113 protein-coding genes, 2 tRNA genes and 1 pseudogene (2 of these 116 only partly in view) are annotated in these 113,497 nt (G+C 54.5%); 47 read left to right on the top strand and 69 right to left on the bottom strand.

Translation table 11 applies throughout. From position 1 onward, the window contains the following. On the bottom strand, positions 1-975 hold the 5' portion of the coding sequence (pepT, locus tag ACMGG3_RS04625) for a peptidase T (RefSeq protein ID WP_414149630.1). It extends 249 nt beyond the left edge of the window; 975 of the gene's 1,224 nt are visible here — the first part of the coding sequence; its start codon is at positions 973-975; the stop codon falls past the left edge of the window. Positions 976-1,208: 233 nt separating this feature from the next. Here pepT and potA point away from each other — a divergent pair, with 233 nt between their 5' ends. The 4 genes from potA to potD are packed head-to-tail and all read left to right on the top strand — an operon-like array spanning position 1,209 to position 5,020. Beyond that, positions 1,209-2,360 carry a spermidine/putrescine ABC transporter ATP-binding protein PotA gene (gene potA, locus ACMGG3_RS04620; RefSeq protein ID WP_171032980.1) on the top strand — a complete coding sequence of 384 codons (1,152 nt, stop codon included), beginning with the start codon at positions 1,209-1,211 and terminating at the stop codon, positions 2,358-2,360. After that, positions 2,344-3,201, top strand: coding sequence for a spermidine/putrescine ABC transporter permease PotB (gene potB, locus ACMGG3_RS04615; protein WP_020884651.1), 858 nt, complete (start codon positions 2,344-2,346; stop codon positions 3,199-3,201). Before potA ends, potB begins: the two co-directional genes overlap by 17 nt. After that, complete coding sequence (gene potC / locus ACMGG3_RS04610; RefSeq protein WP_014169603.1) at positions 3,198-3,989, top strand: spermidine/putrescine ABC transporter permease PotC; 792 nt, start codon at positions 3,198-3,200, stop codon at positions 3,987-3,989. The genes potB and potC overlap by 4 nt, the downstream gene beginning before the upstream one ends. After that, the gene (gene potD / locus ACMGG3_RS04605; protein ID WP_014169602.1) at positions 3,986-5,020 is read left to right on the top strand and encodes a spermidine/putrescine ABC transporter substrate-binding protein PotD; all 1,035 of its coding nucleotides are present in this window, start codon (positions 3,986-3,988) and stop codon (positions 5,018-5,020) included. Before potC ends, potD begins: the two co-directional genes overlap by 4 nt. Before the next feature lie 47 nt (positions 5,021-5,067). On the opposite strand, the gene ACMGG3_RS04600 is transcribed toward potD, so the two are convergent. Continuing rightward, positions 5,068-6,297 (bottom strand): EAL and HDOD domain-containing protein, encoded by a 1,230-nt coding sequence (locus ACMGG3_RS04600; protein ID WP_414149629.1) that lies wholly within the window; start codon positions 6,295-6,297, stop codon positions 5,068-5,070. Between the two features lie 237 nt (positions 6,298-6,534). On the opposite strand from ACMGG3_RS04600, the gene ACMGG3_RS04595 reads away from it, so the two are divergent. After that, positions 6,535-8,466, top strand: coding sequence for a methyl-accepting chemotaxis protein (locus tag ACMGG3_RS04595; protein ID WP_414149628.1), 1,932 nt, complete (start codon positions 6,535-6,537; stop codon positions 8,464-8,466). A 46-nt stretch (positions 8,467-8,512) separates the two neighbouring features. Here the strand turns inward: ACMGG3_RS04595 and cobB are convergent, their stop codons facing one another. Genes cobB through lolC form a run of 5 tightly spaced genes read right to left on the bottom strand, consistent with a single transcriptional unit; the run spans position 8,513 to position 13,452 of the window. Next, a complete protein-coding gene (gene cobB / locus ACMGG3_RS04590) occupies positions 8,513-9,334 on the bottom strand; it encodes a Sir2 family NAD+-dependent deacetylase (RefSeq protein WP_014169599.1) in 822 nt (273 codons plus the stop codon). A gap of 14 nt (positions 9,335-9,348) precedes the next feature. Further along, complete coding sequence (gene nagK / locus ACMGG3_RS04585; protein WP_025204444.1) at positions 9,349-10,260, bottom strand: N-acetylglucosamine kinase; 912 nt, start codon at positions 10,258-10,260, stop codon at positions 9,349-9,351. A 54-nt stretch (positions 10,261-10,314) separates the two neighbouring features. Continuing rightward, complete coding sequence (gene lolE, locus ACMGG3_RS04580) at positions 10,315-11,559, bottom strand: lipoprotein-releasing ABC transporter permease subunit LolE (protein WP_014169597.1); 1,245 nt, start codon at positions 11,557-11,559, stop codon at positions 10,315-10,317. Beyond that, on the bottom strand, positions 11,559-12,260 hold the full coding sequence (lolD, locus tag ACMGG3_RS04575) for a lipoprotein-releasing ABC transporter ATP-binding protein LolD (RefSeq protein ID WP_020884656.1): 702 nt from the start codon (positions 12,258-12,260) through the stop codon (positions 11,559-11,561). The genes lolE and lolD overlap by 1 nt, the downstream gene beginning before the upstream one ends. Further along, complete coding sequence (gene lolC, locus ACMGG3_RS04570; protein WP_214578772.1) at positions 12,253-13,452, bottom strand: lipoprotein-releasing ABC transporter permease subunit LolC; 1,200 nt, start codon at positions 13,450-13,452, stop codon at positions 12,253-12,255. Before lolC ends, lolD begins: the two co-directional genes overlap by 8 nt. 256 nt (positions 13,453-13,708) lie before the next feature. On the opposite strand from lolC, the gene ACMGG3_RS04565 reads away from it, so the two are divergent. The 3 genes from ACMGG3_RS04565 to ldtC all read left to right on the top strand — a co-directional run bounded on the left by ACMGG3_RS04565 (position 13,709) and on the right by ldtC (position 19,492). Next, positions 13,709-14,782 carry an acyltransferase family protein gene (locus ACMGG3_RS04565; RefSeq protein WP_414149627.1) on the top strand — a complete coding sequence of 358 codons (1,074 nt, stop codon included), beginning with the start codon at positions 13,709-13,711 and terminating at the stop codon, positions 14,780-14,782. A 148-nt stretch (positions 14,783-14,930) separates the two neighbouring features. Beyond that, positions 14,931-18,377 (top strand): transcription-repair coupling factor, encoded by a 3,447-nt coding sequence (gene mfd / locus ACMGG3_RS04560; protein WP_414149626.1) that lies wholly within the window; start codon positions 14,931-14,933, stop codon positions 18,375-18,377. Positions 18,378-18,526: 149 nt separating this feature from the next. Beyond that, entirely contained in the window at positions 18,527-19,492 is a 966-nt protein-coding gene (ldtC, locus tag ACMGG3_RS04555) for a L,D-transpeptidase LdtC (protein WP_032681246.1), read from the top strand. A 79-nt stretch (positions 19,493-19,571) separates the two neighbouring features. Here the strand turns inward: ldtC and bhsA are convergent, their stop codons facing one another. Beyond that, positions 19,572-19,829, bottom strand: a complete 258-nt coding sequence (gene bhsA / locus ACMGG3_RS04550) for a multiple stress resistance protein BhsA (RefSeq protein WP_414149625.1) — start codon at positions 19,827-19,829, stop codon at positions 19,572-19,574. Between the two features lie 244 nt (positions 19,830-20,073). Between bhsA and comR the strand changes: the two genes are divergently transcribed. Continuing rightward, a complete protein-coding gene (comR, locus tag ACMGG3_RS04545; RefSeq protein ID WP_014169591.1) occupies positions 20,074-20,709 on the top strand; it encodes a TetR family copper-responsive transcriptional repressor ComR in 636 nt (211 codons plus the stop codon). A gap of 60 nt (positions 20,710-20,769) precedes the next feature. Here the strand turns inward: comR and ACMGG3_RS04540 are convergent, their stop codons facing one another. The 8 genes from ACMGG3_RS04540 to hinT form a co-directional block, all read right to left on the bottom strand. After that, positions 20,770-21,309 (bottom strand): glycine zipper 2TM domain-containing protein, encoded by a 540-nt coding sequence (locus tag ACMGG3_RS04540; RefSeq protein WP_008500779.1) that lies wholly within the window; start codon positions 21,307-21,309, stop codon positions 20,770-20,772. A gap of 192 nt (positions 21,310-21,501) precedes the next feature. Continuing rightward, the gene (locus tag ACMGG3_RS04535) at positions 21,502-22,806 is read right to left on the bottom strand and encodes an NAD(P)/FAD-dependent oxidoreductase (RefSeq protein ID WP_014169589.1); all 1,305 of its coding nucleotides are present in this window, start codon (positions 22,804-22,806) and stop codon (positions 21,502-21,504) included. 238 nt (positions 22,807-23,044) lie between these two features. Further along, complete coding sequence (ycfP, locus tag ACMGG3_RS04530) at positions 23,045-23,587, bottom strand: alpha/beta hydrolase YcfP (RefSeq protein WP_013097106.1); 543 nt, start codon at positions 23,585-23,587, stop codon at positions 23,045-23,047. Between the two features lie 34 nt (positions 23,588-23,621). Beyond that, complete coding sequence (gene nagZ, locus ACMGG3_RS04525) at positions 23,622-24,647, bottom strand: beta-N-acetylhexosaminidase (protein ID WP_414149624.1); 1,026 nt, start codon at positions 24,645-24,647, stop codon at positions 23,622-23,624. 11 nt (positions 24,648-24,658) lie between these two features. Next, positions 24,659-25,483 carry a thiamine kinase gene (gene thiK / locus ACMGG3_RS04520; protein WP_414149623.1) on the bottom strand — a complete coding sequence of 275 codons (825 nt, stop codon included), beginning with the start codon at positions 25,481-25,483 and terminating at the stop codon, positions 24,659-24,661. After that, on the bottom strand, positions 25,464-26,111 hold the full coding sequence (gene lpoB, locus ACMGG3_RS04515; RefSeq protein WP_014169586.1) for a penicillin-binding protein activator LpoB: 648 nt from the start codon (positions 26,109-26,111) through the stop codon (positions 25,464-25,466). The genes thiK and lpoB overlap by 20 nt, the downstream gene beginning before the upstream one ends. 10 nt (positions 26,112-26,121) lie before the next feature. Further along, positions 26,122-26,496 (bottom strand): YcfL family protein, encoded by a 375-nt coding sequence (locus ACMGG3_RS04510; RefSeq protein ID WP_014169585.1) that lies wholly within the window; start codon positions 26,494-26,496, stop codon positions 26,122-26,124. Between the two features lies 1 nt (position 26,497). Then, entirely contained in the window at positions 26,498-26,857 is a 360-nt protein-coding gene (gene hinT, locus ACMGG3_RS04505) for a purine nucleoside phosphoramidase (protein ID WP_014169584.1), read from the bottom strand. A gap of 350 nt (positions 26,858-27,207) precedes the next feature. Here hinT and fhuE point away from each other — a divergent pair, with 350 nt between their 5' ends. After that, entirely contained in the window at positions 27,208-29,397 is a 2,190-nt protein-coding gene (gene fhuE / locus ACMGG3_RS04500) for a ferric-rhodotorulic acid/ferric-coprogen receptor FhuE (RefSeq protein ID WP_414149906.1), read from the top strand. A gap of 57 nt (positions 29,398-29,454) precedes the next feature. On the opposite strand, the gene ptsG is transcribed toward fhuE, so the two are convergent. From ptsG to yceD, 14 genes are all read right to left on the bottom strand, one after another. Further along, positions 29,455-30,888: a PTS glucose transporter subunit IIBC gene (ptsG, locus tag ACMGG3_RS04495; RefSeq protein WP_014169582.1), complete on the bottom strand. Its 1,434-nt coding sequence runs from the start codon at positions 30,886-30,888 to the stop codon at positions 29,455-29,457. Between the two features lie 297 nt (positions 30,889-31,185). Then, the gene (locus ACMGG3_RS04490; protein ID WP_181216437.1) at positions 31,186-31,980 is read right to left on the bottom strand and encodes a metal-dependent hydrolase; all 795 of its coding nucleotides are present in this window, start codon (positions 31,978-31,980) and stop codon (positions 31,186-31,188) included. 10 nt (positions 31,981-31,990) lie between these two features. After that, positions 31,991-32,995: a DNA polymerase III subunit delta' gene (gene holB, locus ACMGG3_RS04485; protein ID WP_047744340.1), complete on the bottom strand. Its 1,005-nt coding sequence runs from the start codon at positions 32,993-32,995 to the stop codon at positions 31,991-31,993. Further along, on the bottom strand, positions 32,992-33,633 hold the full coding sequence (gene tmk / locus ACMGG3_RS04480) for a dTMP kinase (RefSeq protein WP_014169579.1): 642 nt from the start codon (positions 33,631-33,633) through the stop codon (positions 32,992-32,994). The genes holB and tmk overlap by 4 nt, the downstream gene beginning before the upstream one ends. After that, positions 33,623-34,645, bottom strand: a complete 1,023-nt coding sequence (gene yceG / locus ACMGG3_RS04475; RefSeq protein WP_020884666.1) for a cell division protein YceG — start codon at positions 34,643-34,645, stop codon at positions 33,623-33,625. The genes tmk and yceG overlap by 11 nt, the downstream gene beginning before the upstream one ends. A gap of 2 nt (positions 34,646-34,647) precedes the next feature. Further along, positions 34,648-35,457, bottom strand: coding sequence for an aminodeoxychorismate lyase (pabC, locus tag ACMGG3_RS04470; protein WP_050736636.1), 810 nt, complete (start codon positions 35,455-35,457; stop codon positions 34,648-34,650). Between the two features lie 121 nt (positions 35,458-35,578). Then, entirely contained in the window at positions 35,579-36,820 is a 1,242-nt protein-coding gene (fabF, locus tag ACMGG3_RS04465) for a beta-ketoacyl-ACP synthase II (RefSeq protein WP_014169576.1), read from the bottom strand. Between the two features lie 89 nt (positions 36,821-36,909). After that, a complete protein-coding gene (gene acpP / locus ACMGG3_RS04460; RefSeq protein WP_003857954.1) occupies positions 36,910-37,146 on the bottom strand; it encodes an acyl carrier protein in 237 nt (78 codons plus the stop codon). Positions 37,147-37,300: 154 nt separating this feature from the next. Beyond that, positions 37,301-38,035 carry a 3-oxoacyl-ACP reductase FabG gene (fabG, locus tag ACMGG3_RS04455; RefSeq protein WP_014169575.1) on the bottom strand — a complete coding sequence of 245 codons (735 nt, stop codon included), beginning with the start codon at positions 38,033-38,035 and terminating at the stop codon, positions 37,301-37,303. Between the two features lie 12 nt (positions 38,036-38,047). Further along, positions 38,048-38,977 (bottom strand): ACP S-malonyltransferase, encoded by a 930-nt coding sequence (fabD, locus tag ACMGG3_RS04450; protein WP_049022666.1) that lies wholly within the window; start codon positions 38,975-38,977, stop codon positions 38,048-38,050. Between the two features lie 15 nt (positions 38,978-38,992). After that, positions 38,993-39,946: a beta-ketoacyl-ACP synthase III gene (locus ACMGG3_RS04445; RefSeq protein WP_014169572.1), complete on the bottom strand. Its 954-nt coding sequence runs from the start codon at positions 39,944-39,946 to the stop codon at positions 38,993-38,995. A gap of 6 nt (positions 39,947-39,952) precedes the next feature. After that, entirely contained in the window at positions 39,953-40,987 is a 1,035-nt protein-coding gene (gene plsX / locus ACMGG3_RS04440) for a phosphate acyltransferase PlsX (protein WP_414149622.1), read from the bottom strand. A gap of 80 nt (positions 40,988-41,067) precedes the next feature. Beyond that, complete coding sequence (gene rpmF / locus ACMGG3_RS04435) at positions 41,068-41,241, bottom strand: 50S ribosomal protein L32 (protein ID WP_003857964.1); 174 nt, start codon at positions 41,239-41,241, stop codon at positions 41,068-41,070. A 16-nt stretch (positions 41,242-41,257) separates the two neighbouring features. Continuing rightward, positions 41,258-41,779, bottom strand: a complete 522-nt coding sequence (gene yceD / locus ACMGG3_RS04430; RefSeq protein WP_014169570.1) for a 23S rRNA accumulation protein YceD — start codon at positions 41,777-41,779, stop codon at positions 41,258-41,260. 140 nt (positions 41,780-41,919) lie between these two features. Here yceD and ACMGG3_RS04425 point away from each other — a divergent pair, with 140 nt between their 5' ends. Next, entirely contained in the window at positions 41,920-42,504 is a 585-nt protein-coding gene (locus tag ACMGG3_RS04425) for a Maf family protein (protein ID WP_414149621.1), read from the top strand. A gap of 63 nt (positions 42,505-42,567) precedes the next feature. Here the strand turns inward: ACMGG3_RS04425 and rluC are convergent, their stop codons facing one another. Next, complete coding sequence (gene rluC / locus ACMGG3_RS04420) at positions 42,568-43,515, bottom strand: 23S rRNA pseudouridine(955/2504/2580) synthase RluC (RefSeq protein WP_014169568.1); 948 nt, start codon at positions 43,513-43,515, stop codon at positions 42,568-42,570. Between the two features lie 572 nt (positions 43,516-44,087). On the opposite strand from rluC, the gene rne reads away from it, so the two are divergent. Further along, complete coding sequence (gene rne, locus ACMGG3_RS04415) at positions 44,088-47,198, top strand: ribonuclease E (protein ID WP_193161880.1); 3,111 nt, start codon at positions 44,088-44,090, stop codon at positions 47,196-47,198. 40 nt (positions 47,199-47,238) lie between these two features. Here the strand turns inward: rne and ACMGG3_RS04410 are convergent, their stop codons facing one another. After that, entirely contained in the window at positions 47,239-48,174 is a 936-nt protein-coding gene (locus tag ACMGG3_RS04410) for a LysR family transcriptional regulator (RefSeq protein ID WP_194928523.1), read from the bottom strand. A 109-nt stretch (positions 48,175-48,283) separates the two neighbouring features. Here ACMGG3_RS04410 and ACMGG3_RS04405 point away from each other — a divergent pair, with 109 nt between their 5' ends. After that, the gene (locus ACMGG3_RS04405) at positions 48,284-49,498 is read left to right on the top strand and encodes an MFS transporter (protein ID WP_032681257.1); all 1,215 of its coding nucleotides are present in this window, start codon (positions 48,284-48,286) and stop codon (positions 49,496-49,498) included. A gap of 75 nt (positions 49,499-49,573) precedes the next feature. Here the strand turns inward: ACMGG3_RS04405 and flgL are convergent, their stop codons facing one another. The 11 genes from flgL to flgB all read right to left on the bottom strand — a co-directional run bounded on the left by flgL (position 49,574) and on the right by flgB (position 59,428). Continuing rightward, positions 49,574-50,527 carry a flagellar hook-associated protein FlgL gene (flgL, locus tag ACMGG3_RS04400; RefSeq protein WP_014169564.1) on the bottom strand — a complete coding sequence of 318 codons (954 nt, stop codon included), beginning with the start codon at positions 50,525-50,527 and terminating at the stop codon, positions 49,574-49,576. Between the two features lie 14 nt (positions 50,528-50,541). Further along, on the bottom strand, positions 50,542-52,182 hold the full coding sequence (gene flgK / locus ACMGG3_RS04395) for a flagellar hook-associated protein FlgK (protein ID WP_020884676.1): 1,641 nt from the start codon (positions 52,180-52,182) through the stop codon (positions 50,542-50,544). 75 nt (positions 52,183-52,257) lie between these two features. After that, on the bottom strand, positions 52,258-53,211 hold the full coding sequence (flgJ, locus tag ACMGG3_RS04390; RefSeq protein ID WP_414149620.1) for a flagellar assembly peptidoglycan hydrolase FlgJ: 954 nt from the start codon (positions 53,209-53,211) through the stop codon (positions 52,258-52,260). Beyond that, entirely contained in the window at positions 53,211-54,308 is a 1,098-nt protein-coding gene (locus ACMGG3_RS04385; protein WP_014169561.1) for a flagellar basal body P-ring protein FlgI, read from the bottom strand. The genes flgJ and ACMGG3_RS04385 overlap by 1 nt, the downstream gene beginning before the upstream one ends. A gap of 12 nt (positions 54,309-54,320) precedes the next feature. After that, entirely contained in the window at positions 54,321-55,019 is a 699-nt protein-coding gene (gene flgH / locus ACMGG3_RS04380) for a flagellar basal body L-ring protein FlgH (RefSeq protein WP_023311139.1), read from the bottom strand. Between the two features lie 57 nt (positions 55,020-55,076). Beyond that, a complete protein-coding gene (gene flgG / locus ACMGG3_RS04375; protein WP_008500810.1) occupies positions 55,077-55,859 on the bottom strand; it encodes a flagellar basal-body rod protein FlgG in 783 nt (260 codons plus the stop codon). Positions 55,860-55,870: 11 nt separating this feature from the next. Then, complete coding sequence (locus tag ACMGG3_RS04370; protein WP_014169559.1) at positions 55,871-56,626, bottom strand: flagellar basal body rod protein FlgF; 756 nt, start codon at positions 56,624-56,626, stop codon at positions 55,871-55,873. A 20-nt stretch (positions 56,627-56,646) separates the two neighbouring features. Then, the gene (flgE, locus tag ACMGG3_RS04365; protein ID WP_414149619.1) at positions 56,647-57,855 is read right to left on the bottom strand and encodes a flagellar hook protein FlgE; all 1,209 of its coding nucleotides are present in this window, start codon (positions 57,853-57,855) and stop codon (positions 56,647-56,649) included. A gap of 26 nt (positions 57,856-57,881) precedes the next feature. Beyond that, positions 57,882-58,592 (bottom strand): flagellar hook assembly protein FlgD, encoded by a 711-nt coding sequence (flgD, locus tag ACMGG3_RS04360; RefSeq protein WP_014169557.1) that lies wholly within the window; start codon positions 58,590-58,592, stop codon positions 57,882-57,884. 11 nt (positions 58,593-58,603) lie between these two features. Beyond that, complete coding sequence (gene flgC, locus ACMGG3_RS04355) at positions 58,604-59,008, bottom strand: flagellar basal body rod protein FlgC (RefSeq protein ID WP_013097138.1); 405 nt, start codon at positions 59,006-59,008, stop codon at positions 58,604-58,606. A gap of 3 nt (positions 59,009-59,011) precedes the next feature. Further along, positions 59,012-59,428: a flagellar basal body rod protein FlgB gene (gene flgB, locus ACMGG3_RS04350; protein ID WP_414149618.1), complete on the bottom strand. Its 417-nt coding sequence runs from the start codon at positions 59,426-59,428 to the stop codon at positions 59,012-59,014. 157 nt (positions 59,429-59,585) lie between these two features. Between flgB and flgA the strand changes: the two genes are divergently transcribed. The 3 genes from flgA to flgN all read left to right on the top strand — a co-directional run bounded on the left by flgA (position 59,586) and on the right by flgN (position 61,062). After that, positions 59,586-60,245: a flagellar basal body P-ring formation chaperone FlgA gene (gene flgA / locus ACMGG3_RS04345; RefSeq protein WP_153852261.1), complete on the top strand. Its 660-nt coding sequence runs from the start codon at positions 59,586-59,588 to the stop codon at positions 60,243-60,245. Positions 60,246-60,338: 93 nt separating this feature from the next. Next, positions 60,339-60,632 (top strand): flagellar biosynthesis anti-sigma factor FlgM, encoded by a 294-nt coding sequence (gene flgM, locus ACMGG3_RS04340; RefSeq protein ID WP_014169554.1) that lies wholly within the window; start codon positions 60,339-60,341, stop codon positions 60,630-60,632. A 4-nt stretch (positions 60,633-60,636) separates the two neighbouring features. Beyond that, the gene (gene flgN / locus ACMGG3_RS04335) at positions 60,637-61,062 is read left to right on the top strand and encodes a flagella biosynthesis chaperone FlgN (RefSeq protein WP_025204463.1); all 426 of its coding nucleotides are present in this window, start codon (positions 60,637-60,639) and stop codon (positions 61,060-61,062) included. 59 nt (positions 61,063-61,121) lie between these two features. On the opposite strand, the gene murJ is transcribed toward flgN, so the two are convergent. From murJ to rimJ, 4 genes are all read right to left on the bottom strand, one after another. Then, positions 61,122-62,657 carry a murein biosynthesis integral membrane protein MurJ gene (gene murJ / locus ACMGG3_RS04330; protein WP_414149617.1) on the bottom strand — a complete coding sequence of 512 codons (1,536 nt, stop codon included), beginning with the start codon at positions 62,655-62,657 and terminating at the stop codon, positions 61,122-61,124. A 190-nt stretch (positions 62,658-62,847) separates the two neighbouring features. Beyond that, positions 62,848-63,771, bottom strand: a complete 924-nt coding sequence (locus ACMGG3_RS04325; protein ID WP_025204464.1) for a Gfo/Idh/MocA family protein — start codon at positions 63,769-63,771, stop codon at positions 62,848-62,850. Between the two features lie 2 nt (positions 63,772-63,773). Then, on the bottom strand, positions 63,774-64,424 hold the full coding sequence (locus tag ACMGG3_RS04320) for a YceH family protein (RefSeq protein WP_414149616.1): 651 nt from the start codon (positions 64,422-64,424) through the stop codon (positions 63,774-63,776). A 9-nt stretch (positions 64,425-64,433) separates the two neighbouring features. Next, entirely contained in the window at positions 64,434-65,018 is a 585-nt protein-coding gene (gene rimJ, locus ACMGG3_RS04315; RefSeq protein ID WP_013097146.1) for a ribosomal protein S5-alanine N-acetyltransferase, read from the bottom strand. A 236-nt stretch (positions 65,019-65,254) separates the two neighbouring features. Between rimJ and mdtH the strand changes: the two genes are divergently transcribed. The 9 genes from mdtH to ACMGG3_RS04270 all read left to right on the top strand — a co-directional run bounded on the left by mdtH (position 65,255) and on the right by ACMGG3_RS04270 (position 71,951). Beyond that, positions 65,255-66,463 carry a multidrug efflux MFS transporter MdtH gene (gene mdtH, locus ACMGG3_RS04310; protein ID WP_014169547.1) on the top strand — a complete coding sequence of 403 codons (1,209 nt, stop codon included), beginning with the start codon at positions 65,255-65,257 and terminating at the stop codon, positions 66,461-66,463. A gap of 124 nt (positions 66,464-66,587) precedes the next feature. Then, the gene (locus ACMGG3_RS04305; RefSeq protein ID WP_020884685.1) at positions 66,588-67,148 is read left to right on the top strand and encodes a lipoprotein; all 561 of its coding nucleotides are present in this window, start codon (positions 66,588-66,590) and stop codon (positions 67,146-67,148) included. A gap of 126 nt (positions 67,149-67,274) precedes the next feature. Further along, entirely contained in the window at positions 67,275-68,321 is a 1,047-nt protein-coding gene (pyrC, locus tag ACMGG3_RS04300; RefSeq protein ID WP_032677867.1) for a dihydroorotase, read from the top strand. Between the two features lie 74 nt (positions 68,322-68,395). Continuing rightward, positions 68,396-68,641, top strand: a complete 246-nt coding sequence (gene dinI, locus ACMGG3_RS04295) for a DNA damage-inducible protein I (RefSeq protein ID WP_020884687.1) — start codon at positions 68,396-68,398, stop codon at positions 68,639-68,641. Between the two features lie 272 nt (positions 68,642-68,913). Next, positions 68,914-69,168: a biofilm formation regulator BssS gene (gene bssS / locus ACMGG3_RS04290; protein WP_008500827.1), complete on the top strand. Its 255-nt coding sequence runs from the start codon at positions 68,914-68,916 to the stop codon at positions 69,166-69,168. Positions 69,169-69,284: 116 nt separating this feature from the next. Continuing rightward, the gene (solA, locus tag ACMGG3_RS04285) at positions 69,285-70,403 is read left to right on the top strand and encodes an N-methyl-L-tryptophan oxidase (protein ID WP_032681266.1); all 1,119 of its coding nucleotides are present in this window, start codon (positions 69,285-69,287) and stop codon (positions 70,401-70,403) included. A 59-nt stretch (positions 70,404-70,462) separates the two neighbouring features. Next, on the top strand, positions 70,463-70,576 hold the full coding sequence (locus tag ACMGG3_RS04280; RefSeq protein WP_032670549.1) for a DUF2770 family protein: 114 nt from the start codon (positions 70,463-70,465) through the stop codon (positions 70,574-70,576). A 228-nt stretch (positions 70,577-70,804) separates the two neighbouring features. Next, positions 70,805-71,371, top strand: coding sequence for a cytochrome b (locus ACMGG3_RS04275; RefSeq protein ID WP_032670551.1), 567 nt, complete (start codon positions 70,805-70,807; stop codon positions 71,369-71,371). Between the two features lies 1 nt (position 71,372). Beyond that, entirely contained in the window at positions 71,373-71,951 is a 579-nt protein-coding gene (locus ACMGG3_RS04270) for a YceI family protein (protein WP_414149615.1), read from the top strand. Positions 71,952-71,992: 41 nt separating this feature from the next. Here the strand turns inward: ACMGG3_RS04270 and ACMGG3_RS04265 are convergent, their stop codons facing one another. Continuing rightward, a complete protein-coding gene (locus ACMGG3_RS04265) occupies positions 71,993-73,042 on the bottom strand; it encodes a rhodanese-related sulfurtransferase (protein ID WP_020884692.1) in 1,050 nt (349 codons plus the stop codon). A 223-nt stretch (positions 73,043-73,265) separates the two neighbouring features. On the opposite strand from ACMGG3_RS04265, the gene ACMGG3_RS04260 reads away from it, so the two are divergent. The 3 genes from ACMGG3_RS04260 to ACMGG3_RS04250 all read left to right on the top strand — a co-directional run bounded on the left by ACMGG3_RS04260 (position 73,266) and on the right by ACMGG3_RS04250 (position 76,022). Then, positions 73,266-74,192 (top strand): Kdo(2)-lipid IV(A) acyltransferase, encoded by a 927-nt coding sequence (locus tag ACMGG3_RS04260; RefSeq protein WP_014169534.1) that lies wholly within the window; start codon positions 73,266-73,268, stop codon positions 74,190-74,192. A 141-nt stretch (positions 74,193-74,333) separates the two neighbouring features. Beyond that, positions 74,334-75,563 (top strand): multidrug efflux MFS transporter MdtG, encoded by a 1,230-nt coding sequence (gene mdtG / locus ACMGG3_RS04255; RefSeq protein ID WP_032681267.1) that lies wholly within the window; start codon positions 74,334-74,336, stop codon positions 75,561-75,563. Positions 75,564-75,647: 84 nt separating this feature from the next. Further along, positions 75,648-76,022: a MysB family protein gene (locus ACMGG3_RS04250; protein WP_020884694.1), complete on the top strand. Its 375-nt coding sequence runs from the start codon at positions 75,648-75,650 to the stop codon at positions 76,020-76,022. Between the two features lie 6 nt (positions 76,023-76,028). Here ACMGG3_RS04250 and ACMGG3_RS04245 read toward each other — a convergent pair whose 3' ends face one another. The 3 genes from ACMGG3_RS04245 to mdoG form a co-directional block, all read right to left on the bottom strand. Further along, positions 76,029-76,256 carry a YceK/YidQ family lipoprotein gene (locus ACMGG3_RS04245; RefSeq protein ID WP_020884695.1) on the bottom strand — a complete coding sequence of 76 codons (228 nt, stop codon included), beginning with the start codon at positions 76,254-76,256 and terminating at the stop codon, positions 76,029-76,031. 80 nt (positions 76,257-76,336) lie between these two features. Continuing rightward, entirely contained in the window at positions 76,337-78,865 is a 2,529-nt protein-coding gene (gene mdoH, locus ACMGG3_RS04240) for a glucans biosynthesis glucosyltransferase MdoH (protein WP_333098915.1), read from the bottom strand. Next, positions 78,858-80,411: a glucans biosynthesis protein MdoG gene (gene mdoG, locus ACMGG3_RS04235; RefSeq protein ID WP_414149614.1), complete on the bottom strand. Its 1,554-nt coding sequence runs from the start codon at positions 80,409-80,411 to the stop codon at positions 78,858-78,860. The genes mdoH and mdoG overlap by 8 nt, the downstream gene beginning before the upstream one ends. Positions 80,412-80,666: 255 nt before the next feature. On the opposite strand from mdoG, the gene mdoC reads away from it, so the two are divergent. Then, positions 80,667-81,806, top strand: coding sequence for a glucans biosynthesis protein MdoC (gene mdoC / locus ACMGG3_RS04230; protein WP_014169528.1), 1,140 nt, complete (start codon positions 80,667-80,669; stop codon positions 81,804-81,806). A gap of 34 nt (positions 81,807-81,840) precedes the next feature. Here the strand turns inward: mdoC and ymdB are convergent, their stop codons facing one another. From ymdB to csgB, 5 genes and pseudogenes are all read right to left on the bottom strand, one after another. After that, entirely contained in the window at positions 81,841-82,383 is a 543-nt protein-coding gene (ymdB, locus tag ACMGG3_RS04225; RefSeq protein ID WP_414149613.1) for an O-acetyl-ADP-ribose deacetylase, read from the bottom strand. A gap of 106 nt (positions 82,384-82,489) precedes the next feature. Further along, positions 82,490-82,810 (bottom strand): hypothetical protein, encoded by a 321-nt coding sequence (locus ACMGG3_RS04220; RefSeq protein ID WP_014169526.1) that lies wholly within the window; start codon positions 82,808-82,810, stop codon positions 82,490-82,492. A gap of 159 nt (positions 82,811-82,969) precedes the next feature. Further along, a pseudogene (csgC, locus tag ACMGG3_RS04215) lies at positions 82,970-83,301 on the bottom strand (curli assembly chaperone CsgC). Positions 83,302-83,361: 60 nt separating this feature from the next. After that, entirely contained in the window at positions 83,362-83,817 is a 456-nt protein-coding gene (csgA, locus tag ACMGG3_RS04210) for a curli major subunit CsgA (protein ID WP_014169524.1), read from the bottom strand. Positions 83,818-83,858: 41 nt separating this feature from the next. Next, entirely contained in the window at positions 83,859-84,314 is a 456-nt protein-coding gene (csgB, locus tag ACMGG3_RS04205; RefSeq protein WP_020884698.1) for a curli minor subunit CsgB, read from the bottom strand. A 766-nt stretch (positions 84,315-85,080) separates the two neighbouring features. Between csgB and csgD the strand changes: the two genes are divergently transcribed. From csgD to csgG, 4 genes are read left to right on the top strand one after another with little or no spacing between them, the layout of a single operon-like run. Beyond that, positions 85,081-85,731: a biofilm master transcriptional regulator CsgD gene (gene csgD, locus ACMGG3_RS04200; protein WP_020884699.1), complete on the top strand. Its 651-nt coding sequence runs from the start codon at positions 85,081-85,083 to the stop codon at positions 85,729-85,731. A gap of 4 nt (positions 85,732-85,735) precedes the next feature. After that, positions 85,736-86,125 carry a curli production assembly/transport protein CsgE gene (gene csgE, locus ACMGG3_RS04195; protein WP_020884700.1) on the top strand — a complete coding sequence of 130 codons (390 nt, stop codon included), beginning with the start codon at positions 85,736-85,738 and terminating at the stop codon, positions 86,123-86,125. Positions 86,126-86,148: 23 nt separating this feature from the next. Next, on the top strand, positions 86,149-86,562 hold the full coding sequence (csgF, locus tag ACMGG3_RS04190; RefSeq protein ID WP_020884701.1) for a curli production assembly/transport protein CsgF: 414 nt from the start codon (positions 86,149-86,151) through the stop codon (positions 86,560-86,562). A 26-nt stretch (positions 86,563-86,588) separates the two neighbouring features. After that, the gene (gene csgG / locus ACMGG3_RS04185) at positions 86,589-87,422 is read left to right on the top strand and encodes a curli production assembly/transport protein CsgG (protein ID WP_014169519.1); all 834 of its coding nucleotides are present in this window, start codon (positions 86,589-86,591) and stop codon (positions 87,420-87,422) included. Between the two features lie 43 nt (positions 87,423-87,465). Here csgG and ACMGG3_RS04180 read toward each other — a convergent pair whose 3' ends face one another. The 4 genes from ACMGG3_RS04180 to ghrA all read right to left on the bottom strand — a co-directional run bounded on the left by ACMGG3_RS04180 (position 87,466) and on the right by ghrA (position 90,380). Beyond that, positions 87,466-87,948, bottom strand: a complete 483-nt coding sequence (locus ACMGG3_RS04180) for a DUF1097 domain-containing protein (protein ID WP_414149612.1) — start codon at positions 87,946-87,948, stop codon at positions 87,466-87,468. A 96-nt stretch (positions 87,949-88,044) separates the two neighbouring features. After that, entirely contained in the window at positions 88,045-88,599 is a 555-nt protein-coding gene (locus ACMGG3_RS04175; RefSeq protein WP_020884703.1) for a molecular chaperone, read from the bottom strand. A 20-nt stretch (positions 88,600-88,619) separates the two neighbouring features. Continuing rightward, positions 88,620-89,357, bottom strand: coding sequence for a phosphatase (locus tag ACMGG3_RS04170; protein WP_014169516.1), 738 nt, complete (start codon positions 89,355-89,357; stop codon positions 88,620-88,622). A gap of 84 nt (positions 89,358-89,441) precedes the next feature. Continuing rightward, the gene (gene ghrA / locus ACMGG3_RS04165) at positions 89,442-90,380 is read right to left on the bottom strand and encodes a glyoxylate/hydroxypyruvate reductase GhrA (RefSeq protein WP_063934350.1); all 939 of its coding nucleotides are present in this window, start codon (positions 90,378-90,380) and stop codon (positions 89,442-89,444) included. 232 nt (positions 90,381-90,612) lie between these two features. On the opposite strand from ghrA, the gene ACMGG3_RS04160 reads away from it, so the two are divergent. Beyond that, a tRNA-Ser gene (locus ACMGG3_RS04160) sits at positions 90,613-90,700 on the top strand. Positions 90,701-90,793: 93 nt separating this feature from the next. Here the strand turns inward: ACMGG3_RS04160 and ACMGG3_RS04155 are convergent. Beyond that, positions 90,794-91,699, bottom strand: coding sequence for a LysR family transcriptional regulator (locus tag ACMGG3_RS04155; protein ID WP_068794498.1), 906 nt, complete (start codon positions 91,697-91,699; stop codon positions 90,794-90,796). A gap of 109 nt (positions 91,700-91,808) precedes the next feature. Between ACMGG3_RS04155 and ACMGG3_RS04150 the strand changes: the two genes are divergently transcribed. From ACMGG3_RS04150 to ACMGG3_RS04140, 3 genes are all read left to right on the top strand, one after another. Further along, entirely contained in the window at positions 91,809-92,669 is an 861-nt protein-coding gene (locus ACMGG3_RS04150; RefSeq protein ID WP_414149611.1) for a pirin family protein, read from the top strand. A gap of 20 nt (positions 92,670-92,689) precedes the next feature. After that, positions 92,690-93,367: an isochorismatase family protein gene (locus tag ACMGG3_RS04145; RefSeq protein WP_040017121.1), complete on the top strand. Its 678-nt coding sequence runs from the start codon at positions 92,690-92,692 to the stop codon at positions 93,365-93,367. 147 nt (positions 93,368-93,514) lie between these two features. Next, a tRNA-Ser gene (locus tag ACMGG3_RS04140) sits at positions 93,515-93,602 on the top strand. A gap of 116 nt (positions 93,603-93,718) precedes the next feature. Here ACMGG3_RS04140 and phoH read toward each other — a convergent pair. The 4 genes from phoH to efeU all read right to left on the bottom strand — a co-directional run bounded on the left by phoH (position 93,719) and on the right by efeU (position 98,299). Continuing rightward, a complete protein-coding gene (phoH, locus tag ACMGG3_RS04135) occupies positions 93,719-94,507 on the bottom strand; it encodes a phosphate starvation-inducible protein PhoH (RefSeq protein ID WP_024908976.1) in 789 nt (262 codons plus the stop codon). 499 nt (positions 94,508-95,006) lie between these two features. Further along, entirely contained in the window at positions 95,007-96,290 is a 1,284-nt protein-coding gene (gene efeB, locus ACMGG3_RS04130) for an iron uptake transporter deferrochelatase/peroxidase subunit (protein ID WP_020884708.1), read from the bottom strand. 5 nt (positions 96,291-96,295) lie between these two features. Further along, on the bottom strand, positions 96,296-97,423 hold the full coding sequence (gene efeO / locus ACMGG3_RS04125) for an iron uptake system protein EfeO (RefSeq protein ID WP_414149610.1): 1,128 nt from the start codon (positions 97,421-97,423) through the stop codon (positions 96,296-96,298). Positions 97,424-97,465: 42 nt separating this feature from the next. Beyond that, positions 97,466-98,299, bottom strand: a complete 834-nt coding sequence (gene efeU, locus ACMGG3_RS04120) for an iron uptake transporter permease EfeU (RefSeq protein WP_020884710.1) — start codon at positions 98,297-98,299, stop codon at positions 97,466-97,468. Positions 98,300-98,550: 251 nt separating this feature from the next. Between efeU and ACMGG3_RS04115 the strand changes: the two genes are divergently transcribed. After that, positions 98,551-99,735, top strand: a complete 1,185-nt coding sequence (locus tag ACMGG3_RS04115) for a NupC/NupG family nucleoside CNT transporter (protein WP_014169507.1) — start codon at positions 98,551-98,553, stop codon at positions 99,733-99,735. Between the two features lie 32 nt (positions 99,736-99,767). Here the strand turns inward: ACMGG3_RS04115 and ACMGG3_RS04110 are convergent, their stop codons facing one another. Together ACMGG3_RS04110 and putP are read right to left on the bottom strand one after the other, a co-directional pair. Then, the gene (locus tag ACMGG3_RS04110; protein ID WP_014169506.1) at positions 99,768-100,187 is read right to left on the bottom strand and encodes a DUF3574 domain-containing protein; all 420 of its coding nucleotides are present in this window, start codon (positions 100,185-100,187) and stop codon (positions 99,768-99,770) included. Between the two features lie 115 nt (positions 100,188-100,302). Beyond that, positions 100,303-101,811 (bottom strand): sodium/proline symporter PutP, encoded by a 1,509-nt coding sequence (gene putP, locus ACMGG3_RS04105; RefSeq protein WP_414149609.1) that lies wholly within the window; start codon positions 101,809-101,811, stop codon positions 100,303-100,305. A 423-nt stretch (positions 101,812-102,234) separates the two neighbouring features. Between putP and putA the strand changes: the two genes are divergently transcribed. Then, positions 102,235-106,197 (top strand): trifunctional transcriptional regulator/proline dehydrogenase/L-glutamate gamma-semialdehyde dehydrogenase, encoded by a 3,963-nt coding sequence (putA, locus tag ACMGG3_RS04100; protein WP_414149608.1) that lies wholly within the window; start codon positions 102,235-102,237, stop codon positions 106,195-106,197. 100 nt (positions 106,198-106,297) lie between these two features. Next, the gene (locus ACMGG3_RS04095) at positions 106,298-106,693 is read left to right on the top strand and encodes a lysozyme inhibitor LprI family protein (RefSeq protein ID WP_020884714.1); all 396 of its coding nucleotides are present in this window, start codon (positions 106,298-106,300) and stop codon (positions 106,691-106,693) included. Here ACMGG3_RS04095 and rutR read toward each other — a convergent pair. After that, positions 106,690-107,328, bottom strand: coding sequence for an HTH-type transcriptional regulator RutR (rutR, locus tag ACMGG3_RS04090; protein ID WP_014169502.1), 639 nt, complete (start codon positions 107,326-107,328; stop codon positions 106,690-106,692). The two genes, ACMGG3_RS04095 and rutR, sit on opposite strands and share 4 nt — an antisense overlap. A 243-nt stretch (positions 107,329-107,571) precedes the next feature. Here rutR and rutA point away from each other — a divergent pair, with 243 nt between their 5' ends. From rutA to rutG, 7 genes are read left to right on the top strand one after another with little or no spacing between them, the layout of a single operon-like run. After that, complete coding sequence (rutA, locus tag ACMGG3_RS04085; RefSeq protein ID WP_025204484.1) at positions 107,572-108,663, top strand: pyrimidine utilization protein A; 1,092 nt, start codon at positions 107,572-107,574, stop codon at positions 108,661-108,663. Next, the gene (rutB, locus tag ACMGG3_RS04080) at positions 108,663-109,352 is read left to right on the top strand and encodes a pyrimidine utilization protein B (RefSeq protein WP_020884717.1); all 690 of its coding nucleotides are present in this window, start codon (positions 108,663-108,665) and stop codon (positions 109,350-109,352) included. The genes rutA and rutB overlap by 1 nt, the downstream gene beginning before the upstream one ends. 11 nt (positions 109,353-109,363) lie before the next feature. Next, complete coding sequence (gene rutC / locus ACMGG3_RS04075) at positions 109,364-109,750, top strand: pyrimidine utilization protein C (protein ID WP_020884718.1); 387 nt, start codon at positions 109,364-109,366, stop codon at positions 109,748-109,750. Positions 109,751-109,757: 7 nt separating this feature from the next. Beyond that, positions 109,758-110,558: a pyrimidine utilization protein D gene (gene rutD / locus ACMGG3_RS04070; protein ID WP_020884719.1), complete on the top strand. Its 801-nt coding sequence runs from the start codon at positions 109,758-109,760 to the stop codon at positions 110,556-110,558. A gap of 9 nt (positions 110,559-110,567) precedes the next feature. Further along, positions 110,568-111,158, top strand: coding sequence for a malonic semialdehyde reductase (locus ACMGG3_RS04065; RefSeq protein WP_025204485.1), 591 nt, complete (start codon positions 110,568-110,570; stop codon positions 111,156-111,158). A 9-nt stretch (positions 111,159-111,167) separates the two neighbouring features. Continuing rightward, the gene (gene rutF / locus ACMGG3_RS04060) at positions 111,168-111,662 is read left to right on the top strand and encodes an NADH-dependent FMN reductase RutF (RefSeq protein WP_063925104.1); all 495 of its coding nucleotides are present in this window, start codon (positions 111,168-111,170) and stop codon (positions 111,660-111,662) included. A gap of 21 nt (positions 111,663-111,683) precedes the next feature. Then, the gene (rutG, locus tag ACMGG3_RS04055; RefSeq protein ID WP_148575915.1) at positions 111,684-113,012 is read left to right on the top strand and encodes a pyrimidine utilization transport protein G; all 1,329 of its coding nucleotides are present in this window, start codon (positions 111,684-111,686) and stop codon (positions 113,010-113,012) included. On the opposite strand, the gene ACMGG3_RS04050 is transcribed toward rutG, so the two are convergent. Continuing rightward, positions 113,000-113,497, bottom strand: partial view of a DMT family transporter gene (locus ACMGG3_RS04050; RefSeq protein WP_041162529.1) — the 3' portion only. The gene runs 426 nt beyond the window's last position; 498 of the gene's 924 nt are visible here — the last part of the coding sequence; its start codon lies off the right edge, out of view — the gene reads right to left on this strand; its stop codon occupies positions 113,000-113,002. The two genes, rutG and ACMGG3_RS04050, sit on opposite strands and share 13 nt — an antisense overlap.

Below are 113,497 nucleotides of genomic sequence, written 5' to 3'. Positions count from 1 at the left end.
TTTCTCGCGCATGTTGTAGTAGCTGTCTTCGATAATCAGCTCGATATAGCAATCCGGATGCAGACCCTTACCGACCTTTTTGGCTATCTCCATCATCTTACGTTTACGCGCTTCAAATGCTTTACGGTCAAAGTCGCGAATGATGTAGTGCATCTGCGCATTGTCTACGGTGCCCTTAATGCTGGTCAGGTGATAAAAACCTTCATAACCGTCGGTCTGTTCCGGGCTCTCTTCTGGCGGAACTTCCGCATGAATACGCGCCGCCAGCGACAACGCGTTCACCATGACCCCTTTGGCGGAGCCAGGATGAACGTTGTTTCCGACGATTTTGATTGTCACGGACGCCGCGTTGAAATTCTCGAACTCCAGTTCCCCTACGCCGCCACCGTCGACGGTGTAGGCCCACTTCGCGTTAAAGGCATCTACGTCGAAGTGTTTTGCCCCCTTGCCGACCTCTTCATCCGGCGTAAAGGCGACACGGATATCCCCGTGCGGGATATTTTTCTCTTTCAGCACCGCCAGCGCCGTCATGATCTCGGCAATCCCCGCTTTGTCATCGGCGCCCAGCAGCGTTTTGCCGTCGGTGGTGATGAGCGTCTGACCGAGCAGCTGGTGCAGCACCGGGAACATCACCGGCGACAGTACTTCGTCACCAATCCCCAGCGCAATGTCGCCGCCGCGGTAGTTTTCAACAATCTGCGGGTTCACATGTTTACCGCTAAAATCCGGAGAGGTGTCGACATGGGAGATAAAGCCAATCGCCGGGATATCACCGGAGACATTCGCAGGCAGCGTTCCCATCACAGTGCCTTTCTCGCTTAACGTGACGTTAACCAGCCCCATGGCGTCGAGCTGCTCTTTGAGCAGGTTTAATAACTTCCACTGGCCTTCGGTGCTTGGCACCTGGCGGACACCCGGTTTAGATTGGGTATCCAGCGAAACGTACTGTAAAAAACGCTCAAGTAATTTATCCATGCAGTCACCCTCACTTTTTGTGACAACATTATCAATAAGCATCAAAAGGCAAATATTGCGTCAGGTCACTTTTATCCCGCAAACGAGAATATTTTCCGTTTATATCGTATCCGTTAGTAAATGTAGCTTATGAATCAGTGACAAGGATTGGCGATTACAGTGGTTTGCCGTAGAATGTCCGCCCTCATTACGAGTCACCAAGGTGGTTACACACAAACCCCGCTTCGGTCAGCATCCCGGAGCGTCTATATGGGACAGCGCAAAAATTGAATACACAATCCCGTTCACGTTCACCGCTGGTGCAACTGGAACGAATTCGTAAAAGTTTTGATGGTAAAGATGTTATTTCCGGGCTCAACCTGACCATCAATGACGGTGAGTTCCTCACGCTGCTTGGCCCCTCTGGCTGCGGCAAGACAACCGTACTGCGGCTTATCGCCGGACTGGAAAACGTCGATAGCGGTCACATCCACCTTGAAAACCAGGATATCACCCAGGTCCCCGCCGAAGAGCGGCACGTGAATACCGTCTTTCAGAGCTATGCCCTGTTTCCGCACATGACCGTGTTCGAGAACGTCGCATTTGGCCTGCGGATGCAAAAAACACCGGCCAGCGAGATCCCTGCTCGCGTTACCGACGCGCTGCGCATGGTGCAACTGGAAGAATTTGCCCAGCGTAAGCCACACCAGCTTTCCGGCGGCCAGCAGCAGCGCGTTGCTATCGCCCGCGCTGTGGTCAATAAACCGCGTCTGCTCCTGCTGGATGAGTCACTTTCCGCGCTGGACTACAAACTGCGCAAGCAGATGCAGAATGAGCTTAAAGCCCTGCAGCGCAAGCTCGGCATTACCTTTGTCTTCGTTACCCACGATCAGGAAGAGGCACTCACCATGTCGGACCGTATCGTGGTGATGCGTGACGGCAAAATCGAGCAGGACGGCACGCCACGTGAAATCTATGAAGAGCCGAAAAACCTGTTCGTGGCCAGCTTCATTGGGGAGATCAACATTTTCAACGCCACGGTGATTGAACGCCTGGACGAACAGCGCGTGCGGGCCAACGTAGAAGGCCGCGAGTGCAATATCACCGTGAATTTCGCCGTCGAAAAAGGGCAAAAGCTCAACGTCCTGCTGCGCCCGGAGGATCTGCGCGTTGAAGAGATCCACGGCAATACTGATGCCGAGGGCCTGATTGGCTATATCCGGGAGCGCAACTATAAAGGGATGACGCTGGAGTCTGTCGTCGAACTGGAAAACGGTAAGATGGTGATGGTCAGCGAGTTCTTTAATGAGGACGACCCTGATTTCGACCACTCCCTCGACCAGAAAATGGTTATCAACTGGGTAGAAAGCTGGGAGGTTGTACTGGCTGATGAAGAACACAAGTAAATTCCAGAATGTGGTGATTGCTACTATCGTCGGTTGGCTTGTGTTGTTTGTCTTCTTACCCAACCTGATGATCATCGCCACCAGCTTCCTGACCCGCGACGATACTGACTTCGTAAAGCTGGTCTTTACGCTGGACAACTACTCGCGTCTGCTCGATCCGCTCTATTTTGACGTGCTGTTGCACTCGCTTAATATGGCGCTGATCGCCACCGTTGCCTGCCTGGTGCTGGGTTATCCCTTTGCATGGTTTCTGGCGCGTCTGCCGCAAAAAGTGCGTCCACTGCTGCTCTTTTTGCTGATCGTGCCTTTCTGGACCAACTCCCTGATCCGCATCTACGGGCTGAAAATTTTTCTCAGCACCAAAGGCTATCTGAACGAGTTCCTGTTGTGGCTGGGCGTGATTGATACGCCAGTGCGCATCATGTTTACGCCGGGTGCGGTCATTGTGGGTCTGGTCTACATCCTGCTGCCCTTTATGGTGATGCCGCTCTACTCCAGCATTGAGAAGCTGGATAAGCCGCTGCTGGAAGCTGCGAGAGACCTGGGCGCCAGCAAACTGCAGACCTTTATCCGGATTATCATTCCGTTGACCATGCCCGGCATCATTGCAGGTTGTCTGCTGGTAATGTTGCCGGCAATGGGCTTGTTCTACGTGTCCGACCTGATGGGCGGCGCGAAAAACCTGCTTATCGGCAACGTGATTAAGAGTCAGTTCCTGAACATTCGCGACTGGCCGTTCGGTTCCGCCACCAGCATTACGCTCACGGTGGTAATGGGCCTGATGCTGTTGATCTACTGGCGTGCTTCACGATTACTGAATAAAAAGGTGGAACTCGAATGATCGGTCGACTGCTTCGCGGCGGTTTTATGACCGCCATCTATGCGTATCTTTATATTCCGATCATTATTTTGATCGTGAACTCGTTTAACAGCTCGCGTTTCGGCATCAACTGGCAAGGTTTCACTACCAACTGGTACAGCCTGCTGATGAACAACGACAGCCTGCTGCAGGCTGCTCAGCACTCCCTGACGATGGCGATTTTCTCCGCCACCTTCGCCACGCTGATTGGTTCGCTTACCGCCGTGGCGCTCTACCGCTATCGCTTCCGGGGTAAACCGTTCGTCAGCGGGATGCTGTTTGTGGTGATGATGTCGCCGGATATCGTCATGGCGATTTCACTGCTGGTGCTGTTTATGCTGCTGGGCGTCCAGTTGGGCTTCTGGTCACTGCTGTTCTCCCACATCACTTTCTGCCTGCCGTTTGTGGTGGTCACCGTCTTCGCACGCCTGAAAGGGTTTGACGTGCGCATGCTGGAAGCCGCAAAAGATCTGGGTGCCAGTGAGATGACGATCCTGCGCAAAATCATCCTGCCGCTGGCGATGCCCGCCGTGGCTGCCGGATGGCTGCTGAGTTTTACCCTGTCAATGGACGATGTGGTGGTCTCCTCCTTCGTCACCGGCCCGAGTTATGAAATTCTGCCATTGAAGATCTATTCAATGGTGAAAGTCGGCGTCTCGCCCGAGGTGAACGCGCTGGCGACCATACTCTTAGTGTTCTCGCTGGTGCTGGTGATTGCCAGCCAGGTTATTGCTCGTGATAAAACAAAATCTCAGGGGACAATGAAATGAAAAAAATGCTTGCCGCTGCGGCACTGGTGCTCGGAATGGGTGCCGCGCACGCTGATGACAGCAAAACGCTCTATTTCTATAACTGGACCGAGTATGTGCCACCTGGCCTGCTGGAGCAGTTCACGAAAGAGACGGGCATCAAAGTTATCTATTCTACCTATGAGTCGAATGAAACCATGTACGCCAAGCTCAAAACTTATAAAGAAGGCGCGTACGATCTGGTCGTCCCGTCGACCTATTTCGTCGATAAAATGCGCAAAGAGGGCATGATTCAGAAGATCGATAAAACGAAGCTCACTCACTTCAACAATCTCGATCCGGAGATGCTCAATAAGCCGTTTGACCCGAATAATGACTACTCCATTCCTTACATCTGGGGCGCAACCGCCATTGGGGTCAACAGCGAGGCTATCGATCCGAAAACCGTTACAAGCTGGGCCGATCTGTGGAAACCGGAATACAAAGGCAGCCTGCTGTTAACCGACGACGCGCGCGAAGTGTTCCAGGTAGCGCTGCGTAAGCTCGGCTACTCAGGCAATACGACGGACCCGAAAGAGATTGAAGCGGCCTATAACGAGCTGAAAAAGCTGATGCCTAACGTGGCGGCATTCAACTCTGATAACCCGGCAAACCCGTATATGGAAGGCGAAGTGAATCTGGGCATGGTGTGGAACGGCTCCGCGTATGTTGCCCGTCAGGCCGGTACGCCGCTGGAGGTAGTGTGGCCGAAAGAAGGCGGGATCTTCTGGATGGATAGCCTCTCTATTCCTGCAAACGCGAAGAACGTTGACGGTGCCCTGAAGCTGATTAACTTCCTGCTGCGCCCGGACGTCGCGAAACAGGTTGCGGAGACCATTGGTTATCCCACCCCGAACCTCGCCGCGCGCAAGCTGCTCAGCCCGGCCGTCGCGAACGACAAATCGCTCTATCCGGATGCGCAAACCATCAGTAAAGGCGAGTGGCAAAACGATGTCGGTGACGCAAGCCGCATCTATGAAGAGTATTACCAGAAATTAAAAGCGGGCCGGTAAGCGGCCAGGCTTTCTTCCTCACTCCGTCTTAGCGGAGTGAGGAACGATTAACTGACGGCGTTCTCCCCGGCCCAGATCGTGGCCTTCCTCATCGCCTCTACGATGTCTTCCTCTGCCAGCCCCAGCGCGTGACTTATTCTGCTTGCCTCATCCCACTGCTGCTGCTCGTAGTAATGGCAGAGGCGAACCATGTCCGCTAATTGCCCTTCCTGATGGCACAACGCATTACTCACGCTCTGCGGGACAGCAATTTGCGTCATCAGCTCTGCCATCGGCAGCTCAAGCAGGGTATCAAGCAGTGAGAACAGACCGCACATGAACGCATTCTCAGCCAGCATCGGCTCATTCAGTTTCTCGGCAATCAGTTCACAGAATTTCCCGCGCATCATACTCATCGGGTAAAGCTCGGTGACGGTGTCGTTGGCTGCACTTGCCAGCACTACAACGGCCACAAACCTTCTGAGCTGATTTTCTCCAAGGTACCTCAGCACTTCACTCAGGGTTAACTTGCTGAAATTACAGGCCCCCATGTGTTTAAAAGCGGTGTGCTTCATATAGCGCATGATTTTATAGGACAGCGTGAGGTCGCTTTTGATTAACGCCTCGATGATTCGAAAGTCAGGTTTATTGCGTCCTACTTCCATTTGCAGACGGAAAATTGCAAGCTGATTTTGCGATAGCCGTTTATATTTAATCACCTCCGGACGACAGAAAAAATATCCCTGAAAAAGAGAAAATCCGGCATCGCTGTATTGTTTGAATTCCTCTTTAGTCTCAATTTTTTCAGCCAGATATTTAATATTCCCGGTCAGGCTTTTACGCTCACTCAGGTAATTTTGAATTTGCGCTAAGGTGTAATTCTGGACATCGAATTTGATGATGGAAATATAGGGCAAGAAAACATCCCATTCCGGTGCGAGAGTGAAATCATCGAGCGCAAAGCAGTACCCGTGCTCATACATTTCTCTCACGGCCTGTAAAAGCGCCTCACCCGGGTCAGCATCTTCAAGGATCTCAATGACCACGTTGTTTTTGTCCAGCGCCTCAGCGCTGCGGTCGATGATCATCCGGGAAGGAAAATTGATAAACGACGTATGTTCCCCGGCGATGCGCTGAGATGGCACGGATAAGAACTGGTCTGATATCATTCTGGACGTGGCATATTCCGCCGACACATCGGGGAAACGGTTAGTCATTCCGTCTCTGAAAAGCAGCTCGTAGGCCACGGTATTCATATCGAGGTTAAAAATGGGTTGTCTCGCGATAAATCCATACATATCCCATCCTCCTGAACGTCTTTATATTTATTAGCATCCCCTATCTGCACAACGATAACGAGCATTATCGAACACTAATTTGATTGAATGCACAAAATAAAAGCATCCACACTAATTAACGGGAATTAGCGATCAAAAATTTAAATTAAATATACCCGGTGCTCTACAGAAACATGGCGAAATATCCGATAAGTGATCTGTGCCTGCCCGACATACACGTCATTACGGGAGTTGAGAATGAAAGACGCCATGGTCCGAAAACAAAAAATAAGAGTCAAGACGTTGATGCTATTGTCCATTTTCCTCATCGTGACGGTGGGCTTTACGGCAACGATCGGTTTTATGATGTGGCAGTGGATGGATCAGCAAGAAGTGCTGGCTAAAAAACACATCCGCCAGATTGCTGAAGTGCAGTCTTTGCAGGTCAGTAAACAGATGGATTCCGCCCTGGCGGCCGCGCGTGACATGGGAAACAGCGCTCAGGCACTGCGCGACGCGGGCATCTCTGATCGACAAGGACTCAACCAGCTGCTAATCCATTATCTCTCAGCGTACCCTCAGTTTCTTTCAATGTCGATGGCCTTTGAACCTGATACCTTCGATGGCAACGATGCCACCTTTGCCGGTCAGAGCGGTGAAGATCCCGCCGGACGTTACGCCCGCTACGTTGACCGCGACGCCACAGGCAAACCGGCATTACATCTGCTGACGGACATCGAAACGCCCGGCAGCGGCGATTATTATCTGCTGCCGAAGCAACGGCAAAAAGATGTCATCATCGAACCCTATATTTATCCCTACAATGGGGTGGACGTAATGCTCACCTCGATTGCCGCCCCCATCATGCGTGAGGGTCAGTTCCTGGGGTCAGTCACGTCGGATTTCTCGCTCGCTACCCTGCAATCGATGATCGGGGCGATTAAACCGTGGAACGGTACAGGCTACGCCCTGCTTCTGTCGGCGGGCAACAACGTGGTTTCCAGCCCGGATAAACGTGCCGTAGGCAAGCCTTACACCGGAACCGTCACAGGGGATGAGGTGATACGCACAAACGATCCTCAACTGAAGGAAGAGGCGTTTATCACCTGGCAGGCGATTACCATCGGCAACAGTCAGACGCCCTGGAAGCTGGCTATCGTCACCCCGGTCAGCGAAGTGATGGCCGAGGCAAGACAATTTTTACTGAAAGCCATCCTCCTGATGGTGTTAAGCATTGTGGTTGTCAGCCTGGTCATGGCGCAAATCTTTACCCGTAAAGTGGACCGCCCGGTGGGGGGCGAACCGTCAGATGCCGCCGGGATCGCGCTGGCCGTGGCCGGAGGCGACCTGAACAACGCTATCCCGGTGCGTCCCGGGGATACCAGCAGTATTTTTTACGCCCTGCACACCATGCAGATGCAGCTCAAGCGCATCGTGGGTAACATCAGCGAAGCCAGCCACTCCGTTCACGGTGGCACCAGTGAAATTTCGGCAGGCAATCTCGATCTGGCCTCACGTACCGAAGAACAGGCAGCGGCGATTGTCGAAACCGCGGCCAGCATGGAAGAGATTTCGGTCACGGTGAAAAATAACGCCGACAATGCGCACAAAGCTACCACCCTTACCGATCGCGCCGCGACCCTTGCCGGACATGGCGAGACGCTGGTCAACGATGTCGTGGTGGTGATCGGGGAAATTGACGAAAGCGCCCGTAAGATTGGAGAGATCAACAGCATTGTGGACGGTATCGCCTTCCAGACCAATATTCTGGCACTGAATGCCGCCGTAGAAGCGGCGCGCGCGGGCGAACAGGGGCGCGGTTTTGCAGTGGTGGCGGGTGAAGTGCGCAACCTTGCCCAGCGAAGCACCAACGCGGCAAAAGAGATCTCCCAGCTGATAGCCGAGTCTTCAGGCCGTGTCAGCAAAGGCGTTGAGCTGGTCAATGAAACCGGCGTCATGATGAAGCAGGTCATTGAGGCCGTGTCGCATGTGCATCTGGTGATTAACGATATTGTTCAGGCTCTGGATGAGCAGAATCGGGGAATTAGCCAGGTCAGCATTGCCGTCAATCAGATGGACAGCACGACCCAGCAGAACGCGTCCCTGGTACAACAGATCTCGGCAGCGGCCCTGTCACTGGACGAGCAGGCGAAATCGCTGGAGAAAACGCTGGCGTACTTTACGCCATAAACAAAAAAGGCACCCGCAGGACGGGTGCCTTTTCAGGCTATCACGATTACAGCCCTTTCAGGAGCTTATCGACAAACTCCGGTACGACGGTACTGGCCAGGCCATAGTGCTTCTCTTCGAACTCGCTGCCCACCTGGCTCGGCTCAAGATTCAGCTCAACCGTATGCGCACCGTGCAGCCGCGCTTCGTGAACAAAGCCGGCCGCCGGATAGACATGGCCAGACGTGCCAATGGCGATAAAGACATCCGCCATGGCCAGTGCGCTGTAGATGTCATCCATACCAAGCGGCATTTCACCAAACCAGACCACATGCGGGCGCAGGCGCGACGGAAACTGGCAGCAGTGGCACTTATCTTCAGGCAGCACGTCCTCTTTCCAGTCCAGCACCTGACCGCTCCAGGCGCAGCGAACTTTCAGCAGTTCACCGTGCATATGGATGATGTTTTTGTTACCGGCCCGTTCATGCAGATTGTCGATATTCTGCGTAACCAGCAAAAAACGATCGCCAAGGGCCTCTTCCAGCTTTGCCAGCGCCAGATGCGCCGGGTTAGGCACAACCTCTGGCTGCTGCAGCTGACGACGGCGGGCGTTATAAAACGCCTGCACAAGATCCGGATCGCGGGCAAAGCCTTCCGGCGTCGCCACATCCTCAACACGGTGCTCTTCCCATAACCCGTCCGCAGCGCGGAAAGTGCGAATACCTGACTCTGCGGAGATCCCCGCCCCGGTCAGCACCACCACTCTGGGTTTATCCATCGCTTCTGGCATCATTCTGTCTCTGAAAAAGATCCGCTGGCGCAAGCGCTCACGTAAGCGGCGTTTATTTTTGCGAAAACGGCTGAGTCGACCTAAGCGACGCGACAGCATAAAAACCTCGTAAACTAATCGGTGAGATGAAGAAATGCGGCTCCGCGCATCCCTCCTGCGTCCCCGTGTCGCGCACGTTCAATACGCGGCACGCGGGCAACCGGCAATAAATGTCGGGGCAAACGCCCGGACAGCTGTTCCGTTAACGCGCTAAAGTTTGAAAGCCCTCCCCCAATCACCAGCAGATCCGGGTCGACGATGGTGAGAATATTTCCCAGACACACCGCCAGCAGATCCAGATAGCGCTCAACGTGCTCTCGCGCCTGCGCATCCCCCTGCTCCCACAAGGTAATGATTTGAGGGGCTTCAAGTTTCTGATGATAGAAGTGTTCGTAAAGCCATGCAAACCCACGTCCGGAGAGGTAGTTCTCAATACAGCCATGCTGACCGCAACCGCAGCGGGTCAGCGGGAAGTCGCGCCCGACGACCGCCAGGGCATCAACCGGCAGGCGGATATGGCCGAACTCTCCCGTAATGTAACTGCGCCCGGTAATCGGCTTACCGTTGATGACGATCCCTCCCCCTACGCCCGTGCCGAGGATCAGCCCCATCACCAGCGGATAGCGCTGAAACTCATCGTCCCAGGCTTCGGAGAGTGCAAAACAGTTGGCATCATTATCTAAACGCACGTCGCGTTCAAGCAGAGCGGAGAGATCGGCGCGCAGCGGTTTACCGCTGGCAGCAGGAACGTTGGCCGCATACAGCGTACCATCGTCAGTTTCGGGCATTCCCGGAATACCAATGCCGACGCTGCCTTTCACGCCAAAACGTGAATCAGCTTGCGCCACCAGCGCGGCAATGGCGGTTAAAAATTCATCGTAGCTTTCGCGTGGTGTGGGAACACGGGTTTCCCACTGCAGTTTGAGGTTTTTATCAAACACGCCCAGCGCAATTTTGGTGCCGCCAATATCAAATCCATAATACATCACGCATTCCTCTTTTTGATTTGGCGGCCTGACGACCGCTAAATCATGACGTAATTACTGGCCACTTAGTACCCTCGCCGGATCAATTCGGCTTGCGCGACGCGCCGGATACCAGCTTGCCAGCAGACTCAGCAAAAGTGCCGTTACCAGCACATAAAAAACGTCCAGCCAGTGCAATTCAGACGGCAGGAAGTCAATAAAATAGATATCACCTGACAGGAACTGGTGGCCAATAAGCGCCTCGATGCCATTGATAATTGGCGTCAGCTGCAGAGAAACCACCACGCCAATCACCACGCCGCAGAGGCTCCCGAACAGCCCAGCCAGCAGACCGTACCAGACAAAGATGGCGCGAATAAGACCGTCTTTTGCCCCCAGGGTACGCAGGACGGCGATGTCGCCGCTCTTGTCTTTGACCGCCATCACCAGCGTCGAAACGATATTAAAGCACGCGACCCCAATCACCAGCACCATCGCCAGATACATAATGGCGCGGATCATCTGGATATCACGGTACATATAACCGTAAGTGCCAATCCAGCTTTTGATGTAGACATAGTTATTGGTCACGCTGCCGGCATCACGCACCAGCTTATTGGCGTTGAAGACGTCGTTGACCTTAATGGCAATCCCCGTCACGCTGTCGGCCATGTCGAGATACTGGCGCGCGTCTTCCATCGGCACCATCGCAAAGCTGTGATCGAGCTGGCCGCTTAACTGAAGAATACCGGTGACGTGCAGACGTACGCGTTTAGGCTGCTGCAGCTTGTGGTCGGCACTGGCGTTCGGGATCATGATAGAGACCCAGTCGCCCTGCTTAACCTTCAGGGCCTCGGCAACGCCTTTGCCCATAATAATTTGCTGTTCACCGGCCTTAAAGTTTGCCCACGCGCCGTTTTGCACATATTTCGGCAACGCGCTGAGGCGCTCTTCCTGCACCGGGTTCACCCCTTTTACCTGAATGGCGCGCAGGTTAACGCCGCTCTCGACCAGCCCGGTAAAGTTAATGTAAGGTGCGGCCGCCACGATGCCTGGCACTTTTTCGATTTTGCTCAGGGCATCGCTCCAGTGCGTCCACGGCTGATTCACCGGTTCGATTTCACCGTGCGGGACCACCGCCAGGATGCGGTTATTCAGTTCACGCTCAAAGCCGTTCATGGCGCTAAGGCCCACGATCAGCACCGCCACCCCCAGCGCAATACCGATGGTGGAGATCACCGAGATCAGTGACACCATGCCGCCGCGACGACGTCCGCGGCTAAAACGCAACCCTATGAGTAACGATAACGGTGAAGCCATTACTCCGCCCCCATCAGGGTCAGTTCTGGGTTCAGATGACCGTCGCGCATCTCAAGCTGACGTCCCATCCGTTTTGCCAGCTGGAGATCGTGGGTTACCACCAGAAACGCGGTTCCCTGCGAGGCATTCAACTCACCCAGCAGCTGGAAAATACTGTCCGCGTTGCGGGCGTCCAGGTTACCCGTTGGCTCATCCGCCAGTACCAGGCGCGGATTGTTGACCAGCGCACGCGCAATGGCCACACGCTGGCGTTCACCGCCGGAAAGTTCAGAAGGACGATGGTTACCGCGATGCCCAAGCCCAACCGCTTTCAGCATATCGCTGGCGCGAGTGTTAATTTCTGCGGGTTTCTTTTTACCAATCAGCAGCGGCATCGCCACGTTTTCCAGCGCCGTGAAATCCGGCAGCAGGTGGTGGAACTGGTAGATAAAGCCCAGCTCGCGGTTACGCAGCTCCGCTTTTGCCGCAGATGACATTTTGCTCATTGGCTGGCCGGAGAAAATCACGTCACCGCTGGTGGGTGTATCCAGCCCACCGAGCAGGTGTAATAACGTACTTTTCCCGGAGCCAGAACTGCCCACAATCGCCATCATCTCACCTTCGCCCACGCTGAAGCTCACATTGTGCAACACGTCAGTCTGCACAGTGCCTTCCTGATAGCGTTTGGACAGGTTGTCGCATTGCAACAGGATCTTATTCATAACGTAAAGCCTCAGCGGGTTGAGTGGCGGCAGCGCGCCAGGAAGGATAAAGCGTAGAAAGCAGCGCAATGGCCATCGCAGCCAGCGCAATTCCAATCACCTGTAACGGTTCGATAGCCACGGGCAACGCCGCACCATCAAGCAGAGCGCCGATGATCGGCATTAAATTGTTAAGCTGGCTGGCGAGCAGCGCCCCCAGCACCGCACCGAGTAGCGCACCGATAATCCCGGCACTGGCACCCTGCACCATAAATACCGCCATGATCTGGCGCGGCGTTAGCCCCTGAGTCTGCAGAATGGCGACCTCACCCTGCTTTTCCATCACCATCAACCCCAGTGAGGTGATGATGTTGAAGGCCGCGACCGCCACGATCAGGCTCAGCAGCAGCCCCATCATATTTTTTTCCATCCGCACGGCCTGGAACAGCTCGCCTTTGCGTTCACGCCAGTCCTGCCATTTGGTCCCTTCCGGCAACGTTTGCTGGCTGAGGGTATCCACTTTTAGCGGGGCGTCGAGCCACAGGCGCCAGCCGGTGATATTCCCCGCCGGATAGCGCATCAGACGTGACGCGTCCTGAATATTCACCAGCATCTGATAACCATCGACTTCGCTGTTGGCGGCAAACGTGCCAACCACCGTGAACAAGCGCTGGCTTGGCAAACGTCCCATCGGCGTAAACTGACTGGCCGACGGTACCATTACGCGCAGCTGGTCACCACGGTTGACGCCAAGCTGCCCGGCCAGTTGCTCGCCGAGGATCACGTTATATTTGCCGGCTTCCAGGTCGGTCTGCTTCACGTTCACGAGGAACGGCGTCAGCGGGTCTTTTTGCGCCGGGTCAATGCCCAGCATCACGCCGACCGCCACGCTACGGGCGCTTTGCAGCACCACATCGCCCGTGGTTAACGGCGCAACGCGCGTGACACCCTGTAACTTCGCCGCGCTTTCCGGGAGCTGTTGTGGGTTAACGGAACCGTTGGTTGAGGAGAGGATAGCCTGCGGCATCAGCCCCAGGATGTTGTTTTGCAGCTCGCGCTCAAAGCCGTTCATGACGGAGAGAACCGTCACCAGAGCCATTACGCCAAGCGTAATGCCAATAGTCGAAAGCCAGGAGACAAAGCGACCGAAGCGGTCCGCGGCGCGCCCACGCATATAACGTAAGCCTATGAAGAGTGCGACAGGTTGGTACATGAAATCCGTCTGTTTGCTGATAGCAGACCCACGAGTATATAAGCGAATCCCTTAAGCGTAAATGACTGAAACCGTAAGCTTTGGTAATCCTTTTTCTGAAAAATTCAGATAAATCAGGGTACTACTCTCTGAAACCTCACTGTACAGCCTCCACCTTTTCCGAAAAACCTCCTGATACAGACTGTTACCCGTTACATCACGGTTTTGTTTAACAACAATTGTTCGTTCGTTTATGGCAAAAAGGTAGTCGCGAACAATGAAGCAAAAAGCATTATGGATTAACCAGATAAAAGGGCTGTGTATCTGCCTGGTGGTTATCTACCATTCAGTCATCACCTTTTATCCCCATCTCAATGGGTTACAACATCCGTTATCCGGTCTTCTCGCCAAATGTTGGGTCTATTTTAATCTCTATCTTGCTCCCTTCCGCATGCCGGTGTTTTTCTTCATTTCCGGCTATCTGATTCGACGTTACATCGATGAGGTGGACTGGCGTACCAGTCTCGATAAACGGATCTGGAGCATTGTCTGGGTACTGGCGCTGTGGGGCGTTCTGCAATGGCAGGCGCTGAGCCACCTCAACGCCTGGCTTGCTCCCGAGCGTGAACTGGCCACTTCCTCCAATGCGGCCTATGCCGATTCCCTTTCCGGGTTTGTGAAGGGAATGCTCACCGCCAGCACCAGTCTCTGGTATCTGTATGCTCTGGTGGTCTATTTCACGCTGTGTAAACTGCTGAGCCGCTGGAAGCTGCCGGTACTGGGGCTGCTGGCACTGGCGAGCGTCGCGATAAACTTCCTGCCGCTGCCGTGGTGGGGAATGAACAGCGTGGTGCGTAACATGATCTACTACAGCCTGGGCGCGTGGTATGGCGCTGAGCTAATGGCGTGGATGAAAGGGTTCAATCTGCGTCGCGCCTGGCTGGCGTTAGCCGCGTTCGCTGCCGTTTCTGTGGTGCTGTGGTTTGCTAACGTCCCGCTGCTGCTCTCCCTGCTGTCGATTGTGTTAATCATGAAGCTTTTCTACAGCATTGAGCAACGTTATGCCGTCCATCCTAATAATCTGCTTAACGTGATCGGTTCTAATACCATCGCGATTTATACCACCCATCGCATCCTGATTGAGGCCTTTAGCCTGTTCCTGATTGGTGAGATGAATGCCGCATACTGGCCGATCTGGGCGGAGCTGACGTTGATTCTGGTCTACCCGTTTGCCAGCCTGTTGCTCTGCACCGTTGCCGGGCTTGGGGTGCGTAAGGTCTCCACCGCACTGTTTGGTGATGTGTTCTTCTCCCCGCCTTCCACGCTTTCTCCGTCATCGGCCAGCCGCTGATGCGCTTTTCGCCCCCTTTTGGGGGCGAATTTCCTCCCTGTGCGGTTCCGGTTTGATTATGTAAAACGATCGAGGATAATAAAGACATTGCGTATCAGTGATATGCCCCAATACTGTTGGTATATCCCCAAGAGACTCTGACATAGCCATGCCTGAACACTATCGATATTCCTTGCCTGTCAAAGCGGGCGATCAGCGCCAGCTGGGCGAACTTACTGGCGCGGCGTGCGCCACGCTGGTGGCAGAAATCGCTGAGCGGCACCCGGGTCCGGTGGTACTGGTTGCCCCGGATATGCAAAATGCCCTGCGTCTGCATGATGAAATCCGCCAGTTCACTGACAATCTGGTGTTCAGTCTGGCCGACTGGGAAACGCTGCCGTATGACAGTTTCTCGCCGCACCAGGAGATCATCTCCTCTCGTCTGTCGACCCTGTATCAGTTACCGACGATGCAGCGCGGCGTGCTGATCGTCCCCGTAAACACCCTGATGCAGCGCGTCTGTCCGCACAGCTATCTTCATGGCCATGCGCTGGTGATGAATAAAGGCCAGCGCCTGTCCCGGGACGCCCTGCGCGCGCAGCTCGACAGCGCCGGTTATCGCCATGTCGATCAGGTGATGGAGCACGGGGAATATGCCACGCGTGGTGCACTGCTCGATCTTTACCCGATGGGCAGCGACCAGCCGTATCGTCTGGATTTCTTCGATGATGAAATCGACAGCCTGCGCGTATTCGACGCCGACACGCAGCGCACGCTGGAAGAAGTGGACTCCATCAATTTACTGCCCGCACATGAGTTCCCGACAGACAAAACCGCAATCGAACTGTTCCGCAGCCAGTGGCGCGACAGATTCGACGTCAAACGCGATGCCGAACATATCTACCAGCAGGTCAGCAAAGGGACGTTGCCGGCGGGTATTGAATACTGGCAACCGCTGTTCTTTAACGAGCCTCTGCCCGCGCTGTTCAGCTATTTCCCGGCCAATACGCTGATTGTTAACACCGGTGATATCGACGCCAGCGCCAGCCGTTTTGAGAGCGAAACTCGCGCCCGCTTTGAAAACCGGGGCGTGGACCCGATGCGTCCGCTGTTGCCACCGGAGGTGCTGTGGCTGCGCACCGACGAGCTGAACGCCGAGCTGAAACGCTGGCCGCGTATGCAGCTCAAAACCGATTCGCTCGCCGACAAGGCCGCCAATACCAACCTCGCCTTCCGCACGCTACCGGATTTATCCGTTCAGGCGCAGCAGAAGTCGCCGCTGGATAATCTGCGCAAGTTCCTCGAATCCTTTACCGGGCCGGTCGTGTTCTCCGTTGAAAGCGAAGGCCGCCGGGAAGCGCTGGGTGAACTGCTGGGGCGGATCAAAATCGCGCCGAAACGTATTTTGCGCCTGAGTGAAGCCACCGGTAATGGCCGTTATCTGATGATTGGCTCCGCCGAGCACGGGTTTGTGGATACCCTCAACAATCTGGCGCTGATTTGCGAAAGCGACCTGCTGGGGGAACGCGTGGCGCGCCGCCGTCAGGACAGCCGTCGCACCATTAATCCGGACACGCTGATCCGTAACCTCGCCGAACTGCACCCCGGCCAGCCGATTGTTCACCTGGAGCACGGGGTGGGCCGTTATCAGGGCATGACGACGCTGGAAGCCGGTGGCATCAAGGGCGAATACCTGATGCTGACCTACGCCAATGACGCCAAACTCTATGTGCCGGTCTCTTCCCTGCATCTCATCAGCCGCTATGCCGGCGGTGCAGAAGATCATGCGCCATTACATAAACTGGGCGGCGACGCCTGGGCGCGCGCGCGGCAGAAAGCCGCGGAAAAAGTGCGTGATGTGGCGGCAGAACTGCTGGATATCTACGCCCAACGCGCGGCCAAAGAAGGCTTTGCCTTCAGGCATGATAAACAACAGTACCAGATGTTCTGCGATAGCTTCCCGTTTGAAACCACGCCGGATCAGGCCCAGGCCATTAATGCTGTGCTGAGCGACATGTGCCAGCCGCTGGCGATGGACAGGCTGGTTTGCGGCGATGTCGGCTTCGGCAAAACCGAAGTGGCGATGCGCGCCGCCTTCCTCGCGGTAGAAAACAACAAGCAGGTCGCGGTGCTGGTGCCTACCACCCTGCTCGCCCAACAGCATTTTGACAACTTCCGTGACCGTTTCGCCAACTGGCCGGTTCGTATTGAGATGCTGTCACGTTTTCGCAGTACCAAAGAGCAGACGCAGATTCTGGAACAGGCCAGCGAGGGTAAGATCGATATTCTGATCGGCACCCACAAGCTGCTGCAGAGTGATGTGAAGTGGAAAGATCTGGGGCTGTTGATCGTCGATGAAGAACACCGCTTCGGGGTCCGTCATAAAGAGCGTATTAAAGCGATGCGTGCCGACGTCGATATCCTCACCCTGACCGCCACACCGATTCCGCGAACGCTGAATATGGCGATGAGCGGCATGCGCGACCTGTCGATTATCGCCACGCCGCCGGCACGTCGTCTGGCGGTAAAAACCTTTGTTCGTGAGTACGACAACCTGGTCGTCCGCGAGGCTATTCTGCGTGAAGTACTGCGCGGGGGTCAGGTCTATTATCTCTATAACGACGTGGAAAATATCCAGAAAGCGGCGGACAGGCTGGCAGAACTGGTGCCGGAAGCGCGCATCGCTATCGGTCACGGTCAAATGCGCGAGCGCGAGCTGGAGCGGGTGATGAACGATTTCCACCACCAGCGCTTTAACGTCCTGGTGTGTACCACCATCATTGAGACCGGGATCGATATTCCGACGGCCAATACCATCATTATTGAGCGCGCGGATCACTTTGGACTGGCGCAGCTTCACCAGTTGCGTGGCCGCGTTGGCCGCTCGCACCATCAGGCCTACGCCTGGCTGCTGACCCCGCATCCGAAAGCGATGACCACCGATGCGCAAAAACGTCTGGAGGCTATCGCATCGCTGGAAGATCTGGGCGCGGGCTTCGCGCTGGCGACACACGACCTTGAGATCCGCGGTGCAGGTGAACTTCTGGGCGAAGACCAGAGCGGCTCGATGGAAACCATCGGCTTCTCGCTCTATATGGAGCTGCTGGAAAATGCGGTCGATGCCCTCAAGGCCGGACGTGAGCCATCGCTGGAAGATCTGACCAGCCAGCAAACTGAGGTGGAACTGCGCATGCCTTCCCTGCTACCGGATGATTTTATTCCGGATGTGAACACACGTCTGTCGTTCTACAAACGTATCGCCAGTGCGAAAAATGAGAACGAACTGGATGAAATTAAGGTAGAGCTGATCGATCGCTTTGGCCTGTTGCCGGATGCCGCGAGAAACCTGCTGGATATTGCGAGGCTGCGCCAGCAGGCACAGAAGCTGGGCATTCGTAAGCTCGAAGGCAATGAAAAAGGTGGCGTGATTGAATTTGCCGAGAAGAATCACGTTAATCCGATGTGGCTAATCGGTCTGCTCCAGAAACAGCCGCAGCATTTCCGTCTGGATGGTCCAACGCGTCTGAAATTTACGCAGGAGCTGACGGATCGTAAAAACCGGATGGAGTGGGTTCGTCACTTTATGCGTCAGCTGGAAGAGAACGCTGTCGCATAATTCCCCTTCCCCCCGTTGGCGCAATGCTTACGGGGGGACAATTTACAAACTCTTTGCACTTCACCTGGATTTCCCGACATACCCATTCGCCATAATTATCGTCAACGCCTTATAAAACAATAACCTTATTATTTATATGGATTATGGTGATGATGACCTCTTCGCGTTTTACCCGCTGGATAACCGTGTTTGCGCTGGCAGCAACGGTCGCTGTTGCGCTTCCTGCACGCGCAAATACCTGGCCTCTTCCCCCTGCTGGCAGCAAGGTCGTGGGCGAAAACCGTTTTCATGTGGTTGAAAATAATGGGGGATCGCTCGAAGCGATTGCCAAAAAATATAACGTAGGCTTTCTGGCTCTGCTGCAGGCTAACCCTGGCGTCGACCCCTATGTGCCACGCGCTGGCAGCGTCCTGACCATCCCGTTGCAGACCATTCTCCCGGATGTAGCGCGCGAAGGGATCGTGATAAACCTTGCCGAGCTGCGTCTTTACTATTACCCACCGGGTAAAAATGAAGTCACCGTTTATCCAATCGGTATTGGCCAGCTGGGCGGCGACACGCTGACCCCAACAATGGTCACCACCGTATCGGATAAACGTGCCAACCCAACCTGGACGCCAACGGCTAATATTCGTGCTCGCTATAAAGCACAGGGGATTGATTTGCCGGCTGTGGTGCCAGCGGGTCCGGAGAATCCGATGGGTCACCACGCGATCCGTCTTGCGGCCTATGGTGGCGTTTACCTTCTGCATGGAACAAATGCGGATTTCGGTATCGGGATGCGCGTCAGTTCCGGCTGTATTCGTCTGCGCGATGATGATATCAAGACGCTCTATAGCGTGATCACGCCTGGTACCCGAGTGAATATTATTAATACGCCCATTAAGGTTTCTGAGGAGCCGGGTGGCGTAAGACTGGTTGAAATTCACCAGCCGTTATCGAAAAACATTGGCGACGATCCGCAGACACTGCCAATTAATCTGAATGCCGCGATGGTGAGCTTTAAAACGAATGCCCGCACGGATGGCATCGTGATGGAGCGCGCGATGGAGGCGCGTTCCGGGATGCCCACCGATGTCACCCGGCATCAGGATGTCACCCAGCAGTCGATGTGATCCCCAATAAAAAAAGCCCTGCTGAGCAGGGCTTTTTTACAGTGGCATCGCAGTGGCATAAATGAGGGTTTAGCCAGGCTTATTTGTAGATAACAGCGGTGCCGTGCAGGGTGTTAGGACCGGTCACGGAGGTGATGCGGAAAGATTTTGCACCCATCTCGTCAGCTTTCTGCGCCAGCTGATCTTCCAGTGAGCCCAGGTTAGTCCCGGCAGAAGCAGAGATAGTCCCGACTTTATGCTGGTCAGCAGGGGTTGATTGCACTTCAACAGCAGCGAAGCTTGCGAAAGAAATTGAACTCAGAACAGCAGCAGCGATGAGGGTTTTTACGTTTTTCATGATTTTTACCTTTGGGCAGATGATTTGGAGGTCGTTAGCTATTTAGTTAACGATCGATAGGTAAATCATAAATGTGATCCAGCTCACGCGTCAACATCTTTTTATAACGAACATTAATTAAATTTTAAATTCGTTATTTTTCATACCCATATGATTAATTTATTTTTCTCTCATCAGTGCTGGTGGTCACCCGCGATTATTTTTATAATGATTATTCAACAAACCAACAGAGGACCAACGGCAAATGACAACCGACGTGACGAGTTGCGCGAAGAAAAGCCGTGGCCGACCAAAAGTGTTCGACAGGGATGCAGCGCTTGATAAGGCTATGACTCTCTTCTGGCAACATGGGTATGAAGCGACCTCGCTTTCCGATCTGGTGGAAGCTACCGGTGCCAAAGCACCCACGCTGTATGCTGAATTCACCAATAAAGAGGGGCTGTTCAGGGCGGTGCTGGACAGATACATTTCGCGCTTTGCGGCGAAACACGAAGCCCAGCTGTTTTGTGAAGAGAAAAGCGTCGAACAGGCGCTACGGGACTATTTCACCACCGTCGCGACCTGCTTCACCAGTAAAGATACCCCTGCGGGCTGCTTTATGATTAACACCTCTGCCACCCTTGCAGCCTCCTCAAAAGAGATTGCCAACACGGTGAAATCGCGCCATGCCATGCAGGAAGAGACGCTAAGCGCGTTCCTGTCTCAGCGCCAACAACGAGGTGAAATTCCTGCGCATTGCAATCCACAGATGCTGGCGCAATACCTGAACTGTATTTTGCAGGGTATGTCGATAAGCGCTCGTGAAGGGGCTACGCTGGAAAAACTGCAAACCATTACCGCGACCACGCTGAAACTGTGGCCTGAACTGCTCAAAATCTGACGCAAAAAAAAAGCTCCTCAGCCTGAGCGCTTGAGGAGCTAAGTTCAGAGAACATCTTTTTTACACTTTGTTATTCAGTACCAGCTGGCCGTTTCCATCCAGCGGAATTTGAGTACCCGGGTCTTTATCCATGCGGATCTTGCCCTGCTGATCGCCAATTTTGTACGTCACGTCATAACCCAGCATTTTCTCCGACTTGTCATAGACGGTTTTGCAGCGCTGCTGAGTCGTCGTGTACGTGTCGTTATCCTGCATAGCGCCCTGCACCTGGTTACCGGCATAGCCGCCGCCCAGCGCGCCGACCACGGTCGCCACATCTTTACCACGACCACCACCAAACTGATGGCCAATCACACCACCGGCAACCGCACCCAGTACTGAACCGGCGATACGGTTTTCATCCTGTACCGGACGGCGATGGGTCACGGAGACGTTACGGCACTCCTGACGAGGCGTTTTCACGGTTTCTTTAATCGGGGTAGCAGACACGACCTGTGCGTATTGTGGGCCGCGATCCAGTACGTTGAGACTGGCAACGGCAGCCACACCTAACGCAGCAGCGACGCCAATCCCTATACCCGCCAACATTGATTTATTCACGGGACTTCCTCCTTTGTTGCTATTGGTAACAATTTTGCAATGCAGGTCGCGCTTCGCCAATAAGACAAAGGATCAAAAAGTGGACGTGGAGGAGAGATATATCGTGTTTAGGAGAACTCTTAAGCACTCAATGTACGTTGAGCAGCATGATATGCTAAAAATTCCCTCCGGAGGCCCCGGAGGGAGAGAATATTAGTGCAGCTTCAGGCGTGGTCGAATAACGCGGTTGATTCGTCCCACCAGCATCATCAGCCCGGTTTTGAAGTAACCGTGCAGGGCAATCTGGTGCATACGATAGAGCGAGATATAGACAAAGCGTGCAATACGCCCTTCCACCATCATGGAGCCGCGCATCAGGTTACCCATCAGGCTGCCGACGGTAGAGAAGTTCGAGAGCGATACCAGAGAACCATGGTCTTTATAGACATAGGCTTTCATCGGCTTACCTTTGTACTGCGCCAGAATATTGTGCAGTACCAGGCTTGCCATCTGGTGCGCTGCCTGAGCTCGCGGAGGCACAAAACCGCCCTCCGGACGCGCGCAGGAAGCACAGTCGCCGATGGCGAAAATGTCCGGATCGCGTGTGGTTTGCAGGGTCGGCTCGGTCACCAGCTGGTTAATACGGTTCGTTTCCAGCCCGCCAATCTCTTTCATAAAATCAGGTGCTTTGATGCCAGCAGCCCAGACCATCAGGTCTGCTTTGATGTACTCGCCATCTTTGGTATGCAGGCCGCCGCCGTCCGCGCTGGTTACCATGGTTTGGGTCAGAACCCGCACGCCCAGCTTGGTCAGTTCATTATGCGCCGCACCGGAAATGCGCGGAGGCAGCGCTGGCAGAATACGTTCACCCGCTTCAACCAGCGTCACGTTCAGCGCATCATTGGTTAAGCCTTTATAACCGTAGCTGTGCAGCTGTTTCACCGCGTTGTGCAGCTCAGCAGAAAGCTCGACGCCCGTCGCCCCCCCACCAACAATCGCGATATTAACTTTCCCGTTCGCACCCATATTGCTGGTGTACTTCAGGAACAGGTTCAGCATTTCCTGGTGGAAACGACGTGCCTGATGTGGGTTATCGAGGAAGATACAGTGCTCTTTTACACCTGGTGTGTTGAAATCATTGGAGGTACTGCCCAGCGCCATGACCAGCGTGTCATACGGCAGTTTGCGCTCAGGAACCAGCAGTTCCCCTTTTTCATCGCGCAGCTCTGCCAGGGTAATGGTTTTGCTCTCACGATTGATATCCACCACGGAGCCCAGCTGGAACTGGAAATGGTGATTGCGCGCATGTGCCAGATAGCTCAGCGCGTCCACGCCCTCATCCAGTGAACCGGTCGCCACTTCGTGCAACAGCGGTTTCCACAAATGGCTGTGGTTACGATCCACCAGCGTAATTTTGGCTTTTTTGCCGCGACCGAGCTTCTTGCCTAACTGTGTAGCCAGCTCCAGCCCGCCAGCACCACCGCCGACAATCACTATCTTTTTCAATGGCGTAGTCAACGTGACCCCCTCAAATTATTAACCAATTGTTAATTAAAAGTTATAAAAATAACCCTTAATTAACAACAGGTTACAGCACTGAAACCATTCAGGTGCATTGAGAATACCACGTCAGGCGCATTGGTCATACCAAAATTGATATGCATCAAGTTTTGATGGCTTAAAAGTAGACAATTCTGGACAAAAAGAAAGCCCGGCGCGCTTTCGCGGCCGGGCCTGGCAGGTCGTACGCAGTGGATTAGCCCAGGGTTTTGAAGGCTTTGATCCGCTGCAAATGCGGGGAGATATTCTTGAATTTGTGGGTCTGTTCTTCATCCCAGACAATTTCATAGTAATGATGCAGCAACTCAGCCGCCCGGTGGCTGTTAAGGGCTTCATCATTACGCGACAGGATCACCAGACAACGGTCGCGGTTTTTCTCCCGAAAATTACTGACGCACTTGGTGGCAATATCGACATACTCTTCAGGGCGGTCAATTTTGCCTTCCATGTTCTCATTCGGGAAAAGATTAGGATTGAACACCACCTGGCGGATATCGCACAGGAATCCAATCCGCTCTGCCCAGTAGCCACCTAATCCCACGCCACAAATCAGCGGACGGTCATCGATGTTGAGCTGCAACATCTTGTCCACCTCTTTGAGCAGGTGCTGCATATCATGCTTTGGATGGCGTGTGCTGTAACTGATCAGCCGGACATCCGGATCGATAAACTGCAGCTGCAGGACCTTCTCATGATTACCAGGACTGTTTGAGTCAAAACCGTGTAAATAGATGATCATTGTCTTCTCACCACGCTACGCCTTCCGGGAGGATTTACAGGCTGGCTTTATGTGCCTGCCAGCGTTCATTCAGGGCTTCAAGCTGCGCGTTGACCGTCTTCCAGCGCGCCGAGTCCATCAGCTCCTGACGGCTAAATGAACCTTTATGATACAATTGTGTAACACGCTGTGCATTGATCGGCGACAGGTTATCCAGCACGCTGACGGCACCTTTACGATTATTGCAGACGAGGATCATATCGCAACCTGCGTCCAGCGACGCCTGACCGCGCTCCGCGTAGCTGCCCATAATCGCCGCCCCTTCCATCGACAAATCGTCTGAGAAAATCACGCCATTAAACCCCAGTTCCTGACGCAAAACGGTTTTCAGCCAGTGCGCGGACCCGCTTGCAGGACGCGGGTCGACGTCGCTGTAAATCACGTGCGCTGGCATGATGGCGTCCAGCTTGTTATCGGTGATCAGGGAGCGGAACACCGACATATCTTTGGCACGAATATCAGCTTCCGGACGCGGATCGCGCGGCGTCTCTTTGTGCGAGTCGGCGGTCACCGCACCGTGTCCCGGGAAATGTTTCCCGGTGGTTTTCATTCTCGCGTCGTGCATACCGTCAATGAAACAGCTCGCTATCGCCAGCGCAATACGCGGATCTTCATGGTATGAGCGTTCGCCAATGGCGGCGCTGATATGCCCCACGTCCAGAACCGGCGCAAAACTGATGTCGATATCCATGGCAATCATCTCGCTGGCCATCAGCCAGCCGGCCTCTTGCGCCAGTTTGCCCCCCTCTTCCGTGCCCAGTAATGCCGCAAAAGATTGGGCGGCAGGCAGGCGAGTAAAGCCTTCGCGGAAACGCTGTACGCGTCCGCCTTCCTGATCGACGGCCACCACCAGATGATTGCGCGATGCAGCACGGATCTGGCGCACCAGTTCTCGCAACTGCGCCGGATCGTGATAGTTGCGGGTGAACAGGATCAAGCCTCCCACCAGCGGGTGCGCCAGTATTTCACGCTCCTCCGCATCCAGTTCAAACCCTTCTACATCCAACATGACTGGACCCACACCAACCTCTCTTATCCTTTAGTTTGTAACTGACGCCAGGCATCATCTGCCAGCGCAATAAATTGTTTGTCTTGGGATTGCTGAAAGCGCATTTCAAACCAGCCAGCCATCAGCATGACGACCCACGGTCGCCAGCGCCTCACCTGACGCCTCAGGGCATCGGCATTCATGTGCGCTATCCGGGCATAGTCGGTGATGAGCCGCTGCCGCGCAGCATCATCTTCCGACCAGACGGCCGCCAGCTCCAGCGCCACGTCTCCGTCACCGGCATACTCCCAGTCGATAAGCCTCGCACCGAGGGACGTATGAACAATATTTCCGGCATGAACATCCATATGCAGCGGCGAGAGCCGAAGCGGCTGCGGTTCGCCCGTTTTACGCAGCCGTTTTAGCTGTGCCAGCCAGAATGGAGTTCGCCTGTCGGCTGAAGCCTGCTGCCAGTATTGTTCAAGCAACGGCAGCAGCGTCACCCGCCATCCCAGACGCGGTTGCCGGTGCAGATGACAGAGCATAGCCGCAAGCACTGCCGTTTCCGGTAGCGTGTTGCCGATCTCCCCTGCCAGATACTCCACGGCCATCCAGCCCTGGCGGTAAAAACGGGGCTTTGGCACCAGATCCGCCGGAAGGCGTTTCAGTGCCCGAAACTGACGGCGGAAATGGGATGCAGACGCTGAGGGATCGTGATTCTGCCGCAATACCAGACGTTGCTCGCCCTGCTCTATAATGCAACTCGCGCCGCCAAGCCCGGAAGGGGCCTGCGGCGCGATAAGGCGATACTGTGGAAAATAACGCGTCAGGATCTCTTCACGCGTCCTGTCAGAGTTGCGTAACGGCACCTTTACCTGACCAGATAATCTCACCTGTCTGAACCAGCATCAGCTGCATCTGCAGGGCTGGCGTATTTACGTTACCGGTGGCACTGGAGTAAAGCACATACTGCGCACCGACGTTACGGGCAATCCCAATCGCCTTGCTGCGTGAACCGAGGCTGTCCTGCGGTGACAGGCCCAACTGCTGCTTGGCTACCGCGAGCTGCTGTGCCGAGACCAGCGTAAACTTACCGTTATTGGCCAGGGCATTGCGCAGGGTTTCTGTCGCTTCGCCCGCGTTCAGCGAACCGTTGGTACGGTTATTCACGCTATCAACCAGCAATACGCTGCCCGCGGTCACACCCTGAGCCTGCAACATTTTGCCGACCATCGGTTGCATCGCACCGTTCCAGTCATAATGACGTACGCGCGGCGCAGGCTGCGATGTCTGATCCGGATGTTCAATTGGACCAGGCTGCGACGGAATAGACGGCACAGTCGGTACGGTTGGCGGCGGCTGCGTTGGCTGTGTCGGCTGCTCGGTACCCGGTTTGGCCTCTTCCACAGGCGCAGGCTCTTCAGTTCGGGTCACACACCCTGCGAGGAACAGAGCGAAAGCAGTCACGAGCGCATAACGGCTCAAATTTTTAATCAAGGTTCACCCCTTACAAATAAAGATAAAGTCTCACCTTATGTGCACCCAGATAGTTGGCGCTGCCATAGAGCGTTACCGACGATCTTGCCGGAATAGTGACGCTGCGCGGCGCTTCCAGCGGATGCATTTCAAGACCTCGTACGTCATACCAGAAAAAACGGTAGTGCACCGTCACTGGTTCTTGTCTTTCATTAAAGAGCGTAGAGGAAGCAGAAGAGTTGATTTCACTGATCGACAACGCAGGTTGTTGCGCCGTGATGCCCGCAGCAAGTACGGAGGATTCCATCACCAGCGTCTGTTCATCGCTGACGGGGATCGCCGGACGCGTGCTGCACCCTACGATCAACATCGTCATTACCAGCGCTGCAATACGCCCTTTAAGCATGTCAAAGACCTTTATGTGCCAGCATCGGCCCCAGAGGACGTCCACCCAGCAGATGCATGTGAATATGATAAACTTCCTGACCACCGTGGCGATTACAGTTCATGATGAGACGGTAACCGTCATCAGCAATCCCTTCCTGCTCAGCAATTTTTGCGGCCACTGTCAGCATACGACCTAACGCTACTTCATGCTCGGTTTTTACGTCATTTACGGTCGGAATCAGAATATTAGGAATAATAAGGATATGTGTCGGAGCCTGAGGAGAAATGTCCCGGAAAGCCGTCACCAGCTCATCCTGATAAACGATATCCGAAGGGATTTCGCGGCGGATAATTTTACTAAAAATCGTTTCTTCAGCCATGACCTTTTCCTTTTTTGTTTAATCTGGCGTAGTGCGCCGCCATTAACACATTCTCAGTATTACTGTGTGACACAACACAAGAGTATGAGCGAGATTCTCCTGTCCTTTCAACCTTCTCCACCGATTTCTTTCCTGAATGTACTCCAGCTGCCTGGAGAGTGAGCGCTGACGCGTCGCGATCGCCTGAAACATTATTTCAGTTCCTTTTGACACATCTGTTTACACCGTTAATCTCAATGCGTATATTTCGCATTTGCATTTTCATGCGCATTTTCAACTTAGAAAACGACATTAGCCCGCACACGCGGGACTGATGCAGACCACCTTCACCATTCATTAAGGGTTTGATGATGTCTTTCATTACTCATACCAGGGATGGGCAACGCCAGCCTGTCGCAACACCTTCGTTGCTGGCAGCCTGTATTGCTATGGCATTGATGCCAACCGTCAGTTTTGCCGCCTCCACGACCGAAGATACGGTAGTTGTGGAGGGTGGCTTTGATAACGCACAGGATCCCTCCAGCGGACAGGATCAGGACTACAGCGTAAAAACCACCACCACCGGGACCAAACTGTTACTTGTTCCCCGCGATATCCCCCAGTCCGTCAGCGTGATTAGCCAGCAGCGCATGGCAGATCAGAACCTGCAGTCAGTCGGCCAGGTGTTAACCAACACCACCGGCGTAACGGCCCAGGTGCAGGACAGCGACCGCACCGTATTTTACTCGCGCGGATTCTTCGTCAGTAACTATGCGTTCGATGACCTGCCGACCTCCATCAGCGAAGTATGGAACTTTGGCGACACCGCCGCCGACACCGCCATTTATGACCGTATAGAGGTGGTTCGCGGCGCTACCGGGCTGATGTCCGGCACCGGTAACCCATCCGCCTACGTCAATATGGTGCGCAAGCACGCAGACAGTAACGTATTCAAAGGGAACGTCTCCGCCAGCTACGGCAGCTGGGACAAGCAGCGCTATGTGCTGGATTTACAGGCCCCGCTGGTAGAATCCGGCAAGGTTCGCGGTCGTCTGATCACCGGTTACCAGGACAACGACAGTGCTGTGGATAACTACCACTACCGTAAAAAATTCCTCTATGGCGTGGTGGATGCCGACGTCACCGATAGCACGACCCTCTCCGTAGGCTATGAATACCAGGAAAGTCACACCGCCGATCTCACCTGGGGCGGGCTGCCAACCTGGTATAGCGACGGAAGCAAAACCCATTACAACCGCAGCCAGACCGTTGCGCCTGACTGGGCTTACTCGGATAAAGACAACACCCGTATCTTTGCCAACCTGACCCAACGTTTTGACAACGGCTGGGAAGCGCACATCAACGGCATGCATGCGGAAACCCATTTCGACAGCAAACTGATGTATATGTCCGGCTATCCGGATAAAGAAACCGGGGCAGGCATGGTCGGCTACGGCGGCTGGAACCGCGGTGAACGGAAGCAGGATGCCATCGACGCCTTCCTGCGTGGCGATTTCAGCCTTTTTGGTCGTCAGCATGAGATGATGTTTGGCGGGAGCTTCAGCCGCCAGCGTAACCATTACGATAACAGCATGCCGGATGCGTTATACGGTATGGTGGATGTGGGTAATTTTAAAAACTGGAATGGCACTATCGCCGACCCGCAGTGGACACCGTGGAAGCTCTATAGCCAGGACGACATTCGCCAGTCATCGGCGTATACCTCGGCCCGATTCTCGCTGGCCGACCCGCTGCACCTGATCCTTGGCGCGCGTTACACCAACTATAACATTCGCTATAACCCGGCAGGCTCCCCGGATACCCGTCTGGAAAGTTCCAAAGATGACGTAACGCCTTATGCAGGACTGGTTTATGACATCAATGAAGACTGGTCGACCTATGTCAGCTACACCTCTATTTTCCAGCCACAGGACAAGCGTGACGCGAGCGGCCGTTACCTCGACCCTACGACCGGGAAAAGCTACGAAGCGGGGGTGAAAGCGGACTGGTTCAACACCCGCCTGACCACCTCACTGGCCGTTTTCCGTATTGAACAGGATAACGTGGCGAGCAATACCTACACCTATATGCCGAGCGGCGAATCTATTTATGAATCACTGGATGGCGTAGTCAGCAAAGGGATTGAATTTGAGCTAAACGGTGCACTGACCGACAACTGGCAGTTAACCTTCGGGGCGACACGGTTTATTGCAGAAGATAAGCGCGGGAATGCCATCAGTTCCGATCAGCCACGCACGACCATGAAGCTGTTTACCCGTTATCAATTGCCTATGCTGCCAGAACTGGCGGTGGGCGGCGGGGTGAACTGGCAGAATAAAGTGTGGACGGATGTGGAGGGTGGCCCGGTAGGCCAGTCACGTGCAGAACAGGGCAGCTATGCGCTGGTGAATCTCTTCAGCCGTTATCAGGTCACCAGGGACCTGGCCTTGCAGGCCAATGTTAACAACCTGTTTGATAAAAAATACTACGACTACGTCGGGTCATACGTTGTCTATGGCGCGCCGCTGAACGTCTCCGTCAGCGCCAATTACTCTTTTTAAGTTTCTACCCATAAAAAAGGCAGCCATTCGGCTGCCTTAGTCTCCCCAGGTCACAGCTTAGCTGTTGCGGATGTACTCATCCATTTCGGTTTTCAGGTTATCGGATTTAGTCCCGAAGATTGCCTGAACGCCCGAACCAGCAACAACAACCCCTGCTGCACCCAGTTTTTTCAGACCCGGCTGGTCTACTTTCGCGACGTCGGCAACGCTAACACGCAGACGAGTAATGCACGCGTCCAGGTTAGTGATGTTTTCTTTCCCGCCGAATGCGGCAACCAGAGCCGGAGCCATTTCGCTTGTCGCGGTGGCTTTGCTGTCTTCTGACGCATCTTCACGACCTGGTGTTTTCAGGTCCAGTGCTTTGATCAGCACGCGGAAGATGGTGTAGTAAACAACGGCATAGCACGCACCAACGATTGGGAACAGCCACAGTTTGCTGCTGTTACCGGACAGAACGATGAAGTCGATCAGGCCGTGAGAGAAGGACGTACCGTCACGCATACCCAGCAGGATACAGATTGGGAACGCCAGACCCGCCAGAACCGCGTGAATGATGTACAGGATCGGCGCAACGAACATGAAGGAGAACTCGATCGGCTCGGTGATACCGGTCAGGAACGAGGTCAACGCTGCGGAGATCATGATACCGCCCACTTTTGCACGGTTCTCTGGTTTAGCAGAGTGCCAGATAGCAATTGCCGCTGCCGGCAGACCGTACATTTTGAACAGGAAGCCACCAGACAGTTTACCTGCAGTTGGGTCACCCGCCATGTAACGTGGGATATCACCGTGGAATACCTGACCTGCAGCGTTGGTGAATTCACCAATCTGCATCTGGAATGGAACGTTCCAGATGTGGTGCAGACCAAATGGTACCAGGCAACGCTCGATGAAGCCGTAGATACCAAACGCCACAACCGGGTTCTGATAAGCAGCCCACTGAGAGAAGGTCTGGATAGCGGAACCGATTGGTGGCCAGATGAAGGACAGGATCACGCCAGTGAAAATCGCTGCCAGACCAGAAATAATCGGAACAAAACGCTTGCCCGCGAAGAAGCCCAGATACTCAGGCAGCTTGATGCGATAGAAGCGGTTGAACATGTACGCTGCAATCGCACCGGAGATGATACCGCCCAGAACACCGGTGTCTGCCAGGTGTTTCGCAGCGATCTCTTCTGCCGGTAAATGCAGAACCAGTGGCGCAACCACTGCCATGGTTTTCACCATGATGCCGTAGGCAACAACTGCAGCCAGCGCAGAAACGCCGTCGTTATTGGTGAAGCCCAGCGCCACACCGATAGCGAAGATCAGAGGCATGTTAGCAAAGACGGAACCGCCTGCTTCGGCCATCACGTGGGAAACTACGGCTGGCAGCCAGCTGAAGTTAGCAGAACCGACACCCAGCAGGATACCTGCGATAGGCAGTACGGATACTGGCAGCATCAGCGATTTACCGACCTTTTGCAGGTTAGCAAATGCATTCTTAAACATAATTGAGAGTGCTCCTGAGTATTTGTGCTTTTTTTACGCTTTCACGCATTGGCCCGGGGGGAGTACCGTGCCGTGGACAGGACATCTAAGCGCCCTTTATTTATTACACAGAGTAAAATAATTCCCTCTGAGTTTGTTTGACGGCTATCACGTTTCAGCTTAAGACGGTCGAAAAACTTTCAGTTATTTACAAAAAGCGTTTCTGGATGTGTCTAAATACACCTTCACCGCCCCAAATGAGGCGGTGAACTTTACTCGTTTTATGTATTAATTACGAGCCTAAAAAAAACAGGCGTATCAAACAGATTGCAGGCGGGCGGGGTCGATATGGAACAGCGTAGAGAAGTTGTCCGTCGTGACGCGGGCCAGCTCTTCAATGCTGACGCCTTTAAGCACGGCCATGTACTCGGCTACGTCTCTCGTCATGGCTGGCTGATTTTCTTTACCGCGATGCGGCACCGGTGCCAGATACGGAGAGTCTGTTTCCACGAGGATGCGATCGAGCGGAACATAGCGTGCAGCCTCGCGGAGTTGCTCAGCGTTACGGAAAGTCACGATCCCCGAAAACGAGATATAAAACCCTAAATCAAGCAGTTTACCCGCTGTTTCTCTGTCTTCTGTGAAACAGTGTAGTACGCCACCGCAATCCGTCACCTTTTCTTCCTTCAGGATCGCCAGCGTATCGGCGCGCGCATCACGGGTATGGACAATCACCGGCTTGTTGAGCTCGCGACCAATGCGAATATGATGGCGGAAGGACGCTTGCTGGCGCGGTTTCGTTTCCGGCGTGTAGTAGTAATCCAGCCCGGTTTCCCCCATCGCCACGACGCCCTCTTCCGTGGCCAGCCGGCGCAGTTCCTCAACGTCATACTCTTCATCCTGATTGAGCGGATGCACGCCACAGGAGAAAACAACGTTCTCGCGCTCGCCCACCAGCTCACGCATGCCGCGATACCCCGGTAACGTTGTCGCCACGGCAAGGCAAAACTTCACATCACGGGCAGCGGCTTTGGCCAGCACGTCGTCCACGTTTTTATGCAGGGATTGATAATCCAGGCCATCAAGATGGCAGTGTGAGTCGACTAAAAACATAATGTCTCTCTCAGAGATGGGAAACAGGCGGTGTCACGCCTGGTTGCAGGTAATGTTCGATACGCAGCAACTGGTCGGTCAGTAAAAGCTCGCGATTAAGACCGGTCACTGTTAAAAGCTGTTCACGACTCTGACAGATATCGTGAAGGATAGCGTGTAATGATGCGCCTGACAGGCTGTTCGCCAGCGTGTTAACCAGCGGCCAGACGTCCGGGTTGGTCAGTAGCGTTGCCCCTTGCTGGAGTTTGAGCGCATCCAGAAGTAAGGAAGCCAGCCAGTGCAGACGTTCCGCGGCCTGCTCGCCGTTAAGCACAGGCAATAAACTTAGCCAGTCGCGGCTGGTGATGGAAGACTCAACGGCCCGGCAGAGCGCGTCTCGCTGTGACCAGACCTCTGGCTGCAGTAATGCCAGCGCCGCCGCGGGCGCACCGCTGCTCAGGCGCAACGCAGAGAGCGCCCCTTCCTGTGACGTTGTCACTTCTCGTTCAAGCCAGCTCAACGCCCATGATTCCTGAGGCACCGCGAGGTGATGAAGACGACAACGGCTGCGCAGCGTTGCCAGCAAACGCCCCGGGTCACGACAGGAGAGAAGGAACCACGTTTTCTCCGGCGGTTCTTCCAGCGTTTTAAGCAGCGCATTCGCCGCCGCCTCGGTAAGCTGTGCTGCGTCTTTGAGCCAGACGACTTTTGCGCCGCTGAGCCGCGCATGTTCGTACAATTTTTCACTGACTTCACGCACGGCATCAATACCGAGCGCGCTTTTGCCCTTCTCAGGCTCGAGCGTGTAATAGTCAGGGTGCGTGCCCGCCTGCATTAACTGGCAGCCACGGCATTTACCACAGCTTTTGTGCCCTTCCGGCTGCTGACACATCAGGAAGCGGGTGATGGCGTAAATCAATGCATCATCCCCCATTCCCGGCAGTGCCTGAATCAGTAACGCATGATGCCCCCGACCAGCCTGATAGCTTTCGATCAGCTTTTCAAAATGCGGGCGCAACCATGGGTACCATTTCATGCCTGTTGCTCCTGTAGCCACTGCGTAACCGTCTTCTGAATAGCGCGGGTGACCTCTTCCAGGGATTGCGTCGCATCAATGGTGCGAATACTGCCATCCTGATCCGCCAGTTCCAGATAGCGCGCGCGGGTACGGTTAAAGAAATCAAGGGACTCCTGCTCAATGCGGTCCAGCTCACCGCGAGCACGGGCGCGCTTGAGACCCACTTCCGGCGTCACATCCAGATAGAGCGTCAGGTCAGGGCGAAAATCACCCAGCACCGCATCGCGCAGCGTGGCCAGCATCGTCTGGTCAATACCACGCCCACCGCCCTGATAAGCCTGGGTCGACAGGTCATGACGATCGCCAATTACCCACTTGCCATTAGCCAGGGCCGGTTTAATGACCGTCTCCACCAGCTGCACGCGCGCCGCGTAGAACATCAGTACTTCGGCTTTATCTGTGATGACCTCGTCACCTACGGATTTGATATCCAGCACCAGGCTTCGCAGCTTTTCGGCCAGTTGCGTACCGCCGGGCTCGCGGGTAAATACCATGTCCGCAACGCCAAGCGATTTGAGCGTATCCACTACCACGTTGCGGGCCGTGGTTTTACCCGCCCCTTCGAGTCCCTCAATGACAATGTATTTACTGCGCATTTTTTTCCTTAAGTGCCTTCAGATAGTCCTGAACGGAGCGATTGTGGCTGGCAAGGTTGGTGTTAAAGGTATGCCCCCCTTTTCCATCAGCCACAAAATAGAGATACGGTGTTTTAGCAGGATGCGCAGCCGCACGCAGGGAAGCCTCGCTCGGCGTGGCAATCGGGCCCGGCGGCAGACCGCTAATCACGTAGGTATTATACGCCGTTGGCGTCTCCAGATCTTTTCTTGAAATCTTACCGGTATAACTCTCGCCCATTCCGTAGATGACGGTGGGGTCCGTTTGCAGACGCATGCCGATACGCAGGCGGTTAATGAAGACCGATGCCACCTGATCGCGTTCGGCGGCGACGGCCGTCTCTTTCTCAATAATTGAGGCCATCGTGACAAACTGGTTTTGATCTTTGTATGGCAGACCGTCCATGCGACCTTCCCAGGCGGAATCGACGGCTGCAACCATCTTTTTATGCGCCCGCTTAAGGATAGCTACATCGGTCGTGCCTGCGGTGTACATCCATGTGTCTGGCCAGAACCAGCCTTCCACCCACTCAGGGTGTTCAAATTTCAGTACCTCGGCCACCGTCTGATAGCGGTCATCTTTCAGGGTATGCTTAATGTACGGAGCATCGCGCAGCTGCTCGAGATAATCGCTCAGGCGCATCCCCTCAACAAAACGCAGCGGGAACTGCGCTTCTTTACCGCTTTCCAGCAGCTGAAGCATCTCTTTGACGGTCATCCCCGGCGTAAAGCGATAGGTACCGGCTTTGAAATGAGACAGTTCAGGCTCGATACGTAACAGCCACTGAAACACGCGCGGACGGTTAATGATCTTGTCGCCATAAAGCTGTTCGCCAAGCGCCAGGCGGCCCGTCCCCGCTTTCAGGGTAAAAATCGTCTCGTCTTTAATCAGGATCTTACTGTTCGCCAGCTGACGAACTTTCCACACTCCCGCTCCGCCGGCAAGACCCAGCGCAACGATAAGGAGGAGGACAAAGCGCAACATTTTCTTCATGACTATCGGGTTTGCTCACATATCGGGGCTAAAAACTGAAACAGCTCGCGCGAGGACAAGCTGTATTGACCATACGCGCGGACGGGTACAACCGGCATCAGCGCATTACAGATGATAATTTCATCAGCCTGGTGCAGCGCCTCTTCTCTCGCGCTCACTTCGACAACGCGAAAGCCAGAGTGTGCCAGCTGCTGCAAACAAAACTGACGCATAATCCCGTTGACGCCGGCCTGCTCGAGCGACGGCGTATAAACATCGTTCCCCTGCCGCCAGAGTAAATTAGCCGCACAGCATTCCGTAATAAACCCTTCGCTGTCAAGAACCAGCGCCTCATCAGCGTCCGTCTGTTCAAGATGAGTGCGAATCAGTACCTGTTCAAGGCGATTGAGGTGTTTTATACCGGCAAGCATGGGGTTTCGCCCCAGACGTACCGGGCTGAGCGTCAGCGTAACGCCCTCTTCACGCCAGCGCGGATAATGAGCAGGACAGGCAGACACCGAAAGGATCCGCGTTGGGTGCTGGCAAGCTGAACCGCTGTATCCCCGGCCACCGCTGCCGCGGCTGATAATCACCTTCAGAACACCGCTTTGCTTCCCGGCCGCCAGATGGCACATCTCCTGACGCAATGTGTCCCAGTGCGTGAAGGGGATCATCAAGGCTTCACAACCCTGCTGAAGACGACGAAGGTGCGCCTCGAGCAGGCAGACATTGCCGTCGAGAATGCGCGCTGTCGTAAAGCAGCCATCACCAAACTGAGTTGCCCTGTCACCAGCAGGCAGCGTGTTTTGCTCAAGGCCATTGATTAAAAACATGGTGGCTCCTTATGCGTGGGCATTTAGTCTGGCAGGATGCCATGCAGCCGACAAGAAGATTAGGCTTAATAAAAAAGGCCCGACAAGCGGACCTTTTTTTATCGCCATGATGCAGTCAGGCTCAGATCTTTTTGAAGATCAGTGAACCGTTAGTACCACCAAAGCCGAAGGAGTTACACAGGGTGTACTCCATACCACTTACCTGACGCGCTTCGTGAGGAACGAAGTCCAGGTCACAACCTTCATCCGGATTATCCAGGTTGATGGTTGGCGGAACAGCCTGATCGCGCAGCGCAAGGATAGAGTAGATAGACTCTACTGCACCCGCCGCACCCAACAGGTGACCGGTCATGGATTTCGTGGAGCTCACCAGCACGCGGCTGGCGTATTCGCCGAAGATAGACTTAACAGCCTGAGCTTCTGCTTTATCGCCTGCAGGCGTAGAAGTACCGTGCGCGTTAACGTAACCGATGTGCTCCGGGGTAAGACCCGCGTCGCGAATCGCGTTGGCCATTGCCTGCGCGGCGCCCGCACCATTTTCTGGTGGTGACGTCATGTGGTATGCATCGCTGCTCATCCCGAAGCCGACAACTTCAGCATAAATCTTCGCGCCACGTTTTTTAGCATGTTCGTACTCTTCAAGTACGATCATACCCGCACCGTCACCCAGCACGAAACCATCACGGTCTTTGTCCCACGGACGGCTTGCCGCCTGCGGGTTATCGTTGCGGGTAGACAGCGCACGCGCTGCACCAAAGCCCCCCACTCCTAGCGGAGTACTGGCTTTTTCCGCACCGCCCGCAACCATAGCATCTGCATCGCCGTACGCAATCATGCGCGCGGCCTGGCCGATGTTATGCACGCCAGAGGTACATGCGGTAGCGATAGAAATGCTTGGCCCACGCAGGCCGAACATGATGGTCAGATGACCTGCCACCATATTAACAATCGTGGACGGAACGAAGAACGGGCTGATTTTACGTGGGCCGCCATTCATCAGAGATGTATGGTTTTCCTCGATCAGACCCAGACCGCCAATCCCGGAACCGATAGCGGCACCGATACGGGTTGCGTTCTCTTCCGTAATTTCAAGGCCAGAATCCTGCATGGCCTGAACGCCAGCGACAATTCCATATTGAATGAAGGCATCCATCTTGCGCTGTTCTTTGCGCGAGATGATCTCTTCACAGTTAAAATCCTTTACTAAGCCAGCAAATTTCGTTGCATAGGCGCTAGTATCGAAATGGTCGATTAGGCTGATGCCGCTCTGACCGGCAAGGAGAGCTTTCCAGGTGGACTCTACGGTATTGCCGACAGGAGACAACATGCCAAGTCCGGTCACAACTACACGACGCTTAGACACGTTTGTCCTCCAGGGAGGGATAAAAAAGGGATTCGTGGGACAAAAAAGATAAAACTCAGGCGGTCGAATGACCGCCTGGAGATGTTCACTTACGCCTGGTGACCGTTGATGTAATCAATGGCAGCCTGAACGGTGGTGATCTTCTCAGCTTCTTCGTCCGGAATCTCAGTATCAAACTCTTCTTCCAGAGCCATTACCAGCTCAACGGTGTCAAGAGAATCTGCGCCCAGGTCTTCAACGAAGGAAGCGGAGTTCACAACTTCTTCCTGCTTAACGCCCAGCTGTTCGCCGATAATTTTCTTAACGCGTTCTTCGATAGTGCTCATACTCTTAAATTTCCTATCAAAACTCGCTTTCGCGATGGTTTTCGTAGTGTATAAAATGTTGAAAAATTTGCAACTAAATCCCGGCAGTTCTTACCACGATTTTACGTTATTTTGAGGCCATTCGCCCTAATAACGCAAATATTTTTCATCGTGATTAAACCATGTACATCCCGCCGTTGACGTGGAGGGTCTCACCAGTGATGTAACCCGCTTCGTCAGAGGCTAAAAATGCAACCGCGCTGGCAATTTCTTTAGGGTCGCCTAAGCGGCCCGCTGGAACAGCTGCCAGCGTACCCGCACGCTGCTCATCAGTTAGCGCACGCGTCATGTCCGTTTCAATAAAGCCCGGAGCAACAACGTTTACAGTAATACCGCGGGACGCAACTTCACGTGCCAGCGACTTACTGAAACCGATCAGACCTGCTTTCGCCGCAGCGTAGTTAGCCTGACCAGCATTTCCCATGGTACCAACCACAGAACCGACAGTGATAATACGACCATGACGCTTTTTCATCATAGCGCGCATTACCGCTTTTGACAGACGGAATACAGATGACAGGTTGGTTTCGATGATATCGTTCCACTCGTCGTCTTTCATTCGCATTAACAGGTTATCACGAGTGATCCCGGCATTATTTACCAGAATATCCACTTCGCCAAATTCTGCGCGAATATTTTCCAGAACAGATTCGATAGATGCAGGTTCGGTCACATTCAGAACCAAACCTTTACCGTTCGCACCCAGATACTCGCTGATGGCCTTAGCGCCATTCTCGCTGGTTGCTGTACCAATCACTTTCGCGCCGCGCGCAACCAGTGTTTCAGCAATTGCACGCCCGATACCGCGGCTTGCGCCAGTGACCAGGGCAATTTTTCCTTCAAAACTCATGGTATTCCTCTTTTATTGCGAGAGTGCCGCTGACATCGCGTCCGGCTCGTTAATTGCCGAAGCAGTCAGGGTGTCAACAATACGTTTTGTCAGACCGGTGAGGACTTTACCTGGGCCGACTTCATACAGATGCTCAATGCCCTGAGAGGCCATAAACTCAACGGTTTTGGTCCACTGTACCGGGCTGTAGAGCTGGCGAACCAGCGCATCACGGATAGCGTCCGGCGAGGTTTCGCATTTCACATCGACGTTGTTCACAACGGAAATTGTCGGTGTGTTAAAAGTAATTTTTTCAAGCTCAACGGCCAGTTTATCGGCAGCAGGTTTCATCAGTGCGCAGTGGGACGGTACGCTGACGGGCAGCGGCAGAGCGCGTTTCGCCCCTGCAGCTTTACAGGCTGCACCAGCACGTTCAACCGCGTCTTTATGACCGGCGATAACCACCTGGCCTGGCGAGTTGAAGTTAACGGGAGACACCACCTGACCTTCAGCGGATTCTTCACACGCTTTTGCAATCGCAGCATCATCAAGGCCGATGATAGCAGACATGCCACCGGTGCCTTCAGGTACTGCTTCCTGCATGAACTTACCGCGCAGTTCAACCAGACGCACCGCGTCAGCAAACGCGATAACACCGGCACACACCAGCGCAGAGTATTCACCCAGGCTATGGCCCGCGAGCAGCGCTGGCGCTTTACCGCCCTGCTGCTGCCAGACACGCCACAGCGCAACGGACGCCGTCAACAGCGCTGGCTGAGTCTGCCAGGTTTTGTTCAGCTCTTCGGCCGGTCCCTGTTGGGTCAGCGCCCACAAATCATAACCCAGCGCAGCGGAAGCTTCACGGAAAGTCTCTTCGATAACCGGATACTTTGCTGCCATTTCAGACAACATCCCAACGGCCTGAGAACCCTGGCCCGGGAACACAAAAGCAAATTGCGTCATTATTTAATCCTTATACTAGAAACGAACCAGCGCGGAACCCCAGGTGAACCCGCCACCAAAGGCTTCAAGCAAGACCAACTGGCCCCGTTTGATTCGTCCGTCACGTACCGCTTCATCAAATGCGCACGGTACTGACGCCGCAGAGGTATTGCCGTGACGATCCAGCGTCACCACAACGTTATCCATCGACATGCCCAGCTTTTTAGCGGTCGCGCTGATGATGCGCAGGTTCGCCTGATGCGGCACCAGCCAGTCGAGAGCGGAGCGGTCAAGGTTATTCGCTTCCAGCGTTTCATCGACAATGTGCGCAAGCTCAGTCACCGCCACCTTGAACACCTCATTACCCGCCATCGTCAGGTAAATAGCGTTATCCGGATTAACGCGATCGGCGTTAGGCAGGGTCAGTAATTCGCCGTAGCTGCCATCGGCATGCAGATGCGTAGAGATGATGCCCGGCTCTTCGGACTGACCGAGCAGTACCGCGCCCGCACCATCACCAAAAATAATGATCGTCCCACGATCGGTTGGATCGCAGGTACGTGCCAGCACGTCAGCACCGATGACCAGCGCATATTTCACGGCACCGGATTTAACATACTGATCGGCAACGCTCAGCGCATAGGTGAACCCTGCGCACGCTGCGGCAACGTCAAATGCCGGGCAGCCTTTAATGCCGAGCATGTTTTGCACCTGGCACGCTGCGCTTGGGAAGGCATGCGTGGCAGAGGTCGTGGCAACCACGATCAAGCCAATCTGATCTTTATCAATGCCCGCCATTTCGATAGCACGCTGCGCGGCTTCGTAACCCATGGTCGAAACGGTTTCGTCTGGCGCGGCAATACGACGTTCACGGATACCTGTGCGCGTGACAATCCACTCGTCAGACGTATCTACCATTTTTTCAAGATCGGCGTTGGTACGCACGTGTTTTGGCAGGTAGCTGCCGGTACCTAAAATCTTCGTATACATGTACGCTCAGTCACTTTTAGCTAATACAGATTCCAGGCGAGCGGCAATCCGCTGAGGGACTTGTCGCTGCACCGCCTGCACTGCCTGTTCAATGGCGACAGTAAATGCTCGCTGATTGGCGGCACCATGACTCTTAATCACGATGCCGCGCAATCCTAACAGACAGGCGCCATTATACTGGTCGGGGTTGAGGTGACTGAATCGCCGCGTCAGGCTTTTTTGTAACCAACGCTTTAATAAAATCAACCACCAGGCGCTTTTTTTGCCTTCTCCCTGCGATTTAAGCAGTGAGAGAAACATTCGCACGACCCCTTCCATGGTCTTCAACGTTACGTTTCCGGTGAAGCCATCACACACCAGAACATCCGTTTTCCCCGTCAGCAACTCATTGGCTTCGAGATAACCAATATAGTTGATGGAGGGAACCTGTTTGAGCAATTCGGCAGCTTCGCGAATGCTGTCCAGGCCTTTGGTCTCTTCTTCACCGATGTTCAATAACGCAACACGGGGATTGTTTATCCCGACCACTTCTTCTGCCAGCACCGACCCCATCACGGCAAACTGAGCCAGCATTGTACTATCACAATCGACGTTAGCACCCAAATCGAGCACCACGGTCTTGCCCTTCTGCTGATGCGGTAATACCGTCACCAGCGCCGGACGCTCAATACCTTCAATAGGTTTGAGCAACAATTTCGACAGCCCCATCAGCGCGCCGGTATTTCCCGCACTGACGCAAGCCTCCGCGCGTCCTTCCTTCACCAGCTCCAGCGCCATTCGCATAGAACTGCCCCGGCTATTGCGAATCGCCTGCGATGGACGTGCATCACTGGCAATAACTGACTGCGCAGGAATAATCTGCAGACGCGAACGTTGTTCGAAGTCAGCTTTTGCAAGTAATGGCGCGATTGTGTCGGGATTGCCGACTAAAAGAAGTGTGAGTTGCGAATTAGAATTCAGTGCCTGCAAAGCTGCAGGCACTGTCACGGAAGGGCCAAAATCCCCTCCCATGACATCTAACGCCAGGGTTAGACGTGTCAAGGTATCGTCACAGCCTGGTTCGGTAAATTCCCCGTTTGCACGGGGAAATCCTCACTAAGCCTAATCACGCTGACGCGTGATTACTTAGTGATAACCTTGCGGCCGCGGTAGAAACCGTCAGCGGTGATGTGGTGACGCAGGTGTTTCTCACCAGAAGTCTTGTCTACAGACAGGCTGGTAACTGCAGTCAGCGCGTCATGGGAACGACGCATGCCACGTTTGGAACGGGTTGGTTTATTCTGTTGTACGGCCATGGACCTTACTCCTCAATTACTTACGCTTTAAGCTGGCTAATACGGCAAATGGGTTTGGTTTTTGCGCTTCATCAGGCAGTTCCCCAAAGACCATGTCCGCCTCGGACACTTCACAGTGTTCAGATTCATGCACCGGAACGACTGGCAAGGAGAGGATGATTTCATCTTCAACCAGAGCCAGAAGATCGATTTCACCGAATTCATTAACTTCAATCGGTTCATACGCTTCCGGGAGTGCTTCAGCCTGTTCGTCAGAACGGACCGGACTGAAACAATACGTTGTGTGAACATGCTGTACAAACGGTTTCCCGCAACGCTGACATTCGAGGGTTACCGTCACCTTTGCATCACCGGTTAAAACGGCGAGACGCTGGTTATCGATAGCGAACGACATGGAGCATTCTACATCACTGTCCACACTGACTACGGATTCGGCGACACGCTCAGCCTGATCGGAAGTATAAATACCTTCGTAATCGAGGCGTTTTTGAGCCGTGCGAACCGGATCAAGAGTCAGGGGTAATTTTACCTTTTGCATAGGGCGCGCATATTAACTTTGTAACGTCATATAGTCAAAGAAAAAGGCAACCACAGCTGCCTTTTGCCAATTATTCGCACACATTGCGGCCTGTAGTTTAAAATGGCTGGCATCGATACGCTATATCTGGTGATAAAAATATGCCAAATCTCGTTCTTGCCTCCACCTCACCCTACCGCCGAATGTTGCTGGAAAAGCTCGGGATCCCGTTTGAATGCGCGGCGCCGGAAGTTGACGAGACGCCGCAGGCGGGCGAATCACCACGTCACCTGGTCACCCGTCTTGCGAAGGAGAAAGCGCAATCACTTGCCGCACGCTACCCTTCGCATTTGATTATAGGCTCCGATCAGGTTTGTGTGCTGGACGGTGCTATCACCGGAAAGCCGCACACTGAAGCGAATGCCTGCCAGCAGCTTATGCAAGCGCGGGGCAATATCGTCACCTTTTATACGGGTCTGGCACTCTACAACTCCGCCTCGGGTCACCTGCAAACCGAATGCGAACCTTTCGACGTCCATTTTCGCCATCTTAGCGAGCAGGAAATCGCCGACTATGTGCGCCGGGAGCGACCGCTCAATTGCGCCGGAAGCTTCAAAAGTGAAGGTCTGGGGATTGCCCTGTTCGACAAGCTGGACGGACGTGACCCGAACACGCTGGTCGGGTTGCCACTGATAGCATTGTGCCAGATGCTCAGACGCGAGGAGTGTAATCCGCTGAAGATGTGAGTATTACGGGTGATGCATCACTTACCGGCCTGAGAGACCTCAGGCCGGTAAGTGCCAGCCAAATCAGCCGCGCAGCACCTTCAGGCAGCGTTTTAACTGCTCATCAAGGGGGGCTTCAATGCGAATTGTTTCGCCGGTATTCGGGTGAGTGAACGTCAGTGCCGCCGCATGCAGGAACAGGCGTGACAACCCGGTGCCCGCCAGCTGCTTATCAAACTCCCTGTCACCATAGCGGTCATCAAATGCGATCGGATGACCGGCATACTGCGTATGTACGCGGATCTGGTGGGTACGGCCGGTTACCGGGCTGCAGCGCACCAGCGTGGCGAACGCATAGCGCTCTTCCACTTTGAAACGCGTCTCAGACGGCTTCCCTTCCTGATTCACACGTACAATGCGCTCACCGCTTTGCAAAATATTCTTCAGCAAAGGTGCCTGCACCGCCTTAACGTGGGACTGCCAGTGGCCGCGAACCAGCGCCAGATAATCCTTCTGCATCCCTTTTTCACGCAATTGCTCATGCAGGGAACGCAACGCAGAACGTTTTTTTGCGACCAGCAGCACGCCGGAGGTATCGCGATCGAGACGGTGAACCAGTTCAAGGAAACGGGCTTCAGGGCGCAGCGCACGCAGGCCTTCAATCACGCCAAAGCTGAGACCACTCCCGCCATGGACGGCGGTACCTGACGGTTTATTCAGCACCAGGATATGATCATCCTCATAAAGGATAACGTCACTCAGGGCGGCCACTTTCTGCAACCTGGGTGAAACGACCTCTTCTTCGCGTTCCGCAACACGGACCGGCGGGATACGCACTTCATCACCGGCTTCGAGTTTGTACTCAGGCTTCACGCGTTTTTTGTTAACCCGCACTTCACCCTTGCGCAGGATGCGGTAAATCATGCTCTTTGGCACGCCTTTGAGTTGGGTGCGCAAAAAGTTATCGATACGTTGCCCCGCGTCATCTTCCGCGATGGCAACCATTTTTACGGCTGGAGTCTCTGTTTTCATGGTTGGCGATTCTAAATATCGTCAGCCATTAGCGCCACTCATTTTTCTATGCTTATATTTACTTTTATCCGGCCTGTCCCCTGTTTCACGCAATCGATTTGGTGGTTATTAAACCAATCACCGCCTTGAAGTGAAGAAACTGTGAGTAACCGGGTGATAATTGGTAAAAGTCATCTTGCTATAACCCGGCGAGCAGTGGAATAATGAACTCGTTTTCCGTGTTAAATCCTGGTTAAGTAAGGATCTCGACGGAATGACCAATTTTGTCTGACCGATCATCCACGCAGCAATGGCGTAAGACGTATTGATCTTTCAGGCAGTTAGCGGGCTGCGGGTTGCAGTACTTCCCGGTATAAGGATTGTTCTCTGGAGAGTTCTACCCAGGCAATTCCCCTGATAATTGCGCTGTGTTTCCGTATGAAATACAGGCAACCGACACTCTGCGCCTCTTAAGCGAGCGACAACCGTGAGGTTGGCGACGTGAATAGACACGAGGCCATCGGTTCATACCCCGGAAAGCGTCACCTTGCCCGCAGCTTTGTCGTCAATGTAAGAATAACGAGTAAGTTACGATGAAAAGAATGTTAATCAACGCAACTCAGCAAGAAGAGTTGCGTGTCGCCCTTGTGGATGGGCAGCGCCTGTACGATCTGGATATCGAAAGTCCTGGACACGAACAGAAAAAAGCGAACATTTACAAAGGTAAAATCACCCGCATTGAACCAAGCCTTGAAGCTGCATTTGTCGATTACGGTGCTGAGCGTCACGGTTTCCTCCCTCTGAAAGAAATCGCCCGCGAATATTTCCCTGCAAACTATAACTCCCATGGCCGCCCAAACATCAAAGATGTGCTGCGTGAAGGTCAGGAAGTCATTGTTCAGATTGATAAAGAAGAGCGTGGCAACAAAGGTGCCGCACTGACCACCTTTATCAGTCTTGCGGGAAGTTACCTGGTCCTGATGCCAAACAACCCGCGTGCCGGTGGTATCTCTCGCCGCATCGAAGGTGATGACCGTACCGAGCTGAAAGAAGCGCTGGCAAGTCTTGAGCTGCCTGACGGCATGGGGCTTATCGTGCGTACCGCAGGCGTCGGCAAATCTGCCGAAGCGCTGCAGTGGGACTTAAGCTTCCGTCTGAAGCACTGGGAAGCAATCCAGAAAGCGGCAGAAAGCCGCGCAGCGCCGTTCCTGATTCACCAGGAAAGCAACGTGATTGTGCGTGCCTTCCGTGACTACCTGCGACAGGACATCGGTGAGATTCTGATCGATAACCCGAAAGTGCTTGAGCTGGCGCGCCAGCACATCGCTGCGCTGGGTCGTCCGGATTTCACCAGCAAAATTAAACTGTACACCGGTGAAATCCCGCTGTTCAGCCATTATCAGATCGAATCGCAGATTGAATCCGCTTTCCAGCGTGAAGTGCGTCTGCCATCCGGTGGTTCTATCGTTATTGATACGACCGAAGCGCTGACCGCCATCGACATCAACTCCGCACGTGCTACGCGCGGCGGTGACATCGAAGAGACCGCCTTCAACACCAACCTTGAAGCCGCTGATGAAATCGCCCGCCAGCTCCGCCTGCGTGACCTGGGTGGTCTGATTGTTATCGACTTTATCGACATGACCCCTGTTCGCCACCAGCGTGCGGTTGAAAACCGTCTGCGCGAAGCGGTACGTCAGGATCGTGCTCGTATCCAGATTAGCCATATCTCGCGCTTCGGCTTGCTGGAGATGTCCCGTCAGCGTCTGAGCCCTTCACTCGGTGAATCCAGCCATCACGTCTGTCCGCGCTGCTCCGGTACCGGTACCGTTCGTGATAACGAATCTCTGTCCCTCTCTATTCTGCGTCTGATTGAAGAAGAAGCGCTGAAAGAGAACACCAAAGAGGTTCATGCCATTGTTCCCGTGCCAATTGCGTCCTACCTGCTGAACGAAAAACGTGCAGCCGTCAGCGCAATTGAATCACGCCAGGGCGATGTTCGCTGCATCATCGTGCCTAACGATCAGATGGAAACCCCGCACTACCACGTGCTGCGTGTCCGTAAGGGTGAAGAGACCAGCACGCTCAGCTATCTGCTGCCTAAGCTGCATGAAGAAGAGATGGCGCTGCCTTCCGATGAAGAACCTGCCGAGCGCAAACTGCCAGAGCAGCCAGCCTTAGCGACCTTCATCATGCCTGAAGCTCCGCCAGAAACGGCACTGGAAAAACCCGTGACCAAACCGGTGGCGCAAAAACCAGAAGCCGTTGCGGTCAAAGCCCAGCCAGAACAACCGGGTCTGCTGAGCCGCCTCTTCGGTGCGCTGAAGAAGATGTTTGCAGGCGAAGAAGTCCAGCAGCCTGAGCAACCGAAAGAAGCACCGAAAGAAGCGAAACCTGAACGTCAGCAGGACCGTCGTAAACGTCAGAACAACCGCCGTGACCGTAACGATCGTAATGACCGTAACGAACGCCGTGACAACCGTTCGGACAATAATGAGGGTCGTGAGCAACGCGAAGACAACCGTCGCAACCGTCGCGAGAAGCAACCGCAGAATGTTGAAGATCGTGAAATTCGCCAGCAGGCGGGCGATGAGTCTGAGAAGAGCAAACAGCGCGACGAGCAGCAGCCACGCCGTGAGCGTAGCCGTCGTCGTAACGACGAGAAGCGCCAGGCGCAGCAGGAAGTCAAAAACCTGAACCGTGAAGAGCCTGTTGAACAGCAGGATAGCGAGCAGGAAGAACGTACTCAGGTTATGCCGCGTCGTAAGCAGCGTCAGCTGTCACAGAAAGTGCGTGTAGGTGCCCTGCCGGTAGAAGAGACCGTCATCATCCCTGCAGAAGCAAGTGACACTGCACCAGGCACTCAACTGGCGAAAGTGGATCTGCCGGCCGTCGTCGAAAACAACGCTGAGCAAGACGATAACGGTGAAGGCCGTGATAACGCGGGTATGCCACGTCGTTCACGCCGCTCTCCGCGTCACCTGCGCGTCAGCGGTCAACGTCGTCGTCGTTATCGCGATGAGCGTTACCCGACACAGTCGCCAATGCCATTAACCGTGGCGTGCGCGTCTCCTGAAATGGCATCCGGTAAAGTCTGGATCCGCTACCCGGTTGCTCGTCAGGAGCAGGTTGTGGAAGAACAGGCTGTCACCGAAGAGGTGATTGCCCCGGTAGCCGCAACTGAAGAAGCGGTAAATGAAGCCGCTATCGTGGTTGAGCCACAGGCCGTTGAGTCAGAAGCGCCTCATGCAGTAGACGTTGAAACCACGCACCCAGAAGTGATTGCCGCGCCGGTTGACGCCGCACCGCAGCTTATTGCTGAAGAAGACACCGTGGTCGCTGAAGACGTTGTTGCTGAGGTTCAGCCAGCAGCAGCGGTAGAAGAGACCCCGGACGTGGTTGTCGAAACCGTGACTGAAGACGTGGTTCAGGACGTTGAAATTGACGTCGAACCAGTGCGTGAAGCCGCGAAAGCAGAAGAGCCAGAAGTGAAAGCCGAGCCGGTAATCACAGCGCCGGCCCCTGCTCACGTTGCGACAGCCCCGATGACTCGTGCACCAGCGCCGGAATATGTGCCGGAAGCGCCGCGTCACAGTGACTGGGTCCGCCCTGCGTTCAACTTTGACGGTAAAGGCTCTGCCGGTGGCCACAGTGCAACGCATCAGGCGACGGCACCGGCTACCCGTCCGCAGTCTGTTGAGTAACGACACATAGCGTAAAAAGCCGACCTTCGGGTCGGCTTTTTTATTGCTCGCGTGCCGGCTTTCTCATACCCGCAATGTCCGGCATCACCCTCTTCATCATCTCCAGAAAACGGCGTAAACGCGCCGGATAATAACGCGACCACGGATAAACCAGATGAACCGGGAGCGCGGCGGGCTGCCACTGTGGAAGCAAATGCACTAAGCGCCCTTCCTGGATATCCTGCTTGACCGTCCAGCTTGAAACCATCGCCACCCCTAACCCTGTCAGGGCGGTATTGCGCGCAACATGCAGGCTATCCGTACTTAACCGTGGCGCAATGGAGATGCGTTTTACCTGCGCAAGATCATCCCACAACTCCACATGTCGCTGATAGAACGTGCTGATGGCAATCCAGGGAAGCGCCTGCAGATCCTCCGGTGTGTGAATCGGCGCAAACTGGTCCAGCAGCGCAGGCGAAGCCACCACACAGCGTGGCACTTCCGCCAGCAGCACGGAGACGGTTGCCGGATCCACCTCTGCGCCAACTCGAATAGCACAATCCAGATTGTCGCTCAGAAAATCCACCGACTTATCGTTGAGCATCCACTCCACCGACAGCTGAGGATAACGCTGCAAAAACTCCGTTAACGGTCTCAGAAGCTGATCCTGCCCAAAGGCGTGCGGTGCACGTACCCGTAACACCCCAACCGGCTCGTCCTCCGTCTGGCCGATTTCATCTTCCAGTGCCAGCCAGCTATCAATGACCCGCCGGGCATGTTGATAGCAGCGCTCGCCGTCATCGGTAAGTTTTGTTGCATGGGTGGTTCGCAATAAAAGCCGTACCCCCAGCAGCGTTTCCAGAGACTGAAGACGGCGGCTCACCGTGGCCTGGCTCGTCGCAAGCAGTCTTGCCGCCCCGGATAGCGATCCGCTTTCCACAATACGAACAAATGTGCGCATGAGTTCAACCCTGTCTATACGCTCAACTCGCTTCATCATTTTCCCTGCTATACGCCAAACGTATAAGCGTTTTACCACCAGGCCCTCTACCGTCGCAAGGCGTAGTGATAAAAAATAGCGGCACACTATGAGTGAGGAACGTCTTATGAACACAACAACTGCTCCCCATGCCGCCAGTCGCTGGGTGATTTTTATGCTGGCTCTGGGGGCTGGCTTTAGCGTCGCATCCATTTACTACGCGCAACCGCTGCTGCCGCTGATAGGCGCCGACCTTCATCTTAGTATTGAAGGGATGGGGCTGGTCCCGACGCTGACCCAGGCAGGCTACGCGCTCGGTATTCTGTTTCTGTTGCCGCTTGGCGATCGTCACGATCGCAGGACGTTAATCCTGATAAAAAGCGCCGCCCTGGCACTGTTTCTGCTGGGCTGCAGCCTGACCGGGCAGCAGCACTCACTGCTGCTGGCAAGCCTGCTGATTGGCATGGCCGCGACCATGGCACAGGATATCGTTCCCGCAGCGGCTATCCTCGCCCCCGAAGGGAAACAGGGAAAAACCGTGGGAACCGTGATGACAGGGTTGCTGATGGGCATCTTGCTGTCGCGAACCGTCAGCGGTGTGGTGGGTGAAGCTTTTGGCTGGCGCGTCATGTATCAGCTGGCCGCTGTAAGCATCGCATTTATTGGGGCGGTGATGTGGCGGGTACTCCCGCGTTTTGCCATTCACTCCACGCTGAGCTATCCCGCCCTGATGCGCTCAATGGAACATCTGTGGCGTCGTTATCCGGCTCTGCGTCGTGCAGCACTGGCACAGGGTTTTCTGTCGATTGCCTTTAGCGCCTTTTGGTCAACGCTGGCGGTCATGCTGCTGGAGCGCTATCATCTGGGGAGCGCCGTCGCGGGTGGTTTTGGTATTGCCGGGGCCGCGGGGGCCTTAGCCGCCCCGCTGGCGGGAGGTCTGGCGGACAAGCTGGGCGCCGGAAAAGTCACGCAGCTTGGCGCAGCACTGGTTACCGTCTCGTTTGCCCTGATGTTCCTGATGCCCGCGCTGGGTCTTCATGGACAACTGATTCTGATTGCAGTCTCAGCCATCGGGTTTGATCTGGGCCTGCAGTCCAGTCTGGTGGCGCACCAGAATCTGGTCTATAGCCTTGAGCCTCAGGCCAGGGGGCGTCTTAACGCCCTGCTCTTTACGGTGGTGTTTATCGGCATGGCGTTAGGTTCGGCTGCGGGGAGTAAAATCTACACGCTGGCTGGCTGGACGGGCGTGGTTGCCCTGGCAACGGTATGCGGTGTCATTGCGCTGGCAATACGTCTGATTGAAAGTGCACGCGTCGCCTCCGCACCGGCAGAGATCGCGTAAAAAAAATGCCCAATCCACACGGATTGGGCAGTAAAACATGCCCAGTTTCAAGACATGTTCCAAGAGGTCAAGATGTTATCTGTTCAGCTGGAACAGGGACATGCCCTGCATATCGCTAAAGGCTTTATAAGATGCCTGCAGAGCGGCCTGCTGCATGGTGTAAGAGGAGATCGCTGCGTTCCAGTCCACATCAACCAAGTCGCTCATCTGCTTAGTCTGGCCCAGTGCACGATCGTCACCAAGGTTATCCAGCTTTTCAAGCTCGTTCATCTTGGTACCTACATCAGCAGCGACAGTAAGAATGTTGTTCTGGGTGTTTGTGATGCCGGTTTGAGCATCAGAAATGATTTTCCCCTGTGCTTCAGCTGCAGCAGAGTCGGTATCGACGGGAACCTTAAGCGCGGTAATCGCCGTATCGAGGATCTTGAACATGTTCGTCTCGCCATATCCGCCACCAGGCAGTTCTTTGGCGTTACTGGTGATGCTTTCGAAGATCTGCTGACCCGTGTGGCTAATGACCATATTACGCGCGGTATCAACCTGCTGCGAAATAGCCTCAGTACCGCCTTTGTAATCACCGGTAACGGAATCAAACGGTGGCACTTCAGTCTTAAAGCCGGCAAAAATAAACCGACCATTACCATCCGCGGTGTTTGCAAGGTTCATCAATTGGTCGCGAATACCTTGCAAATCGCTCGCCAGCGACAGGCGATCGTCATCACTTAAGGTTGCGTTTCCGGCATAGACTAATTTCTCTTTAGCACTGGTGATAGCGGCAGTGACCTGGTTAAGCACATTATCTTCGAGAGAAACTTTTTGTGATGCGAACGATCTTGCCAACGCAAACTGGCTATTTTGTGACTGTGATTGCGACAGAACAATAGCCTGCGACGCCGCGATGGGATCGTCCGACGGGCGATTGACACGCTTGCCGGTGGACATTTGTTCACCATAACTCAACCACTTGCTCTGGGAATCGGTGATCCCGCGCATGTTTTGGTCGTACATCATCTGGGTGCTAATACGCATGTTTCACCTCAGCCTTAGCGAATATTAATGATTGCATCAAAGAGCGAGCTGGCAGTTTGTAGAACCTGCGCATTAGCGAGGTAATACTGCTGATAGCGCTGCAAATTGCCGTACTCTTCGTCAAGGTTTACCCCTGAGATCGACTGCTGCTGTTTGGTTAACTGCGTCGCTACATTCGCTTTCGTTTCGCTGCTGGTTTTCAGTGCCGCTGTTGAGCTACCAACGGTACTGACGAGGGAAGCATAAGCATCATTGAAAGACTTATTCCCGCCGACAAGCTTGCTATTTTGCAGATCCAGCAATTTTTGACCGTTGCGGTTGTCACTTTCGCCACCGGCGCTTGTCGATGCCATCGCCAGTTTGGACTCATCATTAAACTTGAGTTCCATGTTTACGATGACATCAGAAACGGGCTTCACAACAAAACTGTCTTTGTTATTCGCGGTACCGCTCACGTTGACATTCAGGCCGTCGAAAGACAGATTGCCGCTCGCATCCGGACTCATCGTGAAACTGGTCTTATCCGACGTACGCGTAATGGTCCAGTCGGTTCCGTTGAACTGCAGCTTATAATCGGTTGCCTGGACTTTAGTACTGTCAGCCACGGAGGCTGTCAGCGCGGCGGTACCTGAATTCTTGCTGTTGGACACAACCGCAGGCGAGCCAAAGTCAAAGAGCTTGCCGCCAGCATCGCCGTTAGCATCAAAACCCGCTTCATGCTGCTTGTTCATCGCGTCAGCAAAGGCCAGCGCCATCTGGTTAAGGCTATTACGCGCTTTATCCAGATCTTCAGAGCGGAAGGTGAGTAAACCGCCAAGGGTGCCGGTGGTAATCAGCTTCTCAGGAATTTCGATATTCCCGGAAACGTCATCGGTATAGGCCAGCGTTGTACGGGTTGGGTCTGCGCTGGAATTCACCGCAGCCAGCTGGTTCGCTTTGCTCCCCTGTACCAGGCTGTAACCGGTGCCAAATGAGACGTTATACGTGCCGCCATCCTGCACAGAAACTTCAACACCGACAATTTTATTCAGTTCGCTCACCAGCTGATCGCGTTGATCGAGCAGGTCATTTGGTGATGAGCCAGCACCCACGCCGGTCAGACGGGAAATCTGATCGTTCAGGTTCGCAATCTGTTTGGCGTAGTTATTAATTTGATCGACGCTGGCAGAAATCGCGGTATTCACCTGAGAATCCTGATCGCGAAGATACTGATCGTTGGTTTTAAACTGATTGACCAGGCCATCCGCTTTGCCCAGCACCGTCTGGCGCGCAGCCGGATCTTCCGCGTTGCTCACCAGCGTCTGCAGACTTTTGAAGAAGTCCTGCAGCGTGGTAGAGAGCGAGTTGGTGGTATCCGAGAGCACATCGTCGATTTTTGACATCTGCTGATAGCGCGTAGTCAGGCCGCTGCTCTGGGTCTGCGCGGCGCGCAGCTGGTTGGTAATGAATGCATCATACTCACGCTGGACACCGGAGACATAAACCCCGTTACCTACCCAGCCACCGCCGGTCAGCGTGCTGTTCGACGCGCCCAGCACTGTCGTCTGGCGGGTATAACCTGCCACGTTATAGCTTGAAATATTATTACTGACGGTATTGAGTGCCGACTGCGCAGCACTGAGGCCACTCATGGCACTGTTAATCAAACTGGACATGGGGGTTCCTTTTATACGTTCAGACACGAGTCCTGATGAAGGTTATCGGCAGCCTCCACCGGGACTTGAGAACTTTCAGAACAGATTTTCGATATCTGTGCTATAGGATTTACTGACCTTCTCGCCCATCGATTTCAGCTGCTGAATCATGCTGGTGAGCTTACGCGCATAGTTCGGATCGGTGGCGTAGCCCGCGTTCTGCAGTGCCTGAGCGCCCTGCTCCGCGGTTGCCGCCTGTGTAACGGCGGTGTAACGCGGATTTCGGCTCAACAGGCCCACATAGTCGGATAAGGCTTCCAGATAGGAGCTATAGACGCGGAATTTGGCTTTAACCTTCACCGCCGCACCGTTTTCATATTCAGTGGTGGTGATCTCGGTGGTCGGCCCCTTCCAGCTCGACGTGGCCTTCACGCCGAAGATGTTAAAGCTCGGATCGCCGTTTTCTTTACGGATCTGCCGCTGACCCCAGCCGGACTCCAGCGCCGCCTGCGCGAGGATCAGGTGGTGAGGCACGCCGCTCTGTTCACTGGCAAGACGTGCCGGCAGCGAGAGCTGCGCCAGGAAGTCTTTGCTGTCGCCAGAAAGTGGCTCATCGCTGGTACTCGTGGCCTTCGGTACGGCTTTGCGCACCATCTGCGTCAGGGCCTGATTCTGATAACTGGTCACCGTTTGCAGGTCGAACTTCATCGGCACCTGCTGTGGCTTATCATCCGGCTGGATGCCCTGCGCGGCTTCGGTCTGTTTGACAATCATATCAGCCAGACCGAGGCCTTTCCCGGCGGTCATCTGCTGCGCAATCTGCTGGTCATACATGCTGGTGTAAAGACGGGTTGAATCACTGCTGAACATCCCGTCTTTCGGCAGGGTTTCACGCATGCTTTTCAGCATCATCTGTACAAACATCCCTTCCACCTGGCGGGCGACCGGGCGGATATTCGCCGCCGGGTCCTTACCTGCTTTGGTTTTCAGTTCGTTGAGCGACTGGGCATCCCAGGCAGCACCGGTCAACAGCTTGCTATCGGTCAGCATCAGATGATTTCCAGTTTGGCGCGCAGACAGCCCGCGCTTTGCATGGATTGCAGAATCGACATCAGATCCATCGGCGTCGCCCCCAGGGCATTCAGGGCCCGAACCACGCTATTGAGGTTCGCGCTGGAGCGTACGCTCTGCAGCGACCCACCGCTCTGGCGCAAATCAATCTGCGTTTGTGGCGTCACCACGGTCTGGCCACCCCCGAACGGGGTATCAGGCTGGCTGACGTTGGCGGAACGGTTAACCGTCACGGAGAGGTTACCCTGCGCCACGGCACAGCTGTCGAGCGACACTTCGCGGTTCATTACGACCGAACCGGTGCGCGAGTTGATAATCACTTTGGCATCCTGAACCGGAACATTCACTTCCATATTCTGGATATCAGCCAGCATACGGACCTGGTTGCTGCTGCCGGTAGAAGTACGGATTTGCACGGTACGGGCATCCAGCGCCGTGGCGCTGCCATAGCCGCGGCTACGGTTGATGGTGTCGGCAATCTGCTGCGCCATCGTGAAGTCTTCATTATTCAGCTGCAGGTTAATGGTGTTGCCTGCGCCAAACTGGGTCGGCAGTTCACGCTCAATGATCGCACCATTGGTGATACGCCCGCCGTTCAGCTGGTTCACCTGCACACTGCTGCCGCCCGCAGACGCGCCGGCACCGCCGACAAGAATGTTCCCCTGCGCCAGCGCATAAACCTGGCTGTCGACCCCTTTCAGCGGAGTCATCAGCAGCGTGCCGCCACGCAGGCTTTTGGCGTTACCCATTGACGAGACCACGACATCAATTGTCTGCCCCTGGCGCGCGAACGCCGGGTAGGAGGCGGTGACCATGACCGCGGCCACGTTTTTCAGCTGCATGTTGGTTCCCGCCGGGACGGTAATACCGAGCTGGGAAAGCATGTTGTTCAAACTTTGAGTCGTGAATGGCGTCTGGGTGGTCTGGTCGCCCGTTCCGTCCAGACCCACCACCAGGCCATAGCCAATCAGCGAGTTTTCGCGTACGCCCTGTACGCTGGTGAGATCGCGAATACGGTCAGCCTGGGCAAACGTTGCCACCAGCGCCAGCGCCACGGCGAAGATCGATTTAAACATGGGTCACCTCGCTTACATCGGCGATAAGTTAAGGAAGAAACGCTGCAGCCAACCCATATTTTGCGCTTCATTGATGTAGCCGTTACCGACGTACTCGATGCGCGCATCCGCCACCTGGGTGGACGGAACGGTGTTGGTGCCGCTGATGGTGCGAGGATTAACCACGCCCGAGAAACGAATGAACTCAGTGCCCTGATTGATGGCGATCTGTTTTTCACCCACAACGTGTAAATTGCCGTTAACCAGCACCTGGTCAACCGTCACCGTCAGCGTGCCGCTAAAGGTATTGCTGGCATTCGCGCCACCTTTACCGTTAAAGGTATTGCCGCCAGAGGCCTCGACATCAGCACGCGCATTGCCGAACAGGCCCTGCAGATAGCGTGGAACGGTATCGAAACCGAAATTGGTTTTGCCATCGCGGCTGGCATTCGCCGACGAGCTCTTGCTCGCGCTGACGTTTTCCTGCAGCACAATGGTCAACGTATCGCCGACATTACGCGGGCGGCGATCTTCAAACAGCGGTTGATAGCCATAATTGATTGGCTGCGCGGTCTGGAAAATGGAGCCGTTCACCACTGGCGCCGGGCCAGGAACGGGTTGGGCGGTAGTCGCACCCTGCACTAAAGGTTTAGACGGGATCAAGGCACACCCGCTGAGGGTGACAGCCAGAACAGTCAGTATCGGATAACGAAACGCCGCGTTTTTTTGCATTGCCTTCATCTTCGAAAACAGGGAGCCGGCGCGGCGTTGACCGCACCGGGCTACACCTTAGAGTTGCGTCAGTTTCTGCAGCATCTGGTCGGTCGTCGACACTGCTTTACTGTTAATTTCATACGCGCGCTGGACCTGGATCATATTCACCAGCTCTTCCGCAACGTTCACGTTCGAGGTTTCCACATAACCCTGATACAACAGACCCGCACCGTTGAGGCCCGGGGTGCTTTCATTTGGCGTACCGGAGGATTGCGTTTCGGTGTAGAGGTTCTCACCAATGCTTTCCAGACCGGTGTCGTTCATGAAGGTGGTTAGGTTCAGCTGTCCAACCTGAACAGGTGCGGCCTGCCCCTGCTGCGTCACACTCACCACGCCGTCACGCCCGATAGTAATACTCAGGGCATTCGCCGGGATGGTAATCGCAGGCTGAACCTGGAAACCACCCGCCGTCACCAGCTGGCCATTCTGATCGACCTGGAACGATCCGTCGCGGGTATAGGCAGAAGTACCGTCAGGTAACTGCACCTGGAAGAACCCCTGGCCTTTGATTGCCACGTCTTTGCTGTTGTTGGTCTGAGACAGGTTGCCCTGGCTGTGCAGACGCTCGGTGGCTACCGGACGAACACCGGTACCAATCTGCAGGCCGGATGGCAGCGTCGTTTGTTCAGAAGACTGCGCTCCCGGCTGGCGGATGGTTTGATAAAGCAAATCTTCGAAAACGGCACGCTGACGCTTGAAACCATTGGTGCTGACGTTTGCCAGGTTGTTGGCAATCACATCCATATTGGTTTGCTGCGCGTCCAGGCCAGTTTTCGCGATCCATAAAGAACTGATCATAAGGAGTCCTGTTAACTCATAGCCAGAAGTTGGTTAGCCTTGCCCGCGTTTTCATCAACGCTGCTGATAATCTTCATCTGCATTTCAAAACGACGGGCACTGGCGATCATGTCGGTCATCGCTTCGACCGGCTTGACGTTACTGCCTTCCAGAACGCCGGACATCACGCGGATGCTCGGATCGGCCTGTAACGTGGCACCCCGAGTGGCCTGGGTCGCCTGGGTCAGACGGAACATTCCGTCATCGCCACGCTGCACCTCTTTGCCTTCCGCCTTCACCAGCTTCAGACGCCCGACGGGCGCAACGGTATTGGCCGGATCGCCCGGGTTCAATGCCGAAATGGTCCCGTCGGCCGCGATAGTCAGCTCAGACCCTTCCGGCACCGTCAGCGGACCCGCTTCACCCATTACCGGATGCCCCTGAATCGTCAGCTGGCCCGTGGCACTCACCTGGATGTTACCGTTACGGGTATATCCTTCACCGCCGTCAGCGGTCTGCACCGCCAGCCAGCCGTCCTGTTGCAGGGCAACATCCAGCGGGCGTGAGGTGTAATCCATCTGGCCTGGCGTCATATCCGCACCCGGCGTAGAGGCCGTAACCAGCGTACGCGTCGGCAGGGAGAGCCCTTCCACCGGGACCGCACGCAGCGCATTAAGCTGCGCACGAAAGCCCGGTGTAGAGGCGTTTGCCAGGTTGCTGGCAGTAACAGCCTGCTGATTGAGCGTCTGGCTTGCCGCGCCCATCGCGGTATATATTGCGTGATCCATTGCGCTTTCCTGTCAGCCGCTTAACGCAGGTTAACCAGCGTGTTGAGGATCTGATCCTGGGTTTTGATGGTCTGCGCGTTCGACTGATAGTTACGTTGCGCGACGATCATGTTCACCAGCTCTTTACTCAGATCCACGTTAGACGCTTCCAGCGCACCGTTGGTCAGCGTACCGAAGTTACCGGAGCCCGCGGTACCCAGTAGCGCCACGCCGGAAGACTGGGTGGCAGACCAGACGTTATCGCCTTCAGACTTCAGACCTTCGTTGTTGGCGAAGTTAGCCAGCACGATCTGGCCCAGAGCCTGGGTCTGTTCGTTGGAGTAGTTACCCACCACGGTGCCGTCGTCGTTGATCTGGTAGCTTACCAGGTCTCCCGGTTTGTAACCGTTCTGGTTGGTTGCCACGATGTTATTCGCGCCGGTGTTCTGCTGCATGGAATTGGCGAAGCTCATCGCAAACGTGGCTGGCGTTGCACCTGGAACGGTGCCGGTAGTGATATTGATGCTGCCGCCGCCGATCAGTACGCCGCTGGTGTTGAAGGTCAGCGTGGTCGCCAGGGATGGCGTGCTTCCTGCAACGCTGCCGTCCTGGGCATAGACTTTCCAGGAGTTTGCCGGAGTCGCGTCTTTAACGTAAAACAGGTTCATGTTGTGCGCATTACCCTGGCTGTCAAAGACCGTCACCGTCCCTTTTTTGTTGTAGCTGTCAGGGTTGGTCGGATCAAAGGCCGTGGTTGGCGCGGTGTCAGTAGAGTTCAGGTTGATCTGCTGGGACGCGGTGGAGGTGGATTTCGCCGCCATCAAGGTCGTTGGGATATTGATCGCCTGCGGGTTAGCGCCGGTCTGAACCGTTGGCGGGGTACCTGCAACAGGATAACCGGTTAATTGCAGACCCTGCATGTTCACCAGGTTACGGTTTTCGTCCAGTTTGAACTGACCGTTACGGCTGTAGAACACAGAGCCGTTGGAATCGACCATACGGAAGAAACCGTTCTGGCTGATGGCGACGTCCAGACCACGACCGGTGTTGGTCGTCGTACCGTCGGTAAAGTCCTGAGTGATGCCCGCAACTTTCACGCCCAGACCCACTTTGGAACCGGCAAACATATCTGCAAATGAGGCAGAACCGGATTTAAAACCATAGGTCGCGGAGTTGGCGATGTTGTTGCCAATGACATCCAGGTTGGTGGCCGCAGCATTCAGGCCGCTGACCGCTTGAGAAAAGGCCATGACTTACTCCTGATAAGTGTTAAGGCTTAGATAATCTGCCGAACTTCGTCGAGCGTGGTGGTACCCGAGGTACCCAAATCCAGTTTGTTACCGCCGGCGCCTTTAATCACGCCCTGAACCAGCGCGAACTGCAGCGGCTGCGCCACCAGTTGGGTGGTTCCGTTGCTGGCGCTGATCGCCACTTTGTAAGAACCGTTTGGTGCTTTCGTGCCGTCGGTCAGGCTGCCGTCCCAGGTAAAGGTGTGTACGCCTGCCTTCAGCTCACCAATCTCAATGGTGCGTACCACTGCCCCGCTCGCATCGCTGATCGTCGCAGTCACTTTGTCAGCCGGCTGCTGCAATTCAACGCCAAACGGCGTGGTGGTCGTGGTTGACGTCCCCTCGGTAGTGCTGGTGCCGGCAAGGATCGTGGTCCCCGGGATCATCACCCCATGACCAATCAGATTCGCAGCCTGCAGAGACTGGCTGTTGTCAATCTGACCGGAAACGGAGCCAAGGGTAGTGTTGAGTTTTTCAATGCCGCTGACGGTACTGATCTGCGCCAGTTGCGTGGTCAGCTCGTTGTTCTGCATCGGATTGGTGGGATCCTGGTTCTTCAGCTGCGCCACCAGCAGCGTCAGAAAGCTGCTCTGCAGATCGGACGCGTTACTGCCCGTCAGGGCGTTGGAACCCGTCGAACTTTTGGCGCCATTAACACCTGAGTTCGTGGGATCATTCACATTTACGGCGATGGACATGCATGTCTCCTTTACTGGCCGAGAGTGAGTGTTTTGAGCATCATGCTCTTCACGGTATTAAGCACTTCGACGTTTGCCTGGTAACTGCGTGACGCCGACATGGAGTTCACCATCTCACCCACCACATCCACGTTAGGCATTTTTACGTAACCGTTCGCATCCGCCAGCGGGTTGCCAGGCTCATACACCAGCTTGTCCGGTGCCTGGCTCTCAACCACATCAGAGACTTTCACACCGCCGGTGGCCGCGCCTGGCGCCGCATCGACCTGAAAGACGACCTGTTTCGCACGATAAGGCTGACCGTCTGGTCCGGTCACGCTGTCGGCGTTCGCCAGGTTACTGGCGGCTACGTTCAGACGTTTGGACTGCGCGGTAAGCGCCGAGCCGGCGATATCAAAAATATTCAGCAAGGCCATTTATCAGTTGCCCCCCTGCAGGACGTTCATCATGCCTTTGATTTGTCCGCCGAGAACGGTCAGGCCTGTCTGGTACTTCACGCTGTTATCGGCAAACTGTGTACGCTCCCGGTCCATGTCCACGGTGTTACCGTCGAGTGAAGGCTGGTCGGGAATGCGATAAAGCAAATCGGTCGTTGGTGCGGTCATCGTCTGAGCGGGAATATGACGTGAGGAGGTCAGCGCGAGCGCGACACTGCTCCCTTCTGCGCGTCCACGCTCCATCACTTTTTTAAGCTCACTGGAAAAATCAATATCGCGCGCCTGATACCCTGGCGTATCGGCGTTAGCGATATTGGCGGCTAAAATTTCCTGCCGCTGGGCACGTAAATTGAGCGCTTCCTGCTGAAAACGTAACGCGGCGTCGAGTTTATCGAGCATGTCTCCTCCGCTGATGGCAAAATTTCAGTTCACAGCTTAAATCTCAACCCATCCGCCTTATCGACGGAATAAGCGCAAAATGCGTCGCTATTTATTGCGTTGATGAAAAACCACTGCAGGTAGAATTCACTCAATTCTGGAAACGGTGGAACTTGCGATGCAAACGTTAAAACGTGGCCTGATGGCAGCTTTCTTGCTTTTTAGCCCCCTGGTGCAGGCGGATGGTTTACAGGATCAGCTAAACACCTTTTTTGCCCAGAAGCTGGCGGGCTTTAGCGATGAAGTTGTCGTCACGGTACGCACGCCACCAAATCTGTATCCCTCCTGTGAGCAGCCGTCATTTACCGTGACCGGCACCACCAGACTGTGGGGAAACGTGAACGTGCTGGCACGCTGCGCCAACGAAAAACGGTATTTACAGGTTGCAGTCCAGGCGACAGGCAATTATGTTGTCGCCGCTGTCCCCATTGCCCGGGGTACCGCACTGCAGGCCAACAGCGTGACGTTGAAACGTGGCCGTCTGGATCAGCTGCCGCCACGGACAATGCTTGAAATTAACCAGGCGCAGGACGCCGTCAGCCTGCGTGATGTCGCACCGGGTCAGCCGATACAGCTATCGATGCTGCGCCAGGCGTGGCGCGTCAAGGCGGGTCAACAGGTGATGGTGGTGGCCAATGGAGATGGCTTCAGTATCAACAGTGAAGGGAAAGCGTTAAACAATGCCGCGGTAGCGCAAAATGCCCGCGTCAGAATGTCTTCAGGGCAGGTGGTTAGCGGAACCGTCGATTCTGATGGGAATATTCTGATTAACCTATAATCTTTTTAAAGATTTCGCTGCAGCTGCCGATAAATATTCAACTATTGATGATGTCAGGCGCCAACGCCGCGAACCCTCGATGAGGACAACACTATGAGCATTGATCGTACATCAGCCCTGAAGCCGGTAAGCGCTGTACAACCTCGCGAAACGAATGACGCTACGCCGCAGAAAACGCGTCTGGAAAAACCGTCAACGTCTAACAGCACCAGCGTAACCCTGAGCGATGCCCAGGCAAAACTGATGCAGCCAGGCGGCAACGATATCAACATGGAACGCGTTGAAGCGCTGAAAACGGCTATTCGTAACGGCGAGCTGAAAATGGACACCAGCAAAATTGCTGACGCCCTGATTCAGGAAGCGCAGAGTTTCTTACAGAGTAACTAACCGTATGAGTCGACTGTCAGAAATACTGGATCAAATGACGGTTGTCCTGAACGACCTGAAAACGGTAATGGACGCTGAGCAACAGCACCTCTCTTCCGGTCACATCAACGGCAGCGCGTTGCAGCGTATTACTGAAGACAAAAGCTCGCTTCTGGCGACGCTGGATTACCTTGAGCAGCAACGTCGCGCTGAGCAGGATCCTAAGCGCAGTGCTAACGACGATATCGTTGAGCGCTGGCAAACTATTACAGAAAAAACCCAGCACCTTCGCGATCTCAACCAGCATAACGGCTGGCTGCTTGAAGGTCAGATAGAGCGTAATCAGCAAGCGCTTGAGGTGTTAAAGCCGCATAAAGAAACCGGGCTGTACGGTGCGGATGGTCAGACAGCGACGGCCCGTATTACGGGCGGGAAAAAGATTTCGATTTGAAGCATAAGCGACAAATCAAGCAGTGGGGAGCACCATAAGGTGAACTCCCCTTTTGGCGTTTATGCCGTACGGCGGGCAAACTCTTTCACTTTGAAGCCCAACACGGCGAGGGTGGCAAAGTAAGCCACAACCCCAACACCCACCACGGCCATCAGTCGCAGCAGACGATAAGGCATGGTGCCGAGCGACCACTCCGGCATCACGTGCATCATGCCGAGCAACGCCGCTGCCATCACCAGCACCGCGATAACCAGTCGCACAAGGAAACTCGCCCAGCCCGGCTGCGGCGTGAAGATATCCTGCTTACGCAGCTGCCAGTACAACAGCCCGGCATTCAGACAGGCCGCCAGACCAATAGACAGAGCCAGACCCGCGTGCTTCAGCGGGCCAATAAACGCCAGGTTCATCAACTGGGTCATCATCAGCGTCACCAGGGCAATCTTCACCGGCGTTTTAATGTTCTGACGGGAGTAGAACCCTGGTGCCAGCACTTTAACAACAATCAGCCCCATCAATCCCACCGAGTACGCCACCAGCGCCTGCTGAGTCATGGACGCATCATGGGCTGAAAATTTACCGTACTGGAACAGCGAGACGGTCAGCGGTTTCGCGAGGATCCCCAGCGCCACCGCGCTTGGCAGTGCCAGCAGGAAACAGAGGCGTAAGCCCCAGTCCATCAGGCGGCAATACTCATCATGGTTGCCGCTGGCAAAGCTTTTAGAGAGCGACGGCAGCAGAATCGTCCCCAGCGCGACACCCAGTACGCCAGAAGGAAACTCCATCAGACGGTCAGCGTAGTACATCCAGGAGACCGAACCGGACACCAGGAAAGAGGCAAAGATGGTATTGATGATAAGTGAGATCTGGCTGACAGAAACCCCGAGGATTGCAGGTCCCATCTGCTTCATGACGCGCATTGCGCCGGCATCACGGAAATTAATGCGCGGCAGAACCAGCATGCCAATTTTCTTCAGATGCGGCAGCTGATATGCCAGCTGCAGGACGCCGCCCACGGTCACCGCCCAGGCCAGCGCCAGTACCGGCGGGTTGAAATGCGGTGCGGCAAACAGGGCAAAGCCGATCATGCTGACATTCAAAAACGTCGGCGCAAACGCCGGAACGGAGAAGCGGTTCCAGGTATTGAGGATTGCCCCCACCAGCGAGGCCAGCGAGATCAACAGAATATAAGGAAAGGTAATGCGCAGCAGCTGGGTGGTAAGCGCAAATTTATCAGCGGTGTCGGCAAACCCCGGCGCGGTCACCATAATCACCCAGGGCGCAGCCAGCATCCCCAGGACTGTCACAATAGCCAGCGCCAGCGTCAGCAGCCCGGAGACGTAGGCGACAAACACCCGCGTAGCATCTTCGCCCTGCTTGCTTTTATATTCCGCCAGAATTGGAACGAAGGCCTGCGAGAAAGCGCCCTCAGCAAAAATACGGCGCAATAAATTCGGCAGTTTGAACGCGACGAAAAAGGCGTCCGTTGCCATCCCAGCACCAAAAACCCTTGCCACAATGGCATCACGCGCAAAACCCAGTACGCGAGAAAACATGGTCATCGAGCTGACGGCTGCCAGCGATTTTAATAAGTTCATTAATGTGAATTTCCACAACCATACGGCAAAACGCCTGCAGAGCAGGCGTAATGAATGCCCGACGGCGTTGCGCTTGCGCAGGCCTTCGGATTTGCAGGCCGGATAGCGAAAAGCCTCCCGGCGAAACCAACAATCGGCGCTTAGTCTACCCGGATTTAAGGGAATTACTATCGGCAGATGTTACAGAGGGTTATTCACTCATGGCCTCTCGCCAGAGCCGTTCCACGATGCGTTGCGCCATGATGGCCTGTTCACCGGCTGTTTCCGGAACCGTCTGATTTTGCACGCAGCTAATGAAGTGACGGGCGCATCCCGCGAAGCCGCGTTGCTCCAGAGTGCTCTGCCAGCCCGGCGCCGGAAGCGTGACCACACCGTTGCCCTTCTCTTCACGCCACTCCCGCATGTCGGTGATGTCATACAGCGCACCGTCAGTGACGGCCTGGACAAACTCCCGCTGACTGCCCGCACGACGATGCATGCTGGTGGTCACCTGCAGATGTTCCAGCGCAAAGTGGTGCTCGGCGTAGACCATCTCGCCCAGATCGTTGGTCATCAGGGTCCCGCTTTTCAGCTGAGCCTGGCCGTTTGTCAGCCAGAGCGCCGTGTCCACCACGTGCAGATAATCATCGAGAAGCGTAAAGCGCAGATCGTTTGGCCCGACGCTGTCGGTACGGTGTTTATCCATCCTCAGAGAGGCCAGCGCGCCCGGCTGTGCCTTCAGCTGCTGATAAAGCGGAGCGAAGCGGCGGTTAAAGCCCACCATCAGCGTCAGGTTCTTGCGTGCCGCCAGCTCTATCAGTCGCTCGGCATCCTGAACGTTCTCCGCCAGGGGCTTATCCACACAGACGTGAACACCGGCATTCAGCAGTTCGCTGACCACCTGATAGTGCGTTGCCGTTGAGGTATGCACAAATACCGCATCGCACTCGCGGGCAAGATCAGACAGCGAAGCGGCGTATGGTATCCGCCAGGTTGCGCAGATGCGTTCAGCCTTCTCGCGGGTAGGTGACCACGCGCCCTGAAGCGTCCAGTCCGTTGCCGCGCCTAATACCGGTAACCAGGCTTTTTGTGCAATACCGCCAAGCCCCACCACGCCTACACGTAATTTTTTCACTGTTAATCTCCCAAATGTGCCAGCAGTGCGTCCAGGCGCTGCTTCAGCCCAGCGACCTCCTCTTCCAGCGCGTCCACGCGCGCCGTCAGGCTGCCGCTGACAACAGAGGGCTCTTGTTCCGTTGCCAGCGTCGCGGTATCCACCTCACCACTGAAGAGATGCATATAGCGGCTCTCACGCTTGCCCGGTTCGCGTGCCAGACGCACCACGTAAGGGCCATCCTCGCGGGTTGCAAGCCCTTCCAGGGTTTGTTCCACTTCCTGCATATCCGCAAACTCATGCATACGGGAAGCCCGTGTGCGCAGCTCGCCGGGAGTCTGTGCCCCGCGCAGTAAAAGGGTCGTGATCACCGCCACTTCCGCGGCGCTCAACTTCAGGTCGCCGAATTCGGAATTACAAAAACGTTGTTCGTACTTGGTGACGCGGTTTCCGAAGCCGCTGACGGTGCGCAGATAATGGCGTTTCACCAGTTCATCCAGCACATCCTGAACGTCATGCTCGCTGAGGTTCATTACCGGCTCGCGGTTGGTCTTTTGGTTGCAGGCCAACATGACGGCGTTGACAGAGAGCGGATATTGCTCCGGCGTCGTGACCTGTTTTTCCAGCAGGCATCCGACGACGCGCGCTTCTGCACCGCTTAACTGATATTTCATCTCTTCTCCTTAGCGACCCGCTGTCCAGTCCCGGGTGGTTAATGCCGTGAGGACATGGTCGCGCCATTCTCCATCTATCAGCAGATAGTCTTTGGCGTAACCCTCTTTCTCAAACCCTAAACGCGCCAGCAAATTACCGCTGCGCTGATTATGCGGCATATAGTTCGCCATAATACGATGGATATGTTGCGTGCGTTGCATATAACGGATCGCCACCGTTAATGCTTCATACATCAGCCCCTGCCCCTGCCATTTCTGACCGATGGAGTAGCCGAGGTAGCAGGCGTGAAACGATCCGCGCACGACGTTTGAAAAGTTGGCGATGCCGATGATCTCTTTTTCTTCAGGATCCAGCAGCGCAAAATAAAACGCACTTCCCTGCTTATGAAATTCCGCAATCATACTGAGGCGCGCCTGCCAGCCGGATGGGTAACAATGGCTCTCATCCCGAACGGGTTCCCAGGGTTTTAAAAACTGGCGATTCTCGGCGTAATAATCCGCCAGACGCCAGGCATCACGCTCATGCACCAGACGAACGACCAGCCTGTCCGTTGTCAGACGCACTTTTGGCACATTACTGCGATAGCCAAACATCGATACCACTCCTTCCCGTCACTTCTGCTGACCCAGTAGCTTTACTATACCTGTGCCTGCGCCGTCTGTGAAAACAGTGACATACCATTTTGACCTCTTTTCACATTTTTCGATGAGAACTCTCTATCAAAGCGCTCTTTTGATAAAAAAATATTGTCACGCCCAGGGGTGGGAAAACGCGCAGTAACCCCGCAGAATGTTAGCGTGCTCACCATCCTGTTTTCCCTGGAGGGAAAATGTCCCGCGTATCACAGGCGAGGAGCCTGGGTAAATATTTCCTGCTAGTCGATAACATGCTGGTCGTGCTCGGCTTTTTTGTCGTGTTTCCTCTTATCTCGATCCGCTTTGTCGATCAAATGGGCTGGGCGGCGCTGATGGTTGGCATCGCGTTGGGGTTACGCCAGTTTGTCCAGCAAGGCCTTGGGGTGTTTGGCGGCGCCATTGCTGACCGCTTCGGCGCGAAACCGATGATTGTGACCGGTATGCTGCTTCGTGCGGCAGGCTTTGCCACGATGGCGGTTGCCCATGAGCCCTGGCTTCTGTGGTTCTCCTGCTTTCTCTCCGGGATCGGCGGAACCCTGTTTGACCCGCCGCGCACCGCGCTGGTGGTGAAGTTAATTCGCCCGCAGCACCGCGGACGTTTCTTCTCGATTTTGATGATGCAGGACAGCGCGGGCGCGGTAATTGGCGCGCTTCTGGGGAGCTGGTTGCTGCAGTACGATTTCCGTCTGGTCTGCGCGGCTGGCGCGGTGCTCTTTATTCTGTGCGCCCTCTTTAATGGCCTGTATCTGCCAGCATGGAAATTGTCGACGGTGAAAGCGCCGGTACGCGAAGGGCTGGGCCGCGTCCTGCACGACAAACGTTTTGTCACCTACGTATTGACCCTGACGGGTTACTACATGCTTGCCGTGCAGGTGATGCTGATGCTGCCTATCATGGTCAATGATATTGCGGGAACCCCGGCCGCCGTGAAATGGATGTACGCCATCGAAGCCGCGCTTTCGCTGACGCTGCTCTATCCGATTGCCCGCTGGAGTGAACGGCGTTTTCGCCTAGAGCATCGTCTGATGGCCGGGCTGTTTTTAATGACACTGAGCATGATGCCCATCGGTCTGGTGAATTCTCTCCAGCAGCTGTTTACGCTGATTTGCACCTTCTATATCGGCTCTATCATCGCCGAGCCGGCTCGTGAGACGCTGAGCGCCTCGCTTGCAGATGCGCGTGCCCGCGGCAGCTATATGGGGTTCAGCCGACTCGGTCTGGCCTTTGGTGGGGCTTTGGGTTACGCCGGCGGCGGCTGGCTGTTTGATGCAGGCAAAGCGCTGAATCAACCGGAACTGCCGTGGATGATGCTCGGCGCGGTGGGCTTTATGACGCTGCTGGCCCTCTGGTGGCAGTTCAGCCAGAAGCGCAGCGCAAGCGGCATGCTCGAACCGGGCGCGTAGCCCTTCCCTCTGGCGGGAGGTCGCTCCCGCCTCACTTCTCAGTTTTTTCTGCTGGTTTCTGCCATTTCACACTGACATACTGACGTAACAGGACAGAAGCGCCGATTTTTCGTTGAGGAACACTATGAAGAAAATTGTCATTGCCGCTGCATTCATTGTCAGCGGTCTGCTGGTGGGCTGTAACCAGCTTACGCAATACACCGTCAGTGAACAGGAAATTAATCAGGCGCTGGAAAAACATAACAACTTTTCAAAAGACATCGGCGTGCCCGGGCTTGCCGATGCGCATATCGTCCTCAGTAACCTGACCAGCCAGATAGGACGTGAAGAGCCAAACAAAGTGACGCTGAACGGGGATGCAAACCTCGATATGACCTCCCTCTTCGGCAACCAGAAAGCCAATATCAAGCTGAAGCTGAAAGCGCTGCCAGTCTTTAACAAAGAGAAAGGGGCTATTTACCTGCAGGAGATGGAAGTCGTCGATGCGGAAGTCACGCCGGACAAGATGAAATCTGTGCTGCAAACCCTGATGCCTTATCTGAATCAGTCGCTGCGTAACTATTTTAATCAGCAGCCAGCCTATGTCTTAAGTGAAGACAAGAGCAAGGGTGAAGCGCTTGCGAAAAAGTATGCTAAAGGGATAGAGGTGAAACCGGGAGAAATCATTATTCCCTTCACTGATTAACCCGTAGGGCGCCGAGGCGCCCTTTTTTTTACGGAAAAGTGTGCAAACGAAAACGTTTCCGCTTATGATTTGTGTCCGGCAAAAACAGCCATCCGAATGACTGATTCCTGACAAGCCGGAGCTTCCATGACTGCACAACCCCAGGTTCTTAAAATCCGCCGCCCTGACGACTGGCATATCCATCTGCGCGATGGCGATATGCTCAAAACCGTCGTGCCTTATACCAGCGAAATTTATGGCCGCGCGATTGTCATGCCTAACCTGGTGCCACCAGTCACCACCGTCGATGCCGCAATGGCGTATCGCCAGCGCATTCTGGATGCCGTCCCGGCGGGCCATGATTTCACCCCGCTGATGACCTGCTACCTGACCGATTCCCTGGATCCAAACGAAGTGGAGCGCGGGTTTAACGAAGGCGTATTCACCGCTGCGAAACTTTATCCGGCCAATGCCACCACCAACTCCAGCCACGGCGTTACCAGCATTGATGCCATCATGCCGGTACTGGAGCGTATGCAGAAACTGGGTATGCCGCTGCTGGTTCACGGTGAAGTCACGCATGCCGAGATCGACATCTTTGACCGTGAAGCCCGTTTTATCGACACCGTGATGGAGCCCCTGCGTCAGCGCCTTCCCGCGCTCAAAGTGGTCTTCGAGCACATCACCACCAAAGATGCCGCGGAGTATGTCCGCGACGGTAACGAGCTTATCGCCGCCACCATCACGCCACAGCATTTGATGTTTAACCGTAACCACATGCTGGTTGGCGGTGTACGTCCGCATCTGTACTGCCTGCCGATCCTCAAGCGTAACATTCACCAGCAGGCGCTGCGCGAACTGGTTGCCAGCGGTTTCTCTCGCGCGTTTCTGGGCACGGATTCCGCACCTCATGCGCGTCATCGCAAAGAAGCAAGCTGCGGCTGTGCGGGCTGCTTTAATGCCCCAACTGCTCTCGCCAGCTATGCAACCGTGTTTGAAGAGATGAATGCCCTGCCGCATTTCGAGGCGTTCTGCTCACTCAATGGCCCCCGTTTTTATGGGTTGCCGGTCAATGAGACCTTCATTGAGCTGGAACGTAAAGAGAGCCAGGTTGAGGAAGCCATTCCACTGACCGATGACACGCTGATCCCATTCCTGGCAGGTGAAACCGTTCGCTGGACGGTAAAACGCTAAAAAATCAGTGCCCCTTGTTGTCAAACCGATAATATACCTGTATAAATAAACAGTATATTACACAGGGGGCATTTATGCGTATTGAAGTCACCATAGCCAAAACTACCGTTCTGCCTGCCGGCGCGCTTGATGCGCTTGCAGGCGAATTATCCCGTCGTATTAACAACACCTTTCCCGAAAACGACGGTGCCGTAACGGTCCGTTACGCGGCCGCAAACAACCTCTCCGTCATTGGCGGCGCGAAAGAAGATAAAGCGCGTATCACCGAAATCCTGCAGGAAACGTGGGAAAGCGCCGACGACTGGTTCATCACAGATTAACACTGCTCCCTCATTGTGTTTTTTTGCCGGGTCGCCCCGGCTTTTTTTCGCCTGAAAATCCAGAAAGTTCAAATTAATTCGGCAACTTCTTTAAAAATCGTGAACAACATGGTGTTTTATTGTTCGAACAATCCTAAAAAGCAGAAAAATGTGTTGCTAGCTGTTTATTTTTCCCTTAGGAACCCTTATTACTTGTATACTGAAGTTGCTTCAGAAAAACATGCATTGAACCTCGAAGTCGTTGTCTTCTAACACGCATTATGGGGGTTATAATGGAAAAGAATAGCGAAGTCATCCAGACCCACCCACTCGTTGGCTGGGATATCAGTACCGTAGACAGCTACGATGCACTGATGCTGCGTTTGCACTACCAGACCCCAAATCAGCTGAACCGTGAAGAAGCGGAAGTTGGACAGACGCTGTGGCTTACGACAGACGTCGCCCGTCAGTTTATTTCTATTTTGGAAGCAGGCATCGCAAAAATAGAATCTGGCGACTACCAGGAAAATGAGTATAAACGGCATTAGCGTTTAGCCCACTTTTCACTCTACAGGCACCCTCGGGGTGCCTTATTTATTTCTCCCTTGTATAAGCCCCCGATGTTAATTACTCTGCTAACAAAGCGTTAGTTTAAGAGATGCCCATGAAATATGATCTGATTATTATTGGTAGCGGCTCCGTTGGTTCTGCCGCCGGATATTATGCCACCCAGGCTGGCCTCAAGGTTCTGATGATAGATGCCCATCTTCCCCCTCATTCAGAGGGAAGCCATCATGGCGATACTCGCCTCATTCGTCACGCCTATGGTGAAGGCGAGCGCTATGTCCCGCTGGTACTTCGCGCGCAAGCGCTCTGGGACGAACTGGCTAAACAGACTGAGGAGCGCATTTTCGAACGCACGGGCATCATTAACCTTGGTCCTGCCCGCTCTGATTTTCTCGCCAGCGTCGAACGCAGCGCGAAGACATTTAACCTGGACGTTGAGAAGCTCGACGCGGCGGGGATCATGTCACGCTGGCCGGAAATCACCGTCCCGGACGATTATGTTGGTCTCTTTGAAGCCCATTCCGGCGTGCTGCATTGCGAAACAGCAATAAAAACCTGGATAGCGCTGGCCGCGAAAGCAGGCTGCGCCCAGCTTTTCAATTGTCCGGTCGAGGCCATTAAGCATGACGCTGACGGCGTCACGGTGACAACCCTGGACGGAGAGTACACGGCCTCCCGATTGCTCATCAGTGCAGGTACCTGGGTAACCCGTCTGCTGCCAGACCTGCCCGTACAGCCGGTGCGCAAGGTCTTCTCCTGGTTCCAGTCTGATGGCCGTTACAGTACGCAGAATAAATTCCCGGCGTTCACCGGCGAGTTACCCAACGGCGATCAGTTCTACGGCTTCCCTTCGGATAAAGACGCGCTCAAAATCGGGAAACACAATGGGGGACAAATTATCTCCTCTCCTGAAGAACGTAAACCGTTTGGCGCCTACCCACAGGATGGCTCTGAAGCCTTCTCGTTCCTGCGAAATATTCTGCCGGGCGTCGGTGGCTTACTCTATGGCGCGGCATGCACCTACGACAACACGCCGGACGAAGACTTTATTATCGATACGCTGCCCGGGCATGAGAACACATTGCTCATCACCGGTCTGAGCGGTCACGGCTTTAAGTTCGCGTCGGTTCTGGGTGAAATTGCCGCGCAGTTTGCCCAGGGTATTACACCGCAGTTTGATCTGAAGCCCTTCTCTCTTTCACGTTTTAACGGATAATCCACCACGGGCTTCGGACGTTCCGGAGCCCCTCTTCTTGTAACGGTTTGCGGGGCGCTATGCGCAAAGTTGTGGGTTTTCTCATCAATAATATTCGTGAGCATTTGATGCTCTATATCTTATTGTGGGCGCTGCTGGCCATCATTGATTTTATTTACATTGTATTTTACTGAAAGCCTGCCTGACATTTATTGACATTACTTTATATTTGCTTAAGTTAGAACAATTCCTCAATTAGCCCTTTGTTAAGTCTTGCACGAAGACATTGAATTACCTTTGCGGATCATTTTCAAAACCGCTGAAATAAATAAAATAAAAATCAATATCGACTTATTTCAGTTGCAATATCATTCCTTCCCGTTCATTTTTACTGCTCTGTTTATTTGATAATGGTAATCCTGATGCAATTGCGTAACACCTCCCGGCGCTATGGAATAATATCCATAAGCTTGCACTGGATATTTGCTATTGCGGTCTATGCCATGTTCGGACTTGGCCTCTGGATGGTGACGCTCAGCTATTACGATGGCTGGTATCACCAGGCCCCGGAGCTGCATAAGAGCATCGGCGTGCTGCTGATGATGGGGCTGGTTATTCGCGTGATCTGGCGACACATTTCACCGCCGCCTGCCGCGCCAAAGACCCACAGTAAATTTACCCGTATCAGCGCTGTTGCCGCGCATATTACGCTTTATGCGCTGCTCTTCGCTCTTCTGATCAGCGGCTATCTCATTTCGACAGCAGAGGGTAAGCCAATAAGCGTTTTTGGCATTTTTGATGTCCCGGCAACGCTTGCCGATGCGGGATCACAGGCCGATATTGCCGGGGTGATTCACCTCTGGCTGGCATGGAGCGTGGTTATCCTGTCCGTGCTGCACGGGCTTGCCGCCCTTAAACATCATTTCATCGATAAAGACGATACGCTAAAGCGCATGCTTGGCCGCTCGTCAGTTGACTCTGGAGCTTAAAATGAAAAAACACCTGCTGGGTATCGCACTGGGTTCTCTGTTATTTACCACCGGCTCAGCCGTTGCTGCTGACTATAAAATTGATAAAGAGGGCCAACATGCTTTCGTCAATTTCCGTATTCAGCATCTCGGGTATAGCTGGCTGTATGGCACCTTTAATGATTTTGACGGCACATTCAGCTTTGACGAAAAAAATCCTGCCGCCGATAAAGTCAACGTGACCATTAATACCAACAGTGTCGACACCAATCATGCAGAACGCGATAAACATTTGCGCAGTGCGGAATTCCTGAACGTGTCTAAATTCCCGCAGGCCACCTTCACCTCCACGGAAGTGAAAAAAGATGGCGATAAGCTGGATATTACCGGCAACCTGACGCTCAACGGCGTGACAAAACCGGTTACGCTGAATGCAAAATTAATGGGCCAGGGTGACGATCCGTGGGGGGGTAAACGTGCCGGATTTGAAGCCTCAGGTAAAATTCACCTGAAAGACTTTAATATTACTACCGATTTGGGCCCTGCTTCTCAGGATGTCGAACTGATTATTTCCGTTGAAGGCGTTCAGCAGAAGTCATAATAGCGACGCCCGGCAGGCTTTCACACTGCCGGGCATCAGCCTTATTCAGGGTCGGGAATACCCAGTTTGGTGTTCAGACGGCCACGGGATTTATTAAAAATCTTGTTACCGTTTTCCCGTCCTGCACGACGACGGCGCTGTTCCTCTTCCGGCAGCATACTCTCTTCACTGCACAGTTCGCTGCAGCATCCGTTAAATTTCTCGGCGCAGGCCGGACACTGAATAAACAGCAAATGACATCCGTCATTTTTGCAGTTGGTATGGGTATCACACGGCGTACCGCACTGGTGACAGTGGGCAATCACATCCTCTGAAATACGCTCGCCCATTCGTTCGTCAAAGACAAAGTTTTTACCGATAAAACGGACCGGTAAACCCTGCTCACGGGCACGGCGGGCGTACTCAATAATGCCGCCTTCAATGTGCCAGACCTTATTAAACCCGTTGTGCTTCATCCAGGCACTGGCCTTCTCACAGCGGATCCCGCCGGTGCAGTACATCACGATTTTTTTATCTTTATGTTCCTGCATCATCTCAACCGCTTTTGGCAGTTGCTCGCGGAAGGTATCAGCCGGAATTTCCATCGCGTTTTCGAAATGCCCCACTTCGTACTCATAATGGTTACGCATATCGATGAACACCGCATCCGGATCGTCCAGCATCGCATTCACTTCCGCCGCTTTCAGGTATTCCCCGACATCAGCGGCGTTAAACGCCGGATCGTCAATACCGTCCGCGACAATGCGTTCACGCACTTTCATGCGCAGTACCCAGAATGATTTACCGTCATCATCCAGGGCAATGTTCAGGCGTACACCGTTGAGAGCCGGATCGAACCCGTAAAGCAGGTCGCGGAAGGCGTTTACTTTGCTTTCCGGTACGCTGATCTGGGCATTGATGCCTTCACGGGCAAGATAGACGCGACCGAAAACATTCAGCGTCGTGAAGGCCTGATAAAGCGCATCGCGGGTCGCTTGTGGATCGTTGATGGTAAAGTATTTGTAGAATGAGATTGTCGTGCGCGGTTCGGTTTCAGCCAACATACGCGCCTTTAACATCTCATTCGAAACGCGGTTGTGTAACACTGGCATGGTGTACAAGTCCTGCAATCGTTAGAGAGAATGAAAAATCGGTCGGCATCATATAGCAAACAATGACAATTTACATCCACACAATTTACGCTACATTTCACACACCCCTAGTTAGTCAGACTTAACAATTGCTGCATTCGTACACGTTTCGAAGACAGACATTTTGGCTACGCCTCAAAAAATGAGACAATAGCTAAACAGGACGTTAGAACACAGGAAAGACATGACCCAGTTACCGAAATTTACTGTCGCCCTTTTGCATCCCCGCTATTGGTTGACCTGGCTTGGCATTGGTTTTTTATGGCTGATGGTCCAACTCCCTTACCCTGTGATTTTCCGTGTGGGCAAATGTGTGGGCCGTATTGGTCAAAAATTCATGAAACGCCGCGCCAGGATTGCCTACCGCAACCTTGAGCTGTGCTTCCCGCAGATGAGCGAGGCGGAACGTCATGAGATGGTTACCAGGAATTTCGAATCCGTTGGCATGGGGCTGATGGAAACCGGTATGGCATGGTTCTGGCCAGACAAACGGATGGCCCGCTGGAGTGAAGTCACCGGGACAGGTATGGAGCCTGTGCATACGCTTCAGGCCAATAAGACAGGCGTACTGCTGATTGGCGTGCATTTTCTGACGCTGGAGATCGGTGCGCGTATGTTTGGCATGCAGGCACCCGGTATTGGTGTTTATCGCCCTAACGATAACCCGGTGATCGATTTAATCCAGACCAACGGCCGTATGCGCTCCAACAAAAGTATGATCGACCGTAAAGACCTGAAGGGGATGATCCGCGCGCTGAAATCAGGTGAAGTGATCTGGTATGCCCCTGACCACGATTATGGCCCACAATCCAGCGTATTTGTCCCGTTCTTCGCCGTTGAAGAGGCGGCCACAACCACCGGTACCTGGATGCTGGCGAAAATGTCCAAAGCCGCGATCGTCCCGTTTGTCCCGCGTCGCAAGCCGGATGGCTCAGGCTACGAGTTAATGATGCTCGAGCCGGAACTCGCGCCGCCGCTGGACGATGCGGAAACGACCGCTCGCTGGATGAACAGAGTGGTTGAGAAATGCATCATGCTCGCGCCGGAGCAGTATATGTGGCTCCATCGTCGCTTCAAAACACGGCCAGAGGGTATGCCGTCGCGCTATTAATTTTCCGTGCGGCCATCAGGGCCGCACGCTCATTTAGCTTTAAAAGCGCCTCCGCATTGCAGCGATCATAACCCAGGCGCATACTTAGCAGGCTTATTACTTCAGGCCTATGGTGCTTTGCACCTCATTATGCGGATTGTTATGTCACCCTCAGATGCCCCCATAAACTGGAAGCGTAACCTCACGGTTGCGTGGCTTGGCTGTTTTCTCACCGGTGCGGCGTTTAGCCTGGTGATGCCCTTCCTGCCGCTTTACGTTGAACAACTTGGCGTCACCGGTCACAGTGCACTCAATATGTGGTCTGGCCTGGTCTTCAGTATCACCTTTCTCTTTTCCGCGATTGCTTCGCCCTTCTGGGGTGGCCTTGCCGATCGCAAAGGACGAAAGATCATGCTGCTGCGTTCGGCACTGGGGATGGCCATCATCATGGCGCTGATGGGCCTTGCGCAGAACGTCTGGCAATTTCTGATTTTGCGCGCGTTACTGGGTCTGCTGGGGGGCTTTATTCCTAACGCAAATGCGCTCATTGCCACCCAAATTCCGCGACACAAAAGCGGCTGGGCGCTCGGCACGCTCTCCACCGGAGGCGTGAGCGGCGCATTGCTGGGACCGCTGGCAGGCGGGCTGCTGGCGGATAACTACGGCCTGCGTCCGGTCTTTTTCATTACTGCCAGCGTCCTTTTTCTCTGCTTTATCGTCACGCTGCTCTGTATCCGTGAACGTTTCACCCCGGTCCCCCGAAAAGAGATGCTCCACGCACGGGATGTGCTGACCTCGCTTAAAAATCCCAGGCTGGTGCTAAGCCTGTTCGTCACGACCCTGATTATTCAGGTAGCAACCGGGTCGATTGCCCCTATTCTGACGCTCTACGTTCGTGATCTGGCCGGTGACGTCAGTAATATTGCGTTTATCAGCGGGCTTATCGCGTCGGTGCCCGGCGTGGCAGCGCTGCTCAGCGCCCCGAGGCTGGGAAAACTGGGGGACCGCGTGGGCCCGGAAAAAATCCTGATATGCGCCCTGGTGATTTCCGTTCTGCTCCTCATTCCGATGTCGATGGTACAAGCACCATGGCAGCTTGGCCTGCTGCGCTTCTTACTGGGAGCGGCAGACGGCGCGTTACTGCCTGCGGTTCAGACCCTGCTGGTGTACAACTCAACGAACCAGATAGCCGGCCGCATTTTTAGCTATAACCAGTCATTTCGCGATATCGGCAACGTCACCGGACCGCTTGTCGGAGCCGGAATTTCCGCCAGTTTTGGTTTCCGCGCCGTGTTTATCGTCACCGCGGGCGTGGTGCTGTTTAATGCGATTTATTCGTGGTTCAGTTTATCGAGGGCTTTACGACCGGTCGTTAATAAGACGAACGCGTGACAGCTTATTTTTGCATTCATACTTGCAGAACCCGATATTCAGCTATTCTTTCCCTGAAACCTTCAGGAAAACAGGGAGACACCAATGACCATGTACGCCACACTGGAAGAAGCTATTGATGCCGCTCGTGAAGAGTTCCTCGCCGATAATCCCGGCGTTGAGGAAGAAAATGCTGACGTGCAACAACTTAATATCCAGAAATACGTTCTGCAGGACGGGGATATTATGTGGCAGGCCGAATTCTTTGCTGATGATGGCGAGGAAGGAGAATGTTTGCCGGTCCTGAGCGGAGAAGGTGCGCAGGCCGTCTTTGATGGCGACTATGACGAAATCGAACTACGGCAGGAATGGCTTGAAGAAAACACCCTGCACGAGTGGGATGAGGGCGAATTTCAGCTCGAGCCACCGCTGGATACGGAAGAAGGACAGACCGCAGCCGATGAGTGGGATGAGCGTTAATTTCCCCTATTCATAAGGGCCGTGCTGAGCGTCGATCGGCAGCAATAGCGTATCGAATACCAGTGAAAACGGTAAATCGAGCACGGTGAGATAGCGCCACGCTGAGTCACGTACATCCCATTTTACCCCGGGGTAGTACTGATTACCGTGGCCTTGCCCTGGAATGGTGCGGCTGATGATGCTGCCACAGCCGCTGAGTAAACACGCCATCATCACGGCGAGGATTATTTTCATCAATGACCTCTAAAAAAATACCGGCTTTTCAGCCGGTATTTTATTTGCCGGGTAGCGTAACGCCGCCGGGCACAGAAGGCTTACTTCGCCTTCAGCGCGAGTGGATTAATTTTAATCTCTTTATAGTGGCTGACCCACGAAGAGTATTTTTCCGGCGCAGACCACACACGGTAGTGAAGGCGTGCCATCGTAACCGGATCGCTCAACAGCACCAGACGACGGTCGCGGTTGAGCTTTTCCGGCGTATCGTTCAGCGCCTGCTCAACGTGACGATCGCGGGCAATCTCCAGTACCTGGCTTGCACGGTGACGCGCTGTCGCCATGGCCGTCGTCAGAGCGTTAAATGACGGGTTAAACACCGCGTGCATAAAACCATCTTCTAGCGAGCGTTTGCGGTTCTGCTCCAGATACGTGTCGGTATCCACCAGCACCTGTGGCGGCGAATACTCTTCCGGGATCAGGAACAGTTTCCAGCGCTTGGTACGCAGCCCCACCGTTGAACGGCTCGAAATCACTGACACAAACGGTGACAGGATCAGCGAGAAGACAATCGGTGCCAGCCAGAACAGGAAGCGCAGATCCAGCCAGGCCATACCTGCCGCCCATACCAGACCCAGCAGCAGCTGCGAGCCATGACGCATGAAGGCTTCCCCCCACGGCGTGGAGTCATCATCACGCTGCGGTGAATTCCAGACCACTTCCCAGCCGAGGAACGCGCTGACCACAAACACGGTATGGAACAGCATACGCACCGGCGCCAGCAGCACGGAGAACAGCACTTCCAGCAGAAGCGAGAGCGTTACGCGGCAGAAACCACCGTACTCTTTCGAGCCTTTGCACCAGATCAGAATGATACTGAGCAGCTTAGGCAGGAACAGCAGCACCATAGTGGAGGCAAACAGCGCAATCGCCAGCTCCGGACGCCACTGCGGCCACACCGGGAACAGCTGGCGCGGTTGCAGGAAGTATTGCGGTTCCGTCAGAGCATGCACCACCTGTAGCGCAGTAGAGAGCGCAAGGAACATAAACCACAGCGGTGCGGAGAGATAAGACATTACGCCAGTCAGGAACACAGCACGGTGAACCGGGTGCATCCCTTTTACGAGGAACAGGCGGAAGTTCATCAGGTTACCGTGACACCAGCGGCGGTCACGCTTGAGCTCATCCAGCAGGTTCGGTGGCAGCTCTTCGTAAGATCCCGGCAGGTCGTAGGCGATCCAAACGCCCCAGCCAGCACGACGCATCAACGCCGCTTCCACGAAGTCGTGCGACAGAATAGACCCCGCAAACGAACCTTCACCCGGCAGCGGAGCCAGCGCACAGTGCTCAATGAACGGCTTCACGCGGATAATGGCGTTGTGACCCCAGTAGTGAGACTCACCCAGTTGCCAGAAGTGCAGACCAGCGGTAAAGAGCGGCCCGTAGACGCGGGTTGCAAACTGCTGGCAGCGCGCATAAAGCGTGTCCATACCAGACGCTTTTGGCGAAGACTGGATAATCCCCGCGTTCGGGTTGGCTTCCATCAGACGCACCAGACCGCTCAGGCAGTCGCCGCTCATTACGGAGTCAGCATCGAGCACGACCATGTAGCTGTACTGATTCCCCCAGCGACGGCAGAAGTCATCGATGTTTCCGCTTTTACGCTTCACGCGACGACGACGACGACGGTAGAAGATCTGGCCTTCACCCTGCACTTCCGCGATCAGTTCCATCCAGGCTTTTTGCTCGGCAACGCAGATGTCCGGGTTGTAGCTGTCACTCAGGATATAGACGTCAAAATGCGCCGCGTTACCGGTTGCCTTTACGGACTCCCAGGTCGCACGCAGACCCGCAAATACGCGGTCAACGTCTTCGTTACAGATAGGCATGATCAGCGCCGTACGGTGCTCAGGATTAAGGGGTTCATCCCCGACCGTTGAGGCTGAAATGCTGTATTTGTCCCGCCCCATCAGCAGCTGCAGGAAGCCCATCAGCGCGGTCCAGAAACCGGCTGACACCCAGCAGAAGAGAACGGCAAACAGCAGAAGAATGCCGCTCTGCAGGATATACGGCAGCAGCTGCATGAAGGAGACCCAGATATCCTGGCCCATCATGTCTGCAGGGTTGATAAGCGCCCAGCCCTGGTAAGGCAGAATGGTTTTCATGTACCAGGTGGCGACCACGGTCTGCGCCAGCGTCAGTAACAGCAGAATGTAGCGACGAATGGTCCCCACGGTACGCCATTTCTGTTCGGAGGCCTGCTCTTCTTTCGTCAGGCGCGACAGATAGCGCGGCGTAACATCACGTCCACGCAGGCGATCCCAGAAGCGGCCAACCGGGTTGGTGCGCCACGGGTCAGGGAACATTGAAGAACGCGTGGCTTTCGGCATTGCCTGAAGCTGATCGCGTCCTTCGTCGTCTTTAATCAACTGCCCTTCTGCCAGCGAGTCTGGCCATGCCTGCTCCAGACGCGCCTTTACTGACCCCAGCGGCGTATCATCGTCACGAGAAAACGGACGATGTTCGCCATCCAGCGCGGTATGCACCGCGCGGATGTCGCTTTTAGGCAGCGCCGCTTTTTCAATGTCCGTCAGCGGCATGGCATCAATATATTCAGATGTATTATTCATTGGCAGGTAGCTGATAGCTCCAGGTTTCACTCAGCGGCTGATCGTTACTGACCAGCGCAGCACGCATTTCAGTGGTCTGTTTCGGATCTTTCACTTTCACGCGCAGCGTCAGACGCCAGCCTTTCGTTACCGGGTTATAGCGTACGGTGTTCTCAACGATTTCACCGTTATCACCGATGCTGGCCTGAGCCGCAACGGCAGTATCCGGGGACAGTTTTTTCATATCCTGGCCCGCGAAGTCCACAACAAAGGCCACGGTGCCATCAGGCTGACGGATCAGGTTAGACTGCTTCACATCACCCGTAGAACGGCGAGTCTGCATGACGTACGCATTATCCGGCGCATGCAGTTTGTCTTCGTCGCGGCTAAAGGTAATGGTGTATTTGAAGTTCATCTCTTTACCGGCTTCCGGCAGCTGATCCGGCGTCCAGTAAGCAACGATGTTATCGTTGGTTTCGTCATTGGTTGGAATTTCAACCAGCTCAACCTTACCTTTACCCCAGTCACCTTTCGGCGTGACCCAGGCGCTTGGGCGCAGGTCATAGCGGTCATCCAGATCTTCAAATCGGGAGAACTGACGGCCACGCTGCAGGAGGCCGAAACCTTGCGGGTTTTCCATCGCAAAACTGCTAACAGCCAGATGTTTCGGGTTATTCAGCGGACGCCAGATCCACTCACCATTACCTGCATGAATAGAAAGACCGTTGGAATCGTGCAGTTCCGGGCGGAAGTTCGTCGCCGGTGACGGCTGATTCGGCCCAAACAGGAACATACTGGTCAGCGGTGCAACGCCCAGTTTGCCGACTTTATCGCGCAGGTAAACTTTGGACTGCACGTCAACGACCGTGTCACGGCCAGGCATAATCACAAAGCGATAAGCACCGGTCGCACGCGGGGAATCCAGCAGTGCATAAATAGTCAGGCGCTTGTCGGTTGGTTTTGGACGTTCAATCCAGAACTCGCGGAAACGCGGGAACTCTTCACCTGATGGCAGCGCGGTATCAATGGCGAGGCCACGCGCAGAAAGCCCGTACACCTGCCCTGCCCCGATCACGCGGAAGTAGCTGGCACCGAGCATGCTGACGATTTCGTCGTTTTTATCTTTGCTGTTGATCGGGTAAAGCACCTTGAAGCCAGCGAAGCCCAGGTCTTTAACCGTATCTTTATCGTGCTGAACATTGCCAAAATTGAAGTAATCCGGGCTGTACTTGATTTTACGTACCGCGGTCGCCGTCACTTCATTAATGGCAACAGGCGTGTCGAAGTACATTCCCTGATGATAAAACTCAAGCTTGAACGGGGTTTTAATGTTGTTCCAGTACGCTTTGTCATGGTTGAACTGGATCTGCTGATAGTCCGCATACTTCATGTCGCGGAAAACGGAGGGCAAGTTACTTTTTGGCGCTTCGTAGCTCTTGCCTGCCATCGATTTTGCCTGTTTTGCGACATCGTCGATGTTAAAGGCCAGTGCCGATGAGGTATACAGAGATAACACCACTGCAGCACCCAACCAACGCATTTTCATCATATGTGGTTTATGTTTCATAATAAGTAAGCACTTCCCCCTTTGTGTGCTTATATCGATCCGATCCATTTTAATGGAAACTCAGGCAATCCGACAACATTATCACTGCTTTGTTCAGCTCGCTGGCTCATGGATTAAGCAAATGAAAGAACCCGCTTTTCACTTTGCGTGCTTATCCTGGAGACAGGGTGTCGGTCTTGGTGTAGGGTTGGCTTCGAATGTAACCATTATGAGTCTTAGGGATAAGGCGAAAAGTCTGAGAATGCACAAAGTTATATGAGCTCAACACCTGTAGAACGTGAATATTTCCTCGACTCGATCCGGGCATGGCTGATGCTGTTGGGGATCCCCTTTCACATTTCACTGATTTACTCCAGCCACACCTGGCATGTGAATAGCCAGATGCCTTCCTGGTGGCTCACGCTGTTTAATGACTTTATCCATGCCTTTCGTATGCAGGTGTTTTTTGTCATATCCGGCTATTTCTCCTACATGCTGTTCTTACGCTACCCGGTAAAACGCTGGTGGAAAGTGCGCGTGGAGCGTGTGGGCATTCCGATGTTGACTGCCATTCCCCTGCTGACGTTGCCGCAATTTATTATGTTGCAGTACGTCAAAGGCAAGGCGGAGAACTGGCCAAATCTGACGCTGTATGAAAAGTACAATACCCTGGTCTGGGAACTGGTGTCTCACCTGTGGTTCCTGCTGGTCCTGGTGGTGCTCACCACGGTCAGCCTGGTCATTTTCAGCCGCCTGCGCCATCGCCTGAGTACCCAGGCCGATACCTTCTTCGCCAACATTACGCTGGGTAAACTGTCTCTGCTCTTTTTGCTGCTGGGGATCGCCTATGCGGCCGTGAGACGCACGCTGTTTATCGTGTATCCGCCGATACTGAGTGACGGGCTGTTCAATTTCGTCGTGATGCAGTCGCTGTTTTATATCCCCTTCTTTTTAGCCGGTGCGCTGGCATTTATTCATCCCAAACTTAAATCGCTGTTTACCACCCCGTCGCCATGGTGCGCTCTGGGTGCCGCTATCGCGTTTGCGGCCTATCTGTTAAATCAGCGCTATGGCAGCGGCGATGGCTGGATGTATGAAACAGAAAGCGTGATCACCATGCTGCTGGGTCTGTGGATGGTGAATGTGGTCTTCGCGCTGGGACACCGCTTGCTGAACTTTAAGTCCAGCCGCGTAACCTACTTCGTCAATGCTTCACTGTTTATTTACCTGGTGCACCACCCGCTGACGCTGTTCTTCGGCGCTTATATCACGCCACATATTGCGTCCAACACGCTGGGTTTCTTTACCGGACTGGTCTTTGTGATTGGGATTGCCATCGTGCTTTATGAAATCCATCTGCGGATCCCGCTCCTGCGTTTCCTGTTTTCAGGAAAACCGCAGGCTAAAGCCTCATAAACAAACGCGGCGCACTCAGTGCGCCGCGTTTGTTTTAGCTCTCTACGTACTGTCCACGCTGCGTGAGAAGCCGCTGATAAAGGTGCGTGGTTTCTTCGTCGAAACAGACAAAAATCACCTTCTCAGGCATCGGCTTGAGGGAGAGGTATCGGTAAACGGTCTCTACCGCGATCGTGGCAGCGGCAGGTTTTGGATATCCGTATACCCCAGTGCTGATAGCCGGAAAAGCCATCGTCTTATAGCCGTTATCCGCTGCCAGGCGCAGGCAGTTGCGGTACGCCTCCTCCAGAATACTCGCCTCATGCCGATCGCCGCCATGCCATACAGGCCCCACTGCGTGAATCACCGCTTTGGCAGGAAGATCTCCCGCGAGGGTAATCACCGCATGACCCGGAGGACATTCACCCTGCTGCTGACGCACAGCTTTACAGGCCTCAAGGAGCTGCGGTCCTGCAGCCCGGTGGATTGCGCCGTCAACACCGCCCCCGCCCATCAGTGATGGATTGGCCGCATTAACGATCACGTCGACGTGCATCGTCGTAATATCGCCATGAATGACTTCAATTTGCGGTTTCATACGTACCCTCTGCTACCCGCCTTTTTCTTAAGTGTATCGCAGAGGAGGTATGGATAAAAAACTATCGGGGAAAAACCTCTTCCGCCGGGGAGCGGAAGAGCGAGAATTAACGATACTGAATTTGAACAACCGCGAGCGTTTTTTCGGGATTAAGGTACTTCATGCTGAGAGTTGCGAGGCTGGAATCGTTGACCTGACCGTTAAGTACATCTTCATAGCTGACCCTGCGCGTTTGCATCCGATTATTATCCGGGCATGTCATCGCAAACGCGTCATGATGCGGTGTGACCACGCAGGGGTCTGCGACAATAGCGCCGCGAAAATGAATCACACCACCGTCGACAATCGTGGCTGAAAAAGCGGGAGTAATAAATGCAGAGAGGATCAAACCTAAACCATAAACCCGTCGGGCTAAATATTTGGTCACTATATGTACTCCTCAATGAAAGTCGTCCTTGAGGGGTAAACGCGCTCCGCTAGGGCAAACGAAGCATCACGTTATGGAACAGCACTGCACAGTTCCTGATAACAGCATAGCTCAACCGCGCACGCCCGCCATATCCACAACGTCTTGATTTCATAATCATTAGAGCGCACTTCCCGCCGGGGACCATTGCTGTGATAAATGAAGCGATTTCCCGTCATAGACGGTGACAGTAATGTTCACCTTGTCTCCGGAATCTATATTTAAACTCAGCCGCATTAAATCAATCGTCTGATTAGCGGGAATAAAAAGTGTGTTTTGTTGCCGTGAAGAACTTTGCCCCCCAGCCCCTGTCGCAAAGAGACAATCTGCACCTGACATTCACACGGTTCCGTCAGAATAACCTGCGGAATAATGGTGGTCATATTTCCCTGTTGCGACGTTTTAAACGTGATCTGACTGGAAAGCGCCGCGAGGAGAATTAAGGTATTCATGATGAACTCCCGAAAAAAAAACAGGGCAAATGCCCTGTTTTTTGTAGCACAGACTGGAAATTAATACTGATGTGCAGTCGCGTGGTTGCCAAAACCAACCTGCTGAACAGTCACAGTGGATCCGGATGCGGTTTGATCAACAGCAGCACCGTTGCCACCACCGTACTGGCTAACGTTCATCACCGAGTGGTTACCATTCCACTGGTCAAGCGTTGCGCTGTTACCGAAACCATTCTGAGTCAGACTAATTGAGCTGTCATCAGAGCCCTGACCAACGTCAGCACCGTTACCGCCGCCACTTTGATTAATGGTCAGTGTGGAATTTCTCGCACTGGTTTGCAAAGCGAGAGCCGAGTTACCGCCACCGTACTGGTAAATGCTCAGCGTTGAATTTGGACCACTGTCATGACCACCGTGGCCATGCCCGTTACCCCAACCGCCTTGATTAATACTACCGGCCATAGCACTACCAGAAACTACGATTGCTGCAATTGCTGCCACTTTGATAAATTTCATGGTAAACCCCCATCGGATTGATTAAAGTCGCCGCTAAATAACTAACGCTGAATAACGCGAATCGCCATTTGCGACTGTCTCTGCACTACAACTGCGGTTTTCTGCGTACCGTACTGCGTAATATTTGCTCTATTACCCGACCCTTTTTGGATAATTTTCGCACTATTACCATATCCATCTTGCGTAATACCTGCATCATTCGCGCTACCGCTCTGATCGATCCAGGCAATATTATAAGTCCCTGATTGATCAACTCTCGCTCTGTTGCCTGCTCCATCCTGAGAAACAATGGACAATAATTTTGACCCGTCCTGGCGAACCTGAGCATCATTTAACATGCCCTGCTGACCAATAATGGCTGCCTGATTTAATGATGAACGACTTAATTCATTAACCGTGAAGTTATATTCAGCGTTAGCCAAATCTGAATCAGCCGCGATTACAAATCCAGGCGCACCCAGTAATGTAAACATCATAAATAACGATGTATTTTTCATGTTGTCACCCTGGACCTGGCTATTTGATAACGCCATAACCTTGTTACTGTGACTTCGTGTTAGAACGACTCGTAATTTGTTAACGCGTCGTTACGGTGATGAGTATGTCTGCCGAAACATTTTAAATATCTCACCCGCGTGGCTTATTTTTATTTATGACGTCACCTCAAAGTAGTAATTCCATGCAAAAAAACGTTATAGACCGGGGTTCTTATTTTTCTATTAAGCCTTTCTTAATAATCGATTGTGCAGCGGGACGAGAGGGATAAAGCCCCCATGCAACGGACGCTAAACGAAACGCCAGGAGGACATTTTACACAACACGTGACACGAGACCTGTTTTCTTAAGACGCAGCATCGTTCATTCCAGGACTTAGAAAATCTCTGTGACTCATACCTCTTTACGGGAAGAAATAAATAATTAATATTCATAAAAATCAAACAATTATAAATATTTGTATGATTTTTAAAATCTGTGCAGGGTTATTTACATGTACAACTTTCTTATCATTCCACAACATTTAAAAGAGTCCATTTTCACAAATTAATATTGATTTTTACATTCTGTTACACGTTTAACACTTGCTTTAAAGTTAGTAATAGCTAGATTGAAATCAGATGTACGAAATTTGTTTTATATTTACCTCCTGCTGGAGGTTATGGTTTTTTTCTTCACACAGCAGTGCAACATCTGTCAGTACTTCTGGGGTCCTCTTTTTTATCTGGAGGACCGCTGTCAGGTGTCATAAAAAAGTGGGGTTTCATCATGTATAATGAAGTCCAAAGTTTACATGGTCATACGTTACTGTTGATCACAAAACCTTCGTTGCAAGCGACCGCTTTATTACAACATTTAAAGCAGTCGCTGTCTCTGCACGGGAAATTACATAATATTCAACGTTCTTTTGATGATATTGCACCTGGCAGTATCATTCTGATTGATATGATGGAAGCGGATAAAAAGCTTATCCATTACTGGCAAGATAATTTAAGCAGGAAAAACAATAATATCCGCGTGTTATTATTGAATACCCCTGATGAGTATCCCTTCAGAGATATTGAAAGCTGGCCGCATATCAATGGTGTGTTCTATATCACGGAAGAAGAAGATCGGCTGGTCGAAGGTCTGCAGGGTATATTGCGCGGCGAGTGTTATTTTTCGCAAAAACTTGCCAGCTACCTCATCACGCACTCCGGAAATTACCGCTATAACAGTTCAGAGTCAGCGCTGCTAACGCACCGTGAGAAAGAGATCCTGAACAAATTGCGCATTGGTGCTTCAAATATTGAAATCGCCCGTTCGTTATTTATCAGCGAAAATACGGTAAAGACGCACCTTTATAATCTTTTCAAGAAGATAGCTGTTAAGAACCGAACTCAGGCTGTTTCATGGGCAAACGATAACCTCAGGCGTTAATCAAATGAAACGCACGTTGAGTTGGATCGCCGCAGCGAGTTTCATGCTCGCTGCCGGGAACGTACGGGCCGTCGAGGTCGAAGTTCCTGGATTGTTAACAGACCACACTGTCTCCTCGGTCGGGCACAATTTTTATCGTGCATTCAGTGACAAATGGGACAGTACATTTACTGGAAATATAACAATCAACGAGCGGCCCAGTGCACGATGGGGAAGTTGGATAACAATAACGGCTAATCAGGACGTTATTTATCAAACATTTTTATTCCCCACGAAAATAGACTTCGATAAAAACGTAGCCTTAGCACTGGCTCAATCAGAAGATGCTATTAATCGCCTGCAAATTGATAAAGCGCTATTAAGCACCAGCGATTTAGCAAAAGACGAATTCTAGCGAACCTATATCCGGAGGCTGTCATGCGTATTGCATATGCAGTTGTTTCGATAATGCTAATAACCCCTATAAGCTGGGCCGGAAATATGACGTTCCAGTTCCGTAACCCTAACTTTGGCGGTAATCCCAATAATGGGGCGTTTCTGTTGAACGAAGCCCAGGCGCAAAACTCCTATAAGGATCCCAGCTTTAAGGATTTTAGCGTCGATACCCCATCGGCACTGGACAACTTCACGCAGGCTATCCAGTCGCAGATTTTGGGAGGGTTGCTGACCAACATTAATACCGGCAAACCCGGCCGAATGGTGACCAACGACTTCATTGTCGACATCGCCAACAAGGACGGACAACTCCAGTTGAACGTTACCGATCGAAAAACCGGGAAAACCTCCACCATTCAGGTTTCCGGTCTACAAAGTGATTCAACGAATTTTTAAACAACAACGAAATAAGGACAACGATCATGCAGCGCTTCCTGATATTTGTTGCAGTGTGCTTATTGAGCGGTTGTTTAACTGCTCCACCTAAAGAAGCTGCAAAACCAACATTAATGCCTCGGGCTCAAAGCTATCGTGATTTAACACATTTACCTGCGCCGACCGGTAAAATATTTGTCTCGGTTTATAACATTCAGGATGAAACGGGACAATTTAAACCTTATCCGGCAAGTAACTTCTCTACGGCAGTGCCACAGAGCGCCACCGCCATGCTGGTGACCGCCCTGAAGGATTCGCACTGGTTTATTCCTCTGGAACGTCAGGGTCTCCAGAACCTGTTAAATGAACGGAAAATTATTCGCGCTGCGCAGGAAAATGGCACCGTCGCGAATAATAACCGCATGCCGCTGGAATCACTGGCCGCGGCGAACGTCATGATCGAGGGATCGATTATTGGTTATGAAAGCAACGTTAAATCGGGTGGTGTGGGCGCGCGATACTTTGGTATCGGTGCTGATACGCAATATCAGCTCGACCAAATCGCCGTTAACCTGCGTGTCGTCAACGTCAGCACGGGCGAAGTGCTCTCTTCGGTAACGACCAGCAAAACCATTCTTTCTTATGAAGTGCAGGCCGGGGTTTTCCGCTTCATCGATTACCAGCGTTTGCTGGAGGGTGAAATCGGGTATACCTCTAACGAACCGGTCATGATGTGTCTGATGTCAGCCATAGAAACCGGGGTAATCTTCCTGATTAATGATGGTATCGATCGTGGATTGTGGGACCTGCAGAACAAAGCAGAGGCGCAAAACCCGATACTGGTTAAATACCGCGATATGTCAGTGCCTCCGGAATCCTGACAGGAAGCGCATAAAAAAGGCGAGATCATCATCTCGCCTTTTTTTATTCGCTTACCGCACTGATGTTTTGCGCTTTATCCCGTCTGGCGGCCAGCCAGAGGCCGCTGTTCTTCATGGCATAGCCAAACACCAACCCCAGCATTAGCGAGGGAAGCACCAGCGCCCAGTCCCCCTGCCCTGCAAACGTCGCGCATGCGCCCATAAAGGTACCGGGTACAAACGACAGCAGCATATGCTTTGCCTGGATACACATCAAAAACGCGACTACGCCGGTCATGATATAGCCCAGCATCTCCAGATGCGGGGCCAGCGCGCTGCCCTTCATAATCACGAGTGCCCAGATAACACCGCTCATCAGGGTACAACCAGAGATGAAAAGCCCTTTTACGCCACCCTGCGGGCAGGCAAAGTAGGCCGTACAGCCCAGAAACCCGGCCCAGCTGAGCAACCCGAGAGAGACCGCCACCCATCCCCATAGTCCGGAGAGAATGCCTGTCGTTAATGCGATACACAGTAATATGTTCATGGCGCGCATCTTAGCAGAAGCGCGCCATGGAAATGAGATCAGATGCACATTCCGTGCAAGATGAAATGTATGGTTGCAGAATTTATGTGACCTAAATCACTCTTCATCCTCTTCTTCCAGCTCATCCCACATTGCCGCAATGGCGTCGCGGGTCAGCGGAGCCAGCGTTCTCCAGAACGGCGAGGTCGCATGTGCTTCAACTTTGCCGAGGAAAGTACCGCACCACGGCAGCAGATACGCTTCGAAGAGCGTTTCGATAGCCTCGTTCTCATCATCAGCGGCGTGATCTTCAATCCAGGACGCAGCCAGCAGCAGCGTTCCGATATGGTCAGCAGGGGTATCCGTCAGCGGCATTCCGCGTTCAGAGAGAAACGCGCGCACTTCCGCTTCCGTCGCCCCTTCCTGCCAGGCTGAACGGTACGGCGAAACGCGGCATTCGTCGCCAATAAACAGTGCGTTGTAATCCGTTGAAATCTGCTGCATATCACAACTTTTTTGCAGACGCTCCAGCAACTCATCCTGTTCCAGCGGCCAGTTTTGCGCCAGTTTCCCTTCACGAATCAGGGTAAAGAGTGGAACCAGCAGCGGGTCTTGCGGCTGACGATAGAACAGCGTACCCAGCACGCGGCAAAGGATGGAAAACTCATTCATTTTTTTATTCCATTACACAATTAAAGATCGGCAAATTCATCAATCGGATCCATTCCACGTGACTCGAGGAAATCAAGCATGCGGCGTGGGGTAACGTTAAGGATCCTGTCTTCCGGGAAATCCACGTCATTCAGTATTTTCAGGCATTCACTAAAATCACCCAGCGTAAACGCGGTATGGGAATCGGAACCCAGCGCCACCATGCCGCCGGCATCCCGTACTGCAGCTGCAACGGCGCGACAGTTTGCTTCACTGCCCTTACGCGAGTGAACAAAAGAAGAGTTATTGATCTCCAGCGCCACGCGGTGTTTCGCTGCCGCCTGGGCAACAGCCTCGATATCAATCGGGTATTTAGGATTACCCGGATGAGAAATAATGTGCACGTTGCCGCTGGCTATAGCAGCAATCATCGCTCGGGTGTTCGTCTCTTTATCCTGCGGCGCGAAAACCGGCTCGTGGAAACCGGCAAGGATCAGATCCAGAGAGGTCAGCATCGGTCCGGTGCAGTCGATTTCACCGTCTGTATTTTTAATGTTTGCCTCGATACCGCGCAGTATCCCAATACCGTCCACCAGACGTGGCCAGATCCGCATATTCACAAAATGCCAGTAGTGCGGCGCATCTGCCATGTCCGGGCCGTGATCGGTAATCGCAAAAAGCGTAATGCCCTTGCGTTTCGCTTGCGCGATATAATCATGGAGGTTGCTATACGCGTGGGTACTGGCGACGGTGTGCATATGCAGGTCAACGGGATACATCTTTCTCTCCTCTGCGGTTTTTCCAAAGGATAGCAGTTATCTGCAGCGTATATTAGCAAAAACCCGGCTAACGCCGGGTTTCACTCAGTAGCCGCGCTGTCTGTCGACCTGTCCGGTTACCGGATGGCCCTGCTCCATCTCACTGATGGTGTGGGTAATATAGGCCACAGCTTCCGCCGGACGCGTGACCGCTGCAATGTGCGGCGTCATCGCCACACGCGGATGTGCCCACAGCGGGCTTTCGGCCGGTAACGGCTCGCGGCTGTACACATCCAGCATCGCCCCTTTCAGTTTTCCGCTGTTCAGCGCCTGCAGCAGATCGGACTCAATAAGGTGTACCCCGCGCGCCAGGTTCATTACATAACTCTGGTCAGCCAGTTGATTTAGCAGTGCACCATTGATAATCCCCACCGTTTCGGCCGTATTTGGCAGCAGGTTGATGAGCACGCGCGTACCGTTCAGGAACGCAGGAAGCTCATCAGCGCCGGCAAAACTTTCTACGCCCGGATAATCCTTGCGGCTACGGCTCCAGCAACGCAGTGGGAAGCCCCACGGGGCAAGTGCTTCAGCGACTTTTGAGCCGAGCACGCCAGCCCCGAGGATACCAATGGTAAAATCTTCGCGCTGATAATCCGGCAGCGGTTCCCAGTGGGATTGCTGTTTTAATGCCTGATAGTCGTCGAAGCGGCGGAACCAGTGCAGCACCTGGCTGACGGCATACTCCTGCATTTGCTGGCCCATGCCGGTATCTTCCAGGCGGAAAAGGGGGATCTCTTCCGGCAGCATTTCAGGGTGTGCTTTCAGTTTGCTCAGAATCGAATCCACGCCGGCGCCCAGCGCAAAAACGGCCTTCAGTTTACGGCCCTGGAGCATTTCTACCGGCGGATGCCAGACCAGCGCGTAGTCAGCATGTTCGTTATCACCACGTTTCCACTCACGCACGCGCGCCCCGGGCAACGCCGCCGAAAGTGCCTTAATCCAGTAAGCAGTATCAAAAGTGGGGTGATAGAAGATTATATCCATAGTCATTCCTGCCTTTTATTGCGCTGTTTTGTGTTCATTTTCAACTGGATTGCCAGCATAACAAATTTTTACCGCCACCGCGTTGTTGATAAAAAAGGCGCTTTCAGCACATTTAAAAGCCATGTTGACTGAAGTTTGTCTAAATGCGCTGATTTACTGAAAAAGTGAGTTGACGCCAGTTCGGCTTTTCCTTACATTAGCGCCCGTCCCGGCAACAACGGGATGACAATATGGTGAGGTGTCCGAGTGGCTGAAGGAGCACGCCTGGAAAGTGTGTATACGGCAACGTATCGGGGGTTCGAATCCCCCCCTCACCGCCATATTCAAGATGAGAGCTCGTACGAAAGTACGGGCTTTTTTCTTTTATATTCTCCGCCAGTGCAGCATGCGCCCTGAGCCCCTCTCCCGAAAGATTAATCTTCCACCATCCGCGCATACTCTTCGGTAAGAAAATCCACCAGTGCCCTGACAGACGGGAGTAACCCGCGTCTTGAAGGATACACAGCATGAATCACCTCACGTCGTGGCTCCCAGGCATCAAGTACGCGAATGAGGTCCCCTGACGCAAGCTGCTCTTTCACCATCAATATGGGCAACTGCACCACGCCGATACCCGCTATAGCCGCTTCACGCAATGCCAGCATATCGGTAGTGATCAGGCGAGGATGGTAATGGATTTCCGCCTTCGCCCCTTCGGGACCGCTCAGTTCCCATTTATGGATGTGTTTACCCTCGTTCGTACTTAATCCAGGCCAGGCACTGAGTTCAGAGGGCACCAACGGTTTACCCATCCGCTGAATCAACGCCGGTGCGGCGACCAGACAATGTCCCCGGTCCGCCAGTACCCTTAACACCAGATCGCTGTCATCGAACGGACGCGGGCGCACGCGAATCGCGACATCAATCCCCTCCCCCACCAGGTCTACCCGCCGGTTGGTTGCCTCAAGCTGCAGCGCGATCCCTGGATAGCGCGCCATAAATCTCGCCAGCATCGGGCCAACATGGACATGCAACAATGTTATCGGGCAGGTGATCCTGACAATACCGCGCGGCTCAGCCTGTAACGCGGCCACCGCCTCCTCAGCAGCTTCTGCTTCCACCATCATCGCTTTACAGTGCTGATAGAAGGTCTGGCCTACTTCTGTCACCGTAAACTGCCGCGTTGTGCGATGTATTAACCGCACGCCAAGCCGCTCTTCCAGCTGAGCTATCCGGCGACTTAGCCGGGACTTCGGCAAATCGAGCGCACGCCCCGCGGCAGCAAAACCACCGTAGTCGACCACCTTCACAAACCAGACGAAGTCATTGAGATCCTGCATAAATCCTCATCGTTCTATTTTCAGAACAGTGAATGCCATTTTCACTATCTACCGGGATATTAACGCTGAATATAAGCTAATTACATCAACAACGCTTCAGGAGTTCATCATGAAAAACGTAACAGGCGTGTATACCGCTCCCCGTCAACACTGGGTTGGTGATGGTTTCCCGGTACGTTCAATGTTTTCTTACCAGACGCACTGCGAGCCACTCAGCCCGTTCTTGCTGCTGGACTACGCCGGGCCATACACCTTCCCGGCGGATGGGGCAAAGCGCGGCGTCGGCGAGCATCCGCACCGGGGTTTCGAAACGGTCACCCTCGTCTATTCCGGCGAAGTTGAACATCGAGATTCCACCGGCAGAGGCGGCGTAATAGGCCCCGGGGACGTGCAATGGATGACGGCGGGCGCTGGCATTTTGCACGAGGAGTTCCACTCCAGCGCGTTCGCGCAGAAAGGCGGTGAACTGAAAATGATGCAGCTGTGGGTCAACCTGCCTGCCAAAGACAAAATGGCGACGCCGGGCTACCAGAGCATCACTAAGACGGAAATCCCTGTGGTCACGCTGCCGGATAACAGCGGCTCGCTGCGGGTTATCGCAGGTCGCTACGAGGATGTTGCTGGCCCCGCGCACACCTTTTCGCCGCTAAACGTCTGGGACATCGCGCTCAATCAGGGTAGCCATCTCACGCTCAGTCAGCCGGAGGGCTGGAGCACGGCGCTGGTTGTGATGGAAGGCACCATTACGGTGAACGGAACAGCCCAGGCAGGCGAGGCACAGCTGGTTGTATTAAGCCAGCAAGGCGACACACTCCATCTGGAAGCGAGCCTCGATGCCAAAGTCCTGCTGATGGCCGGCGAACCGCTGAATGAACCCATCGTGGGCTATGGGCCGTTTGTGATGAACAGTAAAACCGAAATCGCGGAAGCCATTCGTGATTTCAACTCCGGCCGCTTCGGCCAGATCTGATGGTAATAAAGGAGAAGAAGATGTCTGCACCTGCAAATTTTAACGGCTCACGCCCGGTTATTGATGTAAACGATGCGGTGATGTTGCTTATCGATCACCAGAGCGGACTTTTCCAGACCGTGGGGGATATGCCAATGCCAGAGTTGCGCGCACGTGCTGCGGCGCTGGCAAAAATCGCTACCCTGGCGAAGATCCCTGTGATCACCACCGCTTCTGTTCCGCAGGGACCGAATGGCCCCCTTATCCCGGAGATCCACGCTAATGCGCCACATGCGCAATACGTTCCACGTAAAGGTGAGATCAACGCCTGGGATAACCCGGAGTTTGTGGCTGCGGTGAAAGCCACGGGGCGCAAAACGTTGATCATCGCCGGCACCATCACCAGCGTCTGCATGGCGTTTCCCTCTATTAGCGCAGTCGCGGAGGGTTATAAAGTGTTTGCGGTTATTGATGCCTCCGGCACCTACAGCAAAATGGCTCAGGAGATCACCCTGGCGCGCGTGGTCCAGGCCGGGGTGGTACCAATGGATACCGCGGCGGTTGCCTCTGAGATCCAGCGGACATGGAACCGGGAAGATGCAGCCGAGTGGGCTGAAGTGTATACCCATATCTTCCCTGCCTATCAGTTGCTGATCGAAAGCTATACCAGAGCACAAGAGGTGGTCAAAAACAGCGAAGTGCTCGATTCACAGCGTTAATCAACGGCTCCACGGTCAAAAAGACGTGGAGCTGATTATTGCTTAACCGAACAAGCACTAAAGCAGAAAATCTGCTTGACCGTTTTAGCGCAACTCCCTATAGTAGCGCCCCGTTGCCCCCCAAGCGGTCAGGCAGCAAAACAATATGGTGAGGTGTCCGAGTGGCTGAAGGAGCACGCCTGGAAAGTGTGTATACGGCAACGTATCGGGGGTTCGAATCCCCCCCTCACCGCCATATTCAAGATGAGAGCGCGTACGAAAGTACGGGCTTTTTTCTTTTATATTCCCCGGACAGGACGCCCGCACAAAAAACAAAGCCCGGTTTCCCGGGCCTTGAACACAACGGCTAACTCAATAGTACGCTTGCAACGTACGCTGGCAGAGCGCTGAACGCACGCAGTCTTCTTTCGTGAAGCGTACCACCCCAATCATCTCATCTTCCTCAAAACGTGACATGGCGTCGCTCAGTCCGGACTTCACGCCCGACGGCAGATCGCACTGGGTAATATCACCATTGACGATGACCGTCACGTTTTCCCCGAGGCGCGTTAAAAACATCTTCATTTGCGCTGCGGTCACGTTCTGAGCCTCGTCAAGAATGACGACCGCATTTTCAAATGTACGTCCGCGCATATAAGCGAACGGCGCGATTTCCACCTTGCCAATCTCTGGTCGCAGACAGTACTGCATAAAGGATGCTCCCAGACGTTTCACCAGCACGTCATAGACGGGCCTGAAGTAAGGGGCAAACTTCTCTGAAATATCTCCGGGCAAGAAGCCAAGATCTTCATCAGCCTGCAGTACCGGACGGGTGACAATAATTCTCTCCACGTCTTTATGGATCAGCGCCTCTGCCGCTTTGGCTGCACTGATCCACGTTTTCCCGCATCCGGCTTCGCCGGTTGCAAAGATGAGCTGTTTACTCTCGATAGCATTCAGGTAGTGCGCCTGAGCCTCATTGCGCGCCACAATTGGAGAATTATCACGGCTGTCTCGGGCCATGCCAATTGCTTCTACGCCACTCATCTGCACAAGCGAGGTGACCGATTCTTCTTCACGCTGTTTATGGCTACGTGAATCCCGTCTCAGCACACGTTTTGCTTCGCGACGAGCTTTGATCACTGCTTTTTGTCTTCCCATGGATAGCACCTTGAGTTGTTGGTATTCATCACACGTGCCAGTTTCAGCACGATTATGCGCACGAACATCAGAGGGTTGGCTTCCTTGTAAGCCATTGCTTGCTTTACCGGATGACGCAACAGAACGGCTACGCGCACCATTCTGCACGTCGGTCGAAAGAGATTCTTGAGTCGAGGGGGATAATTTTGTGGTGAGGAAATCGCTGCCGGAGTCTGAGCCTCCGCGCCGGGTGCTGCGGGTGTTGTGTTTACCATGTCCAGTACAGGACGCAACCATTCGCGATCTCCATAGTGATTCAGCATCACTGCCGGGAACTACCGCTGTCTTATCTTAAGTACATCAGGAGTTATCATAAATGCAACATTTATTTTACCTGAACGTAACTTTAAGACTGTCCCTACAGTGGAAATCAGTCTCATACAGGAATATTACAGAAATATAACAGCAGGACAGGCATATGAAAAAATAATGTCCCCGCGAATTATCGCAGGGACAATTATCAGGCTTCAATCAACCCTTGAGCGAGATAGGCGTTGCGATCGCGTGCGCCAGGCAGGGCAAAGAAATAACCGCCGCCGATGGGTTTAATGTACTCTTCCAGCGCTTCCCCGTTTAAGCGTTTCTGTACGGTCAGGAAGCCCTTCTCCAGGTCGTGCTGATAGCAGACAAACAGCAGCCCCATATCGAGCTGGCCAGCGTTGGTTACGCCAAGTGAATAGCTATATCCCCGACGCATCATCAGGCTGGATTGTGTCTCTTTGGTACGCGGATTGGCCAGGCGGATATGGCTGTCCAGCGCGATGACATCGCCATTCGGATCGCTGGCGTAGTCAGGCACATCATGCTCGTTCTTCATCCCGAGCGGAGCGCCACTCTGTTTATCGCGGCCAAAAATCGTCTGCTGCTCTTTGAGCGGCGTACGGTCCCAGAACTCCACGTGGAACTGAATAATCCGCACCGCCTGATAACTTCCCCCCACAGCCCATGCCGGCTCGCCCTGATCGGCCGTCACCCAGACCACCTCTTTCATGAGCGGGTCATTACGGCTGTCCGGGTTGGCCGTGCCGTCTTTAAAGCCCAGCAGGTTAACCGGCGTCTCTTTCCCTTTGCTGCGGGCGGCATGGTCAGAGATAAACCCTTCCCGCTTCCAGCGAACGCTCAGCAGGTCCGGCGTGTGCTTGATGATGTCGCGCAGCGCGTGGATCACCGTATCCTGGGTGTTGGCGCAAATTTGCAGGAGCAGATCGCCGTGGCAGAGAGCAGCATCCAGAGAATCATTCGGGAAACGCGTCATTTTCTGCAGCGCTTTTGGCTTCTGTTTTGCCAGCCCGTAGCGCGCATCAAACAGCGACTCACCGAGCGAAACGGTTATCGTCAGGTTATCCGGAGCGATAAATGCCCCGAGGATACCGGAGTCCATCGGCGGCAGACGCGGGTTAGGCGTGTCCGGCGCCGGACCACCGGCGGTGAGAAACGCGATGCGCGTCGTCAGCAGGCGGAACAAACGCTCAAGATCGGCTTTATCGCTTGCCAGCGAATCAAAAGCCACCAGCATCATGGAGGCCTGCTGTGGCGTCAGAATGCCCGACTGATGCTCGCCATAAAAAGGCTGCGTCTCCATGCGTGCATTGGGTGACAGCGTGCCTGGAGCACTTTGCGGTTTCGCCGCATGCGCCACCGGGCACCCTCCGGCCAGAGCAAGGGCGCCCCCCAGCGCCCCTACTCCTTTTAACAATCGACGACGTGAAGGTTCCACCACGTCGTGTTCATTCTGCTTGTTCATCGTGCTTAATCCAGACCCAGTACGCCACGCAGCAGGGAGAGATCTTCCGCCAGTGTGGTAATCGGGCCTTTCAGCGCGTTACGGTCGGCATCGGTCAGTTTATCGTAGGTTTCAAACCCGTCTTTGGTACGGTACTTCGCCAGAATGGTGTCGACTTTTTTGAAGTTGGCATCCACTTTCGCCAGCAGTTCGCTGTTATCTTTCTGCAGCTGAGGACGCAGCAGATCGACAATTTTCTGCGCGCCATCGACGTTGGCCTGGAAGTCCCACAGGTCGGTGTGGCTGTAACGGTCTTCTTCACCGCTGATTTTACTTGCCGCCACTTCTTCAATCAGACCCGCGGCACCGCCCACCACTTTTGATGGCGGGAAGGCCAGCTCACTGATGCGTTTTTGCAGCTCAAGCACGTCACTGTTCAGCTGATTGGCATATTTATCCATCCCTTTGAGAGTGTTATCGCCAAACAGGGCTTTCTCCAGACGGTGGAAGCCGGTAAATTTCGGGTCGGCGGCTTTCTGCTCAAAATCATCTTCACGGGCATCAATGCTGCCATCCAGGTCAGAGAACAACTCGGCAATCGGCTCAATCCGCTCGTAATGCTGACGGGTTGGCGCATACAGGGATTTCGCTTTCGCGATATCGCCCGCTTTCACCGCATCGGTGAAGGCTTTGGTACCGGTAGCCAGGTCCGCCGTCTCTTTCATGACATACGCTTTATAAGCAGTAATCGCATCACCCAGGCTCAACAGAGCCGTGCCTTTTCCGGCGTCGGCCGTGGCGTCGCCCTTCACGATAAGCTTGCCTTTAGGGTTCGTCAGCAGCCCGCAGGTCATCTCATATTCACCCGGCTGCAGGTTGGCGGTCATCTTCTGACTAAAGCCCGGCGCGATATTTTCACGCTCTTCCACCACCATGACGCCTTTCAGGATTTCCCACTCCAGCGCCTTCTGGCTGTGGTTCTGAATAATAAACTGGGTTTTGCCGCTGTTGACCGTGATGGTCATTGGCTCGCACTGCTTATCATTGACCGAAACCTTGACCTGCGGAACATCCGCGCCCCAGGCGGAAAATGCTGAAGCGAACAGCGCGGCAATGCCTGCGCATAATGCACTACGACGGAACTGAATTGCCATGACTCTTCCCTTTAAAAGTATGTTGTAACTAATGCAGACAGATTACGGCGCAACGCGCGACGTCTGAGTGCCGGTGCGCGGCGGCATGGCAAACAGCACCAGCGCCGGAACCAAATAGATAAAGTACATCGCCACTTCGCTGACGCTCGGCGTTTCCTGGTAACCAAAAATACCTTCGAGCAAGGTACCGGTCAGGGAATGCGTTGAGAGCACGTTACTGAGGTCGAACGCCACTTCCTGGAAGTGATTCCACAGGCCCGCTTCGTGGAAAGCGCGGATCGCCCCCGCCGCCAGCCCAGCGGCCACCAGCAGAATAAACAGGCTGGTCCATTTAAAGAACGCACCCAGGTTAAGGCGAATGCCACCCCAGTAGAGCAGGAATCCCAGCACCACCGCAGTGGCCAGACCCAGCATCGCACCCAGCGGTGGCCAGATCCCCACATCCTGCTGAAATGCCGCCAGCAGGAAGAAAACCGACTCCAGCCCTTCCCGCGCCACGGCGAAAAAGACCATCATGATCAGCGCCCAGCCGTGGTTATTGCCCTTTTGCAGGGCGTTATCCACCGCCTGCTCAAGCTGCACCTTCACGTTGCGGGACACTTTACGCATCCAGAACACCATCCAGGTGAGGATTACCACGGCAATGACGGCCACGATCCCTTCAAACAACTCTTGCTCTTTCTGGGGAAACTCACCGGTGGTTTCATTGATAAGAATGCCGAGGCCCAGACAGAGTGCTGCAGCGAGGAATACCCCAATCCACATGACACCAATCCAGCGTCCACGCTGGGTTCGCTTCAGATAACTGGCGATGAGGCTGACGATGAGGGCCGCTTCGAGACCTTCACGTAACATAATGAGAAATGGAACAAACATGCCGACACCTTAAATGTTTATCGCGGTCAACTGATGCAAAGAAAGGTAAATTCTTGTGATAGTGATTATCATTACGCCAGCAAGAAAAACAAGCGAAATGTGTGTTGTTTTGATGACGAGTTGTAAACACCCAGCCTGGTAATAATTGCTGGCGTTATCGTTAAGTTTATAAGTTATAGCGAAAATGCCCATTTACGGTTAATCAGGGCTGTGGCTAAATATCTGCCTCAAAAACCAACTGAAAATTAACCATGTTTAACATTATCCATTTCCTGCTGGCGCTGGTGATTATTCTTGCGCTTGCCTGGCTGGTGAGTTTCGACCGCCGAAAAATTCGCATTCGTTTTGTTTTACAGCTGATTGTCATTGAAATAGCCCTGGCGTTCTTTTTCCTTCATGCCGAAAGCGGGCTGTTCATTATTAAATATGTCTCGGGATTCTTTGAGTCACTGCTGAAATTCGCGGCCGAAGGCACCAATTTCGTCTTTGGCGGGATGGGTGAAAAAGGACTGGCGTTCATTTTCCTCGGCGTACTCTGCCCGATTATTTTTATCTCCGCACTGATTGGTATTCTTCAGCACTGGCGAATTCTGCCGATTTTTATTCGGGTGATCGGGACACTGCTGTCAAAACTGAATGGCATGGGTAAGCTGGAATCGTTCAACGCGGTGAGCTCGCTGATCCTCGGACAGTCTGAAAACTTTATTGCCTACAAGGGTGTACTGGGCGACCTCTCCTCTCGTCGTCTCTTCACCATGGCGGCCACGGCCATGTCGACGGTATCTCTGTCGATTGTCGGTGCCTATATGACCATGCTCGACGCCAAATTTGTCGTTGCCGCGCTCATCCTGAACATGTTCAGCACCTTTATTATTCTCTCCATTATCAACCCGGCGCGCCCGGAAGCAGAGCCGGACATCAAGCTTGAAAAGCTGCACGAGTCCCAGAGCTTCTTCGAAATGCTTGGCGAGTATATTCTGGCCGGTTTTAAAGTGGCGATGATTATTCTGGCGATGCTGATTGGCTTTATTGCCCTTATTAGCGCCGTTAACGCCCTCTTCTCCAGCGTATTTGGTATGAGCTTCCAGCAGATCCTGGGCTATGTATTTTACCCGCTGGCATGGCTGGTTGGTATTCCGCTGAGCGACGCGTTGAATGCCGGCAGTATTATGGCAACCAAGCTGGTCGCAAATGAATTTGTGGCAATGATTGAGCTGCAAAAAATTGCGCATCAGATGTCACCACGCGGACTGGGCATTTTGTCCGTTTTCCTGGTGTCGTTCGCTAACTTTGCCTCTATCGGCATTGTGGCCGGGGCGATCAAAGGCCTGAACGAGCAACAGGGGAACGTGGTATCGCGTTTTGGCTTACGTCTGGTGTATGGCGCGACGCTGGTCAGTTTGCTGTCCGCCAGCTTTGCAGGACTGGTGCTGTAAGCGATAACGGCGGGTTCTCCCGCCGTTTTTCATTAAAACTGCACGCACACCGGTTGATCGACCCGCATCACCGACTCCTGCGCGAAGCGTGATTTATAAATACCGCGCAACGCTTCAATATTCTTCTCGCTCTGCGCATCTTTACCGTGGATCAGCATAAGCGCCTTGCTCGGTTCACGCGCCACTTTCCCGTCGTTACCCAGCCACTGCCCGCGCGCATCAAAGACCGTCAGGCCATCGCGAAAACGCGGCGTCACGTCCTGGTCAACGAACTGCTGCCACTCGCCGGTGGTGATTTGCGCCCCTGCGGGACGGTTTAGCCCGAAATAGAGCGTGGTTTGCTGCATCTGGTTATCCGCTTTGCAGGTCTCCATCGCCGCGTGTTGCGATGGCACACTGCAGCCCGCCAGCATCAATAATGCCGCTGCCATTACCCCTGTTTTGATTGTCATGCTTCGCTATCCTCATTGTTATAAGCACAGCGATATCATCGTAAATTGCGGATTTTGGCAAGAAAAAAGCCGGGTAGCGCGCGCGCTTACCCGGCCTGTCTATCAGCGAAAAAAATTACTCAGCCTGCAGCTTTGACGGCGGTGCAGTGTGATAGTGTGCGTCTGCTTCAGCAAAACGTTTCTGCATTGAGGCAGAAGGCGCTTTACCCAGCAGGCTGAACACCACAATGCCGATACTGCCGAAGATGAAGCCCGGGATAATTTCGTACAGACCGAGCCAGGCGAACTGCTTCCAGACGATAACGGTAAGCGCACCGATAATCATCCCCGCCAGCGCGCCGTTGCGGGTCATGCGCGACCACAGCACCGAGAAGAGCACCACCGGACCAAACGCCGCACCAAAGCCCGCCCACGCGTAGCTTACCAGGCCCAGCACGCGGTTCTCAGGGTTTGCCGCCAGCGCAATGGCAATTAAGGCCACCGCCAGCACCATGAAACGCCCCACCCATACCAGCTCTTTCTGGCTCGCATCTTTACGCAGGAACGCTTTGTAGAGGTCTTCGGTGATTGCACTTGAGCAGACCAGCAGCTGGCAGCTCAGGGTGGACATCACGGCCGCCAGGATCGCGGAGAGCAGAATACCGGCAATCCACGGGTTGAACAGAATGCCCGCCAGTTCGATGAACACACGCTCGGCGTTCTGGTTTACTGCACCTGCCTGCGCCGGGTTATTGTTAAAGTAAGCGATGCCGAAGAAGCCAACCGCACAGGCACCCGCCAGACAGAGGATCATCCACGTCATACTGATACGACGGGCATGAACAATCGTGTGGTGAGAGTCAGCGGCCATGAAGCGCGCCAGAATGTGCGGTTGACCGAAGTAGCCCAGACCCCAGCCCATCAGAGAAACGATGGCGACAAAGTTCAGCCCTTTCAGCATGTCGACGTTTTCAATGCTCTTCTGCTTAATCACTTCCAGCGAATCAGCAAAGCCGCCGACGGTGAAGATGACAATGACTGGCGTCAGGATCAGAGCAAAGATCATCAGGCTCGCCTGCACGGTGTCAGTCCAGCTTACGGCCAGGAAACCGCCCACGAAGGTATAGAGAATGGTTGCCGCAGCACCGGCCCACAGCGCCGTTTCATAGCTCATGCCGAAGGTGCTTTCGAAGAGGCGCGCGCCGGCCACAATGCCAGAGGCACAATAGATGGTGAAGAACACGAGGATAACCAGCGCAGAGATAATGCGCAGCACGCGGCTGTTATCTTCAAAGCGTCCGGTGAAGTAATCCGGCAGGGTCAACGCATTGTTGTTGGCTTCGGTATGCACGCGCAGACGGCCCGCAACCAGCTTCCAGTTGATCCATGCCCCGACGGTCAGGCCAATGGCGATCCAGCTTTCAGAAATACCGGAGATGAAAATCGCCCCCGGCAGACCCATCAGCAGCCAGCCGCTCATGTCGGACGCGCCCGCAGAGAGTGCGGTGACCATCGGCCCTAAGCTACGCCCGCCGAGAATGTAGTCGTCAAAGTTCTTTGTTGAACGCCATGCCAAAAACCCTATCAGGATCATGCCAAATATATAAACGAGAAATGTCACCAGCATCGGTGTGCTAATTGCCATTCAAATTCTCCAAAATGTCGAGCGACAACCGTCCGGGTTGCCTTGTTATGTCATCACCGGAACGTAGTGATGTGTGTATGTGTTTCTGTTGGCCGCGCGTATCCTGCCGTAAGCAGTGCTCGCACACAAACGATTTAACACTGCATTTACATCAAATTCATCCCTGGTTTTATACGTCTTTCGTATAGGTTGCACTCGCTCACGCTTTTACGGGTTGCACCTTTTAAAAGTGTTAAGTCCCGCATAAAAACAGGCCTCTCATCCAGAAGCCAGCACTTTTTTCCAACTAACCATCTCTTAACAATCCATTCATTTTCTGGGTTGCAAACCAGGTCACATTTAACACGGTTGCACAAAGTTGCAACATGGTGGATATTTCACGCTATCGATAGCACACGACGACAGAACAACAGGAGCTTTGGCATGGGTATGACCACCATGGGGGTTAAGCTGGATGACGCAACCCGCGAACGGATTAAGACCGCAGCAACCCGCATTGACCGCACGCCGCACTGGCTAATCAAGCAGGCGATTTTTAACTACCTCGAAAGACTCGAAAGCGATGAGGGGCTGCCAGAGCTGCCCGCGCTGCTGGCGGGTGCGGCCAATGAAAGTGATGAGGTTTCCGCCGCTGCTGACGAAAACCATCAGCCGTTCCTTGAATTCGCCGAGCAGATCCTGCCTCAGTCGGTCAGTCGCGCCGCCATTACCGGTGCTTACCGTCGTGCCGAAACCGACGCCGTACCGATGCTGCTGGAGCAGGCCCGTCTGCCAGAAGCCATTGCCTCTCAGGCGCACAGCCTGGCGTATCAGCTTGCCGACAAACTGCGTAACCAGAAAAATGCCACCGGCCGCGCCGGAATGGTACAGGGTCTGCTGCAGGAGTTTTCCCTCTCCTCTCAGGAGGGCGTAGCGCTGATGTGTCTGGCGGAAGCGCTGTTGCGTATTCCTGACAAAGCCACCCGTGACGCACTGATCCGCGACAAAATCAGCAACGGTAACTGGCAGTCACACATTGGCCGCAGCCCGTCGCTGTTCGTCAACGCGGCGACCTGGGGCCTGCTGTTTACCGGCCGACTGGTCTCGACTCATAACGAAGCCAACCTCTCTCGCTCCCTGAACCGCATCATCGGCAAGAGCGGTGAACCGCTGATCCGCAAAGGTGTGGATATGGCGATGCGCCTGATGGGCGAGCAGTTTGTTACCGGCGAAACCATCGCGGAAGCGCTGGCCAACGCCCGTAAGCTCGAAGATAAAGGTTTCCGCTACTCTTACGACATGCTGGGTGAAGCGGCTCTGACCGCCGCCGACGCGCAGGCTTATATGGTCTCTTACCAGCAGGCGATTCACGCCATTGGTAAAGCGTCAAACGGTCGTGGTATTTATGAAGGCCCGGGGATCTCCATCAAGCTCTCGGCCCTGCATCCGCGCTACAGCCGTGCGCAGTACGACCGGGTGATGGAAGAGCTCTATCCGCGCCTGAAGTCTCTGACCCTGCTGGCGCGCCAGTACGACATCGGTATCAACATCGATGCCGAAGAGGCCGACCGCCTGGAGATCTCCCTCGATCTGCTGGAAAAACTGTGCTTCGAGCCGGAGCTGGCAGGCTGGAACGGAATTGGTTTCGTTATCCAGGCGTATCAGAAACGTTGTCCGTTCGTGATTGATTACCTGATTGACCTGGCAAGCCGCAGCCGCCGTCGCCTGATGATCCGCCTGGTGAAAGGCGCTTACTGGGACAGCGAGATTAAACGCGCCCAGATGGAAGGTCTGGAAGGCTATCCGGTCTATACCCGCAAGGTTTACACCGATGTCTCATACCTTGCCTGCGCGAAAAAACTGCTCGGCGTGCCGAACCTGATTTACCCGCAGTTTGCCACCCATAACGCCCACACTCTGGCGGCCATCTACAGCCTGGCCGGTCAGAACTACTATCCGGGTCAGTATGAGTTCCAGTGCCTGCACGGCATGGGTGAACCGCTGTACGAGCAGGTCACCGGTAAAGTGGCGGATGGCAAACTGAACCGTCCGTGCCGTATTTATGCCCCGGTGGGCACCCATGAAACCCTGCTGGCGTACCTGGTGCGTCGTCTGCTGGAGAACGGGGCGAACACCTCCTTCGTTAACCGTATCGCCGATACCACCCTGCCGCTTGACGAGCTGGTTGCCGATCCGGTGCAGGCGGTTGAGAAGATGGCGGCCCAGGAAGGTCAGATTGGCCAGCCGCATCCGAAGATCCCGCTGCCGCGTGAACTGTACGGCAAAGGTCGCGTGAACTCCGCGGGCCTGGACCTGGCGAACGAACACCGTCTGGCCTCCCTCTCCTCCGCCCTGCTCAACAGCGCGCTGCAGAAATGGCAGGCCAAACCGATTCTGGAGCAGCCCGTCGCTGATGGCGAAATGCAGCCCGTGATTAACCCGGCGGAGCCAAAAGATATCGTCGGCTACGTGCGTGAAGCAACCGAAGCAGAAGTGGATCAGGCGCTGGACAGCGCGGTGAATAACGCGCCAATCTGGTTCGCGACGCCGCCGCAAGAGCGTGGCGCCATTCTGGAACGTGCTGCGGTGCTGATGGAAGACCAGATGCAGTCGCTCATCGGGATCCTGGTGCGCGAAGCAGGTAAAACCTTCAGCAACGCCATTGCCGAAGTTCGTGAAGCGGTCGACTTCCTGCACTACTACGCAGGCCAGGTTCGTGATGATTTCGATAACGAAACCCACCGTCCTCTCGGTCCGGTGGTGTGTATCAGTCCGTGGAACTTCCCGCTGGCGATCTTCACCGGCCAGATTGCCGCCGCACTTGCCGCAGGCAACAGCGTGCTGGCAAAACCGGCGGAGCAGACCCCGCTGATTGCCGCTCAGGGTATTCACATTCTGCTGGAAGCAGGCGTGCCTGCGGGTGTCATACAGCTGTTGCCGGGCCGCGGTGAAACGGTCGGGGCGAAACTGACCGCCGATAACCGTGTGCGCGGCGTGATGTTTACCGGCTCGACTGAAGTGGCCTCCCTGCTGCAGCGCAACATCGCCACCCGTCTTGATGCGCAGGGGCGTCCAACGCCGCTCATCGCTGAAACCGGCGGCATGAACGCCATGATCGTCGACTCCTCCGCGCTCACCGAGCAGGTGGTGGTCGATGTTCTCGCCTCCGCCTTCGACAGCGCGGGCCAGCGCTGTTCCGCCCTGCGCGTGCTGTGTCTGCAGGATGACGTAGCAGACCACACGCTGAAGATGCTGCGCGGCGCGATGGCCGAATGCCGCATGGGTAACCCGGGCCGTCTCACGACCGATATCGGGCCGGTTATCGACGCGGAAGCCAAAGTAAATATCGAAAACCACATTCAGACCATGCGCGCCAAAGGCCGTCCGGTCTTCCAGGCCGTGCGTGAAAACAGCGAGGATGCCCGCGAGTGGCAGACCGGCACCTTTGTGCCGCCAACGCTGATTGAACTGGCCAGCTTCGACGAGCTGAAAAAAGAGGTCTTTGGCCCGGTATTGCACGTGGTGCGCTACAACCGTAACAACCTCAACGAGCTGATTGAACAGATTAACGCCTCCGGCTATGGCCTGACCCTCGGCGTGCATACCCGCATCGATGAGACCATCGCTCAGGTGACCGGCAGCGCTAAAGTAGGCAACCTGTACGTCAACCGTAACATGGTCGGCGCGGTAGTGGGCGTACAGCCGTTCGGCGGTGAAGGTCTGTCAGGTACCGGTCCAAAAGCCGGTGGTCCACTCTACCTGTACCGTCTGCTGGCAAACCGTCCGGACAATGCGCTCGGCGTGACGCTGGCACGTCAGGATGCCGAACGTCCGGTGGACGCGCAGCTGAAGGCCGTGCTGACACAGCCGCTTGAAGCGCTCATCACGTGGGCAGAAAAACGCCCGGAACTGCGCGCTGTCGCACAGCAGTATGGCGAACTGGCGCAGGCGGGTACGCAGCGCCTGCTACCGGGGCCAACCGGTGAGCGCAACACCTGGACGCTGATGCCGCGCGAGCGTGTGCTGTGCGTGGCGGACAACGAGCAGGATGCACTGGTTCAGCTGGCCGCCGCTGCTGCAACCGGTTGTGAAGTGCTGTGGCCGGAAGATGCACTGCATCGTGACCTCGCGAAACAGCTGCCGAAAGCGGTCTCTGCCCGCATTCATTTTGCGAAGCCCGATGCCCTGCTGACTCAGCCGTTTGATGCCGTTATCTATCACGGTGATTCCGACCAGCTGCGCGAACTGTGCGAGCAGGTGGCGGCCCGCAGCGGTGCGATTGTTTCGGTACAGGGCTTTGCCCGCGGCGAAACCAACCTGCTGCTGGAACGTCTGTACGTTGAGCGCTCGCTCAGCGTGAACACCGCGGCAGCGGGCGGTAACGCGAGCCTGATGACTATCGGTTAATCGTGTAAAATATCCCCGGTGGCACTACGCTTACCGGGGTGACAAAATAACCAGGGCCGGATAAGCACAGCGCATCCGGCTTTTTTACATGGAGGGGATGATGAAAAGATATCTGATCGCGGGGGCTGCATTGCTGCTGAGCGCGAACGCGCTGGCAGAAGAGTGCGCAAATGCGACCACCCAGCTTGAAATGAACACCTGTACGGCGCAGCAGTACCAGGCCGCCGATAAAAAACTGAATCAGACGTATCAGGCTGCCATCAAACGCGCAGAAGCCCCACAGCGTGAGCTTCTGAAAAAAGCACAGCAAGCGTGGATTGCCCTGCGCGATGCCGACTGCAACTTTATCGGGTCGGGTACTGAGGGAGGCAGCGTTCAGCCGATGATCATCAGCCAGTGCCTGAACGAAAAAACCGTTGAGCGTGAAGCGTTTCTTGCCTCACTGATGCAGTGTGAAGAGGGCGATTTAAGCTGCCCTCTTCCGCCGGGAAACTAACGCACGCGGATCCCTTCAATGATCATCTGCTGAACGTTTTCCAGCGTGCTGTGGAAAAACGCCTCATCCTGGAGCGTTTTACCGGTCACCGCTTCAACCTGGGCCGCAAAGTCAGCGTAATGCTGAGTGGAGGCCCAAATCATAAAGATCAGATGATGCGGGTCAACTGGAGCCAGCTTCCCGCCCGCCACCCATCCGGCAATAATGGCCGATTTCTCGTCAACCAGCTGTTTTAAATCCCCGGTCAGTTCCGCCTGCAACAGCGGTGCGCCCTGCAGCATCTCCAGGCAGAACAGCCGTGACGCCTGCGGATAATCACGCGACACCTCCAGCTTCAGGCGAATGTACTCCCTGATCGCCACCAGCGGGGCAAGCTCTTCGCGAAACGCCTTAAGCGGCGCCAGCCAGATATCGAGGATCTGCTGCATCACCGCAATGTAAAGCGCCTCTTTCGACGGGTAGTAGTAGAGCAGATTCGTTTTCGACACCCCGGCCTGTTCCGCCACCTGCTCCAGGCGCGTGCCATGAATACCAAACTGCGAAAAGGTCTCCAGCGCCGCACTCAGGATGGCCTGCTTCTTCGCACTGACCGCCTGCGAACGTTTACCGGGTGTTTTCACTGCACCTTGTGTCATTCCCGCTCTCCATATTTTGCGTTGCCATCAGCATAGCAAAACCCCTCACCGACCACGACACTCTGCACTCCGATCGCGCATGAATGCCTGTTTTCTGTGCAATGTTTTTGACCATTTAGTCCACATTTGCGTATCTCAATTAACCAACCATTGATTAACACATTAATAACAAAGCCATTTTCAAAACTGGCATTGCCTTTGCAAAACCCTCTTTACCTGCAACGTCGTAAAGAGAGGTTCGTGATGAAAATTGGCGTATTTGTACCTATCGGCAACAACGGCTGGCTAATCTCGACCACCGCCCCGCAATACATGCCTACTTTTGAGCTGAATAAGGCCATTGTGCAAAAGGCGGAGCACTACCATTTCGATTTTGCGCTTTCGATGATCAAACTGCGGGGTTTCGGCGGCAAAACCGAATTCTGGGATCACAATCTGGAGTCCTTCACCCTGATGGCCGGGCTGGCAGCCGTCACCTCGCGCATTCAGATCTACGCGACGGCCGCCACCCTCACCCTGCCGCCGGCGATCGTTGCCAGAATGGCCTCCACCATCGACTCCATCTCCGGTGGTCGCTTTGGCGTTAACCTGGTTACGGGCTGGCAAAAACCTGAGTATGAGCAGATGGGGATCTGGCCGGGCGACGAGTATTTCTCCCGCCGCTACGACTACCTGACCGAGTATGTGCAGGTGCTGCGCGATCTCTGGGGCACCGGCAAAAGCGACTTCAAAGGTGATTACTTCACCATGAACGACTGCCGCGTTAGCCCGCAGCCTTCCGCCCCGATGAAAGTGATCTGCGCCGGGCAGAGCGACGCAGGAATGGAATTCTCCGCTAAATACGCCGACTTCAACTTCTGCTTTGGCAAAGGCGTGAATACCCCAGCCGCCTTCGCCCCGACCGCGGCACGCATGAAAGAGGCCGCGGACAAAACCGGTCGCGATGTGGGTTCCTATGTCCTGTTTATGGTCATTGCCGACGAAACCGACGACGCCGCCCGCGCGAAATGGGAACGGTATAAGGCGGGCGCGGACGATGAAGCGCTGAGCTGGCTCACCGAACAGAGCCAGAAAGATACCCGTTCCGGCTCGGACACCAACGTCCGTCAGATGGCCGACCCGACCTCAGCGGTCAACATCAACATGGGCACGCTGGTCGGTTCCTATGCCAGCGTCGCCAGAATGCTCGATGAAGTGGCCGCCGTGCCCGGTGCGGAAGGCGTGCTGCTGACTTTCGATGAGTTCCTGACCGGTGTGGAAACATTCGGCGAGCGCATTCAGCCGCTGATGCAGTGCCGCGCCCACATTCCTGCCATCACAAAGGAGGTCGCGTAATGACCACGCTTGCAGCACGTCCGGAAGCCATCACCTTTGCGCCGCACCAAAGCGCTCTGATTGTGGTGGATATGCAAAACGCCTATGCCAGCCAGGGCGGCTATCTGGATCTGGCGGGATTTGACGTCTCCGCCACCCGACCGGTGATTGAGAACATTAAAACTGCCGTCAACGCAGCCCGCGCGGCAGGCATGCTGATCGTCTGGTTCCAGAACGGCTGGGACGATCAATATGTGGAGGCCGGTGGCCCGGGATCTCCCAATTTCCATAAATCGAACGCCCTGAAAACCATGCGCAAACGGCCCGAACTGCAGGGCACACTGCTGGCGAAAGGCAGCTGGGATTACCAGCTGGTGGATGAGCTGGTGCCAGAGGCAGGCGATATCGTGCTGCCCAAACCGCGCTACAGCGGCTTTTTCAACACCCCGCTCGACAGCCTGCTGCGCAGCCGGGGGATCCGTCATCTGGTCTTTACCGGCATCGCTACCAACGTCTGCGTGGAATCCACCCTGCGCGACGGCTTCTTCCTGGAATATTTTGGCGTGGTGCTGGAAGACGCCACCCATCAGGCCGGGCCGGCGTTTGCGCAGCAAGCGGCCCTGTTCAACATCGAAACCTTCTTTGGCTGGGTCAGCAACGTCGCGGATTTTTGCGACGCCCTGAATCCACCGCTAGCCCGTATTGCCTGAGGAACAAGACCATGCCGAAATCCGTGATTATTCCGCCAGGAACCAGTACCCCGATTGCCCCGTTCGTGCCCGGCACGCTGGCCGATGGTGTGGTGTATGTATCCGGCACGCTGCCGTTTGATCAGCACAATAACGTGGTCTACCCCAACGACCCAAAGGCGCAAACCCGCCACGTGCTGGAGACGATCAAAAAAGTGATCGAAACAGCGGGTGGCACAATGGAGGATGTGACGTTCAACAGTATCTTTATCACCGACTGGAAAAACTACGCCGCGATTAACGACATTTACGCCGAGTTCTTTCCCGGTGATAAACCGGCCCGGTTCTGCATTCAGTGTGGGCTGGTGAAGCCAGATGCGCTGGTTGAAATCGCGACCGTTGCACACATCGCAAAGTGAGGCGGCCATGAAGCTCTCTGTCTCACCTCCCCCTTACGACGGCGCGCCCACGGTTGTCCTGATTGCCGGGCTTGGCGGGGGCGGCAGCTACTGGCTACCGCAGCTTGCCGTCCTGGAGCAAGAGTACCAGGTGGTGTGCTACGACCAGCGCGGGACGGGCAATAATCCCGACGTGCTGCCGGAAGCCTACAGCCTGGCGATGATGGCCGACGAGCTGGCCCGGGCGCTGAATGCCGCCGGGATCGTTCGTTACTGCGTCGTGGGTCATGCGCTGGGGGCGCTGATCGGCCTGCAGCTGGCGCTCGACCACCCCGATGCCCTCAGCGCGCTGGTGTGCGTGAACGGCTGGCTCACTCTGAATGCTCATACCCGACGCTGTTTCCAGATCCGCGAACGCCTGCTTCATGCAGGCGGCGCACAGGCGTGGGTAGAGGCACAGCCGCTGTTTCTTTACCCGGCCGACTGGATGGCCGCCCGCGCGCCGCGCCTGGAGGCCGAAGAGGCCCTGGCACTGGCCCACTTCCAGGGCAAAAACAACTTGCTGCACAGGCTGAATGCCCTGAAGAAAGCGGACTTCAGTCGCCACGCCTCACGCATTCACTGCCCGGTACACCTCATCTGCTCCGCCGACGATCTGCTCATCCCTGCGGTCTGTTCCACTGAGCTGCAGGCGGCCATCCCCGGTAGCCACAAGGTGGTGATGCGCCAGGGCGGGCACGCCTGCAACGTCACCGAGCCAGAAACTTTTAATACGCTGCTGCTGAACGGGCTTGCCAGCCTGCTGCACAGCCCTGAACCCGCTTTATAAGGAGCCCTGATGAGCGAAGCGATTACCCCTGGCGCGCTGGCATCACTGTTTACCGGCGCACGCACCCATAACGGCTGGCAGGCGATCCCCGTCAGCGACGAGACGCTGCGCGAGATCTACGACCTGATGAAATGGGGTCCCACGTCCGCCAACTGCTCGCCAGCGCGGATTGTGTTTGTACGAAGCGCAGAGGGAAAAGAAAAACTGCGCCCGGCGCTTTCCAGCGGCAACCTGGAGAAAACCCTCACCGCCCCGGTCACGGCGATTGTCGCCTGGGATAGTGAATTTTATGAACGCCTGCCCGCCCTGTTCCCCCACGGGGATGCGCGGAGCTGGTTTACCTCAAGCCCGGCGCTTGCCGAAGAGACCGCCTTTCGCAACAGCGCGATGCAGGCGGCTTACCTGATTTTCGCCTGTCGGGCGCTGGGGCTCGATACGGGCCCGATGTCAGGCTTTGATCGCCAAAAAGTCGACGACGCGTTTTTCACCGGCACGTCGCTGAAAAGTAATCTGCTTATCAATATTGGCTATGGCGATACCAGCAAACTCTACGGCCGTTTGCCGCGTCTGGCCTTTGAAGACGCATGCGCACTGGCATAAGGAGCCACCATGAAGACACCCGATAAACAAACCTTTCGTGATGCCATGGCCTGCGTCGGTGCGGCGGTCAATATCATCACCACCGACGGTCCTGCCGGGATGGCGGGTTTCACCGCCAGCGCGGTGTGCAGCGTAACGGATTCACCGCCCACGCTGCTGGTATGCCTGAACCGTGGCGCATCCGTCTGGCCGACCTTCAGTGAAAACCGCACCCTGTGCGTCAATACCCTGAGCGCCGGACAAGAGCCGCTATCAAACCTGTTTGGGGGGAAAACCCCGATGGACGAGCGCTTCGCCGCCGCGCGCTGGGAGACCGGCGAAACGGGGTGCCCGCGTCTGGAGGAGGCGCTGGCCTCGTTTGACTGCCGTATCAGCCAGGTGGTGAGCGTGGGCACGCACGACATCCTGTTTTGCGACATCGTTTCGATTATTCGCCACCCCGCGCCGCAAGGGCTGGTGTGGTTTGACCGCGGCTATCACGCGCTTATGCGACCCGCCTGTTAACCCTCCTTAAGGAGTCAGCTCATGGCAATGTTCGGTTTTCCCCACTGGCAGTTGAAATCGACCTCTACGGAACCTGGCGTGGTCGCGCCAGATGAAAGGCTCCCGCTCGGACCAACCTTAGTGATGGGGGTTCAGCACGCGGTCGCGATGTTCGGCGCAACGGTGCTGATGCCCATGCTGATGGGGCTTGATCCCAATCTGTCCATTCTGATGTCGGGTATCGGTACCCTGCTGTTCTTTTTCATCACCGGCGGGCGCGTGCCCAGCTATCTTGGTTCCAGCGCTGCGTTTGTCGGCGTGGTCATCGCCACCACCGGCTTTAACGGTCAGGGCATCAACCCGAATCTGAGCGTCGCGCTCGGCGGCATTATCGCCTGCGGGCTGGTCTACACGCTGATTGGCCTGGTGGTCATGAAGGTCGGGACGCGCTGGATAGAGCGGATGATGCCTCCCGTCGTCACCGGGGCAGTGGTGATGGCAATTGGTCTGAACCTTGCGCCAATAGCCGTCAGAAGCGTCTCCGGTTCGCCCTTTGAAAGCTGGATGGCGGTGATCACGGTACTCTGCATTGGCCTGGTGGCGGTGTTTACGCGGGGGATGATCCAGCGACTGTTGATCCTGGTGGGGTTAATCGTTGCCTGTCTGGTGTACGCCCTGCTGGCAAACGTCTTCGGTCTGGGCAAGCCGGTTGATTTTACGCTGCTGCATAACGCCGCCTGGTTCGGCCTGCCGCAGGTGACGTCTCCGGTCTTTAACACGCAGGCGATGATGTTAATTGCGCCGGTTGCGGTGATCCTGGTGGCAGAAAACTTAGGCCATCTGAAAGCCGTTGCGGGTATGACCGGGCGCAGCATGGACCCTTACATAGGCCGCGCCTTTGTCGGCGACGGTCTGGCTACCATGCTCTCCGGCTCGGTCGGCGGCAGCGGCGTAACGACCTACGCTGAAAATATTGGCGTGATGGCAGTGACCAAAGTTTACTCCACCCTGGTCTTCGTGGCGGCTGCGGTGATGGCGATGCTCCTCGGGTTCTCACCGAAATTCGGCGCGCTGATCCACACCATTCCCGCGCCGGTGATTGGTGGGGCATCGATTGTGGTATTTGGTCTGATTGCCGTTGCCGGGGCACGCATCTGGGTGCAGCATCGTGTCGATCTGAGCCAGAACAGCAACCTGATTATGGTGGCGGTCACGCTGGTGCTGGGGGCGGGAGATTTTGCCCTGACGCTGGGCGGATTCACCATTGGTGGGATTGGCACCGCAACCTTTGGCGCAATCCTGCTTAACGCCCTGCTGAGCCGCCGGGAAGCGGCCGCACCGCAGGGCGACGTGGTACATCAGGACTCTTGATTTATCGCAGCGCTGTCACGCTCTGGCAGCGCTTTTTTCTTCCGTTTCAGCTTCAGCTCACTCACCAGCACGCCGGCGACAATAAACGCCGCACCCACCAGCGCCAGCAGCGGTAAACGCTCTCCCGCGATACGCCCGAAAATGCCCGCCCATACCGGTTCGCCGGTATAGATAACCGTCGCACGCGTCGGGGAAACGCTGCGCTGCGCCCAGTTCATGGTGACCTGAATAATGGCGCTAAAGATGCCCAGCCCCAGCGCCACCACAACCAGCCCGGTGGACATCGGCGGAACAGACTCCCCTGCCGGCACCATGGTGGCAAAAGCCACCAGCGACGCGGTCGCCAGCTGAACCACGGTGACGCGCTTGACGTCCACTTTGCCAGCCCAGGCGCTGATCAGAATAATTTCCGCGGCAATCGCGATAGCGCCCACCAGCGTAATGATTTCGCCCGGCCCCAGCGCCAGCAGATTGTTTTCCGGCCC

Origin of the sequence: Enterobacter sp. BNK-18 (assembly GCF_047456135.1) — a bacterium.
Taxonomy (GTDB): domain Bacteria; phylum Pseudomonadota; class Gammaproteobacteria; order Enterobacterales; family Enterobacteriaceae; genus Enterobacter; species Enterobacter ludwigii.
Note: the sequence above shows the minus strand (reverse complement) of the source record. Positions and strands in the feature narration are given on the sequence as shown.

What these genes read in the sequence shown, in the direction of transcription:
- ACMGG3_RS04600 (WP_414149629.1), bottom strand. Translation starts at nt 6,297, where the DNA reads ATGTATGGATTTATCGCGAGACAACCCATTTTTAACCTCGATATGAAT.
- rutG (WP_148575915.1), top strand. Translation starts at nt 111,684, where the DNA reads ATGGCAATGTTCGGTTTTCCCCACTGGCAGTTGAAATCGACCTCTACG.
- fabD (WP_049022666.1), bottom strand. Translation starts at nt 38,977, where the DNA reads ATGACGCAATTTGCTTTTGTGTTCCCGGGCCAGGGTTCTCAGGCCGTT.
- acpP (WP_003857954.1), bottom strand. Translation starts at nt 37,146, where the DNA reads ATGAGCACTATCGAAGAACGCGTTAAGAAAATTATCGGCGAACAGCTG.
- ACMGG3_RS04305 (WP_020884685.1), top strand. Translation starts at nt 66,588, where the DNA reads ATGAAGAAAATTGTCATTGCCGCTGCATTCATTGTCAGCGGTCTGCTG.
- ACMGG3_RS04595 (WP_414149628.1), top strand. Translation starts at nt 6,535, where the DNA reads ATGAAAGACGCCATGGTCCGAAAACAAAAAATAAGAGTCAAGACGTTG.
- bhsA (WP_414149625.1), bottom strand. Translation starts at nt 19,829, where the DNA reads ATGAAAAACGTAAAAACCCTCATCGCTGCTGCTGTTCTGAGTTCAATT.
- potC (WP_014169603.1), top strand. Translation starts at nt 3,198, where the DNA reads ATGATCGGTCGACTGCTTCGCGGCGGTTTTATGACCGCCATCTATGCG.
- flgK (WP_020884676.1), bottom strand. Translation starts at nt 52,182, where the DNA reads ATGTCCAGTTTGATTAACAGTGCCATGAGTGGCCTCAGTGCTGCGCAG.
- putA (WP_414149608.1), top strand. Translation starts at nt 102,235, where the DNA reads ATGGGTATGACCACCATGGGGGTTAAGCTGGATGACGCAACCCGCGAA.
- flgD (WP_014169557.1), bottom strand. Translation starts at nt 58,592, where the DNA reads ATGTCCATCGCCGTAAATGTGAATGATCCCACGAACTCAGGTGTTAAT.
- solA (WP_032681266.1), top strand. Translation starts at nt 69,285, where the DNA reads ATGAAATATGATCTGATTATTATTGGTAGCGGCTCCGTTGGTTCTGCC.
- comR (WP_014169591.1), top strand. Translation starts at nt 20,074, where the DNA reads ATGACAACCGACGTGACGAGTTGCGCGAAGAAAAGCCGTGGCCGACCA.
- ACMGG3_RS04155 (WP_068794498.1), bottom strand. Translation starts at nt 91,699, where the DNA reads ATGCAGGATCTCAATGACTTCGTCTGGTTTGTGAAGGTGGTCGACTAC.
- ACMGG3_RS04425 (WP_414149621.1), top strand. Translation starts at nt 41,920, where the DNA reads ATGCCAAATCTCGTTCTTGCCTCCACCTCACCCTACCGCCGAATGTTG.
- ACMGG3_RS04275 (WP_032670551.1), top strand. Translation starts at nt 70,805, where the DNA reads ATGCAATTGCGTAACACCTCCCGGCGCTATGGAATAATATCCATAAGC.
- pyrC (WP_032677867.1), top strand. Translation starts at nt 67,275, where the DNA reads ATGACTGCACAACCCCAGGTTCTTAAAATCCGCCGCCCTGACGACTGG.
- ACMGG3_RS04260 (WP_014169534.1), top strand. Translation starts at nt 73,266, where the DNA reads ATGACCCAGTTACCGAAATTTACTGTCGCCCTTTTGCATCCCCGCTAT.
- flgB (WP_414149618.1), bottom strand. Translation starts at nt 59,428, where the DNA reads ATGCTCGATAAACTCGACGCCGCGTTACGTTTTCAGCAGGAAGCGCTC.
- csgB (WP_020884698.1), bottom strand. Translation starts at nt 84,314, where the DNA reads ATGAAAAATACATCGTTATTTATGATGTTTACATTACTGGGTGCGCCT.
- ACMGG3_RS04170 (WP_014169516.1), bottom strand. Translation starts at nt 89,357, where the DNA reads ATGTATCCCGTTGACCTGCATATGCACACCGTCGCCAGTACCCACGCG.
- ACMGG3_RS04370 (WP_014169559.1), bottom strand. Translation starts at nt 56,626, where the DNA reads ATGGATCACGCAATATATACCGCGATGGGCGCGGCAAGCCAGACGCTC.
- rutF (WP_063925104.1), top strand. Translation starts at nt 111,168, where the DNA reads ATGAAGACACCCGATAAACAAACCTTTCGTGATGCCATGGCCTGCGTC.
- ACMGG3_RS04110 (WP_014169506.1), bottom strand. Translation starts at nt 100,187, where the DNA reads ATGACAATCAAAACAGGGGTAATGGCAGCGGCATTATTGATGCTGGCG.
- ACMGG3_RS04490 (WP_181216437.1), bottom strand. Translation starts at nt 31,980, where the DNA reads ATGTTTTTAGTCGACTCACACTGCCATCTTGATGGCCTGGATTATCAA.
- ycfP (WP_013097106.1), bottom strand. Translation starts at nt 23,587, where the DNA reads ATGATCATCTATTTACACGGTTTTGACTCAAACAGTCCTGGTAATCAT.
- ACMGG3_RS04180 (WP_414149612.1), bottom strand. Translation starts at nt 87,948, where the DNA reads ATGAACATATTACTGTGTATCGCATTAACGACAGGCATTCTCTCCGGA.
- ACMGG3_RS04250 (WP_020884694.1), top strand. Translation starts at nt 75,648, where the DNA reads ATGACCATGTACGCCACACTGGAAGAAGCTATTGATGCCGCTCGTGAA.
- potB (WP_020884651.1), top strand. Translation starts at nt 2,344, where the DNA reads ATGAAGAACACAAGTAAATTCCAGAATGTGGTGATTGCTACTATCGTC.
- yceG (WP_020884666.1), bottom strand. Translation starts at nt 34,645, where the DNA reads ATGAAGAAAATGTTGCGCTTTGTCCTCCTCCTTATCGTTGCGCTGGGT.
- ptsG (WP_014169582.1), bottom strand. Translation starts at nt 30,888, where the DNA reads ATGTTTAAGAATGCATTTGCTAACCTGCAAAAGGTCGGTAAATCGCTG.
- ACMGG3_RS04280 (WP_032670549.1), top strand. Translation starts at nt 70,463, where the DNA reads ATGCGCAAAGTTGTGGGTTTTCTCATCAATAATATTCGTGAGCATTTG.
- ldtC (WP_032681246.1), top strand. Translation starts at nt 18,527, where the DNA reads ATGATGACCTCTTCGCGTTTTACCCGCTGGATAACCGTGTTTGCGCTG.
- csgG (WP_014169519.1), top strand. Translation starts at nt 86,589, where the DNA reads ATGCAGCGCTTCCTGATATTTGTTGCAGTGTGCTTATTGAGCGGTTGT.
- flgG (WP_008500810.1), bottom strand. Translation starts at nt 55,859, where the DNA reads ATGATCAGTTCTTTATGGATCGCGAAAACTGGCCTGGACGCGCAGCAA.
- ACMGG3_RS04320 (WP_414149616.1), bottom strand. Translation starts at nt 64,424, where the DNA reads ATGAAATATCAGTTAAGCGGTGCAGAAGCGCGCGTCGTCGGATGCCTG.
- flgL (WP_014169564.1), bottom strand. Translation starts at nt 50,527, where the DNA reads ATGCGTATTAGCACCCAGATGATGTACGACCAAAACATGCGCGGGATC.
- ACMGG3_RS04270 (WP_414149615.1), top strand. Translation starts at nt 71,373, where the DNA reads ATGAAAAAACACCTGCTGGGTATCGCACTGGGTTCTCTGTTATTTACC.
- mfd (WP_414149626.1), top strand. Translation starts at nt 14,931, where the DNA reads ATGCCTGAACACTATCGATATTCCTTGCCTGTCAAAGCGGGCGATCAG.
- csgE (WP_020884700.1), top strand. Translation starts at nt 85,736, where the DNA reads ATGAAACGCACGTTGAGTTGGATCGCCGCAGCGAGTTTCATGCTCGCT.
- mdoG (WP_414149614.1), bottom strand. Translation starts at nt 80,411, where the DNA reads ATGAAACATAAACCACATATGATGAAAATGCGTTGGTTGGGTGCTGCA.
- lolD (WP_020884656.1), bottom strand. Translation starts at nt 12,260, where the DNA reads ATGAATAAGATCCTGTTGCAATGCGACAACCTGTCCAAACGCTATCAG.
- ACMGG3_RS04245 (WP_020884695.1), bottom strand. Translation starts at nt 76,256, where the DNA reads ATGAAAATAATCCTCGCCGTGATGATGGCGTGTTTACTCAGCGGCTGT.
- rimJ (WP_013097146.1), bottom strand. Translation starts at nt 65,018, where the DNA reads ATGTTTGGCTATCGCAGTAATGTGCCAAAAGTGCGTCTGACAACGGAC.
- ACMGG3_RS04175 (WP_020884703.1), bottom strand. Translation starts at nt 88,599, where the DNA reads ATGAATGAGTTTTCCATCCTTTGCCGCGTGCTGGGTACGCTGTTCTAT.
- holB (WP_047744340.1), bottom strand. Translation starts at nt 32,995, where the DNA reads ATGAAATGGTACCCATGGTTGCGCCCGCATTTTGAAAAGCTGATCGAA.
- ACMGG3_RS04510 (WP_014169585.1), bottom strand. Translation starts at nt 26,496, where the DNA reads ATGCTTAAAGGGCGTATTGCAGCGCTGGTAATGACGATGTTGATCGTA.
- flgJ (WP_414149620.1), bottom strand. Translation starts at nt 53,211, where the DNA reads ATGCTGACCGATAGCAAGCTGTTGACCGGTGCTGCCTGGGATGCCCAG.
- rutC (WP_020884718.1), top strand. Translation starts at nt 109,364, where the DNA reads ATGCCGAAATCCGTGATTATTCCGCCAGGAACCAGTACCCCGATTGCC.
- murJ (WP_414149617.1), bottom strand. Translation starts at nt 62,657, where the DNA reads ATGAACTTATTAAAATCGCTGGCAGCCGTCAGCTCGATGACCATGTTT.
- csgA (WP_014169524.1), bottom strand. Translation starts at nt 83,817, where the DNA reads ATGAAATTTATCAAAGTGGCAGCAATTGCAGCAATCGTAGTTTCTGGT.
- rutB (WP_020884717.1), top strand. Translation starts at nt 108,663, where the DNA reads ATGACCACGCTTGCAGCACGTCCGGAAGCCATCACCTTTGCGCCGCAC.
- phoH (WP_024908976.1), bottom strand. Translation starts at nt 94,507, where the DNA reads ATGGGAAGACAAAAAGCAGTGATCAAAGCTCGTCGCGAAGCAAAACGT.
- ACMGG3_RS04265 (WP_020884692.1), bottom strand. Translation starts at nt 73,042, where the DNA reads ATGCCAGTGTTACACAACCGCGTTTCGAATGAGATGTTAAAGGCGCGT.
- mdoH (WP_333098915.1), bottom strand. Translation starts at nt 78,865, where the DNA reads ATGAATAATACATCTGAATATATTGATGCCATGCCGCTGACGGACATT.
- pabC (WP_050736636.1), bottom strand. Translation starts at nt 35,457, where the DNA reads ATGTTTTTAATCAATGGCCTTGAGCAAAACACGCTGCCTGCTGGTGAC.
- mdtH (WP_014169547.1), top strand. Translation starts at nt 65,255, where the DNA reads ATGTCCCGCGTATCACAGGCGAGGAGCCTGGGTAAATATTTCCTGCTA.
- csgD (WP_020884699.1), top strand. Translation starts at nt 85,081, where the DNA reads ATGTATAATGAAGTCCAAAGTTTACATGGTCATACGTTACTGTTGATC.
- fhuE (WP_414149906.1), top strand. Translation starts at nt 27,208, where the DNA reads ATGTCTTTCATTACTCATACCAGGGATGGGCAACGCCAGCCTGTCGCA.
- flgC (WP_013097138.1), bottom strand. Translation starts at nt 59,008, where the DNA reads ATGGCCTTGCTGAATATTTTTGATATCGCCGGCTCGGCGCTTACCGCG.
- bssS (WP_008500827.1), top strand. Translation starts at nt 68,914, where the DNA reads ATGGAAAAGAATAGCGAAGTCATCCAGACCCACCCACTCGTTGGCTGG.
- rluC (WP_014169568.1), bottom strand. Translation starts at nt 43,515, where the DNA reads ATGAAAACAGAGACTCCAGCCGTAAAAATGGTTGCCATCGCGGAAGAT.
- rpmF (WP_003857964.1), bottom strand. Translation starts at nt 41,241, where the DNA reads ATGGCCGTACAACAGAATAAACCAACCCGTTCCAAACGTGGCATGCGT.
- ACMGG3_RS04065 (WP_025204485.1), top strand. Translation starts at nt 110,568, where the DNA reads ATGAGCGAAGCGATTACCCCTGGCGCGCTGGCATCACTGTTTACCGGC.
- ghrA (WP_063934350.1), bottom strand. Translation starts at nt 90,380, where the DNA reads ATGGATATAATCTTCTATCACCCCACTTTTGATACTGCTTACTGGATT.
- ACMGG3_RS04410 (WP_194928523.1), bottom strand. Translation starts at nt 48,174, where the DNA reads ATGAAGCGAGTTGAGCGTATAGACAGGGTTGAACTCATGCGCACATTT.
- efeB (WP_020884708.1), bottom strand. Translation starts at nt 96,290, where the DNA reads ATGAACAAGCAGAATGAACACGACGTGGTGGAACCTTCACGTCGTCGA.
- ACMGG3_RS04145 (WP_040017121.1), top strand. Translation starts at nt 92,690, where the DNA reads ATGTCTGCACCTGCAAATTTTAACGGCTCACGCCCGGTTATTGATGTA.
- ACMGG3_RS04405 (WP_032681257.1), top strand. Translation starts at nt 48,284, where the DNA reads ATGAACACAACAACTGCTCCCCATGCCGCCAGTCGCTGGGTGATTTTT.
- flgN (WP_025204463.1), top strand. Translation starts at nt 60,637, where the DNA reads ATGAGTCGACTGTCAGAAATACTGGATCAAATGACGGTTGTCCTGAAC.
- ACMGG3_RS04150 (WP_414149611.1), top strand. Translation starts at nt 91,809, where the DNA reads ATGAAAAACGTAACAGGCGTGTATACCGCTCCCCGTCAACACTGGGTT.
- flgH (WP_023311139.1), bottom strand. Translation starts at nt 55,019, where the DNA reads ATGCAAAAAAACGCGGCGTTTCGTTATCCGATACTGACTGTTCTGGCT.
- ACMGG3_RS04445 (WP_014169572.1), bottom strand. Translation starts at nt 39,946, where the DNA reads ATGTATACGAAGATTTTAGGTACCGGCAGCTACCTGCCAAAACACGTG.
- mdtG (WP_032681267.1), top strand. Translation starts at nt 74,334, where the DNA reads ATGTCACCCTCAGATGCCCCCATAAACTGGAAGCGTAACCTCACGGTT.
- hinT (WP_014169584.1), bottom strand. Translation starts at nt 26,857, where the DNA reads ATGGCTGAAGAAACGATTTTTAGTAAAATTATCCGCCGCGAAATCCCT.
- ACMGG3_RS04115 (WP_014169507.1), top strand. Translation starts at nt 98,551, where the DNA reads ATGTTTAACATTATCCATTTCCTGCTGGCGCTGGTGATTATTCTTGCG.
- lolE (WP_014169597.1), bottom strand. Translation starts at nt 11,559, where the DNA reads ATGGCTTCACCGTTATCGTTACTCATAGGGTTGCGTTTTAGCCGCGGA.
- rne (WP_193161880.1), top strand. Translation starts at nt 44,088, where the DNA reads ATGAAAAGAATGTTAATCAACGCAACTCAGCAAGAAGAGTTGCGTGTC.
- potD (WP_014169602.1), top strand. Translation starts at nt 3,986, where the DNA reads ATGAAAAAAATGCTTGCCGCTGCGGCACTGGTGCTCGGAATGGGTGCC.
- flgA (WP_153852261.1), top strand. Translation starts at nt 59,586, where the DNA reads ATGCAAACGTTAAAACGTGGCCTGATGGCAGCTTTCTTGCTTTTTAGC.
- rutD (WP_020884719.1), top strand. Translation starts at nt 109,758, where the DNA reads ATGAAGCTCTCTGTCTCACCTCCCCCTTACGACGGCGCGCCCACGGTT.
- putP (WP_414149609.1), bottom strand. Translation starts at nt 101,811, where the DNA reads ATGGCAATTAGCACACCGATGCTGGTGACATTTCTCGTTTATATATTT.
- yceD (WP_014169570.1), bottom strand. Translation starts at nt 41,779, where the DNA reads ATGCAAAAGGTAAAATTACCCCTGACTCTTGATCCGGTTCGCACGGCT.
- flgM (WP_014169554.1), top strand. Translation starts at nt 60,339, where the DNA reads ATGAGCATTGATCGTACATCAGCCCTGAAGCCGGTAAGCGCTGTACAA.
- rutR (WP_014169502.1), bottom strand. Translation starts at nt 107,328, where the DNA reads ATGACACAAGGTGCAGTGAAAACACCCGGTAAACGTTCGCAGGCGGTC.
- ACMGG3_RS04095 (WP_020884714.1), top strand. Translation starts at nt 106,298, where the DNA reads ATGAAAAGATATCTGATCGCGGGGGCTGCATTGCTGCTGAGCGCGAAC.
- nagK (WP_025204444.1), bottom strand. Translation starts at nt 10,260, where the DNA reads ATGTATTATGGATTTGATATTGGCGGCACCAAAATTGCGCTGGGCGTG.
- flgE (WP_414149619.1), bottom strand. Translation starts at nt 57,855, where the DNA reads ATGGCCTTTTCTCAAGCGGTCAGCGGCCTGAATGCTGCGGCCACCAAC.
- lolC (WP_214578772.1), bottom strand. Translation starts at nt 13,452, where the DNA reads ATGTACCAACCTGTCGCACTCTTCATAGGCTTACGTTATATGCGTGGG.
- cobB (WP_014169599.1), bottom strand. Translation starts at nt 9,334, where the DNA reads ATGCTGTCGCGTCGCTTAGGTCGACTCAGCCGTTTTCGCAAAAATAAA.
- dinI (WP_020884687.1), top strand. Translation starts at nt 68,396, where the DNA reads ATGCGTATTGAAGTCACCATAGCCAAAACTACCGTTCTGCCTGCCGGC.
- ACMGG3_RS04385 (WP_014169561.1), bottom strand. Translation starts at nt 54,308, where the DNA reads ATGTTTAAATCGATCTTCGCCGTGGCGCTGGCGCTGGTGGCAACGTTT.
- efeU (WP_020884710.1), bottom strand. Translation starts at nt 98,299, where the DNA reads ATGTTTGTTCCATTTCTCATTATGTTACGTGAAGGTCTCGAAGCGGCC.
- ACMGG3_RS04565 (WP_414149627.1), top strand. Translation starts at nt 13,709, where the DNA reads ATGAAGCAAAAAGCATTATGGATTAACCAGATAAAAGGGCTGTGTATC.
- rutA (WP_025204484.1), top strand. Translation starts at nt 107,572, where the DNA reads ATGAAAATTGGCGTATTTGTACCTATCGGCAACAACGGCTGGCTAATC.
- csgF (WP_020884701.1), top strand. Translation starts at nt 86,149, where the DNA reads ATGCGTATTGCATATGCAGTTGTTTCGATAATGCTAATAACCCCTATA.
- tmk (WP_014169579.1), bottom strand. Translation starts at nt 33,633, where the DNA reads ATGCGCAGTAAATACATTGTCATTGAGGGACTCGAAGGGGCGGGTAAA.
- mdoC (WP_014169528.1), top strand. Translation starts at nt 80,667, where the DNA reads ATGAGCTCAACACCTGTAGAACGTGAATATTTCCTCGACTCGATCCGG.
- fabG (WP_014169575.1), bottom strand. Translation starts at nt 38,035, where the DNA reads ATGAGTTTTGAAGGAAAAATTGCCCTGGTCACTGGCGCAAGCCGCGGT.
- efeO (WP_414149610.1), bottom strand. Translation starts at nt 97,423, where the DNA reads ATGGCAATTCAGTTCCGTCGTAGTGCATTATGCGCAGGCATTGCCGCG.
- ymdB (WP_414149613.1), bottom strand. Translation starts at nt 82,383, where the DNA reads ATGAAACCGCAAATTGAAGTCATTCATGGCGATATTACGACGATGCAC.